This window comes from Streptomyces sp. NPDC104761, from assembly GCF_055583445.1.
In genome coordinates this window covers 54,606-139,237 of record NZ_JBVJNZ010000020.1, presented here as the reverse complement: position 1 = coordinate 139,237, position 84,632 = coordinate 54,606, and the positions used below count along the sequence as shown (strand labels likewise).

Here is an 84,632-nt window from a genome sequence, read left to right as displayed (position 1 = left end):
ACATGTTCAGGCGAAGGCCGCTTTGGTGTACGGCGGTTACCGAACCGAGTGATCAAGTTCGAGGCACCATTCGACGTCGGCCGTTAAAGATCAAGGGCGTGTGCCGAAAGTGGATCAAGGTGGTGGTTGAGGAACTGCGGCGGGGAGCAATTGTCAAATGTTGTGTACCCAGGCGAGGCCGGTCACCGGTCTCGCCTGCGGTGCTCTCCGGGGGTACGCAGGTGTCACTCGGCGGGTGTCGGAGCCCGGTTGAAGAGCCGTCCGGCCATGTCGGCCCCGATGATGGCGCCGTCGGCATCGCGGGTGAGGAAACCGCGCTGGCCGATTAGGCCGCCGCTGGTGACGATGTACTCGTCGCCGCTCCCGGGGAGCAGGCCGAGCCCGGCCGGCGGCAGGTCCGGCGGCAGTTCCCTGTCGGCCGCCGCGCGGATCTCCGGCTTGATCCGGCATTCAACCGTCATCGTGTCGCCGTCGGTGTCGATGATCAGCGTCATGAATTCATTCTCGTAGTGCCCGGTGATCTCCTGGGCGCGCTGCGGGTCGTACGGGAGCGGGTGGGGGTCGCGCTCGACCACGCCAAGGTAGTGTTCGAGCGCCCAGCGGAGCACGGCCTGGTTGAACTCCAGGCCGTTGTCGGGCCCGGCGTTGGACGCCGCCACGACGGCGAAGTCCCGCTCCGGGACCAGCAGCAGGTTGGCGAACTGTCCGTTGGTCGATCCGCCGTGCCCGACGGTGCGCACTCCGTCCACGTCGCGCAGGAACCAGCCGAGGCCGATGGCGTCGCCGAGCGTGGAGCCGTGCAGCTCCACCGTCGGCTCCTGCATGCGCCTCGCCAGGTCACCGCCGCCGAGGTGGAACCGGGCCCAGCGCAACTGGTCGGAGACCGAGGACACCAGGCCGCCGCCCGGGTTGTTGCCGCGCGTGTCCTTCCAAGTCCGGGCGACCTTGAGCGCCCCTTCGCTGAGGTTGTGGCCCACGGCGAACCGGCGGGTGATGGCCTGTCCGGCGGTGAAGACGCTGTCGGTCATGCCGGCCTGTTCCAGGACGAGTGAGGCGACAGCGGCCTCGTAGGTCTCGCCGGTGACGTTCTCGACGACCCGGCCGAGCAGGTTGTAGCCGAGTTGGCTGTAGGAGGCGCGGCCGCCGACTGGGCCGATCAGCGCCACCTCGGCCATGTTGGTCACCTCGCGGGCCAGCGCGTCGTCTCCGTCTCCGCTGTCGAAGACTATCCGGGTGTCCAGCCCGGCGGTGTGGTTGAGCAGGTTCAGGATGGTGATCTGCGCGGCCGCGCCCTCGTCGGGGAGCCGGAGTTCGGGAACGTAGCAGCGCACTGGCGCCTCCAGCTCGACCCGCCCCTGCTCGACCAGGCGCATAATCGCGGTCGCCGTGTAGGTCTTGGTGACCGAGCCCAGCACGAAGAGTGTGTCCCGGTCGACGGGCAGCGGGTTGTCGAGGCTCGTCACGCCGTGACAGGCGATCAGCTCCCGTCCGTCCACCCAGACCCCCACCGCTGCGCCTGGGATGTCGAACTCCTTGGCCGTCGCCTCGACGAACTCAGCCAGCGCATCGCGTGACATCTCGATTCCCCCTCGATCGGTGTGGTTCGCGCACGTTCCCAGATGCCCACCGGGCGTCGCAGCGACTTGCACTTTGTTCAAGTGAAGGCTAGCGAACCACTTGAACGCGGTGGTAGAGATTTCTTGAACGCCGTGCAAGTCGACAGCTATCGTGGATCCATGCCCCGCAACACGCTGACCCGCGAACAGATCCTCACTGCTGCTATCGCCCTGCTGGACACCGAAGGGTTGGAGGGCCTGAATATGCGGGCACTGGGTCAGCGGCTGGGCTCGGCGGCCACCGCGGTCTACTGGCACGTGGGCAGCAAGGACAACCTCATCGCCCTCGCCGGCGACCAACTGTGGCACGAAATAACGCTGCCCGACCCTGACCTGGTCGACTGGCGCACGGCAGCCACCACCATGGCCACCGACCTGCATGCGATGCTGACCCGCCACCCGTGGCTGCTGCAGGCCTTCGGCTCCTTCCTCATGTTCGGCCCTGGCAAGGCCCGCCACGACGACCACCTCCTGGCCGTCTACGAAGCCGCGGGATTCGCTGGCCCCGCAGCCGACCAGGCCGCGTCCGCCGTTTTCACCTTCGTCCTCGGCAACGCCCTCGGCCCAGCCGCAGCAGCCTCACTCACCCGCAAACTGCGGCGCGAAGGCAGCAGCAACGCCGAACAGGCCATCGGCGAAGCCCAGGCCGAAGCCCGCGAGACTGCCGCACAGTTCCCTCGGCTGCGCGCCCGCCTGGACACCCACAGCGCCGACTACGGCGCGGCGCCCGACAACACCTTCCAGTTCGGCCTCCAGACCATCCTCGACGGGCTGGAAGCGCTGCAACGCGGGCCTGCTCGGTGACCATCACACGATCATTGGGGAAGGTACGCCCTCCGTGTCCCACCCAGGGCTGATCCACAAGCCCTGAGCATTGCTCCGCGACGGGATGAGGGGATCGCGCCCCGATCCGGCTTACCTGCACCCCATCCGACGGGCCGGGATCCCGATCTGGCACAAAGTGCCTGATCGCGCATGGGGTGCGGGTGTTATCGTCCCTGGCATGGCTGAACTGATCGCTCCCACAGGACGGCTGCATTCCTCGTGGCTCACGGCCCGTGACGAGTGGCAGCCCGGGGCTCACCAGGACGGGGCTGGCCTGCGTCTGGTTGGTGACGATGACCTCGACAGCCCGGAAGGGTTCGCCTCATGGGTCGAGCGGCTGCGACAGCAATCGGACCGGGCGCTGCCTGTCGGGGAAGGGCGCGTCCACGCTACGCACTGGTGGATCGTCGAGGGCGAGACGTACCTTGGGGCCATCGACCTTCGGCACTATCTGAACGCCTTTTTGTTGGAAGGCGGCGGAAACATCGGCTACAGCGTTCGGCCTTCTGCCAGGAGACGCGGACTGGCCTCATGGGCGCTGGGAGCGGTTCTGCTCAAGGCGCCGGCGTTCGGTCTGGACCGGGTTCTTCTCACCTGTGACGATGGCAACGTCGGCTCGGCGCGCACCATCGAAAGCAACGGCGGCGTCCTCGAAGATGTGCGCAGCACCGAAACCGGGGTCAAGCGCCGCTACTGGATCACTCTCGACGACACGGGTCACAGCCATTCATTGATGGCTGAGACGAGGACGGTCGCCTCGTAGCGGACCGCGAGCTTGTCGTACCTCGTGGCCACGGCGCGGTGTCTTTTGAGGCGATTGATGCCGCACTCGACCGCGTGTCTCGCCTTGTAGTCCTCCGGGTCGAACCTCGGCGGACGGCCGCCGAGCGAGCCGCGCTTCTTGCGGTTGCGGGCTTGGTCAACCTTGTCCGGGATGATGCAGCGAATACCGCGTTCTGGCAGCGGCTGGGTCCCGGACACTGGTCCGGGACCCGGTTCCGGGAAGACCTCTGCTCCGAGGCTCCGCGGAACCCGTCAGGTCGCCGTCTGCGCCTGCACTGCCCCCACCGTCGTGGTCGTCCCCCGCCCCGGCTGCCGCAGCAGCAGTGCTATCGCAGCCGCCAGCATCGAGATGCCGCCCGCCAGGGCGTAGGCGCCGTTGTAGCCCCAGGCGCCGACGACCATGGAGCCGAGGCCGCCGCCGAAGAGGCCGCTGATGAGTTTGCCGCTGTAGACGAGGCCGTAGTTGGTGGCGTTGTAGTTCTCGCCGAAGTAGTCCGGGGTGAGGGCGGCGAAGAGCGGGTAGAAGGCGCCGCCGCCGAAACCGGAGAGGAAGGCGAAGAACAGGAACAGCCACTCGCTCTTGATGTCACCGGCCCAGATCACGCCGAACTGGGCGAGGCCGAGGACGACGATCACGAAGACGAGGGTCGGTTTGCGGCCCAGGCGGTCGGAGAGCCAGCCGACCACGCCGCGGCCTATGCCGTTGATGACCGCCATCACGCCCATGGACGAGGCAGCGACCAGGGGGCCGAAGCCGACGTCCTTCGCGAAGTCCACCTGGAAGGAGATACCGAAGATCGAGACCCCGGCCGTCATGACGATGGAGATCCACATCAGCGGGAGCATGCCGGTGCGGATCGCCTCCTTGGGGGTGAACTGGCGTACCGCGGGCGGGTTCTTGGCGAGGGCCGCGCCGGTCCGGGTGTCGGCCGTGTGCGCGAGCGGGTCGACGTCGGCCGGCCACCAGTTCTTCGGCGGGTCCTTGAAGAAGAACGCGGTGACGAGGACGACGACCATCACGTAGGCGCCGATGAGGTCCAGGACGCGGTGGTAGTTGGCCGTGTCGAAGGCGTAGTTGAAGATGAAGATGAAGGGGAGCGAGCCGTACGCGAAGCCGCCGTTCACGAAACCCGTACGGGCGCCCCGGCGTTCGGGGAACCACTTGCCGACCATGTTGATGCAGGTCGCGTAGACCAGGCCGGACCCCAGGCCGCCGATCACGCCGAAGCCGATGATCGCCAGCCAGATCTCGCTGATGTGGGAGAGGGCCAGGAAGCCGACCAGGCACATGCCGGAACCGGTGTACATCGCCCGGCGGGCCGTGAGGATGCCCTTCTCGCGCAGCCAGCCCGCCGGGAAGGCGATGCCGGCCTGGAAGAACACCCAGACGCTCAGGATCCAGAAGGTGTTGGACTGCGTCCAGCCGTGCGCGTGGGACAGGGTGTCCTCCGCGGAGCCGTACGCGTACTCGAAGACACTGATGGCCATCATGGCTATCCACGGGAGGTACACCATGATGTTCCGGGAGTGGCCGAGGATGTCCCGGTCGGTCTCGCCGATCCGGTAGACGCGGCCGCGGGCGTCCGTGACCTCGCGGTACGGGCGGCGTCCGGCGTCCGTGCTGTTCGTGGCTACAGGGTCTGCCGACATGTCACGCCATCTCCTCGCCGAGCGGATGCGGGTTGGGGACGATGCGCCGGGCGCTGGGCCTGCCCGGTGCCTTGAGGAAGAGGGCCAGCACTGCGGAGGCCAGGCCGACGGAGCCCGCGAGCACGAACGCGCCGTGGTAGTCCCACTCACCGACGACGACCGCGCCCAGACCGGAGCCCACCAGGCCGGAGATCAGCTTGGAGCTGTAGACCATCCCGTAGTTGGTGGCGTTGTTGTTCTCACCGAAGTAGTCCGCCGTCATGGCCGCGAAGAGCGGGAAGATCGCCCCGCCGCCGAAGCCGGAGACCATGGAGCAGAACAGGAAGAACGGCATGCTGCCCATCTGGCCGGAGACCAGTACGCCGAACTGCGCGCTGCCGAGCACGATGCACACGATGATGAGGGTGTTGCGGCGGCCGTAGCGGTCGGAGATCCAGCCGATGACGCCGCGCCCGGTGCCGTTGACGATCGCCTTCAACGACATCGCGGTGGCGACGATCCCGCCCGCGAACCCCATGTCCTTGCCGAACGGCACCTGGAAGGCGATGCCGAAGATATTGATCCCGGCCGTGCAGAGCAGACAGAACCACATCATCCACAGGACGGGCGTACGGGCTGCCTCCTTGGGTGTGTACTGCTTGACCGCCGGCGGGTTCTTCTCCAACGCCCGGCGTATCTTCGGGTCCTGGGTCGCTTTCAGCGGGTCGACGTGCGGCGGCCACCAGTTCTTCGGCGGGTCCCTGAAGAACCAGCCGGCCGACGCCACCACCAGACACAGCCCCACCCCGACCGCGGAGAGCACGACCTTGTAGTTGCTCAGGTCGAGGACCGAGGTGAAGAGGAACACGAACGGCACGGACCCGTAGGCGAAACCGCCGTTGACGAACCCCGTCTTGCCGCCCTTGCGCTCCGGATACCACTTGCCCACCATGTTCACGCAGGTCGCGTAGACGAGACCGGCACCGATGCCGCTGCACATGCCGAAGCCGAGATAGGCGACGACCACGTTCGGCGCGAACGCCAGCGACACATAGCCAAGGAGTGTGCCGACCGCGCCGATCAGCATGGCCGTACGGGCGGGGAGCCGTCCGCTCTCCCGCAGTTGCCCGGCCGGGAAGGCCACGGCCGCCTGGAAGAACACCCAGACGCCCATCAGCCAGAAGATGTGCCCGCTGCTCCACAGATGCGCCTCGTGCAGCGTGTCCTCCGCCGACGTGAACGCGTACTCGGCGGAGCTGATGCCCATCATGCCCACCCAGGGCAGGATGACCATCCATGTGCGTGTCCGGCCCATCAGATCGACGTCACTCTCGCCGATCCGGTACCTGCGGCCGTTGCGGTCCGTCACCTCCCTGAAGGGGACGGATGTCGATAGATCGATGGATGACATGTCTGCTCAGCACCCCTTGCGTCGAAAGTTCTGGCCAGCGCCCCCTGTCCAATGCCTTTCGTGCGCGCTCGGGTCCCGGGGCCGGCCGACGCGCACCGCCGGCCGGCCCCTTCCCGCACCTACGTCATGAGCCGCCCCCCAACAGTCCGGCCGCCCGCGCCCAGCGGTACTTGGCGCCGAGCACGGCCACCGGCCGCTCGGTCGTGTACGGGTACGCCACGACCCCCCGTTCGTACAGGTACTGGCAGGCCTCCTCGACCTCGACGTCGCCCGCCAGCGAGGCGACGACCGGCTTCTCGACGCCCCGCTCCCGGAACTCCGCGACCACCCGCGCGGTCAGCTCCGCGAACACCATCGGCGGGGTGACGATGGTGTGCCAGTAGCCGAGGACGAGCGCGTGGATCCGCGGGTCCTCGAGACCCAGCCGGATCGTCGCCTCGTACGTCGACGGCGGCTCGCCGCCCGTGATGTCCACCGGGTTGCCGGCGGCGCCGAACGGCGGGATGAAGCGGCGGAACGCCTCGTCCAGGTCCGGCGGGATCTCCATCAGGGTCAGCCCGTTGTCGGTGATCGCGTCGGACAGCAGGACACCGCTGCCGCCCGCGCCGGTGATGATCACGACGTTGTCGCCCTTCGGGGCCGGCAGCACCGGCAGGCCACGCGCATACTCCAGCATCTCGTTCAGGCCCGGCGCCCGGATGACGCCCGCCTGCCGCAGGATGTCGTCGTACACCGCGTCGTCGCCCGCGAGCGCACCCGTGTGCGAGCCGGCCGCCTTGGCGCCGGCCGCGGTACGGCCCGCCTTGAGGACGACGACGGGCTTCTTCGGTACGGTCGCGCGCGCGGCCTCGACGAAGGCGCGGCCGTCCTTCAGGTCCTCCAGGTGCATCGCGATGCACTCGGTGTGCGGGTCCTCGCCGAACCAGGTCAGCAGGTCGTCCTCGTCCAGGTCCGACTTGTTGCCGAGGCCGACGATCGCCGACACGCCCGTCTTGGTGGTGCGGGCGAAGCCCAGGATCGCCATGCCGATGCCGCCGGACTGGGAGGTCAGCGCCACGCCGCCCTTCACGTCGTACGGCGTGCAGAACGTGGCGCACAGGTCCTGCCAGGTGGAGTAGTAGCCGTAGATGTTCGGGCCGAGGAGGCGGATGCCGTGGCGCTCGCCGATCGCGACGATCTCCTCCTGGAGCTCGTGCTCGCCGGTCTCCGCGAAGCCGGACGGGATCAGGACGGCGTTGGGGATCTTCTTCCGGCCCACCTCCTCCAGCGCCGCTGCCACGAACTTGGCGGGAATGGCGAAGACGGCCACATCCACCTCACCGGGAACGTCCGTGACACTCTTGTACGCCTTGCGGCCCAGGATGTCATCGGCCTTGGGGTTCACCGGATGGATCTCCCCGGCGAAGCCGCCGTCCACGAGGTTGCGCATCACCGAGTTGCCGATCTTGCCCTGCTCGTTGGAGGCGCCGATCACCGCGACCGAGCGGGGCTGCATCAGCCGGCGCATGCTCTCCAGGATCTCCTCGCGCGGGTACTTCCTGCGCTCCGGCGGCTGCTTCTGCGCGAGGATGATCCTGATGTCCGCGGCGACCGCGCCCGCCGCCGTCGCGATCACCGGGTTGAGGTCCACCTCGGCGATCTCCGGGAAGTCCGCGACCAGTTGGGAGACCCGGCGGATCTGCTCGGCCACCGCCCACCGGTCCACACCCGCCTGTCCGCGCACCCCGCGCAGCACCTCGGCCGCCTCGATGGAGTCCAGCATCGACAGCGCCTCGTCGGCGGAGACGGGCGCGAGCCGGAAGGTCACGTCCTTCAGCACCTCGACCAGCACCCCGCCGAGCCCGAAGGCGACGACCTTCCCGAAGGTCGGGTCGGTGACCGCGCCGACGATCACCTCCGTGCCCTTCGGCAGCAGTTCCTGGACCTGGACGCCCTCGATGCGTGCGTCGGCGTCGTAGGCACGCGCGTTCTCGACGATCCGGTGGAAGGCCGCGCGCACGTCCGCCGCGCCCTCCACCCCGACGACGACCCCGCCCGCGTCGGTCTTGTGCAGGATGTCGGGCGACACGATCTTCATGACCACCGGCCCGGCGAAGCGTGCCGCGTACGCCACCGCCTCGTCGACGTCGGTGGCGAGCTCCTCGCCCGGTACGGCGATCCCGTACGCGTCGGCGACCACCTTGCCCTCCGGCGCGGTGAGTGCCGTACGGCCCTGCGCGCGCACGGAGTCGAGGAGTTCGCGGACCCGCAGCTCCCGGTCCTCTGCCATCACGTCAGATCACTCCGTTCGACTTGAGCAGGCGCAACTCCTCGTCGCCGAGGCCGAGTTCGCCGATGTAGACGGCTTCGTTGTGCTCGCCGAGCAGTGGCGAACTGGTGACGTCCACGGGGGAGTCGGAGAGCTTGAGCGGGCTGCCCACGGTGACGAACTCGCCGCGCTCGGGGTGCGGGACGGTGACCACCATCTCGTTGGCGACCAGCGACTCGTCCTCGATGATCTCCTTCGTCGACAGGATCGGCCCGCACGGGATGTCGTGGGCGTTGAGCTGCTCCAGCACCTCCCACTTGGGGAGCGTGGCGGACCACTCCTCGATCAGCTGGAACATCTTGTTGAGCTTGGGCAGCCGGGACTCCGGGGTCGCCCACTCGGGGTCGTCGGCGAGCTCCGGCCGGCCGATGAGCCGGGTGATCGGCTGCCAGCCGACGGGCTGCACGATGACGTACACGTAGTCGTTGGGGCCGCCCGGCGCGCACTTGACCGCCCAGCCGGGCTGGCCGCCGCCGGAGGCGTTGCCGGAGCGCGGCACCTCGTCGCCGAAGTCCTCGTTCGGGTACTCGGCGAGCCGGCCGTGCGCGAGCCGTTGCTGGTCGCGGAGCTTGACCCGGCACAGGTTGAGCACGGCGTGCTGCATGGCGACGTTGACGCGCTGGCCGCGTCCGGTGCGCTCGCGCTGGAAGAGCGCCGCCAGTATGCCGGCCACTGTGTGCACCCCGGTGCCCGAGTCACCGATCTGCGCGCCCGTGGCCAGCGGCGGCCCGTCCTCGAAGCCGGTGGTGGCCATCGAGCCGCCCATCGCCTGGGCGACCACCTCGTACGCCTTGAAGTTGGTGTAGGGGCCGTCCCCGAAGCCCTTGATGGACGCGTAGACGATCCGCGGGTTGATCTCCTTGATGCGGTCCCAGGTGAACCCCATCCGGTCGACCGCGCCGGGACCGAAGTTCTCCACCATCACGTCGGAGCGCCGGATCAGCTCGGTCAGGAGTTCCTTGCCGCGCTCGGTCTTGGTGTTGAGGGTGATGCTCCGCTTGTTGCAGTTGAGCATCGTGAAGTAGAGGGAGTCGACGTCCGGGAGGTCGCGCAGCTGCCTGCGCGTGATGTCACCGGTCGGCGCCTCCAGCTTGACGACGTCCGCGCCGAGCCAGGCGAGCAGCTGGGTGGCGGAGGGGCCCGACTGGACGTGGGTCATGTCGAGGACGCGAATGCCCTCAAGTGCCTTGGCGGTCATGGGCGTTCCACCTCACTTGTACATGGTCTGGTTCATGGTTCCGGGGGCGTACGCGTCCGGGTCGACCCAGACGTTGATCAGCGACGGCTTGCCGGACTCGCGGGCCCGGCGCAGGGCGGGGCCGATGTCGGCGGGGTCGCGGACCTCCTCGCCGTAACCGCCCAGCATCTGGGCGAACTTGTCGTAGTGGACGTCCCCGAGGGTGTTGCCGACCCGCTCGCGCTCGATGCCGTACTTGGCGGCCTGGCCGTAACGGATCTGGTTCATCGAGGAGTTGTTGCCGACGATCCCGACGAACGGGAGGTCGTAGCGGACCAGGGTCTCGAAGTCCCAGCCGGTGAGCGAGAAGGCGCCGTCGCCGAAGAGGGCGACCACCTCCTTGTCGGGGCGGGCCTGCTTGGCGGCGAGCACGAAGGGGATGCCGACGCCGAGGGTGCCGAGCGGGCCGGGGTCCATCCAGTGGCCCGGCGACTTCGGCTGCACGACCTGCCCGGAGAAGGTGACGATGTCGCCGCCGTCGCCGATGTAGATCGAGTCCTCGGTGAGGAAGTCGTTGATCTCGCTGACCAGGCGGTACGGGTGGATGGGCGAGGCGTCCGACCTGAGGCTCGGCAGCCGCTTCTCCAGCGCGGTCTGCTCGGCGGCCCGCAGTTCGTCGAGCCACTCCTTGCGCTTGGAGGCACCCCCGTCGACCCGGCCGGAGGCGGCCTCGGTCACCGACTTCAGGACCAGGCCCGCGTCCCCGACGATCCCGAGGTCGATGTCCCGGTTCTTGCCGACCGTGCGGTAGTCGAGGTCGATCTGCACGACGGTCGCGGTGGGGGAGAGGCGCTTGCCGTAGCCCATGCGGAAGTCGAAGGGCGTGCCGACGATCACGATGACGTCGGCATGGGAGAAGGCGTACCGGCGGGAGAGCTGGAAGTGGTGCGGGTCGCCGGGCGGCAGGGTGCCGCGGCCCGCGCCGTTCATGTACGCCGGGATGTTGAGGGTCCGCACCAGCTCGATGGCGTCCGCGGTGCCGCGGGTCGTCCAGACCTGGCTGCCGAGCAGGATGGCCGGCTTCTCGGCGTGCACGAGCAGGTCGGCGAGCTTCTCGATCGCCTCGGGGTCGCCGGCCGAGCGGGTGGAGGCGCGGTAGGCGCCCGCCTTGGGCACCCGCGCCTTCTCCGCGGGGACCTTGGCGTCGAGGACGTCACGGGGTATCTCCAGGAACGAGGGGCCCGGGGCGCCGTGGTAGCACTCGCGGAACGCCATGGAGACCATGTCGGCGGCGCGGGCGGTGTCCGGGACGGTCGCCGCGAACTTGGTGATCGGCGTCATCATGTCGACGTGCGGCAGGTCCTGCAGGGATCCCATCTTGTGCTGGGTGAGCGCCCCCTGGCCGCCGATCAGCAGCATCGGGGACTCCGCGCGGAAGGCGTTGGCGACCCCGGTGACCGCGTCGGTCGTACCGGGACCGGCGGTGACGACCGCGCAGCCGGGCCTTCCGGTGAGGCGCGCGTAGCCGTCGGCGGCATGTGCGGCCACCTGCTCGTGGCGGACGTCGACGACTTCTATGCCCTCGTCGACGCAGCCGTCGTAGATGTCGATGATGTGGCCGCCGCACAGGGTGTAGATGCGGTCGACCCCCTCGGCCTTCAGCGCCTTGGCAACGAGATGACCACCGGAAATCACGTCCTGGGTGTCGTCGGGCATGGCGAAGTCCTGTCCCTTCGTAGGGGGTTGGAACGCTCTCGCGGTACATTGCATACAGTCGACGAATACTGTATGAACCTTGTTATCCCGCATCCGGTGGGTGGTGTCCAGGGGGCGTGCGGCACTTTTCGGTCATCGGAGTTCGGCCTCGTCCGGCCTCTCGATGACTTCTCGACGGACTTCGCAGACAGGAGCCGGAATGGACCTGTACGAACACCAGGCAAGGGAACTCTTCGAAGACCACGGCATCGTGGTGCCGAGGGCAGAGGTCACCGACTCGCCCAAGGAGGCCCGGGAGATCGCCCGTAGGCTCGGCGGCAGGGTCGTCGTGAAGGCGCAGGTCAAGACCGGTGGCCGGGGCAAGGCGGGCGGTGTGAAGCTCGCCGCCGACCCGGCCGCGGCGGAACTCACGGCACGTCAGATCCTCGGCATGGACATCAAGGGGCACACGGTCGGCAAGGTGATGCTGGCCCAGCCCGTCGACATCGACAGCGAGTTCTACGTCTCCTACGTCCTCGACCGGGCGGCCGGCGGCTTCCTCGCGATCGCCTCCGCCGAGGGCGGCATGGACATCGAGGAGGTGGCCGCGACCCGGCCCGAGGCGGTGGCCCGGGTCCGCATCGACCCCGCGGCCGGCGTCACCTCCGCCAAGGCCCAGGAGATCGCCGACGCCGCCGGACTGCCGCCGCAGACCGTCGACGTCCTGGTACGGCTCTGGCAGGTACTGGTCCGCGAGGACGCGCTGCTCGTCGAGGTGAACCCGCTCGTGCGCACCCGGGAGGGCCGGATCCTGGCCCTGGACGGCAAGGTCACCCTTGACGACAACGCCCGCTTCCGGCAGTCCCGCTGGGGCGCCGACGACGGTGAGCACCACGACCCGCTGGAGGCTGCGGCCGCCGCGAAGGGACTCAACTACGTCAGGCTCGACGGCGAGGTCGGCATCATCGGCAACGGCGCCGGCCTGGTCATGTCCACCCTGGACGTGGTGGCCGGCTGCGGCGCGCGGCCCGCCAACTTCCTCGACATCGGCGGCGGGGCCTCCGCCCGGATCATGGCCGACGGACTCTCGGTGATCCTCTCCGACCCGTCCGTGAAGTCGGTCCTCGTCAACGTCTTCGGCGGGATCACCGCGTGCGACGCGGTCGCCGACGGGATCGTGCAGGCCCTGGAGACCGTCCGGCTGACCAGGCCGCTGGTGGTCCGCCTCGACGGCAACAACGCGGCCCGCGGCCGGGCGATCCTCGACGACCGCGCGCACCCCCTGGTCGAACAGGCCACCACCATGGACGGCGCCGCCCGCCGCGCCGCCGAACTCGCCACCACCGCCTGAGGAGTCCTGTCATGGCGATCTACCTCACCAAGGAGAGCAAGGTCCTCGTCCAGGGCATGACCGGCGGCGAGGGCATGAAGCACACCCGCCGGATGCTCGCCGCCGGAACCGACGTCGTCGGCGGGGTCAACCCGCGCAAGGCCGGGCAGACCGTCGACTTCGACGACCGTGCGGTCCCGGTCTTCGGCACGGTCGCCGAGGGCATGGCGGCGACCGGCGCCGACGTCACCGTCGTCTTCGTGCCGCCCGCCTTCGCCAAGGCCGCGGTGCTGGAGGCGGCCGACGCCGGCATCGGCCTCGCGGTGGTGATCACCGAGGGCATCCCGGTCCACGACTCGGTCGCCTTCACCTCCTACGCGCGGGCCAGGGGCACCCGGATCATCGGCCCCAACTGCCCGGGCCTGATCACCCCCGGCCAGTCCAACGCGGGCATCATCCCCGCCGACATCACCAAGCCGGGCCGCATCGGCCTCGTCTCCAAGTCGGGCACCCTGACCTACCAGCTCATGTACGAACTGCGGGACATCGGCTTCTCCACCTGCGTCGGCATCGGGGGCGACCCGGTCGTCGGGACCAGCCACATCGACTGCCTGGTCGCCTTCCAGGACGACCCCGACACCGAACTCGTCGTCCTCATCGGGGAGATCGGCGGCGACGCGGAGGAACGGGCCGCCGCCTACATCCGGGAGCACGTCACCAAGCCGGTCGTCGGCTACATCGCCGGGTTCACCGCGCCCGAGGGCCGCACCATGGGCCACGCGGGCGCCATCGTCTCCGGCTCGGCCGGCACCGCCCGGGCCAAGCAGGCGGCGCTGGAGGCGGTCGGGGTGCGGGTGGGGAGCACGCCGACCGAGACCGCCCGGCTCGTGCTGGAGCTCCTGAAAGCCGGGGGTTGACCATGATCCTCGTCCGCAAACCCGGCACCGGCTGGGACGACGCCTGGGCACGCTGCCTCGACCTCGCCCCCGAGGCCTTCCGGGACGACCGCGTCCTCAACCTCTGGGCCGGCGCCTGGCAGCCCGACGGCCGCCCGCTCCCCGCGACCAGCCCCGTCGACGGCAGCCCCATCGCCGGCGCCCCGCGCCTCGACCGTGACACCGCGCACCGGGCCGTCCGCGCCTGCCTCGACCAGCACCGCGCCTGGCGGCACGTCCCGCTGGAGGAACGCCGGGCCAGGGTGGCCGCCACCCTCGACGCCCTCACCGAACACCGGGAACTCCTCGCCCTGCTGCTCGTCTGGGAGATCGGCAAGCCCTGGCGGCTGGCCCAGGCGGACGTCGACCGGGCGATCGACGGGGTGCGCTGGTACGTCGACGGCATCGGACCGATGCTCGCCGGACGGGCCCCGCTGGACGGGCCGGTGTCCAACATCGCCAGCTGGAACTACCCGATGAGCGTGCTCGTCCACGCGGTACTGGTCCAGGCCCTGGCGGGCAACGCGGTGGTGGCGAAGACCCCGACCGACGGCGGGGTCGCCTGCCTCACCCTGGCCTGCGCACTGGCCGCCCGGGAGGGGCTGCCGGTGACGCTGCTCAGCGGCAGCGGGGGCGAGCTGTCGGAGGCGCTGGTACGGGCACCCGAGATCGGCTGTGTCTCCTTCGTCGGCGGCCGGGACACCGGGGCGGCGGTGGCCACGGCCGTCACCGACCTCGGCAAGCGGCACGTACTCGAACAGGAGGGACTCAACACCTGGGGCATCTGGAACTTCACCGACTGGGCCGCGTTCACCGCCGTCGTCCCCAAGCTCTTCGACTACGGCAAGCAGCGCTGCACCGCCTACCCGCGCTTCGTCGTCCAGCGCGAGCTGTTCGACGAGTTCCTGACCGCCTACCTGCCGGCCGTCCGGGGCCTGCGGATCGGCCACCCGCTGGCCGTGGCCGACCCCACCGACCCGCTCCCCGACCTGGACTTCGGGCCGGTGATCAACGCGGCCAAGGCCAAGGACCTGACCGACCAGGTGGCCGAGGCCGTCGACCGCGGCGCCGTCCCGCTGCACCGCGGCAGCCCGGCCGACGCCCGCTTCCTGCCCGGACAGGACACGTCGTCGTACGTCCACCCGGTCACCCTCCTCAACCCTCCCCCCTCCTCGCCGCTCCACCACGCGGAACCCTTCGGCCCGGTCGACACGATCGTCCTGGTCGACACCGAGGCCGAACTCCTGGCCGCCATGAACGCCTCCAACGGCGCGCTGGTCGCCACGCTCTCCACCGACGACGCGGCCACCTTCGCGCGCCTGGCCCCGCAGATCCGCGCGTTCAAGGTCGGCCACGGCACGCCACGCTCCCGCGGCGACCGCGACGAGCTCTTCGGCGGCTTCGGCGCGTCCTGGCGGGGCGCCTTCGTCGGCGGGGAACTGCTGGTGCGCGCGGTGACCCGGGGGCCGGCGGGGGAGCGGCTGCCGGGGAACTTCCCGGAGTACCAGCTCATGCCGTGACGGCGAGGACGGGGGCGATCACCTCCGCGGCGAGCCGTCGGGCCACTCCGTGCGGACAGGGGCGCGGCAGGCCCAGCACGATGTGGTTCATCCCGGCGCGTACCAGGGCGGTGACCGTGGCACGGGTCGCCGCCGGGTCGTCGTACGACACCAGGACCTGGACCCAGCGGATGATCTCCGCCGGATCCCGGCCCAGTTCGGCGCAGTGCGCGTCCAGCACCCTGGCCCGCTCGGCGACGAACTCCACGGTGTCGTGCGGCGGCCCCGGTACGTTCCAGGCGTCGGAGATCTCGGGTACGGCGTCGGCCTCCTGCTCAAGCACGTCCAGGCCGAGCCGGCGCGGACATCGGCCGAGGCTCGCGCACCCCATGGCATGGACGGGCACGACCTGGCGGTGCTGGTCGTGCTCGCGGGGGGCCGAGCCGCTGTCGCAGATCGAGGTGGCGGGTCGGACGGGGGTGGACCGGACGACGATGGTCGCGCTCGTGGACGATCTGGAGCGGCGCGGGCTGGTCGAGCGCCGGCGCAGCCCGCAGGACCGGCGGCGCAACATCGTGGAGCTGACCGAGGCCGGGCGTGCGCGGATGGGGCGCGCGGAGGAGGCGCGGCGGGCTGCCGAGCGCCGCTTCCTCGCAGCGCCGGACGACGCGACGGCCGAGACCCTCATCCGGGCTCTGCGCACCCTCCTGCCCGATCGGTAGCGGCCCGGGCACGCACGGTGAGACGGTGTTCACCTGCGGATATGCCGACGGAAACGCAGGTGAAAGGCACTCCGAAAGCTTGGTATTGTTGTCCATGTCGCCGCGGGGAGCACCCCCGGTCAGGCGGCAGACACCTGGTCCGGGTGGCGGAATGGCAGACGCGCTAGCTTGAGGTGCTAGTGCCCTTTATCGGGCGTGGGGGTTCAAGTCCCCCCTCGGACACTCGACACCAACACCATTGCCCCCTGAGTCCCGTTTCACGGGCAGGGCAGCCCGACACCCGCCTCCGGCTTCCGGCCGGGCGCGGGTGTTCTGTCGTTTCGGCAGGCTTGTGGCTTCCTCCTTTATGGGCTTGCGGCGCTTGCGTGTGCGGCTGTGGTGCCGGTCAGTCGACGGTGATCCTTTCTCCTCGTGGGGTGTCTGCGGTCAGGGTCCGGGTGGTCGGGTCGAAGATCATGGATATCGATTCGGCGCGGAGGTGCTCGACGGCGGCGGCCGGTGTCGGTGGGGCTGCCGATCCGTTCAGCTCGGCCGCGTGGTCGGTGAGGCGGATGATCAGTGCGGACAGGTGGGGCAGGACGTGGTCCGCGGCCGACTCGTCCCGGCCGGCGCCCGCGAACTGCTCCCTCTGCTCCGGGCCACCGCGCTGTCCTCGCCCCGCCGCGACCGCGATCACCTGCTGCACCGGTCCGCCTGGCGCCGCGAACACCAGCACCGCGCGGCCGAAGCACACCGCCGCTGGTACAACACCGCCGCGACGACCTGACACGACCGGCGTGATCAAGAACTACAGCTGCCATAAATGACCGCACATGCGAATCGTTGTACGGCTCCGAAGACCACCCTTTTCAATTCCAAGATCTAATACTTGGGCGAGCCCGCAGGTCAGGCGCATAGCGCGGGCTTCGAGGTCAGCAGAAGGTCAGCATCGGTCCGCAGGGGCGGCCTTCGGCTGGCCGAGTAGGGGGTCGAGGAGTTCGTCCGATGCCGCAACAGCGAGCCTGCGGATGGCTCCGAGCGCCGATCAACCGGGGGGACGCCTGCCGTGCGCCGCGCACCTCGCTCGCGGGTGCGCTGTCCAGGGCGGGCCAGGAAGTAGCCTCTCGCGCACGCGGCCTGGAGAGGGACGTGCGCAGGCCGACAACGGTACCTAGGGTGGGGAGTGCAGGCCTGTGACACAGCCTGGAACGAGTGACGAAGCGGGACGACGCGCGACGCGGGGCCCAGTCCGCCACAGGTCCGGCCGCGACGAGCGGCGACCGGCGCGGACAGCCCGCACGCCGTCGGGCGTTGGGGATGGACCAAGGGCGGTTCTGAACCATGAGGGATGTACATCGGCTTGAGTCCGGCGCGGCGAACCTGGCCGGGGGCACCGTGCTCGCGGCGTGGGAACGGTTCGTGCAGGGGGAGGATCAGGTTCCGGATGTCCGGCCCCTGGTGGCGATCTCCTGGCATCGCTGCCGAGAGCAATACCGGGTCGATCCTCACCTCACCGAGGCTCCGGTGGCCGTCGCGGAGCCCAGCCATACGCCCGAGCACGATGTCGTATTCGCTGAGCTGGGTTTTCGTGCTGCCTCCGTGGCACATGAAGTGGGCAACCTCGGTGGCGTCGTCACTGTCACCGATGCGACCGGCCGGATCCTGGCCGAGTGGGGTGATCAAGCCACGCTCGCCAGAGCGGGCGAGTCCAATCTGGCGCCCTGGTTCTGCTGGTCCGAGTGCGCGGTCGGTACGAACGGCATGGGCACGGCGCTCGAGGCGCACGGCCCGGTACCGATCAGGGGCGCGGAGCACTGGTGTCAGACGTTCCACAACTGGGTCGGCGCGGGTATCGCGGTGCGCGACGTGGTGACCAGAGAACCGATCGCGGTCCTGAATATCTGCTGGTGGCGCAGCCGGCTTCCCGCGTCCGCGGAAAGCTGGCTGGCGAACGCGGCCACCATGACCCAGTACCCGCTGAAGAGGCGTGCCCGGGACAGGGGCGCCGAATTGGTCGCGGCCTACAGCCAGGCCAGGGCACGCTCCAGTGCGGCGCTCGCAGCGGTGGACGCCGCGGGCAAGGTGGTGATCGCCGACGACATGGCAAGCGTGCTCCTGGGCGTCCCGGCTCGTACCCCGGCGGTCGACCCCACGCTGCGATGGAACCCAGGACTGCCCGAACTGATCACGGCCGCCCGGTATGCCACCAGGCAGGCAGCCCACAATCCTGACTGGGTCGGCTCGACGCAGATCTTCGCCCACCTCGCCGACGAGCCGACATCGATCAGCATCCGCCCCGTCTTCTCGTCCGGACACGTGATCGGGACCCTGGTCTCGTTCGGTGCCTCCGACGGGGCGCAGTTGCCCCAGGCCGAGGGGGCCGCGCACCCTGGGGCGCAGCCGCGCCGACTGGTCGCGATGCGCGACAACCGGATTGTTCTGCTGCGGCTGCCGGAAGTCTCCTTCGCCGAATCGCAGGGAAACGATGTGTGGCTCTCCACCGATCAGGGGCGATTGCGAGCCGCCTCTTTGAGTCTGGACAAGCTCGAAGGTGAGCTGGCGGATGTCGGCTTCCTGCGGGTGCACCGCCGGTATGTGGTCAACCTCGGCCGCATCCGGGAGATAGAGCGCGGGCCCAAGGGCGAGCTGTCTCTGGTCATGGACGACCGGGCGAACGAGATGGTGCCGGTTTCCCGGCGGAACGCGCCGGCCGTGCGCCGAGCGCTGGACATCTGAGCGGCCTGGCGACCGCTGTTCCCGGAAGGAGGAGTCCCGTGGGCGACAGTCCGAACGCCGTTGTCGGCGAGCTGAACGTCCGGGGCGGGGGCGGCCTCGGCCTCTCTGTCTCGGCCGGGCACAGCAGTCACGCGATGGGCGGCGCGAGCACCCGCGACTGGTGGCCGAACCGGCTCAACCTGGCGATTCTCCGGAAACACCCCGCCGTGGCCGACCCCATGGGCGAGGATTTCGACTACGCCGCGGAGTTCCGGACGCTCGACCTCGACGCCCTGGCGCGGGACGTCGACGAGGTGCTGGCGACGTCGCAGGAGTGGTGGCCGGCCGACTTCGGCCACTACGGGCCGCTCATGATCCGGATGGTGTGGCACAGTGCGGGTACGTACCGCATCGACGACGGCCGCGGTGGCGCGGGCGCCGGCATGCAGCGTTTCGCGCCGCTGAACAGCTGGCCGGACAATCGCAACCTCGACAAGGCGCGCCGGCTGCTCTGGCCGGTGAAGAAGAAGTTCGGCCGTAAGATTTCCTGGGCCGACCTGATGATCTTCGCGGGCAACCGCGCCCTGGAGACCATGGGCTTCACGACCTTCGGCTTCGCCGGCGGCCGGGAGGACGTCTGGGAGCCCGACGAGGACGTCTACTGGGGTCCCGAGCGCGCCTGGCTCGGCGACGAACGCCACAGCGGCGTCCGGGAGCTGGAGAACCCTCTGGCCGCGGTCCAGATGGGCCTCATCTACGTCAACCCGGAGGGGCCGAACACCGTCCCGGACCCGCTCAGCGCCGCCCGGGAGATCCGCGAGACGTTCCGGCGCATGGGGATGAACGACGAGGAGACCGTCGCGCTCATCGCGGGCGGCCACACATTCGGCAAGACCCACGGCGCGGCCGACCCGGACGCCCACCTCGGCCCCGAACCCGAGGGCGCCACCCTTGAGGAGCAGGGCTTGGGCTGGAAGAGCAGCTACGGCACCGGAAAGGGCACGGACGCCATCACCAGCGGGCTCGAGGGTACGTGGACACCCACCCCGACGAGATGGGACAACAGCTTCTTCGAGACCCTGTTCGGCTACGAGTGGGACCTGGAGCTGAGCCCCGCCGGTCTGTGGCAGTGGATCCCCCGCGACGGCGGCGGGGCCGGCACCGTGCCGGACGCCCACGACCCATCGACGACACACGCCCCGACGATTCTGACGACGGACCTCGCGCTGCGGTTGGACCCGGTCTACGAGTCGATCTCGCGACGTTTCCTGGAGAACCCGGACCACCTCGCGGATGTGTTCGCCCGGGCGTGGTTCAAGCTGACGCACCTCGACATGGGCCCGATCCAGCGCTACCTCGGACCGCTCGTCCCCAGGGAGACGCTGATCTGGCAGGACCCGGTCCCCGCCGTGGACCACGAGCTCGTCGGGGCGGCTGACGTCGCCGCGCTCAAGAGGCAGGTCCTCGCCTCCGGGCTGTCCGTCTCCCAGCTCGTCTCGACCGCGTGGGCGTCGGCCTCGACGTTCCGCATCAGCGACAGGCGTGGCGGGGCGAACGGCGCGCGCATCCGCCTCGAGCCGCAGCGGGGCTGGGAGGTCAACGAACCTGACACGCTGGCACAGGTGCTGCGCATCCTGGAGGGGATCCAGGAGACCTTCAACAGCTCCGAGACCGGGGACAAGAAGATCTCGCTGGCCGACCTCATCGTGCTTGGGGGAGCCGCCGCCGTCGAACAGGCCGCCGAGACTGCCGGCCACGACGTCCAGGTCCCCTTCAGCCCGGGACGCACGGACGCCACGCAGGAGTGGACCGATGCGGAGTCCTTCGCCCCGCTCGAGCCGACCGCGGACGGGTTCCGCAACTACCGCGGCAAGGGAAACCGGCTGCCGACGGAGCACCTGCTCGTGGACCGAGCGAACCTGCTCAACCTGAGCGCGCCCGAGATGACCGTCCTCGTGGGCGGCCTGCGGGTGCTGGGCGCCAACTACCAGCAGTCGCCGCTGGGCGTCTTCACCTCGGCGCCTGGGTCGCTGACCAACGACTTCTTCGTGAATCTGCTCGCCACGGGCACGGAATGGAAGCCGACATCCGCGGCCGCGGAAACCTTCGAGGGCCGCGACCGCGCTACCGGCGAGGTCAAGTGGACCGGTAGCCGCGTCGACCTCGTCTTCGGCTCGAACTCCGAGCTGCGTGCCATCGCTGAGGTCTACGCGAGCGACGACGCACGGGAGAAGTTCGTGCAGGACTTCGCTGCCGCGTGGGCCAAGGTCATGAACCTCGACCGGTACGACCTCGCTCGATGCGGTCCGGCTTCTCCCAACGGTGGCACATCGGGGTACGAACGGTAGCCGGTCGCGGACGAACGGCATGAGCAGCCCGGACCGGCGCTCGCGCTTGGCGGTGTGATTCATGCGGCGTAGCGTGTTTATTGAATACCAAATTCTCTCCCTTTTCGGCGTGGTTCATTCGACGCAAGAAATGCCAAAGTTGATTCGGAGAACATTGCTTCCGAAAACAGGGATTCGGGATGAGGAGAGTGAAGCCCCGATGACGACCGCGCAGCAGCGGTCCGACCTGCTGGACAAGATCGGGTTGGACGCACAGAACAAGGCAGCGCTCGGGCAAGTGCTGGGAACCGGACGCATTGGACAGGCCACTGAGGAATCGGATGGCCACATGGAGGCCACCATTCGCATCCACCCGGATGAGCTGACCTGGGATCCCGACATTCTGGTCATGCCCCATGGAGGCGATATCGAACTCGAGATCATCAATGACGACATGAACACGCACTGCGCGCTCCTGCCGAGCAACGGCGACCGGAAGTTCATCTGGCTCGTGAACCACTCGCGCGGACACGCGACCCTCAACCTCGACGGGCCTGGCTACTACTGGTTCAGCTCGCCCACGGGCAATGACGAGGGCAGGGGGCTGACCGGCGCCATCGTCGTCCTGGGGGACGCTCCGCCGGAGGCTCGCCTCGACCGTCCCGAACAGCCGCGGCCGTAGCAAGAAGCAGGAGGTGGAGGAAATGACCGTCGACTACGTGGACGCGGGCGTTGCTGTCGATCAGGGACGCCTGACCGGCAAGACCGCGGGCGGGGATGTCGCGCCGCCGGTAGTGGCCGGAGTCACCTACGAACGCATCCTCAATGCCCGCGAGGAACCCCAGAACTGGCTCACCTACTACGGCGCCTACAACGGGCAGCGGTACAGCCCCCTGGATCAGATCAACACGGAGAACGTCAAGCGCATGGTCCCGGCATGGGTCTTCCAGGCCGGCACGACCGGCCTGATCGCGGGCGCGTCGACCTACTCGTTCGAGGCCACCCCGATCGTCGTCGACGGGGTCATGTTCCTCTCCGGCTGGGACGGCTGGGTCTGGGCCCTTGACGCCAAGACGGGCGTGGAGATCTGGCGGTACAAGCATGCGGTCCCCTTCGACGTCTCCCTGTGCTGCGGGAACGTGAACCGAGGGGTCGCCGTGGCTCAGGGGAAGGTCTTCTTCGTCACGGCGAATGCTCGTGTGCTCGCACTCGACGCCACCACCGGCCATCGGGTCTGGGACAAGACCTACGGTGACGTCCGGGCCGGGGAGAGCGCCACGCTCGCCCCGCTGATCGTGAAGAACATGGTCATCGTCGGGAGTTCCGGCGGCGAGTTCGGCGTACGCGGCCACCTCGACGCGTTCGACCTCGAGACCGGCGAGCACCAGTGGCGCTGCTACACGGTGCCGAAGCCCGGGGAGCCGGGATCGGAGACCTGGCCCGCCGAAGGCGAGGCCTGGGCACGCGGCGGGGCGAACTGCTGGGTCACCGGCACCTTCGACCCGGAGACGAACCTGCTGTACGTCGGCACCGGCAACCCGGCACCCGACTTCGACGGAGAGGTACGCGAGGGCGACAACCTCTTCACCGACTGCGTCATCGCCGTCGACGTCGACAGCGGTCAGATCCGCTGGCACTACCAGTGCACGCCGCACGACGTGTGGGACTACGACAGCATCGCCGAGTGCATCCTGTTCGAGCAGGACGGGCGCAAACTGCTCGGGCACTTCGACAAGAACGGATACTTCTTCGTCCTCGACCGCACGAACGGCGAAAGGGTCGGGATCACCCCCTTCGTGGACCGCATCACATGGGGAGCGATCACGAGGGACGGCAAGGTGACGGCGAAGCTGTACCCGGACAAGGAGGGAGAACCGGTCCACTTCTACCCGGGTCCGGCCGGCGCCAAGGAATGGACCCATGCGGCCTACAGCCCGAAGACCGGGCTCTTCTACGTCCCGGTCCAGGACACCGGCGCCACGGCCACCCGGCGACGCCGGGAGTTCAAGGAGAGCATCCCGTACTGGGGTGCGGGCGTTCAGGTGGACATCGAAGACATGGCGGGGTCCATCAGCGCCTTCGACGCCACCGGCGAGGAGAAGTGGCGCTGGCGCAACGAACTCCCGATGTGCGCCTCGGTGCTGTCCACCGGCGGTGACCTGGTGTTCGCCGGTGAGCCCTCCGGGGAGTTCAACGCGCTCGACGCCCGCACCGGGGAGCAGCTGTGGCAGTTCCAGTGCGGAAGCGGCCACCACAGCAGCCCGAGCACCTACATGGTCGACGGCAGGCAGTACGTCGCCGTACCGGTCGGCTGGGGTGGCTGGGCCGAGGGGTTCCTCCCCGGCATGCTCGGCGCGGGGCACGGAAGCGCCCTGCTCGTCTTCGCTCTCCCGGAACCGTCATAGCGCGCTGGCCGGAGCCTGCCGCATCCGCCAGAGAGGAGGTGACTCCATGGAGACTCAGCTCGCTGTGTGGGAGACACCCGAGTTCGACGAGATCGCAGTCGCGGCCGAGGTGACCATGTACCTCGCTCAGTTGGAGGACCTGGAGGACTAGCGGAGGTGGGAGGGTGCCGGACCTGGTCCGGCACCCTCCGACGGTTCGAGACGGCCACGGACGGCCGCGCCGACGACGGACCTGGATCCTCACGGACCTGGATTCTCACGGACCCGGATCCTCGATGAACGGAAGTGCCGGCGTGTTGCTGCGAGTGCTGGGCTCGGCGGCGGGGGGTGGCTCCCCGCAGTGGAACTGCGGCTGCCCGGTGTGCGCCGCGGTCCGCTCCGGGGCCGGCCTCGCGCGCACCCAGTCGTCGGTCGCGGTCAGTGCCGACCGACGACGGTGGTTCCTCATCAACGCCTCGCCCGACGTACGCGCCCAGATCGAGGTCTTTCCAGGCCTGCACCCGCGCGACGACCGGACGACGCCGTTGGAGGCGGTGCTGCTCACCGACGCCGAGCTGGACCACACGCTGGGCCTGCTGCTGTTGCGCGAGGCCCGCGCCCTGCGGCTGTACGCCACTCAGGCGGTGCGCAAGACACTGTTCGACGGCTCGGGGATTCTGCGTACGCTCGAGCGCTACTGCCGGGTCGAGTGGCATGCGGTGATCCCCGACGCCGGCCTCGCCCTGGCGGAGGGTCTGTCCTGCCGGGTTTTCGACGTGCCCACCGTCAAGCGCGACCGGTTCGCAACCGGGGTGGACCACGGCCGCGTCGTGGGCTATCGGCTGGCCGACGAGCGCAGCGGCGGGACTCTGGTGTACCTGCCAGGCGTGCAATCGCTGACACCGGCGCTGCACGTGGAGATCGAGGGCTGCGACTGCCTGCTGATCGACGGGACCTGCTGGCGTGACGACGAGCTGGTACGGCTCGGCCTGGCCGGCAAGACGTCCAGAGAGATGGGCCACCTGCCCATCGACGGCCCGGACGGCAGCCTGGCGCAGCTCCCGTCGCTGGGTGTGGGGCGGACGATCTTCGTACACATGAACAACACCAACCCGGTGCTCCTGGAGGGCGCGCCCGAGCGGCGTACCGTGGAGGAGAGCGGCATGGAAGTGGCCATGGACGGCCTCGAGGTCCAGGTGTAGAGCCGTGATGACAACGACCACCACAACCGGCGCCGACGGCTTCGTCGAGATCTTGCGGGCCCACTCGCGGCGCTACCACGACCAGCACCCGTTCCACGTCCGGATGAACGCGGGCCGACTCAGCCGCCGGCAGATCCGGGGCTGGGTGGCCAATCGCTTCTACTACCAGGAGAACATCCCCCGCAAGGACGCCGCGATCCTTTCCAACTGCCCCGACCTCGAGGTCCGCCGCCGCTGGATCCGGCGGATCATCGACCACGACGGCACCGCCGGCGGCGAGGGCGGCATCGAGGCGTGGCTGCGCCTGGGCGAGGCCGTCGGGCTGACCCGCGAGGAGGTGAAGGACCACCGGCACCTGGTACCCGGGGTGCGGTTCGCCGTCGACGCCTACGTGAACTTCGCCCGGACCCGGCCGTGGGTGGAGGCGGTGGCGTCCTCGCTCACCGAACTGTTCGCGCCCGACCTGATGGCCGCGCGGCTGGCCGCGTTCGAGCGGCGGTACCCGTGGATCGACCCCGAGGGCCTTGTCTACTTCCGCGCCCGCCTGGAGCAGGCTCCACGTGACTGCGAGCACGCCTTGGAGGTGGTCACCGCGCACTGCCTCTCCGCCGAGTCCCAGGCGCGCGCCGTCGACGCGCTGTCGTTCAAATGCGACGTCCTGTGGAGCCTGATGGACGCCATCGACCAGGCCTACCCGGAGTGACCACCATGCACGCGACCCCTCCCGGAACGACCCGGACCAGAACCAGGACCCGACCCGGCGTGTCCGGCGCGGACCGGCCCAGGCTTGCGCGCCATGTCCGGCTGACCTTCTGCCGGACCAGGCAGCGCAAGGTCCTGCTGCACCCCGAGACGGTGGTGGTGCTGAACGGCAGCGGCGCGGCCGTCCTCGAGCTGTGCGACGGGCGGCACACCGTGGCCGAGATCGTGACCGAGCTCGGCGCCCGCTACCAGACCGTCCCCGAGGACGAGGTGCGGCAGTTCTTGGACCGGCTCGTCGCCCGGCGCTGGCTGGAGCTTGGCGATGGATAGCCCGTACGGCCTGCTCGCCGAGCTCACCTACCGCTGCCCGCTGGCCTGCCCGTACTGCTCCAACCCGTTGAACATGGCCGGCTACCAGGACGAGCTGGCCACCGACGAGTGGCGGCGGGTGCTCGCCCAGGCGTGCGACCTCGGGGTTCTGCAGTGTCATCTGTCCGGTGGGGAACCGCTGCTGCGGCGCGATCTGGCGGAGATCGTGGCGGACGCCCACGACCTGGGCCTCTACACCAATCTGATCACCAGCGCCCTCGGGCTCTCGCCTCCGAGGGCCGAGCAGTTGCGGGCCGCCGGCCTGGACCACGTGCAGATCAGCATCCAGGCCGACGAACCGACCGTGTCCGACCGGATCGCGGGGACGCCGTCCTTCCAGCGCAAGATCGAGGCGATGGGCGTGGTCAAGGAGCTGGGCTGGCCGCTCACCATGAACGTGGTGCTGCACCGGCACAACATCGACCGCGTCGCCGAGGTGATCGGGCTGGCCGAGGAGGTGGGCGCCGACCGGCTGGAGCTGGCCAACACCCAGTACTACGGCTGGGCCTGGCGAAACCGTGACGCGCTGCTGCCGAGCCGGGCCCAGCTGGAGGCGGCCGAGACCGTCGTGCGGGCCGCCCGCGAGCGGCTGCGGGATCGCATGGACGTCATCTACGTCATCCCCGACTACTACAGCCGCTACCCGAAGCCCTGCATGGGCGGCTGGGCCTCCCGACAACTGACCGTGACGCCGAACGGCGACGTTCTGCCCTGCCCGGCCGCCCAGTCCCTGCCGTTGCCGCGGGCCAGCGTGCGGGAGGACTCGCTGCGGTGGATCTGGGCCGAGTCCCCGGTGATGACCGCGTTCCGGGGGACCGACTGGATGCCGGAGCCCTGCCGGAGCTGCTTCCGGCGAGAGGTGGACTTCGGCGGGTGCCGCTGCCAGGCGTTCCTGCTCACCGGCGACGCCGCCCGCACCGACCCGGTCTGCTACCTGTCGCCCGACCACGACCTGGTCGCCCAGGCCGTCGAGGCTGCCAACGCCGACTCGCGGGACGACGATCTTCCGCTGGTCCCCCGCGCGCACCGACCCGGTCGGCTCAGCCACCGGACCACAACGGCAGCACCGCAGCGGCGATGATCAAGGTGACCCCGCTCAGCAGGTCCGGGCGTATCCGGACGAGACGCGCCGCAGCACGTCCGAGCTGCAGCCCGACCAGCGACAATGCCGCCGTCATGACACCGAAGACGGCGGCCGAGAACCACGGGGAGAGCCCAAGGACGCCCAGGCTCGCCCCGGCGAACAAGTTGTCCAGGCTCAGCGTCAACGGGATGCCGAACAACGCCCACGGGTGGTCCAACTCGTCCGGCTCGGGGTTCCGAAGGGCTGAGACGACCAGGTAGAGACCATACCCGCCGAGCGCGGCGGCGCCCACCACATCGGCGACGCCCCCGACGGACTCCCCGATCTGGTGACCGATCAACAGCCCGACCAGGGGCATGATCGCGTCCATCAGCCCGAAGGTCAGCGCCACCTGCACCGCGCGCTTCACACCGAATGGGACCGTGCCGAGCGCGATCGATACCCGGAAATTGTCGAGACTGAGTACAAAACCCAGGACCAGTATTTCCCAGATCATGGCGATGCCCGATGGTGGTCGGCGTCGGCGAAAACGACTCCGCTTCGGCTTGACTCCACAATTCCACATACTATCTCAGGTGGTTCCTGGAATAAACCCAGAAAGCCGCTTTCTGGAAGATTCTCCCGCTTCCATAAGGGTGCGCTGATTGAACCTGCGCGCGTCATTTCGGCCATCTCGTAGGTGGTGTTATCCGGGCCACCCTGACGATCGCAGGCTCATTCACAGCAGCTGTAGTTCTTGATCACGCCGGTCGTGTCAGGTCGTCGCGGCGGCGGTGATGTTGTTCCAGCGGCGGTGTGCTTCGGCCGCGCGGTGCTGGTGTTCGCGGCAGGCGGACCGGTGCAGTAGGTGATCGCGGTCGCGGCGGGGCGAGGACAGCACTGTGGCCCGGAGCAGAGGGAGCAGTTCGCGGGCGCCGGCCGGGACGAGTCGGCCGCGGGTGGCCTGGGCGGTGGTGCACAGGCGGGTGACGGCGAGGATGACCTGCCCCACCTCTCCCGAACCTGCAGCAGATCCCACAGCTTCAGGCACCTGCCCGCTGACCGCGGAGCGATGTTCTTCGCCATGGTCGCCATGGGAACCGTGTTCGGAGCCGTCCAGACCACCGTCACCGTGTACGCCAACACCATCGGCAAGCCCGGCGTCGCCGGCCTCGTCTACGCCGAGTTCGCCATCGGCAGCGCCCTGGCCGGCGCCGCCTGCGCCTGGCTCCCCCGGGGATTCACTCTGCGGGCCCGCTACACCGCCTTCGCCGCAGCACTCTTCGCGGGCATGCTCATCCTCTGCACCGGCGCACAACTCGCATCCGTGCCCGCGGCCGTCGCACTGGCGAGCTTCACCGTCGCGCCGTACATGATCAGCCTCTACGCCCTCACCGAACGGCTTGCCCCCGCCGAACACGCTGCCGTCGCCATGACCATCCTGTGCGCCGGAGGCCCGCTCGGGACAGCTGCAGGACAGGCCGTCTCCGGCAGTCTCGCCCAGACACACGGAGTCGACGGCGCTGGATCATCGACCGTCCCTCCGCAGAGAATCCGGCGCTCCCAGCACCGGCCGACGCCGCCTGAACAACAACGCCAACCGGCGACCGGTGCGGTGGCCAAGGCGGTCGAACGCCTCGCCCAGGCGCAGCAGGCCATCGTCACCGACTGGAGCGCCGCCCTCACCACGCTCGGACTCAGCTGACACCACCGCCCGCCCGGCCGATCATCGTGATGAACGCGGGGAGGATGTGCGATCGTGAGGGTGTCCGGGCCTGCTGCTTTCCCCCGTAGCTGCGGGCCCGGACTCCTGTCTCAGCAGGCGAGGGTGACGGTGATCGGCTGGTTGGGACCCGATGCCATTCGAATGGCCGTAGCCATTGGCCGGTACGGTCCACAATCGACGGGCAGCCAGGCCAGTTACAGCGGCTGTCATCGCGGCGGCCGTGGCAGCACCGCCGTACCACCGGTCGATCCCGTTTGCGCACCGCGGTCAGAGGGCGTCGACGCCGCTCACCTTCCAACCGTCGGAGGTGCGGGTGAGCGTCATACGCACCCGGTTCAGGTCCAGCCGGGGCTCCGGGACCTGGGTGCTGCTGGTGACCTGGTTGACGAAGAGCAGGACGACGGCCCGGTCCGGTGCGGCCGACACGACGGAGACCGCCGGGGCGCCGCCGTCGGCGGGTGTGGCGACGGTCGCCTTCACCACGCCGTGGTACTTCGTCGCGGTCGGCGCGACCACCGCCTTCGTGGTCTTGCCGTACTGGTCGCGGAAGTGCCCGGTCAGCAGGGCGCGGGCCCGGGAGAAGTCCCGGTCCAGGTGCCGGTAGTCGTACGACAGCACGACCGGCGCCGCCTGCCGAGCGGCCGCGAGGGCCTCGCCGCGGGCCTGTTCCGCCTGCCGCCCCTGCCGGTACTGCCACCCGAGTACGGCGGCCGCGACCAGGGCCGCCACGAGGACGACGCCCAGCACCGCGGTGAGCACGCTCCGCCCGGCCTTGCGCGGGGGCGCGCCGTCCTCCGGCTGCTCCCCCTCGGACGACTCGGACGACTCGGGCGACTCGGGCGACTCGGGCTCCGGCGGGTCCTCCCAGCCGTTCGCCGGGGGCTCGACGAGCAGGGTGCGCCCGGAGGGAGGCCGTTCTTCCTGGCCGGCACCGTGGTCGGGGCGCGCGGGCCGTCCGGCGCGCTTGGCTGCCGCGCGGGCGGCCGCGGTCATGGTGCGGCGGGCCGGTGAGCCGGTGCGGGAGGTCGGGTTCGCCATGGTGTCTCTTCTCATCGATGGCCTCACGGGCGGGTCAGCCCACGAACGCGACGTCGGAGGTCAGCCAGCGGCCGTCCACGCGGGCGAGGTCGAGCTGGAGCCGGTAGGTGCGCGCCTGCCCCTCGGGCGCGGCGCTGTTGGTGACCTTGCTGTCGCCCACGACCAGGACCCGGGCCGAGCGCGCGTCGGACCGCACGATGCCCGCGTCCAGGACCTGTCCCTCGGACACCGACTTGTTCTGCGCAACCAGCTTCGTCAGCTGTGCGGTCTGCGCGGCGAACTCCTTCTTGAACTCGCCGGTGGCGCCCTTCAGCACATTGCCGCTGTCCCGGTCGTAGTGCCGGTAGTCGAGCGAGGTGAAGTTCAGCGCCGACTGGCGGGCCGCCGCCAGGATGTCCTGACGGCGCTGTTCCGCCGCGCGCTGGTCGGACAGTTTCAGGCCCAGCCAGACACACAGCACGGTCGTCAGCACGGTCGCGGCGACCAGCCCCGCCGACAGCAGCCTCATGCGTCCGCCCCTCATGCCATCGGTCCCACGAGCAGCCATTGCCACGACTCCTTTCCGAACACGGTCTGTTCCCCGCCCGTCGAGCCGATCTCGAAGGGCGTTCCGTCCGGGCCGGTCACGGTGCCGGTCTCCGGGTCGTACGGGGCCACGAACGCGCTCTGGCCGGCGCCGTACCGGCCCGTCGTCACGCCGGGCGCGTTCTGCGCTCCGCGCACCGAGGTCTTGCCGCCGCGCGGCACCGTGCAGCGCGCGTCGGTGTTCGCCGGGCGCGTGCTGGTGTCGGCGGGGTCGCGCCGCTGGTTGCCGTAGCCCTGGGTGCATGCGGGAGGGTCGTCGGCGTTCACGGTCATCCCGAAGTGGGTGGTGCCGTCGCCGGGGATGACCGTGTAGCTGCCCGCGACCGTGAGCGGGAGTGTGACCAGGGCCTGTTCGACGCCGGGCAGCCGGGCCAGGGTGATCTGGCCGCCGCTGACGAGGTTGGCCAGCAGGACCGGCACCTGCGGCCGGGTGGACTTCAGCAGGGAGTCCAACTGCTGGGCGGCGGGCGCGGTGTTGTCGACGAGCCTGCGCAGATCGCCGTCGCTCGACTTCAGCTGCTCGGTGAGCGTGGCCAGGTCGCGGGAGAACGACTTGATGGCCGAGCCCTGGTCGGCCTGGGTCTTGAGCACCTTCCGCGAGTCCTCGATCAGCGAGACCGTCTGGGGGAGCGACTCGGACGCCGACTCCACCAGCGCGTTGCCGGAGTCCACCAGCCGGCTCAGGTTCGGTCCGGTGCCGGCGAAGGCCTTGCCCAACTCGTCCACGGTGACCCGCAGATCGTCCTTGCCGACCGAGTTGACCAGCCGGTCCAGGCTGAGGACCAGGTCGGTGACCGGCAGCGGGGTCCGGGTGCGGCTGCGCGGGATCGGGCTGCCGTCCATGAGGTACGGCCCGCCCGACCGCCGTGGCTGGAGGTCGACGTACTGCTCGCCCACCGCCGAACGGTCGGCGACCACCGCGAGTGTGTCGGCGGGGATCCTCGGGGCGCCGTCCTCGATCTTCAGCGCCGCCGAGACCCCGGACCCGGTCAGCCGCAGATCGCCCACGCGGCCCACCGGCACGCCCCGGTAGGTGACCTCGGCGCCGGGGAAGACGCCCCCGGACTCGGCGAAGTCGGCGCGCACGGTGTAGCCGCGGTGCAGGACGTCGTCCACCAGGCCCGTGTACCGGGCGCCCACGTAGGACACCCCGAGGGCGGTGACGGTGGCGAAGGCGAGCAACTGGGCTCTGACCGTACGTGTGATCACGGCAGTATCCCCTTCAGCATCAGCTCGGCGAGGCCGAGATCGACCCCCGGCGGGAGGCGACGCGAGCCGTCCCCGGTGCCGTACGCAGCCGTGCACACCGGCGGGCACAGCAGGGTGCTGCCGTCGGAGGGCGTCGAGGGTACGGCGGGCACGGGGGGCACGGACGGGATGCCCGGCAGGGACGGGACGGACGGGAGAGGGGTGGGAGTGGGGACGACGGGAAGTTGCGGTGTCCCGGGGGCCGGGGACTTCCCGCCGTTGCCCGGCTTGCCGGTGACGTTGCCGTACAGGTCCGCCAGGTCGAGGTCGGCGGTGATCTTGAGGTTGACGTAGTCGCCCTTGACGGCGTCCGTCGCGTTGCGCGGGAACGGGTAAGTGGTCAGGAGCTCAAGGGAGTCGGGCAGGTCGTCGCCCGCCTTGTTCAGTTGCTGCAGGATGGGCTGGAGCTTCGTCAGGTTGGCGACGGTGTCGTCGTGGGAGGCGTTCACCACCCTGGTGCCGGTCTTGCCGAGTGCCGACAGGGCGGCGAGCATCTTCGTCAGGTCCTTGCGCTGGTCGGCGAGGGCCTTCAGGGCGGGCGGAATGGTGTCGACGGCCAGCGCGATCGTCTTCTTCTCGTCCTTCAGCCGCTTCGCCAGCCGGTCGACGCCCTTGAGCGCGCGCACGATCTCCGCCCGCTGGTCGTCGAGGCCGCCGAGGAACGTGTCGAGTTGCTTCAGCAGGGACCTGACCCGGTCCTCGCGGCCGTTGAGGGCCTTGTTCAGCTCGACGGTGATCGTCTTCAGCTGGGCCACCCCGCCGCCGTTGAGCAGCGCGGACAGGGCCGACAGCACCTCCTCGACCTCCGGGTTGCGGCCGCTGCGGGACAGCGGGATGCGGTCGCCGTCGTGGAGCCGTCCGACGGGCCGCGTGCCGGTCGGCGCGGACAGGGCGACGTACTTCTCGCCGAGCATGCTGGTCTGCCTCAGATCGGCGACGGCGTTGCCGGGCAGCTTCACCGAGTCGGCGATGCGCAGCCGTACCCGCGCGTGCCAGCCGTCCAGTTCCACCCTCTCCACCGCGCCGACGGTGACGTTGTTGACCTTGACCGCCGACTGCGGCACCAGATCCAGGACGTCCCGGAAGTCGACGGTGACGTGGTAGGCGTGACCGTCCGAGGCGGCGCCGCCGGGGAGCGGAACGTCGTACCAGCCGTTGAACTCGCAGCCGGTCAGCAGCAGCGAGCCGACCGCCGCCCAGGCGGCCACCCGCCCCTTGCGCTGCACGCTCATGCTCTTGCCCCCAGAATCCCGCCGAGGGTCTTGTCGACCGTGCCCGTCGACGGCGGGGCCGACGGAACCTCGGGCAGGGAGTCGAAGAGCTTCTTCAGCCCGGCACAGTTGTCGTGGTCGTCGCCGGTCGTCTTCAGGATCGAGCAGAGAACGGAGGACGGATCCTGCGAGGTCTGCGCGTTGTTGCGGGTGTCGAGGGTGCCGGCGGCGGGGTCGTAGGCGTTCTGCAGGTTCGACAGGCCCGTGGGGGCGACGGTCAACAGCTCCTCCAGAGCGTCCCGTTGGGTGACGAGGACCTTGGTGACCTTGGCCAGGCCCTGCACGTCCGAGGTCAGCGCCTTCTTGTTGCCCTTCACGAAGCCGGACACGTCGCCGAGTGCGGCGGCCAGGTACTTCAGCGCGGCCGCGAGATCCTTGCGCTCCCCGGCGAGCTGCCCGGCCACGTCCGCGAGGTCGGTGTCGAACGACCGCACGCTGGTGTCGTCCGCCGCCAGCGCGGCCGTGAACACCTGAAGGTTCCGCACGGTCCCGAACAGGTCGCCCCGCCCGTCGGACAGCGTGGTGACCGCCTGGGACAGGTCCTCCACCGTCTGGTTGAGGTTCTCGCCCTGCCCCTGGAGGTTGTCCGCGCTCACCCCGAGCAGCCGGGACAGCGCCCCCTTCTTGTTGGCACCGTTCGGGCCGAGTGCCTCGGCGGTGGTGTGCAGACTGTCGAAGATCCGGTCCAGCTCGACGGGGACGGCCGTACGGGACTCGGGGATGACGCCTCCGTCCCGCAGCACCGCGCCCTTGCGGTACACCGGCAGCAGCTGCACGTAACGGTCGCTGACCACCGAGGAGTTGATGATGGCGGCCTGTGCGTCGGCGGGGACCTTGCGGCTCCGGTCGTATTCCAGCTCCACCCGTACCCGGTCGTCCTCCGGCGTGATCTTCTTGACCTCGCCGATGCGGACGCCGAGGACGCGGACGTCGGAGCCGGGGTAGATGCCGACGGTGCGCGGGAAGTACGCCGTGACGCGGACGGGGGCGGGGCCCGGCCAGAGGACGACGGCGAGGCCGATGACGATCGCGAGCGCGGTGAACAGGGCCAGGAGTCTGCGGGTCATCGGGTGCCTCCCGTCCGTGGCGTGACCGGGGCGGCGACCAGGTTCTGGATGTAGGAGTCGAACCACCGGCCGTTGCCGAGGGTGTTGGTGAAGAGCCGTACGTAGGGGGCGAGGAGCCGGACGCTGCGGTCGAGGCTTGCCTGGTTGCGTTCGAGCATCGTCACGAAGGTGTTGATGTTCTTCAGCGCGGGCCCGATCTCCTTGCTGTTGTCGTCGACCAGGCCGTACAGCTCGATGCCGAGCAGCGCGGAGCTCTTGAGCAGCTTGTGGATCGCCGCACGCCGCTCGTCGATCTCCTTGAACAGGGCGTCACCGTCCCTCACCAGCGCGGAGAAGTCCTTCGTGTGACCGGCCAGCACCTCGGTGACTCCGTTCGCATGGTCGAGGAGCCCGCGCAGCGCCTGGTCACGGGCGGCGACGGTCCGGGAGATCCGCGACAGCCCCTTGATCGACGCCCGCACCTCCTCGGGGGAGTCCTGGAAGGTGACGGAGATCGTGCCCAGTGCCTTCGCGAGCCGGTCCGTGTCGATCTCCTCGGTGGTGGTCGTCAGGTCACTGAAGGCCTGGACGACGTCGTACGCCGACACGGTCCGCCGGAGCGGGATCTCGCGGCCCGGCCTCAACTGGCCGGGCCCCTTCGGGTACAGGGCCAGGTACTTCGCGCCGAGGATCGTCTTGACACGGATCGACGCACCCGTGTCGGTACCGAACGCCGGACGGCCCTTCACTTTGAAGGTCACCTTGACGTGGTCGCCCTCCAGGTCGACGCCCTCGACCTTGCCGACCTTGACCCCGGCGATCCGAACCTCGTCGCCCGGCTTGAGCCCGCCGGCCTCGGAGAAGGCCGCGCTGTAGGTGTCGCCGCCGCCGATCAGCGGCAGGCTGTCGGCGTTGAAGGCGGCAACGGTGAGCAGCGCGAGGACGGTGAGGCCGACGGCACCCACGACAACCGGATTGCGCTCGCGGAAGGGCTTGAGGCGTGGGCGCCTGAGCCGGATCCTGGGCAGCTTGGGCGGCAGGACCCGGACTTTCACGAGGGGTTCGGGGCGGGGTTTGCGTTTCGGCAGCAGTCTGGGGAGTCTCGGCAGCCTGGGCGGCAGGACGCGTACCTTCACCAGCGGCTCGGGGCGGCGGACCTTGCGCCGCCTGATGCGCATGCTCATCCGCCGCACCTCGCCTGCGCCACGTGCAGCTCCGGGCTGATCACCTGCTTGGTCTTCGGCAGCACGATCCGGCCGTCGAAGTCGCAGAGGTAGAAGTTGAACCACGAGCCGTACGACGCGGTCCCCGTCAGCTTGTCGAGCTTGTTCGGCAGCCGCTTCAGGACACCCTCCACGGTGTTCTCGTTCTTGTTCAGCGTTCCGGCGAGACCGCCGAGCCCGGCGATGTCGTCCTTCAGCGGTGGACGCGCGTCCTTCAGCAGCCCCGACGTGACGTCCGTGAGGTCGCCGATGCTCACCAGCGACTCCCCGAGGGGCTTGCGGTCGGCGGACAGCCCCGAGACCACCCGGCGCAGCTGCGTGAGCAGCCCGGAGAAGCGGGAGCCGCGCTTGTCGAGCGTCTCCAGGACGGTGTTGAGGTTGTCGATCACCGATCCGATCAGCTTGTCGCGGTCGGCGAGGGTGCTGGTGAGCGAGGCGGTGTGCGCGAGCAGGCTGTTCACCGTGCCGCCCTCGCCCTGGAGGGTCTGGACGATCTCGGTGGCCAGCTGGTTGACGTCGCTCGGGCTGAGCGCGGCGAACAGCGGCTTGAAGCCGTTCAGCAGGGCGTTGAGGTCCAGCGCCGGCTGGGTCCGGGACAACGGGATCGTGCCGCCCGGCCGCAGCCGCGCGGTGACGTCCCCCGTGCCCTCGGTGAGCGCGATGTACCGCTGCCCGACCAGGTTGCGGTAGCGGACGACCGCACGGGTCCCGGCGAGCAGCGGCCGGTCCGCGCTGACGGTGAACGTGACCTCCGCCAGGGTCCGGTCCTTGATCCGGATGCCGTCGACCTCCCCCACCCGCACTCCGGCCACCCGGATGTCGTCGCCGGTCTCCAGCCCGGTGACGTCGGTGAACACCGCGTGATAGGTGTCCTTGGGGGTGAAGGAGACGTTGACGACGGTGGCGGCGAGCAGCGCCGTCGCCGCGATCGTGACCAGCGCGAAGAGGCTGAACTTGACCAGCGGGGCGGCGGTCTGCCGGGCTCCTGACCTGCTCATGCGACACTCACCGCCGTTCCGCGCGCGAGCGGCCCGAACAGCAGGGTCGCCACGGGCGGCACCTGGTCCGCGGGGACGCCCATGACGGGGGCCACGAGCGAGCCGACGGCCCGCTGCTCGGCCCGGGTGGCGGACACGCCGACATCGCCGGGGAGGGCGCCGGCGCCGGAACCTCCGGCCGACGTACCGTCGTCGAGGTGCGGCTTCGGCCCGGGTACCTGCGGATGCGGCAGGCCGCGGCAGTCCGGCCCGGACCGCTCGCCGTACACCGGCTCCTCACCGGGCCGGTACGCCCCCTGCGGCCGGACGACCTCAAGGGTGATCCGCATCTCGCCGCCCCGGAACGCGTCCTCCGACGCCTTCTCCTGCCGGACCAGGCCCTGGAACAGGCACGGGTACTCGGGGGAGTAGCGGGCGAACAGCTCCAGCGTGGGGCGGGAGACCCGGCCCAGGGTGATCAGCCGGTCGCCGTTCTCGGACAGGAAGCCGTTCGCCGTGCCCGCCACGGAGGCGGTCGCGCGCAGAGCCGAGGCCAACCGGTCCCTCTTCTCGACGATCGTCCGGCTGGTGGTGACCGTGTTGCGCAGGATCCGCATCAGGTCGGGGGCGGCGTCGCCGTACACCTCGGCGACGTCCGCGAACCGTGTGATGTCCTCCTTGAGGGAGGGCATGTGCGGGTTGAGGCGGCGCAGATAGCCCTCGACCCGGACGAGGTTGTCGCCGATCCGGTCGCCGCGGCCCTCCAGAGCGGTGGCGAACGCCGAGAGCGTGGCGTTGAGTTCGCCCGGCTGGACCGTCCGCAGCAGCGGCAGCAGGTCGTTCATCAGCTGCTGTACCTCGATGCCGACCGTGGTGCGGTCCTGAGTGATGACGTCCCCGGCGCGGATGGGCCGGGCCGCCGACCCGGCGGGCGGCACGAGATCGACGTACTTCTCGCCGAAGAGTGTCTTGGGCAGCAGCCGCGCGTGTACGTCCGAGGGGATGTACGCGACGTACTCCGGCTTGAGCGCGATGTCGAGCGTGGCCTTCGTCCCGTCCGCGTGCGCCGCCCGGACCTCGCCGACCAGCAGCCCGCGCAGCTTGACGTCGGCGCGCGGCTCCAGCTGGTTGCCGAGCGCGTCGGCCTGCAGCGTGATGTGCACGACCGGCGTGAACGCCTGCTCGTAGACGGCCACCGCGAGCGACAGCAGCAGCGCGAGCACGGCGATGAACGCGACGCCGTACAACCTGAGTCTCCGTGCTCTCATCGGCCTCACCCCGCGATCCGTACGGTCGTGTTGGCGCCCCAGATCGCGAGGCTCAGGAAGAAGTCCAGGACGTTGATGGCGACGATCGAGGTCCGCACCGCACGGCCGACCGCGACGCCGACGCCCGCCGGGCCGCCGCTCGCGTGGTAGCCGTAGTAGCAGTGCACCAGGATGATCAGGACGGCGAAGACGATCACCTTGCCGAAGGACCAGAAGACGTCCACCGGTGGCAGGTACTGGTGGAAGTAGTGGTCGTAGGTGCCCGTCGACTGCCCGTAGTAACCGGTCGTGATGGTGCGGGCGGCGAGGTACGAGGACAACAGCCCGATCACGTACAGCGGGATCACCGCGACGAAGCCGGCGATCATCCGCGTCGTCACCAGGAACGGCAGCGACGGGACGCCCATCACCTCCAGCGCGTCGGTCTCCTCGCTGATCCGCATCGCACCGAGCTGCGCGGTGAACCCGGCGCCGACCGTCGCGGACAGGGCGAGTCCGGCCACCAGCGGGGCGATCTCCCGGGTGTTGAAGTACGCCGACAGGAACGCGACGAAGTTGGAGGTGCCGAGCTGGTTGAGGGCCGCGTAGCCCTGGAGGCCGACCTCGGTTCCGGTGAAGAAGGAGAGGAAGGCGATCACGCCGACCGTGCCGCCGACGACGGCGAGGGCGCCCCGGCCGAAGCTCACCTCGGCGAGCAGCCGCAGGATCTCCTTCTTGTAGCGGCGGACGGTGCGGCCCGGCCAGGCCAGTGAGCGCCCGTAGAAGGAGAGCTGGGATCCGAGCTCTTCGAGAGCGTCCAGTGGACGGCTGAGAAGTCGCATGGGCTAACCCCTCTGCGGGACGACCTGGAAATACACCGCGGTCATCACGAAGTTGGTCACGAACAGCAACATGAAGGTGATCACGACCGACTGGTTGACCGCGTCGCCCACGCCCTTCGGCCCGCCCTGCGCGGTCAGCCCCTTGTAGGAGGCGACGATCGCGGCGATCGCCCCGAACACCAGCGCCTTCAGCTCGGCCGCCCACAGGTCGTCCAGCTGGGCGAGAGTGGTGAAGGAGGCCAGGTAGGCGCCGGGTGTGCCGTTCTGCAGGATGACGTTGAAGAAATAGCCGCCCGCGACGCCGACGACCGACACCAGACCGTTGAGCAGCACGGCCACCACCATCGAGGCCAGCACGCGCGGCACCACCAGCCGGTGGATCGGGTCGATGCCGAGCACCTGCATCGCGTCGATCTCGTCCCGGATCTTGCGCGCCCCGAGGTCCGCGCAGATCGCCGTGGATCCCGCGCCCGCGATCAGCAGCGCCGTGACGATCGGCGAGGCCTCGCGCAGCACCGCGAGCACGGACGCGGCCCCGGAGAACGACTGGGCGCCGAGCTGCCGGGTCAGGCCGCCGATCTGGAGCGCGATGACCGCGCCGAAGGGGATGGACACGAGGGCGGTGGGCAGGATCGTGACACTCGCGACGAACCACGCCTGCTGGATGAACTCCCTTGCCTGGAAAGGCCGTCTGGGCAGGGTCCGGACGACGTCCAGGGCCATCGCGAACAGGTTGCCCGAGTGCCGCAGCGCACCGGTGGGGGACAGGCTCATGCGCCGGCCACCTCCTTGCGCCGCAGCTCGGCCTCCCGTGTCGCGATCGCCTCCCAGCGGGGCGGTCGGGTGATGCCGGGGCCCGGCAGCAGGCGGGGGGTCAGGGGCCTGCTGCCGGGAGGACCGGTGGGTTCCTGGACCTGGGCGAGTTCCTGTTCGACCTGGGCCGCGTCCTTCTCCTCCGCCATGCCGATCGGCCCCTGCATCCGGCCGTTCAGGAACTGGCGGACGACGGGCTCGTCGCTGGTCAGCAGCTGTTCGCGGGGCCCGAACATCACCAGCTCGCGCCGGAACAACAGCCCGATGTTGTCTGGGACCTGGCGGGCGGAGGCGATGTCGTGGGTGACGATGAGGAAGGTCGCGTCGATCTGCGCGTTGAGGTCGACGATGAGCTGGTTGAGGTAGGCCACGCGCACCGGGTCGAGGCCGGAGTCCGGCTCGTCGAAGAGGATGATCTCCGGGTCCAGGACCAGCGCCCGGGCGAGCCCGGCGCGTTTGCGCATACCGCCGGAGATCTCGCCGGGCAGCTTGGCCTCGGCACCGAGCAGCCCGACCAGCTCCATCTTCTCGAGCACGATCCGGCGGATCTCGCTCTCCGACTTGCGGGTGTGCTCGTGCAGGGGGAAGGCGATGTTGTCGTACAGGTTCATCGAGCCGAACAGCGCGCCGTCCTGGAACAGCACGCCGAACAACTTCCGCACCTCGTACAGATCGTGCTCACGCAGTGTGGTGATGTCCCGCCCGGCCACCGTGACCGAGCCGCGGTCCGGCTTGAGCAGGCCGACGAGCGTCTTGAGGAACACCGACTTGCCCGTCCCGGACGGGCCGAGCATGACCGAGACCTCCCCGGCGGGCAGCGTCAGTGAGACGTCCTGCCAGATGACCTGGTGACCGAAGGACTTGGTCAGCCCTTCCACACAGATCTCGACACCCATCCGGTCCCGCCCTTCGCCCGTGCCCTCGCCCGTGAACAGCTCCGACGACTGCTCTACGGGGAGGGGCGGGGCGTCCGTCGCGGCGGACCCGGATTTTTTCGGACCGGTTTCGCGGGCCCTACGGCAGCTGCACGGGAGGCGTACTCGCGGTGGGCACGAAGCGCGGGGCGGACGGCACGGCGTCAGGGGCCGGGACCGGCGCGACCGACGGCGGCGAGGGGACGGCCGAGGCAACCGGAAGGTCCGGAACCCGCGGGACCGCGGGAGCCGACAGGCTCGGAAGCGAGGCCGCCGGGACGGCAGGCAGGGCCGGCACGGATGACAGGGATGGCAGGGGTACCTTCGCCGACGACCCGTCGGCAGTGGACGCGGCCGGCCGGTGCACGCGGACCGCCATCCCGCGTGCGCCTTCGGGCGTCCCGGGGACCCGCACCCGGGCCGTGCTGTCCGGCCGGATCGCCCCGGCACGGGCGGACACCGCCGGCCGGGGCGCCGGCCCCTTCCCGCCCCCGCCCAGCGCGTACGGCAGCGCGAAGCCCGCCACCACCAGCGTCGCCGCCGTCGAGGCCATGGCCACCGCCTGCGCCTTGCCGCCCGCGTGCGGCCGGCCGCGTCCCAGCAGGAACAGCACGAGCCCGAGCGTCCCGGCCAGCGAGGCGCGCAGCGTTCGCCGGGCGCGGGCCAGCAGGGACTCGACGGTCCGGTAGCTCAGCCCCATGCGCACGGCGACCTGGCCGACGTCCAGGCCCTCCGACTTCAGCCGCAGCGCCTCCGCCTGCCGGGCGGGCAGCTCGCCGCTGCGCACGGCGAGCCACTTCGCCTCGGCCCGGTCGCACACCGCATCCTCGACGGGTACCGGGCCCGGCGCGACGAGTGTGGGGCGGCTGCCCACCTCGGCCTCGCGGTTGACCTGCCGGTGCCGGTCGACGCACAGCCGCATCGTCACCGTCGTCAGCCAGGCGCCGAGCCGCTCGTCGTCGAGGTCCGGGCGCTCCGCGGCCCGCAGCATCGCCTCGTGAACGGCGTCCTCGGCGTCCTCCTGGCTCACGGACCGCCGCCTGGCCACCCTGAGCAGCTGCTCGCGTTGGCTCCACATGCGCAGCCAACGCTCGTCGGCGGCCGCTGTGTCCGCAGGCATGTCCGTCGCCATGAGGGCCCCTTCGCACTCACCCGCCGGTCCTGTGGTTCCGGCGGGTCGCGACATTACCCCCGAGTAGTGGCAGTTGTGGAGGGGGAGACGTCCATCGTGTTCCAGCCGTTGCCGGTGGTCAGCGGCCCCGCGTCGGGCAGCACACCGCCGCCGGGCAGCGTGAGGGTCGGTTCGGGGACGGGAACCAGCGGCGGCCCGGACTCCGTGGGGACGCCGGCCTTGGGGGACGGGCTGGGGGTGAGCGAGGCGGGCGGGGCCGACGGCGTGTGCGAAGGACCAGGGTCCGGCTTCCGGTCGTCCGACGGCTTCGGACTCCTCGGGTTCTTCAGGCGGGAGGGCTTCGGCCGGTCCGACCGGGATCCGGACGTGTCCGGCACCACGCGGTGTCCGGTCAGGTAGTACGCGTACCACGCCTTGACGGTGCGCAGATAGGCGTCGGAGTGGTTGTAGCCCAGGATCGCCCGGTCCAGGTCGGCGGGGTTCGACAGGTCCCGGCCGCCCGCGCACAGGTAGCGGCCGGCGGCGAGCGCCGCATCGTAGACGTTGTTCGGGTCGGTCCGTCCGTCGCCGTTGCCGTCCGCTCCCCAGCGGGCCCAGGTGGACGGGATGAACTGCATCGGGCCGACCGCGCGGTCGTACATCCTGTCCCCGTCGTACGCGCCGCCGTCGGTGTCCGCCACGACGGCGAAGGCGCCGCCGGTCAGCCGCGGGCCGAGAATGGGTGTCACGGTCGTCCCGTCCGGGGTCACCCGGCCGCCCCGTGCCTGCCCGGACTCCACCTGGCCGATCGCGGCCAGCAGCTGCCAGCGCAGTCCGCAGCGCGGCGCGCTGCGCGCCAGCTCCTCCTCGGCACGCCGGTACGCGGCGAACAGGCTCGCGGGCAGGGCACCGCCGCCCGTCACTCCCTGTGCCGAGCCCTTCTTCCGCGTCCGCAGCGGAGGAAGGCCGGGGCGGTACGGGGTGTCGCCGGACACGCTGAGGCCGTGCCCGGCGGGAGCCGCCGCACGCGCGGGCTCCACGGCCTCGGCCGAGACCGCCCTCGGCGCCTGCGACGCGGTCAGCACGGCCATCGCCGCCGCCGCGATCGCCGTACCCCTGGCACCCCTCAGTGCCCCCTTGAGTGCACGCGCTGTCACTGTGCAGTCCCCTCCATCCCCTCCGTGGCGAATCCGTCGTCTGCTCTACGCGGCCGGAAGGCAGGTCCGTCGCGCGAAACCGGGGGCACGGGAGGCGCATGCCGATCTGGCGGTCGACCGCGGGTGCCACCAGTGGCGCGACGAGGGCGGGTACGCCGAGGCGCCTCCTTGTACGCCTGCGCCCCAGCTCGGACCCTCTGCGTGCCCGACAGCGACGACGGCGGCTCGGCCAGAGGGCCAACTGCTCGGCGAGCCCCGGCTGGTGGGTGGTCCGCGAGCACGGCATGCTCGTCAGCGGGTGTCTCAGCCACAAGGTGTCTCAGGCGGCGCATCTCCCATAGACGGGACGTGACGGGCGTCCCGGCCGCGTGCCGCAGCGGCCGCTCAGAGGTGGTCGTCCAGGAACTTCCGTACCTCGGTGATGGTCATGGGCCCCGTGCGGTGCGCCACCGCCTCTCCCTCCTTCAGCAGGACGTAGGACGGGGCTCCGGTGATCCCGTATCGCTCGGTCGCGGCCGGACAACGCGTGATGTCGGCACGGACGGCCGTCAGGCGGCCCGTGTAGTCGTCGGCGATGTCACCGACGACGAGGTCCATCACCCGGCAGGGCTCGATTGCCTTGGGCCACGTCCCGGTGAAGTACGCGAGGACCGGAACTCCGCTCATCCCGAGGATGAAATTGAACTCCGCGTCCTCACGGGGTCGGTGAACCCGCTTCGTCATGGAGGCTCCTGACCTCATGTTCCGTCATTGCATCCCCATCATCCCTCGCGCGGTGTGCCAGGCCGGCCCGGTCGGTCGGCCGGTTGACCTGCCGGAAGGGAGGCACGGGGCCGTCGCGGAACCACGGTGGTCCCCGGCACGAGCGGCGCGGCCCCAGGCCCCCGGCTCCTGGTGACCCGGCCTGGCCGCCCCCGCGTCAGCTGACCCGGAGACCGACCGCCAGCGTCAGTTCAAGGAACCGGTGCGGTGATGCGAGATCCGGAAACAGCTCCCGCAGCTGCGACATCCGGTACCGGACCGTCTGGGGATGGACGAACAACGCCGCCGCCACCTCGTCCCGCCTGCCCTGGTGCAGCAGCCACGCCCGCAACGTCTCCTCCAGTCGCCGTGCGGTCGCGACAGGCAGGGTCCGCAACGGTGTGAGGGCTCGGGCACGCAGGTCTGCGAACGCGTCCACGTCGGCGCTCAGCACCAGCTCGGGCAGGTGGTCCTCGGTGTCGCGAATATCGGAGGAGAGGGAGCGCGCGCGTAGGGCTCGTGCGTACGAGGCGGACGCACGAGTCCATGGCCGGGCCGGGCCGACCACGGCGGTGCGGTCGGTCAGCTGCCGCAGGAGATGTGACCGGTCGGCATCGGGGACGAGCAGCACACCGGTGGCGTCCGGCAGATCGTCGAGGACGAGGGTGCTGGGGTCGAACGCGCGGTAGGCGGGCCGGGCCTGGGCGGCGGGCAGCAGGACCGCGGTCAGCGAAACCGGAGGCTGCCACCCGGCCCGTTGAGCAGAGGCCAGCAGCACGTCCGGGCTCGCTCCGGCGAGGAGGTCGCGGGCCAGGTGCTCCAGGTGACGCTCGTGATCCCTGCCCCGGGCGGCCAGTTCGTCGGCGTGGCCCGCGGCGCTCGCCGCGGAGAGCTCGTCGATGTAGGCGAAGGTCAGTTCGGCGAACTTGGCGACCTCGGCGGCGGGCAGGCCTGCGGGTACGGCACCCGCAGCCAGGCAGCGCCAGGCCACACGGGCGCCGACGCGGTAGGCGCTGAGCAGGGCGTCCATCGAACGGCCGTCGCGCACCTCGCCGCGGCCCAGCTCGTAGGCCGCGTCACCGCCGTCGCCGCCCGTGGCGTTCCCGCTCGCGAGGTCCAGGTAGTGCCCCAGGGCGGTGCGGACGGCTCGGCGGATGGTGGCGCCCATGTGGCCCGTAAGGGCGTTGGCGTAGGGAGGGACCTCGTCGATGATCGCCTGGACGACCTCGTCGGCGGTGGCCTTCAGCCCAGCCCGAAGAACGGTGACCGTCGTCTCATCCAGGGCCAGTTCGCTGGCCCTCCGGATCACATGGTTCACGTTTTATTCCCTGCGAACAATTCTGCCGTACAGATTTACGTCCTGCGGTCAGGACCTTACGCCCTGAGGCACAGCAAGCTGGAGCCATGACGAGTACAGCCTTCCGCAGCAGGGCGTGGAAACTGCTGGAGATGGCCACGACGCCGCTGCTGCCGTCGGACTACCTCGACCTGGTCAGTCCGCTGCGTGCGGGCGCCGACCTGCGCGGGCGCATCGAGGCCGTGCACCCCGAGACGGGTGACGCCGCGACCATCGTGATCAGACCGGGACGGGGATGGCGCGGCCACACAGCCGGTCAGTACGTGCGGATCGGGGTTGACGTCGACGGGGTGCGCCTGTGGCGCGCCTACTCCATCACCTCGCCGACGAACCGCCAGGACGGCCGCGTCACGATCACCGTGAAGGCGATCCCGGACGGCAAGGTCAGCAACCACCTGGTCCGCAGGGCGACTCCGGGCACGCTGATCCAGCTCGACCAGGCGACCGGTGACTTCGTGCTGCCGCAGGTCAAGCCCGCCAAGGTGCTCTACCTGACGGCCGGCAGCGGCATCACGCCCGTGATGGGCATGCTGCGCGACACCGAGTTCGACGACGTCGTCATGGTCCACTGCGCGCCCCAGCCACAAGACGTGATCTTCCGCAACGAACTGCACGACCTGGTCGCGGACAAGAAGCTGCGGCTCACCGAGGTGCACACCGACACGGACGGCACGCTCGACATCGCCCGTCTCGACGAACTCGTGCCCGACTGGGCCGAGCGCGAGACCTGGGCGTGCGGGCCCGCGGGCCTGCTCGACGCCGCCGAAGAGCACTGGACCGAGCACGGAGTCCAAGAGCGCCTGCACACCGAACGCTTCCGCCCGACCATCGTCGCCGCCGGCGACGGCGGCGAGGTCACGTTCAGCGCCACCGGCAAGACGGTCGACGCGGACGGCGCCACGCCGTTGCTGGACATCGGCGAGGAGGCCGGCGTGCTCATGCCCTCCGGGTGCCGCATGGGCATCTGCTTCGGCTGCGTCACGCCGCTCAAGTCGGGCGCCGTCCGCGACCTGCGCACCGGTGAGATCACCGAGGCCGAGCCGGGCGTCCTCATCCAGACCTGCGTGTCCGCCGCGGCGGGCCCCTGCGACATCGAACGGTAGGAGCACCTTGACCGCCATCGACCCCACCGCCCACCTGACCGCGGAGCAGATCGAGGAGCTCGGCCGCGAGCTGGACGCGATCCGCGACGAGGTGATCGCCGGCCGCGGCGAGAAGGACGCCGCCTACATCCGTAAGGTCATCTCTGCGCAGCGCAAGCTCGAGCTGGCCAGCAGGGTTGTGCTGCTGTTCTCGATCTTCCCGCCCGCGTGGCTGATCGGCACCGCCGGACTGTCCGTGGCGAAGATCATGGACAACATGGAGATCGGCCACAACATCCTGCACGGGCAGTGGGACTGGATGCGGGACCCGAAGATCCACTCCACCACCTGGGAATGGGACCACGTCTCACCGGCCGACCAGTGGAAGCACTCCCACAATGAGCTGCACCACACGTACACCAACGTGATCGGCAAGGACAACGACCTCGGCTACGGCATCATGCGCGTCGACGAGGACCAGAAGTGGCACCCGTTCCACCTCGGCCAGCCGCTGTGGAACTTCCTCAACGCCTGCTTCTTCGAGTACGGCATCGCGGCGTACGACCTGGAACTCGGCAAGAACCTGAACAAGCGCCGCCGCAAGAATCCCGAGTTCCGCGCGCGGGCCAGGGCCGTGGGCCGCAAGATCCGCAAGCAGGTGCTCAAGGACTACGTGATCCACCCGCTGCTGTCGGGCCCGTCGTTCCTCCCCACGCTCGCCGCCACGTTCACCGCGAACCTGGTCCGCAACCTCTGGTCCCACTCGGTGATCATGTGCGGGCACTTCCCCGAGGGCGTGCAGGTCTTCGAGCGCCGGTCGATCAAGGGCGAGACGCGCGGCCAGTGGTACCTGCGCCAGATGATGGGCTCGGCGAACATCAGCGGCAGCAGGGCCATGCACTTCATGACCGGCAACCTGTCGCACCAGATCGAGCACCACCTGTTCCCGGACCTGCCGAGCAACCGGTACGCCGAGGTCGCGGTGAAGGTGCGCGCGCTGTTCGAGAAGTACGAGCTGGAGTACGTCACCGGGCCGCTGCCCAAGCAGGTGTTCTCCGCGTGGCGCAAGGTCTTCCGGCTCTCGCTGCCGAACAAGAAGCCCGTAGTCAGGACGCCGGACCGCGAACAGGAACTCGTCGCGGCCTGATTCCCGGGGCGCCGGCTTGGTCGTGGAGGGCGGTACAACGAAGTGGAGCTCCTGGCAGACGGGTTCACGACCAAGATCACCCGTTGTCCACCAGGAGCTTCCGTGCTTGTCCACCCGTCCGGGACCGACCTGTCCGGTTCGAGCCTGCGGCTCCTCGCGCGTCACCTGCGGCGGCGCCGTCGTGAGATCGGCAGTCGATGGTGACGCCTGTCCACAGGCCGCCAGGCCCTGCTCACGCTCGGGCACCTGCGGTGCGGCGATGTATCCGGCGGTGCATCGCGTTCAGGTCGTCGTCCCGCTGCGGGGCTGCGTGACCGGGGTCAGGACCGCGACCTCCCAGCCGAAGCCCACCAGCAGCCGGCCGTCCGGGGTGAGTTTCACCGCATGGACGGGCGCGGGGAACACCAAGGGATGTCCGGTCGGACGGCCGGTGGTCAGGTCCCACACCCGCACGATCCCGTTCCGGCTGCCGCTGGCGGCGATCGGACGGCCGTCCGCCACTCCCGTCGCCACCGCCCGCACCTCGTCGGTGTGGCTGATGAGGGGGGCGCCGACGGGGCGCCCGGTGGTCAGGTCCCACACGCGCACCGTCCCGTCCCGGCTTCCGGTCACGGCGACCGGGCCGCTGTCCACCACCGCGGTCGCCACCGCCGTCGCGATCGCGCGGACCAAGCCGATGCGGCCGGTGAGCGGATCGCCGACCGGGCGTCCGGTGGTCAGGTCCCAGACCCGCACCGTCGTGTCCCAACTTCCGGTGACCGCGACCGGGCGACCTCGCACCACTGCGGTCGCCACCGACCCCACCAGGCCGTAGTGGCCGGTGAGGGGCTCGCCGACGGGGCGGGCGGTGGTCAGGTCCCACACCCAGATCGTTCCGTCGTGGCCGCTGGCGACGGCCACCGGGGTCCCGGCCAGCACCGCCGTCGCCAGTGACCACACGGGCCCGGTGTGGCCGACGAGGGGTTGCCCCAAGGGCGCGCCGGTGGCCAGGTCCCACACCCGCACCGTTCCTTCCCAGCCACTGGTGAGGACGACCGTGCGGTCGTCGACCACGGCGGTGGCCAGCGCCTCCACGACGAGGGAGCCGGTGACGGGTGCGGCGGCGGGCCGACCGGTTGCCAGGTCCCAGACCCGCACGGTCGCGTCCCGGCTGCTGGTGACCGCGACCGGGCGGCCGTCCACCACCGCCTCGGCCACGGCTCGCCCGTGGTCGGTGTGGCCGATGCGGGGGGCGCCGACGGGGCGGCCGGGTGACAGGTCCCAGACGCGCACTTCTCCGTCCTCGTTGCCACCGGTGAGAGCGACCTGACGACCGTTCACCTCCGCGGTGGCCGCCGCCCACACCCCGTCGACATGGCCGGCCAGCGGACTGCCGATGGGGCGGCCGGTGGTCAGGTCCCACACCCGCACCATCCCGGCCTGGCCACCGCCGACCGCGACAGGACGGCCCTGCACCGTCCCGGTGGCCAGTGCCTGCACCCCGTCGGGGGCGCCGGTGAGGAGTTCGCCGCGCAGGCGCCCGGTGGTCAGGTCCCACACCCGCACCGTCCCGTCATGGCTGCCGCTGACAGCCACCGGACGACCGTCCACCACCGCGGTGGCCAGGGCCCGCACCCCTGAGCTGTGACCGGTGAGCGGTTCGCCGACCGGGTGGCCGGTGGCCGGGTCCCACACCCGCACCGTCCCCTCCCAGGTGCCGGCGACGGCGACCGGGCGGCCGTCCACGACCCCCGCCGCCAGCGCCTCCACCGGGCCGTCGCGGCCGCTGAGGGGCTTGCCGACGGGCCGGCCGTTGGTCAGGTCCCACACCCGCACGGTCCCGTCCCGGCTGCTGCTCATGCCGAGCGGGCACCCGTCCGACACCACCGTCGCCACCGCTGTGACGACTGCGGTGTGGCCGGTGAGGGGTGTGCTGACGGGGCGTCCGGTGGTCAGGTCCCAGAGCCGTACGGTCCCGTCCCGGCTGCCTCCGAAGACAACCGGGCAGTCCCGCACCACAGCCGTCGCCACCGCGCACACCTCGCCGTCCAGGCCGGTGAGGAGTTCGCCGACGGGACTCCCGGCGGCCAGGTCCCACACCCGCACCGTGCGGTCGTAGCTGCTGCAGGTGACGGCGATCGGGCGCCCCCCGACGATCCCCGTCGCCACCCCGCGCACGCGCTCGGTGTGGCCGATCAGAGCCTGACGGAACCGGTGGTCGACCGTGCTGCCGGTGGCCCAGGCCACCTCCCATCGTCTGTCCGCACCGTCGTCGACCGGCACGGCGCTGATCCGCGCCGACAGGCCCGGAGCCCCGTAGCGGGCGGCGTCCAGCGCCAGCATCTGCCGACGCACCCCCGGACCCGCCTGTCGGTGCAGATGCGCCGATGCCCGGTACACCGCTGCCGCCAACCGCCCGGCGAGCCCAGGGGCTGCTGCCAACAGCTCGAGCACCGCCTCGGGGTCAGCGTGTACCAGGAACGCCGGATCGAGGAACTTGGCTTCCGCACCGGCGGATTCGGCGTCAGCGCCCGCGACGCCCAGGCCATCGGACCAGCCATGCATGCCATCGCCCCCCATCAGCGCATCAGCCCCTCGAGGCGCGGCTCAGCCGGGCGGCTGCGGCGCGGGCGAAGACGCACCCCTCGCCACAGGGCCCAGGCCAGACCGAGCACGAGCGGGACCTGGAGAACCTGCTGGACCACCGCGGGGCCGGGGGCGCTTCCCCCCTCGGCCGGGGCCAACCCCCGGGTGTCGACGGTCACCATGTAGGTGCCACCCACCACCCAGTGCCAGCCGACAAGGGTGCCCCCCTGGATCGGGGCCAACGGTGGGCCGTCGAGGACGGAGACGGTGTAGGTCTCGGTACTCCCACCGCTCATGCCGTCCTCGGCTACCTGGACCCCCAGGACCGTGACGTGTTCGGTGCGCCCGTGCTGGTGCAACTCCTGCTGGTCCAGCTCGGACCTCTGCAGGACCAGAGCCGCCAGCAGACACAGCACGCCCAGGACCCACCGCAGGCCCAAGCGGCAGACGCCAGGAAGCAAGCAGGCACCCAGGAGCACCAGCACGCCCAGGAGGTCCATCCACTCGGCCCGGCTGAAGAAGGAGGTACGTGCGATCAGGCGCACGATCGCCCACAACCCGCACGCGCCCCCGACGCTTGCCGCAGCGGGACCCAGCCGTCGGATGAACGCTCCTGCCGTGGGGAGCCGTGGGCCCGACGGGCTTCGTACGGCGTCCTCTTCGTCCGTGCCCATGCCCGTCTCCGTCCTCCACGCAACCCGGATGCTCTCCGGTAGCCACCGCACGAGGCTTCGACTCCACAAAGTAGAGATTGTTCAACGATCCTACAAGAGGTCATCCCTACGGACGTAGACATCCCTCTGCCCTGGAAACCCCAACTGGACAGAGGGGGGCAGGTTTTGTTCAACGAGCATTCGAGGCCCTCAGCAGATCCGGTGACGGTCGAGGAAGACGGATGGGCACAGCTCACTCGGCTCGTGGGTTGCCGGACTGGAGAGGGACCAAGGCCAGCTCGGTCGCGGCAGCACAGCTGAGCGGGTAACCGGCGTGCCACGCCGACGAGTGACGGAGGGTGATATCCCGCCCGGGAACACGGTTGTCCGAGGAAGTCGTGGGGGCGGCCTTGGGAGTGTCCCGCAACACCTTGCGTGAGGCCTTCCGACTGCTGACCCATGAGCGGCTGCTGGTACACGAGTTGAACCACGGCGTATTCGTACGCACCTTGGACGGCGACGACTGGCACTACGGGGGCGGGGTGGCCCAGTTCATGGCGGACCTGGTCAGCGGCAGGCTGGAGCTGTGGGGGCTACCGTCGGTGAGCCGCGAGGTGAGTGCCCGCTGAGGAGCCGGTGGCCGCGGCAGGTCGCCGATGAGCGGCAATGCCGACGCAGCGGGGAAGTGCGTCGACGGCTTCAAGCTCCCGTGTCCCCGCAAGTCGTACGAGGGGTATTGACGGACCTCGCCGACACCTTAAGATCACTGCTGCTCGAAGTACCGATCGCTGTACGAGATACCGAACAAGGTCGGTTGGCGGCTTCGACGGGCTGCCCTGTTCCGGCCGGTACGCAACGCAACGGTCCGTCACAAAGGAATGAGCCGCATGCCTGCAGAATCCGGAGTGCCGCGCAGAACTGTCCTCACCGTCCTGGGCGCCGCCTCCCTCGCTGGGACCTTCGCCGCCGGTCCCGCCGGGGCCGCCGAACTCACCGGCACAGCCCCGAGCGCCACTGCCGCAGACCTCCCCGCCGCAGCCGCCCACTGGACCTTCGACGAAGGCTTCGGCACCTTGGCCGCAGACTCCTCCGGCAACGGTCGCATGGCGGCGATCCAGGGCGCGGCCGGCTGGGACACCGGCAAGGTCGGCACCCACAGCCTGAGCCTCAAGGCGGGCGGCAACGCCACGGCGTCCGGGCCGGCCCTTGACACCTCCCAGGCGTTCTCGGTGGGCGCCTGGGTCAACCTCGCTCAACTCGGCGGCTACCAGACCGCCGTCAGTATCGACGGCAAGGTCGTCAGCGCCTTCTACCTGGGGCTGCGCGACGACACCGGCACCTTCGCCTTCGCGCGGCTCGACTCGGACGCCACTCAGAGTGCCGCGGTGGCGGCCGCCGCTTCAGCGTCCACCACCGGCACCTGGACCCACCTGGTCGGCGTCAGCGACCCGACCGCCGGTGTCATTCGCCTCTACGTCAACGGCGTTCTGGAGGGGGAGACCGCCTATGCCGCGGGCTGGGCCGGCAGCGGCGACACCGCCATCGGCCGTGCGCTCTACGGCGGTGGGCAGGTCGACCAGTGGCACGGCCTGATCGACGACGTGTGGATGTTCCCGTCCGTCCTCACCTCCGACCAGATCGCGGCACTGGCCGGCGTTCCGGTGGAGACCACGACACCGCTGCTGAGCGTGGACGTCGGCACCCCCGCGCATGCCGTGTCGCCGATCCTTCCGGGCCTGATGTTCGAGGACATCAACCACTCCGGCGAGGGCGGCATCTACGCGGAACTGGTGCAGAACCGCTCGATGATGGCCAGCGACACGTCGCCCGTCCACTGGTCCGCCGTCGGCGGAACGACCCTCGCCCTCGACACCGCCGCCCCGCTCAACGCCGCACTCGACCGTTCCCTCAAGGTGGTGCTGGCCGGCAGCACCGGCGCCGGAAACCGGGCCGGTGTCGCCAACGACGGCTTCTGGGGGATACCCGTGCGGCCCAGAACCACTTACACCGCCCGTCTGTTCGCCAAGGCGTCGCGACGCATCGGTCCGCTCACGGTGGCCATCGAGTCGGCGGACGGCGCGACGGTGTACGCATCCGCCCACGTGCCCCACATCGGCACCGTCTTTCCAGGCCGCCCGTTCGAGTTGACCCTGCGCACCAGTTCGCACACCCCCGTGGTCGGTGACGCAAGGCTGACCGTCACCACGGCCGACCCCGAGGCGGCGGGCGAGACCCTGTGGCTCCAGCACGTGTCCCTCTTCCCGCCCACGTACAACAACCGGCCCAACGGCCTGCGCATCGACCTGATGGACAAACTTGTCGCTCTGAAGCCGAAGTTCCTGCGCTTCCCCGGCGGAAACTTCGTCGAAGGCAACACCGTTGCGACACGGTTCAACTGGAAGAACACCATCGGTCCGGTCTGGGAGCGTCCCGGCCACATGGACGACGCCTGGGGCTACTGGTCCACGGACGGCCTCGGACTCCTCGAATACCTGCAATGGGTCGAGGACATGCACGCCCAGCCGGTCCTCGCCGTCTACGCCGGCTACTCGCTCAAGGGTGAACACGTCACCGGCGACGCGCTGGGGCCGTTCGTCCAGGACGCACTCGACGAGATCGAGTACGTCACCGGTCCTGCCACCAGCGCCTGGGGCGCACGACGTGCCGCCGACGGACATCCGGAGCCGTTCCCGCTGGAGTTCGTGGAGATCGGCAACGAGGACTGGTTCGACTCCTCCGGGTCCTACAACGAGCGGTTCGCTGCCTTCTACGACGCGATCAAGGCGAAGTACCCGCAGCTGAAGCTGATCGCCACGACGTCCGTGACGAGCCGCACCCCGGACCTGATCGACGAGCACTACTACCTCGCGCCGTCCGCTGCCCAGGCCTCCACCCACAAGTACGACAACCGGGACCGCAATTCCACCAAGGTGTTCGTCGGAGAATGGGCCGCGCAGGAGGGCCGCCCCACACCCGACCTCAACGCGGCACTCGGCGACGCCGCTTGGCTGGCCGGGTTGATCCGCAACTCGGACCAGGTCCTCATGGAGTGCTACGCGCCGCTCTTCTCCCACGTCGAGAACAACGTCTGGGCCACCAACCTGATCGCCTACGACAACCTGACCAGCTACGTGTCGCCCAGCTACTGGGCACAGCACATGCTGACGAGCAGGGTCGGCACCACGGTGCTGCCGGCCACCGCGCGGGCGCTGCCCGGCCTGGCCACCGTGGCCACCCGTTCCAGGAACCGCCTCTACCTGGCGGTCGTCAACTCCGGGACGGAGAAGGTGAACCTGCCGATCGAGCTGAAGGGGCTGGTGAAGGGGGTCAAGAGGCGTGCCACCGCAACGGTCCTGACCGGCCCCTCGCGCGCCACGACCAACACGCTCACAGACCCCGACACGTTGGTGCCCAGGACGAGCACCGTGACCGGCGCGGCAGCGTCCTTCACCAGCACCGTGCCGCCGCTCTCGGTCACCGTACTGGAACTCGTCCTGACCTGATCGGTCACTGCCCGACACCCCTGCTTCTCGGCGCACGTCGGTTTCAGAAGCAGGGCTTGCCGGCCGAGCCGGCCTTGCGGACGCTGTCCTGTGCGCGCTGGCCCAGCGCGGCGGGAGCGGTCTCGGTCAGGCCGTACGCCTGGAGGAAGGTCAGGCCGCGGTCCTGGTATGTGTGGATGACGTCTTCACCGCAACAGTCGGTCGCGGTGGGGCACCGCGACCTGCTTCGCCGCCGCAACGCCGAGGCCTCCCGCCCCGAACGTCCCAGGCGACCGCACGCCGTACGGTCCGTCAGTGTGTTCGGCGTCCTTGGCAGCACGGTCGCCGCATCCCCTGTGTGGAACATCCTCGAGGAGCACGGCATCGGCACCGCACCCGAGCGCACCTGCACAACCGGCGCTGCATTCCTACGCCGTCAAGCACAGGCCATCCGCGCCGTCGATGTCTTCGTGACCAAGACCCTGACCGGGGCGACCCCGTACGTCCTCGCGAGGTCGAGCACGCCACCCGGCGTGCGCGGATCACCGGTGCGAGCGCGCACCCGACCACGGCATGGGTCAGCCGACTCGCGCGAAATACGCTCATGGACCTTCAGGGCACGGACGCCGGCGTGGCACCCTCGATGAGCAGGGCAGGGCCCTTGCCTGCCTGCCAGTTGCCGGTCGTGCGACGCAGGACGCCGTCGTCGTCGAACTCCGGCCTCGGCAGCCGTAGCGTCACGTCGGCGCGGTCGGCCAGAGCCACGTCGGCCTTCTTGAACATCTCGTCGAGCTGTGTCCCGACTCACACGCCGGACGGGCAGATCGAAGCGAGGATAAGGACAACGGTTCGATCTCTGTGCCTGTCAGAGGCTGGACACCGGAGTCCTGGTGCGCGGTAACGTGCCCGCTCGGCCTGATCATCGTACTGTCCAGGGACTGTTATGCCCGATCCTTTCACGCCGCCGGACGACCGGCCGGCAGCGCCCGTGACCGCCCGTGTGACGGCCGAGTCTCGAGCCGGATCCTTGAGGCGGCGTCAGTTGCTGTGGTCCGTGCTGCCACCGGGCGTGGTCGCCGTGGTCGGTGCGGTGGCCACCGCGCTGGTCAGTGATGGCCACCTGGACCGGGCGGACCAGGTGGCGATGTCCGGCGGTGTGGTCCTCGTCGGCGCCGTGGCGGCAGGAATCGCGGGTGCGAGGGCTTCGGCGGAGGCGCGAGCAGTCACCAAGCGCTGGACGGAGCTGTCCCGTGCGGCCGACCGGGACCGTGCCGAGCTGGCCGAGCTGATCCGTGTCACAGCCGAGGGCAGAGCCGAACTGGAGTCACTGTTCCATCGGCTGAGGGCCGGGGAGCCCCCGGTGCGGCGTCGGCCGGAACTGCCCCCGCAGACCGGCCCGGACGAACTCTCCCGCCTCGGATTCGAGATCGCCGCGGCCCGGCACGAGGCGGAGGCAGCCCTGCTGGAGACCGCCGTTGGTGCGCTCGGCGCGGAACACACCGCCCGGCTCGAGCAGTTCGAGGTGTTCGCCAACCTGGCGCGTCGACTCGAGTCACTGGTGCACCGCGAGATCGGGCTGCTGGACAGCCTGGAGAACGAGGTCGAGGACCCCGACCTGCTCAAGGGGCTGTTCCGGGTGGACCATCTGTCCACCCGGATCCGCCGCTACGCCGAGAACCTGGCCGTGCTCGGCGGCGCGAACACCCACCGCCAGTGGACCCGTCCCGTCGGCCTGACCGACGTGCTACGTTCCGCCGTCGCCGAGATCGACCAGTACGCCCGGGTCAGGCTGGTCCCGCCCATCGAAGGAACGGTCAGCGGCCACGCCGTGGTCGACGTCGTCCATCTGCTGGCCGAGCTGCTGGAGAACGCGACGGTCTTCTCACCGCCCCAGACCACCGTGCACGTGCGGGTCGAACCCGTCGCTGCCGGGGTGGCGATCGAGGTCGAGGACCGAGGCCTGGGCGTGTCGGCAGCCGAGCGCAACCAAATGAACACGGTGTTGGGCGCACCCGACAAGGTCGCCCTCGGCGAGCTGCTGCAGGACGGCCGGATCGGCCTGTACGTGGTCTCGGTCCTGGCCCAGCGGCATGACATCGCCGTGCAGTTGCAGAGCAACGTCTACGGCGGCACGCAGGCCGTCATGGTGTTGCCCACGGCACTGCTCGGCCCGCAGCCGGCAGCTCCCGCGCCCGAGCACCCCGCTGTCGCGACCCCTGACGCGGTGCCGCACGCCCCAGGGGAACCCGAGGCGACGGACCCTCCGGCGACAGTGCCGATCGTCGTCGCGGATCCGCGCGTGTCCGATTCCGAACCCCCGCCCGCCCCGGTGCCCTCCGACAGCGAGGACGACCGTCCGCGGCTGCCTCAGCGCCGCCGCCAGGACCACCCCGCCGAACAGCCGCACCCGGTCCCCGGCACCGGTGCCGCCGAGGACATCGCACACGACCCGGGCCTGATGGCCGCGTTCCAGACCGGACTGCGCAGAGCCGAGGAAGCGGAGACGCACTGACAGCCGAGCCGCCCTGAAGGCCCCCGGGCCCCGTCCAGCAAGCCGTTTCCTTCCGTCGAAGAGGAGTACACGATCGTGGCGAGCGAAGACCTTTCCTGGCTGTTGACGGGTCTGGTGAACCGGGTGCCACACACCCGAAGTGCCTTGTTGCTGTCCTCGGACGGACTGGTGAAGGCAGCGGAGGGGCTCGACGGCGACGCCGCGGACCAGTTGGCCGCCCTTGCCAGCGGGCTGTACTCGTTGGCGCGCAGCGCGGGCCGGCACTTCGACGACGGCGGTGACGTGCGACAGATCGTGACGGAACTCAGCTCCTCGCTGCTGTTCGTCTCGTCCGCCGGGCACGGCGCGGTGCTGGCGGTGCTGGCCGGACGCGAGGCGGACGCAGCGGTGCTGGGCTACGAGATGGGGATGATGGTGAAGAGCGTGCGCCCGCACCTGGCCACACCGCCCCGGCACCCGGTGGGATAACCGATGACGCCGGTCCTCCCCGACGGACCGCTGATCGACGAAGCGGTCGGGCGGCTGGTCCGTCCCTACACCGTGAGCGACGGCCGGACCAGGGCCACGTCCCACTTCACGCTCGTGACCGTGGTGCGGGCCACCGGCGCCCAGACACAGGGCGCCTTCGGACTGGACCACGCGCAGGTGCTGGCGCTGTGCGAGCGGCCGGTGAGCGTCGCCGAGGTCGCGGCCCGGATGCAGGTGCCCGCCGCCGTGGTCAAGGTGCTGCTGTCCGATCTGGCCGAGGGCGGCGCGGTGGTCGCCGGTGATGCGCCCCCGCCTGCCCCGGGCCACTCCGCACGACCTGATCGAGACCTCCTGGAAGCGGTACGCGATGGCCTCCTCAAACGACTGTGATCCGCTGCCCGCCAATGTCCTGCCGGTGGGCATCAAGGTGCTCGTCGCCGGCGGGTTCGGCGTGGGAAAGACGACCTTCGTCAACGCGCTCAGCGAGATCGAGCCGCTGAGCACCGAGGAGCTGCTGACCGCGGTCAGCGCGGCCACGGACCGGCTGGACGGGGTGGAGAACAAGGCCACCACCACGGTGGCCCTGGACTTCGGCCGGATCACGCTCAGCCCGTCCCATGTCCTGTACTTGTTCGGCACGCCGGGACAGGAACGCTTCTGGTTCATGTGGGACGAGCTCTCCGAGGGAGCGCTCGGGGCGGTGGTCCTCGCCGACACCCGCAGGCTGGAGCACTCCTTCGCGGCGGTGGACTTCTTCGAGCGGCGCGGCATCCCCTTCGTCGTCGCCGTCAACGAGTTCGACGGCGCCCACCGCTACCGCGCGGAGGAGGTGCGGACCGCTCTCGACCTCAGGCAGGAGGTGCCGGTGGTGCTGTGTGACGCCCGCGTCCAGAGCGCGGGCATCCGCGTGTTGCTCGACCTGATTCAGTATCTGCTCACGACAAGGAGTTCCCATGGCAGCGACACCGACCAACTCCTCCGGGCCTGAGTCCGGGATCGCCCTGCGACACCTGCTCCTCCCCCCGGAGGACCCGCAGGTGCGTACCCGAACCGAGCGGCTGCGCGAGCTGGGCATCGAAGCCCGCCCGGATGCGGAACTCGACGCCTTCGCGCGGAAGCTGGCACACCGCATCGGTGGCTGCTACGCCGGGGTCAACTTCTTCCTCGACGCCGACCGCCAGTACTTCGCAGGGTTGTACAGCGTCGCACAGGACACCACGGTCCACGTGGGACCGCCGTTGCTGGAGGACCCGGTGCCCGGCCGCGTCATGCCCCGCGACATCGACATGGGTATCTGCCCGCACGTGGTCAAGCGCCGCCGGGCGCTGGTGCTGGAAGACATCCGGGACTTCCCGCGGTTCGCCGGTAACCCCGTGGTCGACGCGATCGGCGTCCACTCCTACCTGGGCGCACCGCTGATAGACAGCACCGGCGTGGTGCTCGGCACGGTCTGCGTGGTCGACCAGGACCCGCACCCATGGGGGCGTACGGGGCTGGAAACCATCAAGGCCATGGCGGCGGAACTGGTCGAACGGCTCGAGGAGTCGGCGCGCCGTCGCGGCTGACCGGCGGCCAGTGAGCGGCTCCGACCGTCGGGAGGGCGCCGGGCGCGTGGACGGGCGAGCCGGCCCGGCGGAGCCGGCGGACAGCCAACTCCTTTTGGACACGCAGCGTTTACATGCGTTCGACCCGTCGACCGGCGGGACTTGTTATGGTGTTACTCATTGGTAGCAAGTTGAGTGGGGGGCGCGGGGAGACCTGCGGCCATTTCGCCGCCGGGCTGGTGGCGAGGCGGATGACCTGGCAAGGGGGCCCGGTCAACAGCTTCTGCGCGTGCGCATCAGGCGCCCGTCGAGCTCCGGTTCCCTCACCCGCTGACCCGGACAGGTGGAACTCGACGCATGGCTCGTTCCCTGGTCGAATTACTGACCGTACACGCCCAGCAACAGCCCGACCGCACCGCCTACCGGTACCTCCTCACCGGCGACTGCGACGGGGACACCCAGGAGATCTCGTACGGACAGCTGGCCCGCCGCTCCCGGGCCGTCGCCGCCTGGCTCCAGGACCGTGGCCTGGCCGGCTCGCGTGCCCTCCTGCTCCATCCGCCCGGCCTGGAGTTCGTCTCCGCCTTTCTGGGCTGCCTCGCCGCCGGCGTGGTCGCCGTGCCGGGGGTGCCCCCGAAGGGACGGTCGCAGAACCACCGCGCTCTCATCCGGATGAAGCGTCTGATGGCCGACTCCGACGCCAAGGTGATCCTCGCAAGCCGTGAAGTCATCCGCGCCTCGCGCACCTGGACCGAGCACCTGCCCGACCTGGACGCGGTCACCTGCGTCGCCACCGAGGACATCCCCGACGACGCGGCCGGCTCCTGGCACGCCCCCGACCTCACCGCCGACTCGGTGGCCTTCCTGCAGTACACCTCCGGCTCCACCTCCGCTCCGCGCGGTGTGGCGGTCACCCACGGCAACCTGCTGGACAATGAACGGATCATCACCGAGCGGATGGGGCACACCCCGGACGTTCTCGCGGAGTACGACGGCGAATTGATCCTCAGCTGGCTCCCCGTGTACCACGACATGGGTCTCATGGGCCCGGTGCTGAACACGCTGTACCTGGGCGCCACGGCCACGCTCTTCTCGCCGCTGCACTTCCTGCAGAGCCCCGATCGCTGGCTGACCGCGATCAGCCGCTACCGGCCGCACACCAGCGGCGGCCCGAACTTCGCCTACGAGCTGTGTCTGAAGCACGCCACCGCCGACCTGGTCGACAGCCTCGACCTGAGCGCGTGGAAGGTCGCCTTCAACGGCGCCGAACCGGTGCGCGCGGCCACGCTGCGACGATTCAGCCAGGCCTTCCGCGCGGCCGGCTTCCGCCATCAGGCGTTCTACCCCTGCTACGGCCTGGCCGAGGCCACCTTGATGGTCACCGGCGGTGCGGTGGACGCGCCGCCCACCCTGCTGGAGGCCGCCGAGACCGGCCCGCACGCCGGCGAGGCGGACGCGGCCGCCGTGGGCTGCGGCCGGCCCGGGGCCGGGATCACCGTGGTGATCGCCGACCCCGACCGGCAGGAGGAACTGCCCGAGGGCGAGGTCGGCGAGATCCGGGTCGCCGGCGCGAGTGTGGCCAAGGGTTACTGGCGCAACACCCTTGCCACCCGCGAGACCTTCCGCGCCACCCTGTCCGGCCGCGAGGGCCGCTTCCTGCGCACGGGCGACCTCGGCTTCCTGCGGGACGGCGAACTGTTCGTCACCGGCCGCCTGAAGGACCTCGTCGTCATCGACGGGCGTAACCACTACCCGCAGGACCTGGAGCTGTCCGCGGAGTTGTCCCACCCGGCACTGCGGCCCGGCTGCACCGCGGCGTTCTCCGTGGACGCCGGCGGCGTGGAGGGCGAACAGGTCGTCGTGGTGGCCGAGGTGGCGCCCGAGGCGGCCGGCGAGGCCGAGAAGATCACCGACCTGGTGCGCAGCGCGATCGGTCAGGCCCATGGCCTGTCGGTGAGGGACGTGGTGCTGGTCCGCCCCGGCACCATCCCGAAGACGTCCAGCGGGAAGATCCAGCGCCACGCCTCCCGGGCGGCCTACCTCGACGGCGCCCTCGCCTCGGTGGACGTGCCCGTCACGGGATGACCCCACCAGCCGCCGGCGCGCCCGCCCGCGCCGGCCGCACGTCCGTCGACTTCGGCCGTACCTCACCCGATCTCAGCCGTACGCCGCTGCCGCACGCGGTCGTGCGGAATCCGCCCGCGTCACCGCTGCCTGAGGACACCTGCCCAGATGCCTGCGAACGAGCCCCGGAAGCAGTCCACCATCATGCCGCTCACCACTGCCGAGGACGTACGGGCCTGGCTGGGGTCGGCCGTCGCCGAGGCCGCCGGGCTCGACCCGCGAGCCGTCGACCCGGACCGGCCGATCGCGGAATTCGGGCTGGGGTCACGCCGGTTGGTGACGCTGGCCGCGGAACTCTCCGCACGGACCGGCCGACCACTGGAGCCATCGCTCGTCTTCGACCACCCCACGATCGCCGCGCTGGCCGACGCGGTCCTCGGCGGGCCACCCGCTCCGACGGCCGGCCCGGTCTCCGCCGGGGCTCCGCCGCGGGCGGCGGACGGCGACATCGCCATCGTCTCCATGGCCTGCCGCTTCCCCGGTGGCGCCGACGATCCCGAAGGGCTGTGGCGGCTGCTCGCCGCCGCCGAGGACGCCATCTGTGAGGTACCGGCGAGCCGTTGGGACACCCAGAACCTCTACGACCCCGACCCCGAGGCCACCGGCAAGGCGTACACACTGCGCGGCGGCTTCCTCGACGGCATCGACCGCTTCGACGCCGCCTTCTTCGGGATCTCGCCACGAGAGGCCGACGCCATGGACCCGCAGCAGCGGCTGCTGCTGCAGACCAGCTGGGAGGCGATCGAGCGGGCCGGGATCGTCCCCGCGACGCTGCACGGCAGCCTCACGGGCGTCTACATCGGCCTGTACGACAGCGGATACCTCGCCGCCGCCTCGCTGGCCCAGCTCGACGGGCACGTCGGCACGGGCTCGGCACCCAGCGTGGCCTCCGGGCGCATCGCCTACACCCTCGGTCTGCAGGGCCCGGCGGTCACCGTCGACACCGCCTGCTCCTCCTCCCTGGTCGCCCTGCACCTGGCGGCCCGCGCGCTGGCGGCAGGTGAGTGCGACCTCGCCCTGGCGGGCGGCGCGAGCCTGCTGGTGACCCCGCGGGGACACGTGGAGTTCAGCAGGCTGCGCGGGCTGTCGCCGTCCGGGCGGTGCAGCCCCTTCTCGGCCGACGCGGACGGCGTGGTGTGGGCGGAGGGCTGCGGTGTGGTGCTGCTCAAGCGGCTGGCCGACGCTCGCCGCGACGGCGACCGGGTGCTCGCCGTGGTCAAGGGCTCGGCCGTCAACCAGGACGGCCGCAGCCAGGGGCTGAGCGCCCCCAACGGCCCGGCGCAGGAACGGGTGCTGCGCGCCGCCCTCTACGCCGCAGGACTCGCACCGGACGACGTGGACCACGTCGAGGCGCACGGCACCGGCACCCGGCTCGGCGACCCCATCGAGGGTCGCGCACTGGCCGCCGTGTTCGGACCGGGCCGCCCCGCCGACCGGCCTCTCGGCCTCGGCTCGCTGAAGTCCAACATCGGTCACACCCAGGCCGCCGCGGGCATCGGCGGCGTGATCAAGACGGTGCTCGCGCTCGGGCACGAGCTCATGCCACCGTCCCTGCACGCCGAGCCCCTCACGGAGCACGTCGACTGGGCCGGCAGCGGCCTGGCCGTGCACGGCAGCGCCCGGGCGTGGCCGCGCGACGCCGCCCGCGTGCGGCGGGCCGGGGTGAGCGCGTTCGGTATCAGCGGCACCAACGCGCACGTCGTGCTGGAGGAGGCACCACAGGACGTCGTCGCACCGGCCGGGGCGGAGGCGGAGTCGCGCGGCCCGACCCTCTTCCCGCTCTCCGCCCGCACGCTCCCCGCGCTCCAGAGCCAGGCCGGCCGACTTCACGCACGACTCGTCGCGCGGCCGGAGCTGCCGCTGCCCGCCGTGGCCGCGACGCTGGCCCACCACCGCACCCACTTCGAGCACCGTGCCGTCGTCCGGGCGGCCGGCCGGGACGAACTGCTCAGCGCGCTGCGGGCCCTCGCGGAGAGCCGGCCCGATCCCGACCTGACCGCCGGCCCCCGGCGGACGCTGCCCGCGGGCAAGGTGGCCTTCGTCTTCCCCGGCCAGGGCGCCCAGTGGGCCGGCATGGCCCGTGACCTGCTCGAACGCGATCCCGTGTTCGCCGACGAACTCGACCGCTGCGACGCCGCCCTGCGACCGTTCACCGTCTGGTCCGCGGCTGCGGCCCTGCGCGGTGAGGCGGGAGCCCCGTCCCTGGACCGTGTGGATGTCGTCCAGCCGGTGCTCTTCGCGGTGATGGTGTCCCTGGCCGCGGTGTGGCGGGCCCGCGGCGTCCGGCCGGACGCCGTGATCGGGCACAGCCAGGGCGAAGTGGCCGCGGCCTGCGTCGCCGGCGCGCTCAGCCTCAACGACGCGGCCGCGGTGGTCGCCCTGCGCAGCCGGGCCCTGACCGAGCTGTCCGGCACCGGCGCCATGGCCGTCGTCGGCCTGCCGCACACCGAGGTCGTCACCCGTCTCGACGGTCTCGGTGGCCGGGTCTCGGTCGCCGCCGTGAACAGCGGCCGGGCGACCGTGATCGCCGGTGACGTGGAGCCGCTGGAGGGCCTGCTCGCCGACCTCGACCGGGAACAGGTCTTCGTCCGTCGCCTCGACGTCGACTACGCCTCCCACAGCGCCCGGGTCGAGCAGGTGCGCGCGACGATCCTCGACGAGCTCGACGGCGTGACCACGTACCCCACGTCGGTCGTCTGGTACTCCACCGTCACCGGTGAGCCGGTCACCGAGGAGCTGGAGGCCGACTACTGGTACACCAACCTGCGCGAGCCCGTCCGCTTCGCGCCCGCGGTGGAGCGCATGGCGGCGGACGGCTACCGCCACTTCGTCGAACTCAGCCCGCATCCGTCCCTGCTCACCGCGATGCACACGATCGGCGAGGACCTGGGCCACGAACTGGTCGTCGTCGGCTCCCTCCGCCGCGACGAGGACGGACCCGCCTGTCTGGACCGCGCCGCCGCCGAACTGCACGTCCACGGACGGCGGTTGGACTTGCGGCGCATGGTCGCCGACACCGCGTGGGCGGACCTGCCGACCTACGCCTGGGACACCCGGCGCCACTGGATCGCACCCGAGTCCGCTTCGGGTGGTCCGGGCCTGTTCGACCGTGCCGCGCACCCGTTGCTCGGCGTCCAGTTGCAGTCGGCCGACGAGACTCGCTGGACCTTCCGCAACGAGTGGTCCCCGGCCACCGCCGACTGGCTGTCCGACCACACCGTGTTCGGCCGGACCGTGATGTCCGGCACGACCCTGCTGGAGCTGTGCCGGGCCGCCCTCGCCGTGGCCCGCCCGGACGAGCCGGCCGACGTGACCGACCTGCTGTTGCTCACCCCCCTCGTGCTGCCCGCATCCGGCACGGTGGAGGTGTCCGTCGAGGTGGTCACCGCCGGCCCGGCACCCGAGCTCACCGTGCACAGCCGCCCGCGCGGCCAGGAGGCCACCTGGACCCAGCACGCCACCGCCTCGGCGGCCGGGACGACCCCGGTGGCGGGGCGGCCGCCGGTGTGGCCTCAGGCGGCGGAGCCCGCCTGGAGCCCGGACACGTACGAGCGGCTGACCGGGCTCGGCCTCGGTTACGGTCCGGCCTTCCAGGGCGTACGGGAGGCGGTGGTGACCGGCGCCGGCGAGCTGCTGGCCCGGCTGTCGCTGCCGTCCGTGGCCCACGACCTGGCCGACCCCTACCCGGTCCACCCCGCGCTGCTGGATGCGGCGCTGCACGTGGCCGCGGCCCTCGAAGGAGGCGCCGCCCCCGACGGCCGGGTGCTCCTTCCGGTCGCGGTGGGCCGCGCAGCGCTGTCGCACCGCGGCGCCGACGACCTCACCGTGCTCGTGCGGCGCACCGGCGTCACCGAAACGGATCTCACGCTGGACGTGACGCTGTGGGACGCCGACGGCTTCCCCGTGGGCCGGCTGGAGGGGGTACGGCTGCGGGCCGCGAGCCCGGCGGATCTCGTCGGCGGTTCGGGCAACGGGCGGCACCTGTACGAGGTGGCCTGGACGGCCGCGCCCGAACCGAGCGTCCGGCAACCGGCCGGTGACTGGACGGTCGTCGGCGATCCGTCCGACCCGGACGTCGTCGCGGCCCTGCGCGGCCTCCAGGCCGCGGGGATCCCATGTCGTGACACGGGTGGCGACGTGCTCGTACGGTTCTGGCCACCACCGGCCGAGGACGCCGAGACGGCCGCCGCCGCACGGCAGGTGACGGAAGCCGCGCTGGCCGAACTGCAGACACTCGCCGCACAGGAGAAGGCACCCACCCGGACCGTCTGGGTGACCCGCGGCGCGGTCGCGGCCGACGACCGGGACACCGTGCCGGGCCTCGCCCAGTCGGCGCTGTGGGGCCTGGCCCGCAGCGCCCGTGCCGAGCATCCGGACCTCGGGCTGACGCTGCTCGACCTCGAGGACACCGATCCCGCGGCTGCCCTGCTCGCCGCCGTCGCGCACCGGGACGAGCCCGAACTCGCCGGGCGCGCGGGCAGCTTGCTCGTGCCCCGGCTCGTGCGCGCCCGCGCCGCCGACACGGACCGTGCACGGACACCCGTCGACGGCACCGTACTGATCACCGGAGGCCTCGGCGCCGTCGGACGCTACATCGCCCGGCTCCTCGCCGAACGGGGCGTGCCCCGCCTGCTGCTGACGTCCCGGCGCGGAGCCGACGACCCGCGCGCGGCCGAGGTCGTCGCGGAACTGGCGGCGCTCGGCGCCGCGGTCGAGGTGGCGGCCTGCGACGTCGCCGACGCCGCGGCCTTGGCCGACATCGTCAATCCGGTCGCCGGCGAGCTCCGCGGCGTCGTGCACTGCGCCGGCGTCCTGGACGACGGAGTGGTCGCCGAGCTGACCCCCGAACGCCTCACGCGGGTGCTCAGCCCCAAGGTGGACGGCGCCACCCACCTGCACCGGCTCACCGCGGACGCGCAGCTCGACCTGTTCCTGCTGGTCTCCTCCGCCGCCGGTGTCGTCGGCAACGCGGGCCAGGCCAACTACGCCGCCGCCAACGCCTTCCTCGACCAGCTCGCCCACCACCGGCGCGCCTCGGGGCTGCCCGCGGTGTCGATTTCCTTCGGCGCCTGGGCGGGCGAGGGTCTCGCCGCCGAACACGCCGATCTGGAGCGGATGGCCCGCCTCGGCCACCGCGCCCTGCCCCCGGAACAGGGCCGCGACCTCGTCGAACTCGCGCTGCGCCGGGGCGCCCCGCACCTGGTCGCCTGGGCGCTCGACCTGCCCCGCCTGCGTGAGACCACGGCCGGTGCGGCCGCGCTGTGGCGCTCCCTGCTGCCCGCCCCCGGGCAGGACGGCGCGGACGGCCTGGCGGACCGGCTTTCGCGGCTGCCGGAAGCCGAGCGGGCCGACCGCGTCCTGGCCCTGGTCCGCGAGGAGGCCTCCCGCGCCCTCGGCCTGCGCTCGGCGGAGTCCGTCCGCGCCGACCGGCCGCTGCGCGACCTCGGCATGGACTCGGTGGCGGCGGTGGAGCTCCGTAACCGCATCGGCGCCCGCCTCGGCTCCCGGCTCCCGGCCACCCTGCTGTTCGACCACCCCACCCCCGCCCGCCTCGCCGAACACCTGCTGGCCACCGTGGTCGCGACGAGCGGCCCCACCGCCCGCCGCCCCGCCGCCGCGTCGCACCCCCGCACCGCGGCGCACGACGAGCCGGTCGCCCTGGTGGCCATGGCCTGCCGCCTGCCGGGCGGCGTGGGTGACCCGGAGGAGCTGTGGCAGCTGGTCGCCGAGGGCCGTGACGCGGTCGGCCCGTTCCCGGCTGGGCGCTGGGACGTCGAGTCGCTGTACGACCCCGACCCGGAGGCGCCGGGCAAGTCGTACGCCCGGGAGGGCGGCTTCCTGGACGACATCGAGTCCTTCGACGCGGGCTTCTTCGGCATCACCCCGAAGGAGGCGGCCGCGATGGACCCGCAGCAGCGGCTGTTGCTGGAGACCGCGTGGGAGGCGCTGGAGCGCGCCGGGATCGTGCCCGCCGAACTGGCGGGCAGCACCGCCGGCGTGTATGTCGGCATGTTCGGCAGCGACTACCTTTCGGGCTCGCGGCTGGACCAGCTGGACGGGTACGTCGGCACCGGGTCGGCGCTCAGCGTGGCCTCGGGCCGGCTGGCGTACGCGCTCGGGCTGCACGGCCCGGCGCTGACGGTGGACACGGCGTGCTCGTCGTCGCTCGTCGCGGTGCACCTGGCGGCGCAGGCGCTGCGGTCGGGCGACTGCGACCTGGCGCTGGCCGGCGGTGTGACGCTCATGGTGACCCCGCAGACCTTCGTGGAGTTCAGCCGGCTGCGGGGCCTGTCCCCGACCGGCCGCTGCCGCTCGTTCTCCGACGACGCCGACGGCGCCGTCTGGGCGGAGGGTGCCGGCATGCTCGTACTGAAGCGGCTGAGCGACGCGCGGCGGGACGGCGACGAGGTGCTTGCGGTGCTGCGCGGCACGGCCGTCAACCAGGACGGTCGCAGCCAGGGCCTGTCCGCACCCAACGGCCCGGCGCAGGAACAGGTGATCCGGCGGGCCCTGGAGCTGTCCGGCCTCGAACCCGCCGACATCGACTACGTGGAGGCGCACGGCACGGGCACCACGCTGGGCGACCCGATCGAGGCGAACGCCCTGGCGCAGGTCTTCGGTGCCTCCCGCCCCCGGCACCGCCCGCTGTACCTGGGCTCGCTCAAGTCCAACCTCGGGCACACGCAGGCCGCCTCGGGCATCGCCGGACTGATCAAGGTGGTGCAGTCGCTGCGCTACGGGATACTGCCGGCCACCCTGCACGCCGGCACACCGAGCCGGCACGTCGAGTGGTCCGACAGCGGCCTGCAGCTGCTGCAGGAAGCCGTGCCGTGGCCGGCGGAGAAGGCGCGCGTCCGGCGGGCCGGCGTCAGCGCCTTCGGGATCAGCGGGACCAACGGCCATGTGATCGTGGAGGAGGCCCCGTCGTCCGCGCCGGAGCCCGGTCTCGCGGGTGAACCGCCGTCCGGCAAGCGGCTGTTCACCCTGTCCGGGCGGAGCGAGGCCGCGCTGCGCGGACAGGCCGCCCGGCTGGCCCGGCACTTGACCGGGGACACGCCGCTGCCGGACGTCGCCTACACCCTGGCCCGGCACCGCAGCCACTTCCCCTGGCGGGCGGCCGTCACGGCGGGCGACGTGGACGAACTGCGCGCCGCACTCGATGCGTTGAGCAGCGGACGGGCGCAACCGGCCACGCCGCGGGAGGAGGAGACGGGCAGGGTGGCCTTCGTCTTCTCCGGGCACGGCGGCCAATGGCCCGGCATGGGCATGGAGTTGCTGGCCGGGTCGGCGGCGTTCCGTGAGGAGCTGACCCGGATCGACGAGGCGGTGCAACGGCACGTCGGCTGGTCGGTGCTCAACGCGCTGCGGGCACCGGAGGAGTTCTCCCCGCTGCATCGGACCGAGTGCCTGCAACCGGTGCTGTTCGCGGTCGACGCGGCGCTGGCCGCCGCGTGGCGGGCCCTCGGCGTGGTCCCGGACGCCGTGGTCGGGCACAGCCTGGGCGAGATCGCCGCCGCGTACAGCGCGGGCGCCCTCGGCCTGGACGACGCCGTGGCTGTGGTGACCGGTCGGGCCGAGGCCGTCGTCCCGCTGGTCGGGCAGGGTGGCATGGTCGCGGTGGAACTGCCGCGCGCGCCGGTCGAGGAACTGCTCGCCCCCTACGCGGGCCGGCTGTTCGTCGCCGCGGTCAACAGCGCGGGCTCCACGGCCGTCTCCGGCGCCGCCGATGCGCTGGCCGAGCTGCGCCGCGGGCTCGAGGAGCGTGGGATCGCCGTACGACGGCTGTCGACGCCGTTCGCCTCGCACACCCCGCTGATGGAACCCCTGTGCGAGGAGCTGCTCGACCGCTTCTCCGGCATCCGGGGCGCGCGGGCGTCGACCCCGCTGTACTCGACGGTGCTGGCCGAACCCGTCTCCGGCGACCGGCTGGACGCCGGGTACTGGTACGCCAACCTCAGGCAGCCCGTCCGGTTCGCCGACACCGTCCGACGGATGCTGGACGACGGCTACCGCTACTTCGTCGAGCTCAGCCCGCACCCGTCGCTGCTGTCGTCCATCGAGGCGGTTGCGGCCGAAGCCGGCATCGACGTGGCCGGCGTCGGCTCGCTGCGCCGTCAGCAGGACGGACCCGGCATGCTGCTGCGCGGGGCCGGCGAGCTGTACGTCGCGGGCCACACGCCCGACTGGCCCGCGCTGTTCCCGCAAGGCCGTCGCGTCGGTCTGCCGACCTACGCCTTCGCCCGCGAACGCCACTGGCTCACGCCCGCCCCGGCCACGACCACGGGCTCCTCACCGCTCCTCGGCACCCACCTCGAGTCCAGTGACGAACCCGACCGGCACCTGTTCCAGAGCGACATCGACCTGCGGGACAGCCGCTTCGCCTATCTGAGTGACCACCGGGTGGACGGCGAGGTCTGGCTGCCCGGCGCCGTCTTCCTCGACATGGTGCTGGAGGCGGCCTCCGCGGTGCAGGACGGGCGCCAAGTCCAGCTGAGCGAGATCGAGTTCGTGCAGCCGTTGCGGATGGATCCCGAACGGCCCGTACGGGTGCAGCTGGTGCTGCGGCCCGCCCGGGACGGCTTCCGGTCCTTCACCGTCGCCTCCGCGGGCGCCGGCGAGCGGAGCCCGCGGTGGGTGCGGCACGTCGGCGGACGCGTCGCGGCGACCGGCGAGCAGCCCCCGCCCGACGCACGGCTCGACGACTTGCGGCTCAGCACCGTGCGTGAGCAGTGCACGCAGGAGGCTGACCTGCCGGCGGTGTACGCCGGGCTGAGCGCCCTCGGCATCGACCACGGCCCCGCCTTCCGGGGCCTGGAGCAGGGCCGCCGCGGCCACTCGGCGGCCCTGGGCCGGCTGGCCGCCAGACCCGCCGCGGGTCATCTGCTGCATCCCGCGGTCCTCGACTCCGCCTTCCACACGGCCGCCCTGCCTCAGGACGCGCCCGAGGGCCGGGCGTTCGTGCCCGCCGGGGCGGGGCGGCTGCGGTTCACCGGCCGGCGCACCACGCCTGCATGGGCCGGCTGCGCACTGCGCTCCGTGTCCGGCGACACCGCCACCCTGGACCTCAGGATCTGGGACAAGGACGAACAACTCGTCCTGGAGATCGAGGAGTTCCGGCTGGCCGCGCTCTCGCCGCCGGACGGCGCCCTCTTCGAGACCCGCTGGCACCCGCGCCCGGTGGCGCAGGAACCGCCGGTGAAGGGAAGCTGGCTGATCCTGGCCGACGACACCGGGGTGGCGGATGCGCTCGGCGAGCGGTTCGGCTCCTCGGTGCCGCATGTCGTCGCCCGCCGGGGCACCGCCTTCGCCGTCGAGGGACCGGGACGCTACGTCCTCGATCCGGCCGACCCCGACCACCTGGCCCGGCTGCTGGAGGAGGCCTTCGCGGGCGGACCGCCCGAACAGGTGGTGCAGCTGACCGCCCTCGACGCCCCGGCGATCGCCGACGCCGGATCGGCCGAGCAGGCGGCGCGACTGTGCTGCCTGAGCACCCTGCACCTGGTGCGCGCCCTCGTCGGCCGTCCGCAGGGCCGGGCTCCGCGCCTGTTCGTGGTCGTACGCGGCAGTCAGGCAGCCGGCGACAGCACCGGGGTGACCAACCCCCAGCAGGCGCTCGCCTGGGGCTTCGGGCTCACGGTGGCGCAGGAGTACCCGGAGCTGTCGACCACGCTGATCGACCTGCCGACCACCGACGGCGTCGACGCCCTGTGGACCCAGCTCAGGCACGCCGACGACGAACGGCTCGTCGCGCTGCGCGGCACCGGCCGCCTGGTGCCGCGCCTGGCCCACACCCGCCCGGACGACGGCCATCACGGCGAGACCTCCGTGGACGGTGTGCACCTGATCACCGGCGGTCTGGGCGGCCTCGGCCGCGTCGTCGCCGAGCGGCTGGTCCGCCGCGGCGCCCGCCGACTGGCTCTCCTGAGCCGGGGCACACCCGACGCGGAGGCCGGCAACTGGATCACGGGTCTGGAAGAGCGAGGCGTCACCGTGCACCTGGCCCGCGCCGACGTCGCCGACCGGGAGAGTCTCACGGCCGCCCTGGACGCCGTACGGCACGCCTGCGGCCCGGTCGCCACGGTCGTGCACACCGCTGGTGTGCTCGACGACGCCACGGTGGCGAACCTGACCGACGAACGCGTCCTGCGCGTCCTCGCCCCGAAGGTCCTGGGCACCGCTCTCCTCACCGAGCTGATCCCGGAGGCCCGGAACCTGGTCCTGTTCGCCTCCGCGGCAGGACTCCTCGGGTCGGCCGGGCAGAGCCCGTACTCGGCGGCGAACGCCTTCCTCGACGCCTGGGCACACCACCTTTCCCACGCGAACCGCCGGGCGCTGAGCCTGGACTGGGGTGCCTGGGCCGGTGTCGGCATGGTCGGCGAGTCCGGCGTCCGGGCCGCCGAGACCAGCCGCTCGGGCCTGGTCGCGTTCTCGCCGCAGGAGGGCGGCGACCTGTTCGAGCGGGTCCTGGCCACCGCCCGCCGTCAGCTCGCGCCGATCGCCCTGGACCGGGAGGTGCTGACGCTCGTCCCCGACGCCGTGCGCACCCGCCCGATCCTGGGCGGCCTGGTCACCGTCCCGGCGGGCACGGCCGCCTCGGACGACCTCGTCACGAAGGTGTTCGCGGCGACGACCGACCAGGACCGCGCCACCTGGCTGGAGGCGTACGTCCGGGCCCGGGTCGGCGAGGTCTCCGGAGGAGCGGTCGACGCGTCGGCGAGCACGGCCCTGAAGGAACTGGGCCTGGACTCCCTGATGCTGGTGCGGTTGCGCAACGCCTTCGTCCGCGAACTGGGCGTGGACCCGTCGGCCGCGGACGTGTTCGCGGCGTCCGACATCCGCGGCCTCGCCCGGGCCCTGGCCGAGGGCCTTCCGGAGCGGGGCGCCGTGGCGCGGCAGGACTCCGGCGACCTCGCCCGGGAGGTCCCGGAGACCGAACTGCGGCCCGCGACACGCGACGTCGTACGACTGCTGCGCAGCGCCCGGCCGGGCATGCCGGACGCGGCGCACGGCATCGGCCTCGCCGTACGGCTGATCGCGCCGACCACACCGGAGACGCTCACCGGCATCCTCAGGCGGCTCGTCGCGCGACACGCGGCCCTGCGCACCGCGATCATCACCGGGGAGGACGGCGTCCGGCAGCTGCGCGTGGACCGGGAGCCCGCGGAGCCGGTGCTGCGCTGCACGGCCGTGGAAGGCCCACTCGACGGCGCCGAGCGCCTGCGCGCCCTGATGGAGCCGCCGTTCGATCTGGCGACGACACCGCTGTGGCGGTTCGAGCTGGTGGACGGCGGCACACACGGCCAGATCCTGGTGTTCGGCGCCCACCACGCGGTCAGCGACCTGCAGTCGCTGCTGCTCGTGGCCGGGGAGATCGACGCGGAACTGTCCGGCACCCCCCTCGATGCCGCCGTCACCAACCGCGACATCGACCTGCTCATCGAGGCCCAGCAGGGCGGCGAGGGGGCGGGCGCCGAGTGGCGCGGGCACTTCCACGGCAGCGAGCGGCTCGACCTGGAGCTGGACCGCTCGACCCCGGCGACCCGGTCGTACCGGGCCGGCAGCGTGACCGCGACGATTCCCGACGGGCTGATGGAACGGGTCGCGGCGGCCGCGAGCAGGCTGGCCGTCACTCCCGCCGCCTTCTGCCTCGGCACCCTGACGGTGCTGCTGGCCAGGAAGCGGGAACGGGAGCGGTTCGTGCTCGCCGTGCCCGTGGACACCCGCATCCACGCCGACGCGTACGACGCGGTGGGCTTCTTCGGCGTGCCGGTGCCGTTCCCGGCCGAGGCCCGCGCGGGCGAACAGGTGGCCGAGGTGCTGCGCCGCACCGACGCGCGCCTGCAGCGCCCCCTGGCCAAGGGCGCCATGTTCACCGACGTCCTGGCCACCCTGGCCCGGCAGGGCCTGCACCGGGAGAACGCGCCGCTCGTCGAGGTCTACTTCAACTACGTACAGTCCTCGCGCCACCTCACCCGGCTGGAGGTGCTGCCGGCCGGCACCGGCTACTCCGACCTCGACCTGATGATCACCATGACCCCGAACGCGGCACGCATCCGGCTCGACCACAACGTGGACATCCTGGACGCCGCGGCCACCGCCGAGCTGGGGGAGGAGTTCCTGCGGTTGCTGGGGGAGGCTGCTGAGGACCCTGCGGCACCGGCGCGGGCCGGCACCGCGGCTCCCGCGGGTACGGCGCCCGCACCTCGCCGGTCAGTGGCCCTCGCCGCCACCTTCGCCCTCGGCAACCTCCCGCTGATGTGCGAGGCAGCTGTCGAGAACAAGGCCGGGGACGGCGGACCGGCGATCACCGAGGCGCCGTACCACCACGTGCTCGCGAGTCTCCAGGACCCCTCGGGCGTCTTCGCCGACCCCGCGACCGCGGTGGGTGCGGTGCTGCTGCGGGCGGTGGACCTGGAGCGCTTCGGCCCGGTCGACGACGCGCTGCTCGCCGAGCTGCGCACCGCCTACCCGACCGCGCTGAAGGCCCTGTCGGAACGCACCCGCAAGCCGCTGATCGTCGGCTTCCTGCCCGCCGCCCGTCAGGAGGACCGACTGACGCAGTGGGAGCGCGAGGTCGCCGCCGACCTGGCCGGGCTGCCCGGCATCGCGGTGCTCGGCCCCGACGACTGGACCCGTCACCACCCGGTCGGGGAGCGCTTCGACGAGCGGACCGAGCGGCTGGCCCACCTGCCCTTCACACCGCCCTTCCAGGCGGCCGTGGCGCTACGGCTCGGCGAGGTCGTACGGGCGGTGCTGCGCCCCGCGCCCAAGGTGATCGCGGTGGACGGCGACGAGACCCTGTGGGGCGGGGTCGCCGGCGAGATCGGCCCCGAGGCCGTCGACCTGTCCGGCCCGCGTGCCCTGCTCGCGCGCAGGCTGCTGCAGTGGCGCGAGACGGGCGCTTTGCTGGCGCTCGTCAGCAACAACGACGAGGTCACGGTACGCGCCGTCCTGGAGCGCCCGGACAGCCTGCTGAAGGCGGAGCACTTCAGCGTGCTGTCGGCCGCCTGGGAGCCGAAGCCGGGCCGCCTGGCCGAGGCCGCACGCACGCTCGGCCTCGGCCTGGACAGCTTCCTGTTCCTGGACGACAACCCTGCCGAGATCGCCAAGGCGCGCTCCGCGCTGCCGCAGATGCTGTCGGTGACCTGCCCGTCCGCGGACGAACTGGAGGATTTCCTGGGCCGGTTGTGGCCGCTGGTCCCGGCGGCGGCGACCGCCGAGGACGCGCTGCGGGCCGGGTTCTACGCGCAGGAGCGGGAGCGGGAGACCGTCCGCGAAGCGGCCGGCTTCGAGGAGTTCCTCGCGCAGCTGGAGCTGGAGGTCGACGTCCGGGCGCTGTCCGAGGCCGACGTACGGCGGGCCGAGCAACTCGTGCGCCGCACCAACCAGTTCGCGCTCCACTCCCGGTCGGCCGACGGCGGCGACGTCGCCCGGTGGCGGGAGCGGGGCGAGGTGTGGACGGCGGCGGCCCGGGACCGGTTCGGTGACTACGGGCAGATCGCCCTCCTCGCCCTGTGCGCGGACCGCGACCAACTCGAGGTCATGGGCTGGCTGATGAGCTGCCGGGCGCTCGGCCGAGGGGTCGAGGAATGCTTGTTGCAGTGGCTGGCCGACCGTGCCGAGGAACTGGGCTGCACGAAAGTCCGGCTGACGGCGGAGCGCACGGAGCGCAACGTACCGGCACGGCGACTGGTGGCCGCGCTCGGCGGCGGTGACCAGGACGACGAGCGCCTGGAGGCCGTGGTCGCACCGGACCACCTGAGGGCGTTCCGGTCCTGGGAGCAGCAGTGAGGACGTGCCGCAGCAAGCAGGCGAGGACTTCCTCGGATGTCGGAAGCAAGGATGAGGACGCGCACATCGTGAAGGGCTCTCATGCGTGACATGACCGAGGAACCCGGGCAGCGGGCCACCGCCGAGGCGATCGAGCGCGGTGGTGGCGGGCTCGGCGTGGACGACCTGCTGGCCAGGGTGATGCAGGCCGCCACCGGTGCGGACTCCGGTGCCGCCCCCGCCCCGCTCCGGGACGTGGACGGCGTGGCCGCGGCCATCGCCGCCGCGGCGGGCCGCCATCTGCCCGCGGGACACCTGGCGCCCGACGCCGACTTCTTCGACGCGGGGGGCACGTCCGTGCACGCCGTGGAACTCGTCGCGGAACTGGAGGGCGAGCTGGGCATCGAGTTCGACCTGGACGAGGTGTTCGCCGACGCCCGTCCGGTCAGTCTCGCCCGGCGCTGGCTGCGGGCGACCGGGGCCGAAGCGTCGAGCGAGGCCACCCCGCGGGCCGTGCACGCAGGCACCCCGGCGCCCACCGCCCAGGGCACGCCGCCGGTTCCGGTCGCCGGTGCGCGGCCGGCTTCCGGTGCAGGTGCTGTCGCGGCTCCGGCACCTGGCACGCTGCCGCCCTCCGCGGCGGGCGCCCGTCCGGCTCTCGCCCCGCGCACCCTTCCGATGCCGACTCCGCGCCCCTCACCGGCGCCTCGCCCCCGTGTCGGCAGTGGCGACGAACGGTACAGCAGGGCGCGCCCCGAGGACCTCGAGCAGATCCTCGCCGATCTGAGCCTCGCCGACCGCCTGCCGTTCGCCGACGTGCCCGAGCCGCTGCCGCCCCGCCGGATCCTGCTGACCGGCGCCACCGGCTTTCTCGGCAGTCACATGCTGCTCGACCTGCTCCGGCACAGTGACGCGCACGTCCATTGCCTGGTCCGTGCGGCCGACGAGGAGACGGCCGTCGCCCGGCTCGGCGAGGCGCTGAAGAGTCACCGACTGCCCTGGTCGTCGGAGGTGCGGCGCCGGGTGACCGTGCTGCCCGGCGACATCCGGCTGCCGCGGCTCGGCCTGTCCGACGAACTGTGGCACACGCTCGCCCACGCACTGGACAGCGTCGTGAGTGTGGCCGCGGCCGTGGACTTCCTGCGCGGCTACCAGTCGCTGCGGGCGAGCAACGTCCTCGGCACGCTGGCCCTCGCCGAACTCGCGGCCACCGGGCGGCCCAAGCCGCTGCACCACATCTCCTCGATCGCCGTCTTCAACGAGGCCGGCATCACCTCCATGGGCGAGGACGACCCACTCGCCCACGTCGACCGGCTCGTCTCGGGCTACGACCAGTCGAAGTGGGCCGCCGAGGTCGCCCTGCGCCGTGCCCGCGACCACGGCCTGGTCGTCACCGCGCTGCGCCCCGGCGGCATCGGCGGTCACACGAAGACCGGCGCCTACAACACGCAGGACCTCAGCAGCGGCCTCATCTCGGCCTTCGGCCGCTTCCGCACCGTACCCGCCTTCCGCTACCTGAACGCGGCCCCGGTGGACTGGGTGAGCCGGGTCGCCGTGGCCGCGATCTGCGAGCCCGACGCCTGGGGCTACGACTACAACCTCACCGGTGTGCCGAACACCCTCGACGACGTCGTCCGTGACATGGCGCTCGGAGGAATGCACGTGCGCGTCCAGGACTGGGACGAGTGGCGCACCGACGCTCTGGCCCGCCTGGAGGCCGAGCCGGTCCCCGAACTCGCCTTCCTTTCAAGGGTGTTGCACAGCCCTACCGCTCTCAAGCTGTGTGAGGCGACCCTGAAGGGCCCGGCGGCCGAAGGCGCACGCACCGCCGCGCTGGTCGCGGCGCTGGGGCTGCCGCCCGCGGCCCGCTACGACGCGCAGGCCCAGCTCCGCACCTTCGAGCGGCTCGCCCAGGACGGCCTCGCCAGGCTGCCGCACAAGGACGACCAGCCCTACTTGTGGTTCTCGGAGACGACGGAGGGCAGCGTGGGACCGCTCGGCGCCCTCGCCGACACCCCCTGCTCCATGGCGCTCACCCTCTCCATCGCCGGCATGTACCAGCTGGTGAAGGAGCGCCGGGTGGACGTGACCGGCGAGGTCGTCTGCACCGCCGTACATCCCGAGCCGCTGACCGTCGAGCGCGGCGACGTCTGGATCCGCCCCGAGGAGGGGATCCCGCAGCAGCACGGACTCAGGCACCAACTCCTGCGCTACCGGCTGCGGTTGCGCGACGCCGACGGCGGCCACTGGTGGCTGGAGGGGCACAAGTACGCCCGGGCCCGCCGCGACCTGTGGCGGCAGACCCGCGCGCTGACCGTGCGGATCGGCCGCGAGGGCGAGGCGGCGAGCCTGGCGGGCGAGGTCGTCGTGCCCGCGGACTCCTACGTCCGCGACCAGATCGACGGAATCAAGGTCGACCCGCGTCTGACCAGCCAGGAGAAGCGGGCGGCCAAGCTGACCTGGCTCGCCTGGTTCGGCCTGGAGATGGGCCGCGGCCTGCTCGGCCCCTTCGCCCGCGCCGCCGCGGACCTGCTCGACCTGCGCCGCACCCCGACCCCCACGGAGCGCCACCGATGATCTTCAGGATGACCACCTCCCGCGCCGAAGGGTCGGCGCTGCCCCGGGTCAGGACCACCGCGGCCCTGCGCCCGCTGCACCACCGCCTCGACCCGGCCCGCGTTGAGGAGATCCCCTTCCGGGCGGACGACGGCGTCCGGCTCGGCCTGACCCGCGTACACACCGGCGCCGCGGACCGCCCCGCCGTGCTGCTCCTGCACGGACACACCGCGTCCGCCGACATGTTCCTGCTGCCGGAGACCCGCAATCTGGTCGACGTTCTCCTCGACGACGGCTACGAGCCCTGGCTGCTGGACTGGCGGGGCAGCTGCCGGCTGCCGTACAACGAGACCGGCCAGAGGTACACGTACGACGACGTGGCCCTGTACGACATCCCCGCGGCCGTCCATCACGTCCGCGAGCGCGTGGGCGACCGCCCGGTGTTCGTGGTCGCCCACTGCATCGGCTCGCTCACGCTGTCCCTGAGCATGGCGGCGGGCCTGGTGCCGGGCCTCGCCGGCGTGGTGTCCCAGGGTGTGTTCCTGACGCCGAAGCTGGCCGGCCGGACATCGCTGCGGATGTCGCTGGCGGGGGAGCTGCTGAAGACGCGGATCGACCACGTCCCGGTGGACTTCCGCAAGGTGGGCCTGTGGTCGAAGTACACCCCGTTGTTCGCTCTGGCCTCACGGAAGGCGAGCTGCCCGGACCCGACCTGCCAGATCCTGCACAATTCCGCCTGGGGCACGGGCGCCTCGCTCTTCGTGCACGAGAACCTGTCCGAGGCCACCCACGACCGCCTCGCCGACCTCCTCGGCCCCGCGCCGCTGTGGATCCTGCCCCACCTGCGCCGCATCGAGCTGGCCCGCAGCGTGGTCCGCTGGCACGAAACCGACCACCGCTACCGTCAGCTGCCGCCCAATGCGCTGGACGCGGCCGGCCGGATCGACACCCCCGTGCTGCTGCTCGCCGGCAGCGACAACGGGCTGTGGCTGGACTCCCAGCGGCTTTGCCACGACGTACTCGCCGAGCGCCAGCCCCAGTTGGACGTGTCCTACACCGAGATCCCCGGTTACGGCCACCTGGACACGTTCCTCGGCCGGGGCGCCGCCCTGGACGTCTTCGGTCACATCCTCGATTTTCTCGGCGGACGGCGGTGACGGCCGGCTGGCCTGCCCACCACCGAACCAGCTCGTGGCCGAACCACGTTCCAGGAGGCACCGCTACGGCGGTCCCGCTGACAGGTGCCGTCTTCTCCGGAGGCTGCTGACCGGCGCGCAGCGTCAGCGCACCGGCCTTGACCAGGTCTCCCACTGTCGTCGTGGTCTGCTGGGTGCCGGCCTCGACGTCGAGTGCGGACAGATGTTGTGCCTGATCGGCCAGATCGGTCAGCAGCGACCCGAACTCGCCCCGCTTATTGGCAAGTTCTTTCGATGACGGTTCGGACACCGACGCGGTGTAGCGTCCCGGGGTGACGTCCACCTCGTCGTCCAGAAGGTCGAGCAAGGGAACGCGCGCGGCGCTCTCCGGCGGCTCTTGATCGGAATGGTCGAGGTTCGCCAGTGCGGTGAGGACGAAGGAACCGAGAGCGTCCCAGTCGGGGCTCGGCTCGCGTGTTCCCGGTCGTGCGAAGCCTGTGGCGTCCACCAGGAGGGCGTCCTGGCTCGGAGGAGGGGCGGCAGAGCCCTCCGGGGCTGCGCGCAGGACCCACAACTGCAGTGACACGCTGTGGGGTTGTGCACTGCCCGGAGGGAGGGACACCACCGCCCGAAGTGCTCCGGTGCGCAGCAGCGAGCCGCGAATACGCCGACCCGCCTTGCGTGATGCCACGGCGGGTGGGAGGACCACCACGGCGACTCCGCCGGGCTTCAGGTGGGTGAGGAGGTGCTGCACCCAGGCCAGTTCGGGCTCGGTCCGTGTTGTGTTGTCGTAGGTGATGGTGATGCCCAGTTCTTCGCAGAGTGGCTCCTTCTTGTCGACGTCGGCGATCTGGACACGCTGGGCGATGTCTCCGAGCCTCTCGCGGCGCGGCCCAGGGCCACCGCGGCGTCCCGACTGACGGCCCACGCCTCCTCGTCCGGCACCCCGCGGACGGAGGCGGCGACATTCACGAAGGACCGACCGGCGCTGCCGCGGCCGGCGCCGCGGGGTCTACGAGGAACTTCAGTCCCCGGTCTGCATACCCGGCGCGTCGTTCCCTGCCAGGCTGTTTCTGGACCGACGAACCCGCTCACAGCTTGTCGGAGCGGAAGGCACAGAGGGGGGCGCATGGCGCAGCAGAGCATCCCGCGTTTTTCGCTCGAGGGCGTGTCGGACGCGGAGATATCGCATCATCCGTTCACCACCGAGGACGGCTTGAGTCTGAGCCTCACCCGTTTCCGCCGTGCCCAGTGCGCCGATCCGGTGCTGCTGGTGCACGGCTTGACTTCCGCAAGTGACATCTTCATCATGCCGGAACACCGGAACCTGACGAGTTATCTGCTCGATCACGGGTTCAGCGACGTCTGGGCGCTCGACTCCCGGATGAGCAATCGCTTCCCCTACAACACGGAGCCAGGCCGCCACAGCCTGGACGACCTCGCCCGGTTCGACTACCCGGCCGCGCTGGCGGAACTGCGGCGTCATACCGGGCTGCGACCCGTGCACGTCATCGCGCACTGCCTCGGATCGGTGGCATTCTCCATGAGCCTCGCCGGCGGCGCCATTGACGGCATCCAGAGCTTCGTGGCGAACAGCGTGGCGCTGACCCCGCGGCTGACGACGTGGCCACGGTGGAAGTTGCAGTACGGGCCCGAACTGCTCGAACACGCCATGGGGCTCTCCGTCCTGGATCCGCGCGCGCAGACGGGACGCCCGTTCACCGCCGGCTGGGCATTGTCCCGGCTGATATCGCTGGCTCATCAGGAGTGTGAGAATGCCGCCTGCCACATGATCAGCTTCATGTGGGGCAGCGGCTGGCCCGCCCTCTACAGTCACGAGAAACTCGATCCGGTCACCCACGACCGCATTGCCGACCTCCTGGGGCCCAGCGGGCTGGGCTACCTGCGACATGTGCGGAAAATGGTCCAGGCGGGCCACGCGGTGAAGTACGACCCGCGCGACCCGCGTCACGCGTCGCTGCCCGACGACTACCTGACGGATGCCGTCCGGATCGACACGCCGATCCTCTTCCTGACCGGTGACCAGAACCACGTTTTCGGCGACTCCAATGTGATCTGCCACCGTGAGCTCTCCCTGAACGCCCCCGACCGTCACGAACTGGCCGTCCTGCCCGGCTACGGCCACCTCGACCCGATCATCGGCAAGGACGCCGACCGTGACGTCTTCCCGCGGGTCCTCGACTTCCTGCGGCGCCGGGCGGTGGCGGCATGACGACGGCTGTGGGGGCACACGGGGCAGGCGTGGCCGCCGAGCATGTGGACGCCGTGGTGGTGGGTTCCGGCTTCGGCGGTTCCGTCGCGGCCTACCGGCTGGCCGAGGCCGGCCTTTCGGTGGTCGTACTGGAGCGTGGCCGCGCGTATCCGCCGGGCAGCTTCCCCCGGACTCCCGCCGAGATCAACCGGGCCTTCTGGGACCCGAGCGCCGGCCTGTACGGACTGTTCGACGTCTGGTCCTTCCGCGGTTGCGACGCGGTCGTGTCCAGCGGCCTCGGCGGTGGCTCGCTGATCTTCGCCAATGTGCTGCTGCGCAAGGACGAGCGCTGGTTCGTCCAGGAGCAGCCGCTGCCCGGCGGGGGCCACGAGTCCTGGCCGGTCAGCCGCGCCGAGCTGGAACCTCACTACGACGCGGTGGAACGGATGATGGGCGCCACGCCGTACCCGCTGCACCGGCCCGGTTATGAGGACACCCCGAAGACCCGGGCGATGCGCGAAGCCGCGACGGCGCTCGGGCTGGAGTTCCGGCTGCCGCCGCTCGCCGTCAGTTTCGCTCCGGCGCCCGACGCCGTACCGCAGCCCGGCCTGCCGATCGCCGACCCGGAGCACGGCAACCTGCACGGTGCGGTGCGCCGTACCTGCCGGCTGTGCGGCGAGTGCAACGTCGGCTGCAACGAGGGAGCGAAGAACAGCCTCGACTTCACCTATCTGTCGGCCGCCCGGCGGCATGGCGCCGAACTGCGCACCGGCCACGACGTGCGGGCTGTCCGCCCCGGAGCGCGCGGCGGCTACGAGGTGGACTACGTCCGGTACACCCTGACGGAGACCACCGAGCCGGAGCGCCGTCCGACGACCGCGACCATCGCCTGCGACCGGCTGGTGCTGGCCGCCGGGACACTGGGTACGACGCAGCTGCTGCTGCGTTCGCGCAACCGGTTGCCCGGACTCGGCCCGGCGCTCGGGACCCGCTTCTCCGGCAACGGCGACATGCTCTCCTTCCTGATCAGGGCCAAGGACGGACGAACTCGCAGGAACCGGCCGCTGAATCCCAGTCAAGGTCCGGTGATCACTGCCGCGATCCGTCTCCCCGACGAGCTCGACGGCTTCCCGGGAGCCGGGCGTGGGGGCTACATAGAGGACGGCGGATACCCGCAGTTCGTCCAGTGGCTGGCGGAGGGTGCCCGGGGACCGCAGCAGTTCTCCCGTCTGGCGCGGTTTCTCGCCCGCCGACTCGCCACCCAGGTCGGCCTCAGTCCGCAGCACCACCTCTCCAAAGGGATGTCGGACCTGCTCGGCGACGGCCTGCTCACCAGCACCTCGCTCCCCCTGCTCGGTATGGGCCGGGACATCCCGGACGGCGAGCTGCGCATGCGCCGCGGTCGGCTCGACGTCAGCTGGACCACGGCGAACAGCGCGGACGGTTCCGAACGGATCCGTACGACCATGCGGCGGATCGCGGACGTGCTCGGCGCCGGTTACGCCGACAACCCGCTGTGGCGTCTTGGGCGGACCGTCACCGTCCACCCGCTCGGCGGCATCCCGATGAGCCGCCGACCCGAGACGGGAGTATGTGACCCGTTCGGTGAGGCGTACGGGCACCGGGGCCTTTACATCGCGGACGGCTCGGCGCTGCCCGGCCCGGTCGGCGCCAACCCCTCCCTCACCATCGCCGCCCTGGCCGACCGGATGTGCACCCGGTTGCTGGAAGTGCGCGCAGGCGGCGGAGTGGCCACTGCACCCCGGCCTGCTTACACCCGGCGCACCTCCCTGGTCTTCACGGAGACGATGCGCGGCTACTACGTCCCCGGAGCGGCTGACCCGGTGACGGCCGAACGGGGCGGCCGGCGCAGAAGCTTTGCCTTCCGGCTCACCATCACTGCCGACGACCTGGACGCCTTCCTGGACGATCCCGAGCACGAGGCCCGTGCCGACGGCTGGGTGGAGAGCACCGGTTGCGGGGGCCGGCGGCCTGTCCTGCACGGCCGGTTCAACCTCTTCGCGCCTGCGGCGGACAGCACCGGACAGGAAGGGGCCGGCGCGGTGCAGGGCGGGTGCGTCCGGCGGGTGCTGCGCTACCGGCTCCACTTCACCGACGCGCAGGACCGGCCCTGCACCTTCGCCGGGCAGAAGCAGATCACCCACGGCGCGCCGCTGCGCCTTTGGCCGGACACCACCGCGTTGCCCTTCCGCCTGCTGGCCGGGCATCTCACCGACCCGTTCAACGGTGAGCCCGCCGTTCTCGGCTCCGGGCGGCTCCGCCTGCGACTCGGCGACCTCGCCCACCAGCTCAGCACCTTCCGTACCACCGGCCCGGGTGGTGCGGCCGCGCTGGCCCGCTTCGGCGAGTTCTTCCTCGGACACCTCTGGGAGAGCTACGTCCGGCACGGTCGGCTGCCGACCGGCGGCACATCCTGATCCGGCGCGGTGCCGGCGCCGGACCGAGCCGGTGAGCCGGCCGATGCCGCCGAGGTCCAGGAGGGCATGGCCGCAGTCGCCGGCGAGATCGGCTTCGGACGGCGCGAGCGCCTCCCGGAAGCTGCCCCTGCCTGACAGGTGCCCGCGCGGACGAACCGTACGAGGACCTCGTCCGGCCGGGGCGAGCGGTCGTTCTGCCGGGCGAAGGTGCCGGTACCGGGGGCGGGTGTGCCGGTCCGTGCCGGGCGCTGAAAGGGTTCGGTAAGGAAGCTCTCCCTACCTTCCGTCAGTGAGGTGAGCAGCGGCTGCCGCCGCTGCCGGGCACTGGGAGGGAATCGTGGAGAAGCTGAGCGGATGGGTGATCCGCCATCGGCTGGTGGTGGGTCTCAGCTGGCTGGTGATCACGGTGGTGGGCGTGCTGGTGGCGCCGTCGCTCTCGGGTCGGCTGCAACCAGGCACCCATGTCACCGGCCCCGGCTACACCGCCAACGTGCAGATCGCCCGGAGCTACGGAGGCGCGACCCAGGACCCCGCTGTCGTGGTCCTGGACCTCCCGGCCGGACTGACCGTCAATTCACCGCAGGCACACGCGAAACTGCGGGCGGTGGACAGGGGTATCGCCACCGCGGCGCCGAGCCTGCGCCTGGTCTCCTACGCCTCGACCGGCAGCCGGACGCTGGTCGGGAACGGTGGGACGAGCACGATCGTCCTGGCCTATCCGCCCAAGCCCGGTGACGACATGGCCACCGATCAGGTCGACGCCCTCACCAGGGCTGCCACCGCCGCGGCGCCAGGTCTGACCGTGCACGGCACCAGTCTGCGGGCACTGGAGGCCGGCAACACCACTGGCGGCGGCAACTCCAGCGTCACCGGTGAGCTGATCATCGGAGCGATCGGCGCGCTGGTGGTCCTGGCCTGGGTGTTCGGGTCGCTGCTGGCGCTGTTGCCGCTGGTCATGGCCCTGATCTCGGTACTGACGATGCAACTGCTCGTCTACGGGCTGACGTTCCTGATGCCGTCGTCCTCGCCGATCCACCCGGCCGTGCAGTACATCGTGGCGCTGCTGGGCCTGGGCCTGTCGATCGACTATTCGCTGCTGGTGGTCACCCGCTGGCGCGAGGAGCGCGCGGCCGGCAGGAGCAACGACGAAGCCGTGCGCGCGGCCGTGCAGCGGGCCGGGCACAGCGTCTGGTTCAGCGGCATGGTGGCCTCGCTCGGTCTGTTCGCGCTGACCGTCATCCCCAACTCGATGGTCCGGGGCATCGGTGTGTCGGGGCTGTTCATCCCCTCCACCGCGACCCTGGTCGCGCTGACCCTGCTCCCCGCGGTGCTGTCCAAGGTCGGGCCGCGCGTGGACTGGCCGCGACGGGCGTCGCGACGGCAGGCGGACAGCCGGTTCTGGACCGGCTGGTCGAAGTTCGTGATCAAGCACCGCGTGGCTTCGGCGGTCGCGGGCCTGGGCATCCTGGCCGCGCTGACCGCCACCGCCGCGACCATCGACATCAGCACGCCGAGCAGCCACGCACTGGCCACCGCCGGCGCCTACACCGACGGCCTGCACACCCTGGAAACCGACGGATTCCCGTCCGGGACGCTGACCGCGGTGCCGGTGTACGTCCCGAACTCCGTCGATGCGGGGAACACCGTGAACGCCCTGGACACCCTTTCCAGCCTGCGCGGCGCCGCAGCCCCGGCCGGACCGGCCTGGCACACGGGGGGCAGCGCGATGGTCATCGCGATCCCGCACCACGAGGTCGGCAGCACCGACGGCGGCACCTCGCTGGCCGACATCCGCCGCAGCGTCCCACCTGGTGTGCTGGCCGGTGGCGAGGGCGCACAGAAGATCGACGAGACCAGCGCCACCTACGGCTCGTTCCCACTGCTGTTCGCTGTGGTCGCGGTGGTCACCTTCCTGCTGCTGGCCCGCGGAATGCGGTCGGTCCTGCTGCCTGCCAAGGCCGTGCTGCTCAACGTGCTGTCCGTGGCGGCCTCCTACGGCCTGCTGGTGATCGTCTTCCAGCACGGCATCGGCATGAAGGCGCTGTGGGGCGCGTCCACCTACGGCGCGATCGACGCCCTCGCCCCCGTGCTGATCTTCGGGTTCCTGTTCGGGGTGTCCATGGACTACGAGGTGTTCATCCTGGCCAGGGTCCGCGAGGGATACGACCGCACCGGATCCACACGGGAGGGCGTCATCGAGGGTGTGTCGCGCACCGGCCGCCTGGTGACCTCCGCCGCGTTGATCCTGTTCTTCGCGCTCGCCTCGCTGGCCACGGCGAACGACGTCACCGTGCGCGAGATCGCCATGGGCCTGGCGTTCGGGGTCGTACTGGACGCTATGGTGGTCCGGATGCTGCTGCTGCCCGCACTGGTCTCGCTGTTCGGCGACTGGAACTGGTGGCTGCCGGACCGGGCCGCGCGACTGCTCCGGCTCCCGGTGACGCGGCCGGCCGACGAGGCCCGTCCGGAGCTGGTTCCGCAGCGGATCGGGGAGGCGTAGGCCGTGCGGGTGCTGGTGGTCGAGGACGAGCCGGACGTCGCCGAAGCCCTGGTCTGGGGCCTGCGGGCCGAGGGATACGTCGTCGACGCGACGGACAACGGCACGGACGGGCTGTGGATGGCGACGGAGAACGCCTACGACGTCATCGTGCTGGATGTCATGCTGCCCGGCCTGGACGGGTACCAGGTGGCCAAGCGCCTGCGCGAGCGCGAGCGCTGGACGCCGATCCTGATGCTCACCGCCATGGACGACGACCTCGACCACGCCGAGGGGCTGGACTCCGGCGCGGACGACTACCTCTCCAAGCCGTTCTCCTACCCGGTCCTCCTCGCGCACCTGCGCTCCCTGACCCGACGCACCCTCGGTGGGGGGGGGGGGGGGGGTGGGGGGGGGGGGCGGGGGACGGGCCCCACCGGGGGGGATATTGCACCACGAAAGGTTGCGCCCCGGGGGGGACGATGGGGGGGAAACCCCTT

At 71.1% G+C, this 84,632-nt stretch carries 62 protein-coding genes, 1 tRNA gene and 3 pseudogenes; 34 read left to right on the top strand and 32 right to left on the bottom strand.

The window, feature by feature from the left end:
* Positions 1-224: 224 nt before the first annotated feature.
* Positions 225-1,577: a serine hydrolase domain-containing protein gene (locus ACZ63F_RS38205; protein ID WP_469718259.1), complete on the bottom strand. Its 1,353-nt coding sequence runs from the start codon at positions 1,575-1,577 to the stop codon at positions 225-227.
* A gap of 159 nt (positions 1,578-1,736) precedes the next feature.
* On the opposite strand from ACZ63F_RS38205, the gene ACZ63F_RS38200 reads away from it, so the two are divergent.
* Entirely contained in the window at positions 1,737-2,420 is a 684-nt protein-coding gene (locus ACZ63F_RS38200) for a TetR/AcrR family transcriptional regulator (RefSeq protein ID WP_469718257.1), read from the top strand.
* A 199-nt stretch (positions 2,421-2,619) separates the two neighbouring features.
* Positions 2,620-3,204: a GNAT family N-acetyltransferase gene (locus ACZ63F_RS38195; protein WP_469718256.1), complete on the top strand. Its 585-nt coding sequence runs from the start codon at positions 2,620-2,622 to the stop codon at positions 3,202-3,204.
* Here the strand turns inward: ACZ63F_RS38195 and ACZ63F_RS38190 are convergent.
* From ACZ63F_RS38190 to ACZ63F_RS38165, 6 genes are all read right to left on the bottom strand, one after another.
* A complete protein-coding gene (locus tag ACZ63F_RS38190; RefSeq protein ID WP_469718255.1) occupies positions 3,159-3,422 on the bottom strand; it encodes a hypothetical protein in 264 nt (87 codons plus the stop codon). The two genes, ACZ63F_RS38195 and ACZ63F_RS38190, sit on opposite strands and share 46 nt — an antisense overlap.
* Before the next feature lie 54 nt (positions 3,423-3,476).
* Entirely contained in the window at positions 3,477-4,874 is a 1,398-nt protein-coding gene (locus ACZ63F_RS38185; protein WP_469718253.1) for an OFA family MFS transporter, read from the bottom strand.
* A gap of 1 nt (position 4,875) precedes the next feature.
* Complete coding sequence (locus ACZ63F_RS38180; protein WP_469718252.1) at positions 4,876-6,264, bottom strand: OFA family MFS transporter; 1,389 nt, start codon at positions 6,262-6,264, stop codon at positions 4,876-4,878.
* Positions 6,265-6,388: 124 nt separating this feature from the next.
* Entirely contained in the window at positions 6,389-8,533 is a 2,145-nt protein-coding gene (locus ACZ63F_RS38175; RefSeq protein ID WP_469718251.1) for an acetate--CoA ligase family protein, read from the bottom strand.
* A 4-nt stretch (positions 8,534-8,537) separates the two neighbouring features.
* A complete protein-coding gene (gene frc, locus ACZ63F_RS38170) occupies positions 8,538-9,770 on the bottom strand; it encodes a formyl-CoA transferase (protein WP_469718249.1) in 1,233 nt (410 codons plus the stop codon).
* 12 nt (positions 9,771-9,782) lie between these two features.
* The gene (locus ACZ63F_RS38165; RefSeq protein ID WP_469718248.1) at positions 9,783-11,465 is read right to left on the bottom strand and encodes a thiamine pyrophosphate-binding protein; all 1,683 of its coding nucleotides are present in this window, start codon (positions 11,463-11,465) and stop codon (positions 9,783-9,785) included.
* 199 nt (positions 11,466-11,664) lie between these two features.
* Between ACZ63F_RS38165 and sucC the strand changes: the two genes are divergently transcribed.
* From sucC to ACZ63F_RS38150, 3 genes are read left to right on the top strand one after another with little or no spacing between them, the layout of a single operon-like run.
* Positions 11,665-12,795 (top strand): ADP-forming succinate--CoA ligase subunit beta, encoded by a 1,131-nt coding sequence (sucC, locus tag ACZ63F_RS38160; RefSeq protein WP_469718247.1) that lies wholly within the window; start codon positions 11,665-11,667, stop codon positions 12,793-12,795.
* Between the two features lie 11 nt (positions 12,796-12,806).
* Entirely contained in the window at positions 12,807-13,691 is an 885-nt protein-coding gene (gene sucD / locus ACZ63F_RS38155) for a succinate--CoA ligase subunit alpha (protein WP_469718245.1), read from the top strand.
* A gap of 2 nt (positions 13,692-13,693) precedes the next feature.
* Complete coding sequence (locus tag ACZ63F_RS38150; protein WP_469718244.1) at positions 13,694-15,229, top strand: aldehyde dehydrogenase family protein; 1,536 nt, start codon at positions 13,694-13,696, stop codon at positions 15,227-15,229.
* On the opposite strand, the gene ACZ63F_RS38145 is transcribed toward ACZ63F_RS38150, so the two are convergent.
* A complete protein-coding gene (locus tag ACZ63F_RS38145; protein WP_469718242.1) occupies positions 15,219-15,599 on the bottom strand; it encodes a hypothetical protein in 381 nt (126 codons plus the stop codon). The two genes, ACZ63F_RS38150 and ACZ63F_RS38145, sit on opposite strands and share 11 nt — an antisense overlap.
* Between ACZ63F_RS38145 and ACZ63F_RS38140 the strand changes: the two genes are divergently transcribed.
* Together ACZ63F_RS38140 and ACZ63F_RS38135 are read left to right on the top strand one after the other, a co-directional pair.
* Positions 15,598-15,930: a MarR family winged helix-turn-helix transcriptional regulator gene (locus ACZ63F_RS38140; RefSeq protein ID WP_469718241.1), complete on the top strand. Its 333-nt coding sequence runs from the start codon at positions 15,598-15,600 to the stop codon at positions 15,928-15,930. The two genes, ACZ63F_RS38145 and ACZ63F_RS38140, sit on opposite strands and share 2 nt — an antisense overlap.
* A gap of 137 nt (positions 15,931-16,067) precedes the next feature.
* A tRNA-Leu gene (locus ACZ63F_RS38135) sits at positions 16,068-16,152 on the top strand.
* Positions 16,153-16,315: 163 nt separating this feature from the next.
* Here ACZ63F_RS38135 and ACZ63F_RS38130 read toward each other — a convergent pair.
* Entirely contained in the window at positions 16,316-16,615 is a 300-nt protein-coding gene (locus tag ACZ63F_RS38130) for a hypothetical protein (protein WP_469718240.1), read from the bottom strand.
* Positions 16,616-17,250: 635 nt separating this feature from the next.
* On the opposite strand from ACZ63F_RS38130, the gene ACZ63F_RS38125 reads away from it, so the two are divergent.
* The 9 genes from ACZ63F_RS38125 (at position 17,251) to pqqE (ending at position 26,689) form a co-directional block, all read left to right on the top strand.
* Complete coding sequence (locus tag ACZ63F_RS38125) at positions 17,251-18,645, top strand: LytTR family transcriptional regulator DNA-binding domain-containing protein (RefSeq protein ID WP_469718238.1); 1,395 nt, start codon at positions 17,251-17,253, stop codon at positions 18,643-18,645.
* 38 nt (positions 18,646-18,683) lie between these two features.
* The gene (gene katG / locus ACZ63F_RS38120) at positions 18,684-20,972 is read left to right on the top strand and encodes a catalase/peroxidase HPI (RefSeq protein WP_469718237.1); all 2,289 of its coding nucleotides are present in this window, start codon (positions 18,684-18,686) and stop codon (positions 20,970-20,972) included.
* Between the two features lie 199 nt (positions 20,973-21,171).
* Positions 21,172-21,633, top strand: a complete 462-nt coding sequence (locus ACZ63F_RS38115; RefSeq protein WP_469718236.1) for an MSMEG_3727 family PQQ-associated protein — start codon at positions 21,172-21,174, stop codon at positions 21,631-21,633.
* A gap of 22 nt (positions 21,634-21,655) precedes the next feature.
* A complete protein-coding gene (locus ACZ63F_RS38110) occupies positions 21,656-23,356 on the top strand; it encodes a PQQ-dependent dehydrogenase, methanol/ethanol family (protein WP_469718234.1) in 1,701 nt (566 codons plus the stop codon).
* 46 nt (positions 23,357-23,402) lie between these two features.
* Positions 23,403-23,507: a pyrroloquinoline quinone precursor peptide PqqA gene (gene pqqA, locus ACZ63F_RS38105; protein WP_293988696.1), complete on the top strand. Its 105-nt coding sequence runs from the start codon at positions 23,403-23,405 to the stop codon at positions 23,505-23,507.
* A 124-nt stretch (positions 23,508-23,631) separates the two neighbouring features.
* Complete coding sequence (gene pqqB, locus ACZ63F_RS38100; RefSeq protein ID WP_469718233.1) at positions 23,632-24,537, top strand: pyrroloquinoline quinone biosynthesis protein PqqB; 906 nt, start codon at positions 23,632-23,634, stop codon at positions 24,535-24,537.
* A 7-nt stretch (positions 24,538-24,544) separates the two neighbouring features.
* Positions 24,545-25,240, top strand: a complete 696-nt coding sequence (gene pqqC / locus ACZ63F_RS38095) for a pyrroloquinoline-quinone synthase PqqC (protein ID WP_469718231.1) — start codon at positions 24,545-24,547, stop codon at positions 25,238-25,240.
* Between the two features lie 59 nt (positions 25,241-25,299).
* On the top strand, positions 25,300-25,569 hold the full coding sequence (gene pqqD, locus ACZ63F_RS38090) for a pyrroloquinoline quinone biosynthesis peptide chaperone PqqD (RefSeq protein WP_469718230.1): 270 nt from the start codon (positions 25,300-25,302) through the stop codon (positions 25,567-25,569).
* Positions 25,562-26,689: a pyrroloquinoline quinone biosynthesis protein PqqE gene (gene pqqE, locus ACZ63F_RS38085; RefSeq protein ID WP_351498016.1), complete on the top strand. Its 1,128-nt coding sequence runs from the start codon at positions 25,562-25,564 to the stop codon at positions 26,687-26,689. The genes pqqD and pqqE overlap by 8 nt, the downstream gene beginning before the upstream one ends.
* Here the strand turns inward: pqqE and ACZ63F_RS38080 are convergent.
* Both ACZ63F_RS38080 and ACZ63F_RS38075 read right to left on the bottom strand, forming a co-directional pair.
* The gene (locus tag ACZ63F_RS38080; protein WP_469718229.1) at positions 26,649-27,188 is read right to left on the bottom strand and encodes a manganese efflux pump MntP; all 540 of its coding nucleotides are present in this window, start codon (positions 27,186-27,188) and stop codon (positions 26,649-26,651) included. The genes pqqE and ACZ63F_RS38080 overlap by 41 nt on opposite strands.
* Before the next feature lie 258 nt (positions 27,189-27,446).
* Complete coding sequence (locus tag ACZ63F_RS38075; RefSeq protein ID WP_469718227.1) at positions 27,447-27,710, bottom strand: hypothetical protein; 264 nt, start codon at positions 27,708-27,710, stop codon at positions 27,447-27,449.
* Positions 27,711-27,755: 45 nt separating this feature from the next.
* Between ACZ63F_RS38075 and ACZ63F_RS38070 the strand changes: the two genes are divergently transcribed.
* Positions 27,756-28,376 (top strand): MFS transporter, encoded by a 621-nt coding sequence (locus tag ACZ63F_RS38070; protein ID WP_469718226.1) that lies wholly within the window; start codon positions 27,756-27,758, stop codon positions 28,374-28,376.
* 288 nt (positions 28,377-28,664) lie between these two features.
* Here the strand turns inward: ACZ63F_RS38070 and ACZ63F_RS38065 are convergent, their stop codons facing one another.
* From ACZ63F_RS38065 to ACZ63F_RS37995, 15 genes are all read right to left on the bottom strand, one after another.
* Positions 28,665-29,435, bottom strand: a complete 771-nt coding sequence (locus ACZ63F_RS38065; RefSeq protein ID WP_469718225.1) for a hypothetical protein — start codon at positions 29,433-29,435, stop codon at positions 28,665-28,667.
* 34 nt (positions 29,436-29,469) lie between these two features.
* Entirely contained in the window at positions 29,470-29,943 is a 474-nt protein-coding gene (locus ACZ63F_RS38060) for a hypothetical protein (protein ID WP_469718224.1), read from the bottom strand.
* 11 nt (positions 29,944-29,954) lie between these two features.
* The gene (locus tag ACZ63F_RS38055; protein ID WP_469718222.1) at positions 29,955-31,229 is read right to left on the bottom strand and encodes an MCE family protein; all 1,275 of its coding nucleotides are present in this window, start codon (positions 31,227-31,229) and stop codon (positions 29,955-29,957) included.
* Positions 31,226-32,500 (bottom strand): MCE family protein, encoded by a 1,275-nt coding sequence (locus tag ACZ63F_RS38050; RefSeq protein ID WP_469718221.1) that lies wholly within the window; start codon positions 32,498-32,500, stop codon positions 31,226-31,228. The genes ACZ63F_RS38055 and ACZ63F_RS38050 overlap by 4 nt, the downstream gene beginning before the upstream one ends.
* A complete protein-coding gene (locus ACZ63F_RS38045; protein ID WP_469718220.1) occupies positions 32,497-33,606 on the bottom strand; it encodes an MCE family protein in 1,110 nt (369 codons plus the stop codon). Before ACZ63F_RS38045 ends, ACZ63F_RS38050 begins: the two co-directional genes overlap by 4 nt.
* Positions 33,603-34,769 (bottom strand): MCE family protein, encoded by a 1,167-nt coding sequence (locus tag ACZ63F_RS38040; protein ID WP_469718218.1) that lies wholly within the window; start codon positions 34,767-34,769, stop codon positions 33,603-33,605. Before ACZ63F_RS38040 ends, ACZ63F_RS38045 begins: the two co-directional genes overlap by 4 nt.
* Positions 34,766-35,806, bottom strand: a complete 1,041-nt coding sequence (locus ACZ63F_RS38035; protein ID WP_469718217.1) for an MCE family protein — start codon at positions 35,804-35,806, stop codon at positions 34,766-34,768. Before ACZ63F_RS38035 ends, ACZ63F_RS38040 begins: the two co-directional genes overlap by 4 nt.
* Positions 35,803-37,053 carry an MCE family protein gene (locus ACZ63F_RS38030; RefSeq protein ID WP_469718216.1) on the bottom strand — a complete coding sequence of 417 codons (1,251 nt, stop codon included), beginning with the start codon at positions 37,051-37,053 and terminating at the stop codon, positions 35,803-35,805. Before ACZ63F_RS38030 ends, ACZ63F_RS38035 begins: the two co-directional genes overlap by 4 nt.
* 5 nt (positions 37,054-37,058) lie before the next feature.
* Complete coding sequence (locus tag ACZ63F_RS38025; protein ID WP_469718214.1) at positions 37,059-37,874, bottom strand: MlaE family ABC transporter permease; 816 nt, start codon at positions 37,872-37,874, stop codon at positions 37,059-37,061.
* A 3-nt stretch (positions 37,875-37,877) separates the two neighbouring features.
* On the bottom strand, positions 37,878-38,648 hold the full coding sequence (locus tag ACZ63F_RS38020) for an MlaE family ABC transporter permease (RefSeq protein WP_469718213.1): 771 nt from the start codon (positions 38,646-38,648) through the stop codon (positions 37,878-37,880).
* Positions 38,645-39,583 carry an ABC transporter ATP-binding protein gene (locus tag ACZ63F_RS38015; RefSeq protein ID WP_469718212.1) on the bottom strand — a complete coding sequence of 313 codons (939 nt, stop codon included), beginning with the start codon at positions 39,581-39,583 and terminating at the stop codon, positions 38,645-38,647. The genes ACZ63F_RS38020 and ACZ63F_RS38015 overlap by 4 nt, the downstream gene beginning before the upstream one ends.
* A gap of 118 nt (positions 39,584-39,701) precedes the next feature.
* Complete coding sequence (locus ACZ63F_RS38010; protein WP_469718210.1) at positions 39,702-40,721, bottom strand: RNA polymerase sigma factor; 1,020 nt, start codon at positions 40,719-40,721, stop codon at positions 39,702-39,704.
* A gap of 65 nt (positions 40,722-40,786) precedes the next feature.
* A complete protein-coding gene (locus ACZ63F_RS38005; protein WP_469718261.1) occupies positions 40,787-41,803 on the bottom strand; it encodes a lytic transglycosylase domain-containing protein in 1,017 nt (338 codons plus the stop codon).
* 450 nt (positions 41,804-42,253) lie between these two features.
* A complete protein-coding gene (locus ACZ63F_RS38000; RefSeq protein WP_469718209.1) occupies positions 42,254-42,592 on the bottom strand; it encodes a thioredoxin family protein in 339 nt (112 codons plus the stop codon).
* A 196-nt stretch (positions 42,593-42,788) separates the two neighbouring features.
* The gene (locus ACZ63F_RS37995; RefSeq protein WP_469718207.1) at positions 42,789-43,928 is read right to left on the bottom strand and encodes a PucR family transcriptional regulator; all 1,140 of its coding nucleotides are present in this window, start codon (positions 43,926-43,928) and stop codon (positions 42,789-42,791) included.
* Positions 43,929-44,014: 86 nt separating this feature from the next.
* Here ACZ63F_RS37995 and ACZ63F_RS37990 point away from each other — a divergent pair, with 86 nt between their 5' ends.
* Positions 44,015-45,070 carry a ferredoxin reductase gene (locus tag ACZ63F_RS37990; protein WP_469718206.1) on the top strand — a complete coding sequence of 352 codons (1,056 nt, stop codon included), beginning with the start codon at positions 44,015-44,017 and terminating at the stop codon, positions 45,068-45,070.
* Between the two features lie 7 nt (positions 45,071-45,077).
* Positions 45,078-46,196 carry a fatty acid desaturase family protein gene (locus tag ACZ63F_RS37985; RefSeq protein ID WP_469718204.1) on the top strand — a complete coding sequence of 373 codons (1,119 nt, stop codon included), beginning with the start codon at positions 45,078-45,080 and terminating at the stop codon, positions 46,194-46,196.
* A 282-nt stretch (positions 46,197-46,478) separates the two neighbouring features.
* Here the strand turns inward: ACZ63F_RS37985 and ACZ63F_RS37980 are convergent, their stop codons facing one another.
* Both ACZ63F_RS37980 and ACZ63F_RS37975 read right to left on the bottom strand, forming a co-directional pair.
* Positions 46,479-48,518 carry a WD40 repeat domain-containing protein gene (locus ACZ63F_RS37980; protein WP_469718203.1) on the bottom strand — a complete coding sequence of 680 codons (2,040 nt, stop codon included), beginning with the start codon at positions 48,516-48,518 and terminating at the stop codon, positions 46,479-46,481.
* Between the two features lie 236 nt (positions 48,519-48,754).
* On the bottom strand, positions 48,755-49,306 hold the full coding sequence (locus ACZ63F_RS37975) for a hypothetical protein (protein WP_469718202.1): 552 nt from the start codon (positions 49,304-49,306) through the stop codon (positions 48,755-48,757).
* A 385-nt stretch (positions 49,307-49,691) separates the two neighbouring features.
* On the opposite strand from ACZ63F_RS37975, the pseudogene ACZ63F_RS37970 reads away from it, so the two are divergent.
* A pseudogene (locus tag ACZ63F_RS37970) lies at positions 49,692-49,938 on the top strand (GntR family transcriptional regulator); the annotation flags it as partial.
* A 363-nt stretch (positions 49,939-50,301) separates the two neighbouring features.
* Entirely contained in the window at positions 50,302-52,917 is a 2,616-nt protein-coding gene (locus tag ACZ63F_RS37965) for a LamG-like jellyroll fold domain-containing protein (RefSeq protein ID WP_469718201.1), read from the top strand.
* 43 nt (positions 52,918-52,960) lie between these two features.
* Here the strand turns inward: ACZ63F_RS37965 and ACZ63F_RS37960 are convergent, their stop codons facing one another.
* Together ACZ63F_RS37960 and ACZ63F_RS37955 are read right to left on the bottom strand one after the other, a co-directional pair.
* Positions 52,961-53,155, bottom strand: a complete 195-nt coding sequence (locus ACZ63F_RS37960; RefSeq protein ID WP_469718199.1) for a hypothetical protein — start codon at positions 53,153-53,155, stop codon at positions 52,961-52,963.
* Positions 53,156-53,508: 353 nt separating this feature from the next.
* Positions 53,509-53,661 carry a hypothetical protein gene (locus tag ACZ63F_RS37955; protein WP_469718198.1) on the bottom strand — a complete coding sequence of 51 codons (153 nt, stop codon included), beginning with the start codon at positions 53,659-53,661 and terminating at the stop codon, positions 53,509-53,511.
* 277 nt (positions 53,662-53,938) lie between these two features.
* Between ACZ63F_RS37955 and ACZ63F_RS37950 the strand changes: the two genes are divergently transcribed.
* The 9 genes from ACZ63F_RS37950 (at position 53,939) to ACZ63F_RS37910 (ending at position 77,027) form a co-directional block, all read left to right on the top strand.
* The gene (locus ACZ63F_RS37950) at positions 53,939-55,408 is read left to right on the top strand and encodes a sensor histidine kinase (protein ID WP_469718197.1); all 1,470 of its coding nucleotides are present in this window, start codon (positions 53,939-53,941) and stop codon (positions 55,406-55,408) included.
* Positions 55,409-55,483: 75 nt separating this feature from the next.
* The gene (locus ACZ63F_RS37945; protein WP_093498009.1) at positions 55,484-55,876 is read left to right on the top strand and encodes a roadblock/LC7 domain-containing protein; all 393 of its coding nucleotides are present in this window, start codon (positions 55,484-55,486) and stop codon (positions 55,874-55,876) included.
* A 3-nt stretch (positions 55,877-55,879) separates the two neighbouring features.
* A complete protein-coding gene (locus ACZ63F_RS37940; RefSeq protein ID WP_093498008.1) occupies positions 55,880-56,266 on the top strand; it encodes a DUF742 domain-containing protein in 387 nt (128 codons plus the stop codon).
* On the top strand, positions 56,244-56,864 hold the full coding sequence (locus ACZ63F_RS37935) for a GTP-binding protein (protein WP_093498007.1): 621 nt from the start codon (positions 56,244-56,246) through the stop codon (positions 56,862-56,864). The genes ACZ63F_RS37940 and ACZ63F_RS37935 overlap by 23 nt, the downstream gene beginning before the upstream one ends.
* Positions 56,830-57,441: a GAF domain-containing protein gene (locus tag ACZ63F_RS37930; RefSeq protein WP_469718195.1), complete on the top strand. Its 612-nt coding sequence runs from the start codon at positions 56,830-56,832 to the stop codon at positions 57,439-57,441. Before ACZ63F_RS37935 ends, ACZ63F_RS37930 begins: the two co-directional genes overlap by 35 nt.
* A gap of 336 nt (positions 57,442-57,777) precedes the next feature.
* A complete protein-coding gene (locus ACZ63F_RS37925) occupies positions 57,778-59,505 on the top strand; it encodes a fatty acyl-AMP ligase (RefSeq protein ID WP_469718194.1) in 1,728 nt (575 codons plus the stop codon).
* A gap of 147 nt (positions 59,506-59,652) precedes the next feature.
* Positions 59,653-73,335 (top strand): SDR family NAD(P)-dependent oxidoreductase, encoded by a 13,683-nt coding sequence (locus ACZ63F_RS37920; RefSeq protein WP_469718193.1) that lies wholly within the window; start codon positions 59,653-59,655, stop codon positions 73,333-73,335.
* A gap of 90 nt (positions 73,336-73,425) precedes the next feature.
* Positions 73,426-75,891 (top strand): thioester reductase domain-containing protein, encoded by a 2,466-nt coding sequence (locus tag ACZ63F_RS37915; protein WP_469718191.1) that lies wholly within the window; start codon positions 73,426-73,428, stop codon positions 75,889-75,891.
* Between the two features lie 8 nt (positions 75,892-75,899).
* On the top strand, positions 75,900-77,027 hold the full coding sequence (locus tag ACZ63F_RS37910; RefSeq protein WP_469718190.1) for an alpha/beta hydrolase: 1,128 nt from the start codon (positions 75,900-75,902) through the stop codon (positions 77,025-77,027).
* 541 nt (positions 77,028-77,568) lie between these two features.
* Here the strand turns inward: ACZ63F_RS37910 and ACZ63F_RS37905 are convergent.
* Positions 77,569-77,769 (bottom strand): annotated as a pseudogene (locus tag ACZ63F_RS37905) (N-6 DNA methylase); the annotation flags it as partial.
* A 110-nt stretch (positions 77,770-77,879) separates the two neighbouring features.
* Positions 77,880-77,978: pseudogene (locus ACZ63F_RS37900) on the bottom strand (NAD-dependent epimerase/dehydratase family protein); the annotation flags it as partial.
* Between the two features lie 157 nt (positions 77,979-78,135).
* Between ACZ63F_RS37900 and ACZ63F_RS37895 the strand changes: the two are divergent.
* From ACZ63F_RS37895 to ACZ63F_RS37880, 4 genes are all read left to right on the top strand, one after another.
* On the top strand, positions 78,136-79,239 hold the full coding sequence (locus ACZ63F_RS37895) for an alpha/beta hydrolase (protein WP_469718189.1): 1,104 nt from the start codon (positions 78,136-78,138) through the stop codon (positions 79,237-79,239).
* The gene (locus ACZ63F_RS37890; protein WP_469718187.1) at positions 79,236-81,656 is read left to right on the top strand and encodes a GMC oxidoreductase; all 2,421 of its coding nucleotides are present in this window, start codon (positions 79,236-79,238) and stop codon (positions 81,654-81,656) included. The genes ACZ63F_RS37895 and ACZ63F_RS37890 overlap by 4 nt, the downstream gene beginning before the upstream one ends.
* A 337-nt stretch (positions 81,657-81,993) precedes the next feature.
* Complete coding sequence (locus tag ACZ63F_RS37885; protein WP_469718186.1) at positions 81,994-84,156, top strand: MMPL family transporter; 2,163 nt, start codon at positions 81,994-81,996, stop codon at positions 84,154-84,156.
* 3 nt (positions 84,157-84,159) lie between these two features.
* Positions 84,160-84,632, top strand: a 473-nt coding sequence (locus ACZ63F_RS37880; RefSeq protein ID WP_469718185.1) for a response regulator transcription factor, incomplete at its 3' end; no start/stop codon positions are given.

Excerpts from the sequence above, each read along its gene's own strand:
- ACZ63F_RS37920 (WP_469718193.1), top strand. The coding sequence starts at position 59,653 with ATGCCTGCGAACGAGCCCCGGAAGCAGTCCACCATCATGCCGCTCACC.
- ACZ63F_RS38050 (WP_469718221.1), bottom strand. The coding sequence starts at position 32,500 with ATGAGCGTGCAGCGCAAGGGGCGGGTGGCCGCCTGGGCGGCGGTCGGC.
- ACZ63F_RS38020 (WP_469718213.1), bottom strand. The coding sequence starts at position 38,648 with ATGAGCCTGTCCCCCACCGGTGCGCTGCGGCACTCGGGCAACCTGTTC.
- ACZ63F_RS37965 (WP_469718201.1), top strand. The coding sequence starts at position 50,302 with ATGCCTGCAGAATCCGGAGTGCCGCGCAGAACTGTCCTCACCGTCCTG.
- ACZ63F_RS38080 (WP_469718229.1), bottom strand. The coding sequence starts at position 27,188 with ATGATCTGGGAAATACTGGTCCTGGGTTTTGTACTCAGTCTCGACAAT.
- ACZ63F_RS38045 (WP_469718220.1), bottom strand. The coding sequence starts at position 33,606 with ATGACCCGCAGACTCCTGGCCCTGTTCACCGCGCTCGCGATCGTCATC.
- ACZ63F_RS38060 (WP_469718224.1), bottom strand. The coding sequence starts at position 29,943 with ATGAGGCTGCTGTCGGCGGGGCTGGTCGCCGCGACCGTGCTGACGACC.
- ACZ63F_RS37915 (WP_469718191.1), top strand. The coding sequence starts at position 73,426 with ATGACCGAGGAACCCGGGCAGCGGGCCACCGCCGAGGCGATCGAGCGC.
- pqqA (WP_293988696.1), top strand. The coding sequence starts at position 23,403 with ATGGAGACTCAGCTCGCTGTGTGGGAGACACCCGAGTTCGACGAGATC.
- ACZ63F_RS38110 (WP_469718234.1), top strand. The coding sequence starts at position 21,656 with ATGACCGTCGACTACGTGGACGCGGGCGTTGCTGTCGATCAGGGACGC.
- ACZ63F_RS38065 (WP_469718225.1), bottom strand. The coding sequence starts at position 29,435 with ATGGCGAACCCGACCTCCCGCACCGGCTCACCGGCCCGCCGCACCATG.
- ACZ63F_RS38040 (WP_469718218.1), bottom strand. The coding sequence starts at position 34,769 with ATGAGCATGCGCATCAGGCGGCGCAAGGTCCGCCGCCCCGAGCCGCTG.
- ACZ63F_RS38000 (WP_469718209.1), bottom strand. The coding sequence starts at position 42,592 with ATGACGAAGCGGGTTCACCGACCCCGTGAGGACGCGGAGTTCAATTTC.
- sucD (WP_469718245.1), top strand. The coding sequence starts at position 12,807 with ATGGCGATCTACCTCACCAAGGAGAGCAAGGTCCTCGTCCAGGGCATG.
- ACZ63F_RS38125 (WP_469718238.1), top strand. The coding sequence starts at position 17,251 with ATGAGGGATGTACATCGGCTTGAGTCCGGCGCGGCGAACCTGGCCGGG.
- ACZ63F_RS38035 (WP_469718217.1), bottom strand. The coding sequence starts at position 35,806 with ATGAGCAGGTCAGGAGCCCGGCAGACCGCCGCCCCGCTGGTCAAGTTC.
- sucC (WP_469718247.1), top strand. The coding sequence starts at position 11,665 with ATGGACCTGTACGAACACCAGGCAAGGGAACTCTTCGAAGACCACGGC.
- ACZ63F_RS38165 (WP_469718248.1), bottom strand. The coding sequence starts at position 11,465 with ATGCCCGACGACACCCAGGACGTGATTTCCGGTGGTCATCTCGTTGCC.
- ACZ63F_RS38025 (WP_469718214.1), bottom strand. The coding sequence starts at position 37,874 with ATGCGACTTCTCAGCCGTCCACTGGACGCTCTCGAAGAGCTCGGATCC.
- ACZ63F_RS38030 (WP_469718216.1), bottom strand. The coding sequence starts at position 37,053 with ATGAGAGCACGGAGACTCAGGTTGTACGGCGTCGCGTTCATCGCCGTG.
- ACZ63F_RS37895 (WP_469718189.1), top strand. The coding sequence starts at position 78,136 with ATGGCGCAGCAGAGCATCCCGCGTTTTTCGCTCGAGGGCGTGTCGGAC.
- pqqE (WP_351498016.1), top strand. The coding sequence starts at position 25,562 with ATGGATAGCCCGTACGGCCTGCTCGCCGAGCTCACCTACCGCTGCCCG.
- frc (WP_469718249.1), bottom strand. The coding sequence starts at position 9,770 with ATGACCGCCAAGGCACTTGAGGGCATTCGCGTCCTCGACATGACCCAC.
- pqqC (WP_469718231.1), top strand. The coding sequence starts at position 24,545 with ATGACAACGACCACCACAACCGGCGCCGACGGCTTCGTCGAGATCTTG.
- ACZ63F_RS38180 (WP_469718252.1), bottom strand. The coding sequence starts at position 6,264 with ATGTCATCCATCGATCTATCGACATCCGTCCCCTTCAGGGAGGTGACG.
- ACZ63F_RS38200 (WP_469718257.1), top strand. The coding sequence starts at position 1,737 with ATGCCCCGCAACACGCTGACCCGCGAACAGATCCTCACTGCTGCTATC.
- ACZ63F_RS37910 (WP_469718190.1), top strand. The coding sequence starts at position 75,900 with ATGACCACCTCCCGCGCCGAAGGGTCGGCGCTGCCCCGGGTCAGGACC.
- ACZ63F_RS37890 (WP_469718187.1), top strand. The coding sequence starts at position 79,236 with ATGACGACGGCTGTGGGGGCACACGGGGCAGGCGTGGCCGCCGAGCAT.
- ACZ63F_RS38195 (WP_469718256.1), top strand. The coding sequence starts at position 2,620 with ATGGCTGAACTGATCGCTCCCACAGGACGGCTGCATTCCTCGTGGCTC.
- ACZ63F_RS38205 (WP_469718259.1), bottom strand. The coding sequence starts at position 1,577 with ATGTCACGCGATGCGCTGGCTGAGTTCGTCGAGGCGACGGCCAAGGAG.
- ACZ63F_RS37925 (WP_469718194.1), top strand. The coding sequence starts at position 57,778 with ATGGCTCGTTCCCTGGTCGAATTACTGACCGTACACGCCCAGCAACAG.
- ACZ63F_RS38005 (WP_469718261.1), bottom strand. The coding sequence starts at position 41,803 with ATGGCCGTGCTGACCGCGTCGCAGGCGCCGAGGGCGGTCTCGGCCGAG.
- ACZ63F_RS37935 (WP_093498007.1), top strand. The coding sequence starts at position 56,244 with ATGGCCTCCTCAAACGACTGTGATCCGCTGCCCGCCAATGTCCTGCCG.
- ACZ63F_RS38150 (WP_469718244.1), top strand. The coding sequence starts at position 13,694 with ATGATCCTCGTCCGCAAACCCGGCACCGGCTGGGACGACGCCTGGGCA.
- ACZ63F_RS37930 (WP_469718195.1), top strand. The coding sequence starts at position 56,830 with ATGGCAGCGACACCGACCAACTCCTCCGGGCCTGAGTCCGGGATCGCC.
- ACZ63F_RS38070 (WP_469718226.1), top strand. The coding sequence starts at position 27,756 with ATGGTCGCCATGGGAACCGTGTTCGGAGCCGTCCAGACCACCGTCACC.
- ACZ63F_RS37990 (WP_469718206.1), top strand. The coding sequence starts at position 44,015 with ATGACGAGTACAGCCTTCCGCAGCAGGGCGTGGAAACTGCTGGAGATG.
- ACZ63F_RS38185 (WP_469718253.1), bottom strand. The coding sequence starts at position 4,874 with ATGTCGGCAGACCCTGTAGCCACGAACAGCACGGACGCCGGACGCCGC.
- ACZ63F_RS38010 (WP_469718210.1), bottom strand. The coding sequence starts at position 40,721 with ATGCCTGCGGACACAGCGGCCGCCGACGAGCGTTGGCTGCGCATGTGG.
- ACZ63F_RS37940 (WP_093498008.1), top strand. The coding sequence starts at position 55,880 with ATGACGCCGGTCCTCCCCGACGGACCGCTGATCGACGAAGCGGTCGGG.
- ACZ63F_RS38115 (WP_469718236.1), top strand. The coding sequence starts at position 21,172 with ATGACGACCGCGCAGCAGCGGTCCGACCTGCTGGACAAGATCGGGTTG.
- ACZ63F_RS38015 (WP_469718212.1), bottom strand. The coding sequence starts at position 39,583 with ATGGGTGTCGAGATCTGTGTGGAAGGGCTGACCAAGTCCTTCGGTCAC.
- ACZ63F_RS37980 (WP_469718203.1), bottom strand. The coding sequence starts at position 48,518 with ATGCTGGCGCTGGACGCCGCCCGCTACGGGGCTCCGGGCCTGTCGGCG.
- ACZ63F_RS38145 (WP_469718242.1), bottom strand. The coding sequence starts at position 15,599 with ATGGGGTGCGCGAGCCTCGGCCGATGTCCGCGCCGGCTCGGCCTGGAC.
- ACZ63F_RS38140 (WP_469718241.1), top strand. The coding sequence starts at position 15,598 with ATGGCATGGACGGGCACGACCTGGCGGTGCTGGTCGTGCTCGCGGGGG.
- pqqB (WP_469718233.1), top strand. The coding sequence starts at position 23,632 with ATGAACGGAAGTGCCGGCGTGTTGCTGCGAGTGCTGGGCTCGGCGGCG.
- ACZ63F_RS38175 (WP_469718251.1), bottom strand. The coding sequence starts at position 8,533 with ATGGCAGAGGACCGGGAGCTGCGGGTCCGCGAACTCCTCGACTCCGTG.